Origin of the sequence: Trichococcus shcherbakoviae, from assembly GCF_963666195.1 — a bacterium.
Taxonomy (GTDB): Bacteria; Bacillota; Bacilli; order Lactobacillales; family Aerococcaceae; genus Trichococcus; species Trichococcus shcherbakoviae.
The window spans coordinates 2,086,538-2,201,880 of the sequence record NZ_OY762653.1 but is presented as its reverse complement, the minus strand read 5'-3'; the positions used below and the strand labels follow the sequence as shown (position 1 = coordinate 2,201,880).

General features: G+C 47.6%; 101 protein-coding genes (2 of these 101 running past the window's edge). 15 read left to right on the top strand and 86 right to left on the bottom strand.

The genetic code is table 11. The features are described 5' to 3' along the window. From yghU to ACKPBX_RS10495, 4 genes are all read right to left on the bottom strand, one after another. Window positions 1-424, bottom strand: partial view of a glutathione-dependent disulfide-bond oxidoreductase gene (yghU, locus tag ACKPBX_RS10510; protein WP_319996431.1) — the 5' portion only. The gene continues 365 nt to the left of window position 1, outside the view; 424 of the gene's 789 nt are visible here — the first part of the coding sequence; the start codon lies at window positions 422-424; its stop codon lies beyond the left edge, outside the window. Between the two features lie 164 nt (window positions 425-588). Beyond that, window positions 589-1,410, bottom strand: a complete 822-nt coding sequence (locus ACKPBX_RS10505) for a hypothetical protein (RefSeq protein WP_319995306.1) — start codon at window positions 1,408-1,410, stop codon at window positions 589-591. A gap of 196 nt (window positions 1,411-1,606) precedes the next feature. After that, complete coding sequence (locus ACKPBX_RS10500) at window positions 1,607-2,296, bottom strand: DUF4367 domain-containing protein (protein ID WP_319995305.1); 690 nt, start codon at window positions 2,294-2,296, stop codon at window positions 1,607-1,609. A 68-nt stretch (window positions 2,297-2,364) separates the two neighbouring features. Then, on the bottom strand, window positions 2,365-2,868 hold the full coding sequence (locus ACKPBX_RS10495) for a hypothetical protein (RefSeq protein WP_319995304.1): 504 nt from the start codon (window positions 2,866-2,868) through the stop codon (window positions 2,365-2,367). A 531-nt stretch (window positions 2,869-3,399) separates the two neighbouring features. On the opposite strand from ACKPBX_RS10495, the gene ACKPBX_RS10490 reads away from it, so the two are divergent. Beyond that, window positions 3,400-3,774: a nuclear transport factor 2 family protein gene (locus ACKPBX_RS10490; protein WP_319995303.1), complete on the top strand. Its 375-nt coding sequence runs from the start codon at window positions 3,400-3,402 to the stop codon at window positions 3,772-3,774. Between the two features lie 305 nt (window positions 3,775-4,079). On the opposite strand, the gene ACKPBX_RS10485 is transcribed toward ACKPBX_RS10490, so the two are convergent. Together ACKPBX_RS10485 and rlmD are read right to left on the bottom strand one after the other, a co-directional pair. Next, on the bottom strand, window positions 4,080-4,682 hold the full coding sequence (locus ACKPBX_RS10485; RefSeq protein WP_319995302.1) for a class I SAM-dependent methyltransferase: 603 nt from the start codon (window positions 4,680-4,682) through the stop codon (window positions 4,080-4,082). 154 nt (window positions 4,683-4,836) lie between these two features. Continuing rightward, complete coding sequence (gene rlmD, locus ACKPBX_RS10480; protein WP_319995301.1) at window positions 4,837-6,219, bottom strand: 23S rRNA (uracil(1939)-C(5))-methyltransferase RlmD; 1,383 nt, start codon at window positions 6,217-6,219, stop codon at window positions 4,837-4,839. Window positions 6,220-6,438: 219 nt separating this feature from the next. Here rlmD and ACKPBX_RS10475 point away from each other — a divergent pair, with 219 nt between their 5' ends. Next, window positions 6,439-6,837 carry a VOC family protein gene (locus tag ACKPBX_RS10475; protein ID WP_086943208.1) on the top strand — a complete coding sequence of 133 codons (399 nt, stop codon included), beginning with the start codon at window positions 6,439-6,441 and terminating at the stop codon, window positions 6,835-6,837. 233 nt (window positions 6,838-7,070) lie between these two features. On the opposite strand, the gene ACKPBX_RS10470 is transcribed toward ACKPBX_RS10475, so the two are convergent. The 19 genes from ACKPBX_RS10470 to ACKPBX_RS10380 all read right to left on the bottom strand — a co-directional run bounded on the left by ACKPBX_RS10470 (window position 7,071) and on the right by ACKPBX_RS10380 (window position 28,593). Further along, on the bottom strand, window positions 7,071-7,481 hold the full coding sequence (locus ACKPBX_RS10470) for a thioredoxin family protein (protein ID WP_319995300.1): 411 nt from the start codon (window positions 7,479-7,481) through the stop codon (window positions 7,071-7,073). A 110-nt stretch (window positions 7,482-7,591) separates the two neighbouring features. Continuing rightward, complete coding sequence (locus ACKPBX_RS10465; RefSeq protein ID WP_107995549.1) at window positions 7,592-8,623, bottom strand: diacylglycerol kinase; 1,032 nt, start codon at window positions 8,621-8,623, stop codon at window positions 7,592-7,594. Between the two features lie 740 nt (window positions 8,624-9,363). Beyond that, entirely contained in the window at window positions 9,364-10,794 is a 1,431-nt protein-coding gene (gatB, locus tag ACKPBX_RS10460) for an Asp-tRNA(Asn)/Glu-tRNA(Gln) amidotransferase subunit GatB (RefSeq protein WP_319995299.1), read from the bottom strand. 12 nt (window positions 10,795-10,806) lie between these two features. After that, entirely contained in the window at window positions 10,807-12,261 is a 1,455-nt protein-coding gene (gatA, locus tag ACKPBX_RS10455; RefSeq protein WP_319995298.1) for an Asp-tRNA(Asn)/Glu-tRNA(Gln) amidotransferase subunit GatA, read from the bottom strand. Then, window positions 12,258-12,563, bottom strand: coding sequence for an Asp-tRNA(Asn)/Glu-tRNA(Gln) amidotransferase subunit GatC (gatC, locus tag ACKPBX_RS10450; protein WP_319995297.1), 306 nt, complete (start codon window positions 12,561-12,563; stop codon window positions 12,258-12,260). The genes gatA and gatC overlap by 4 nt, the downstream gene beginning before the upstream one ends. Before the next feature lie 128 nt (window positions 12,564-12,691). After that, window positions 12,692-13,825, bottom strand: coding sequence for a CamS family sex pheromone protein (locus ACKPBX_RS10445; protein ID WP_319995296.1), 1,134 nt, complete (start codon window positions 13,823-13,825; stop codon window positions 12,692-12,694). Continuing rightward, complete coding sequence (gene ligA, locus ACKPBX_RS10440; protein WP_140186841.1) at window positions 13,818-15,848, bottom strand: NAD-dependent DNA ligase LigA; 2,031 nt, start codon at window positions 15,846-15,848, stop codon at window positions 13,818-13,820. Before ligA ends, ACKPBX_RS10445 begins: the two co-directional genes overlap by 8 nt. A gap of 19 nt (window positions 15,849-15,867) precedes the next feature. Then, window positions 15,868-18,150, bottom strand: a complete 2,283-nt coding sequence (gene pcrA, locus ACKPBX_RS10435; protein ID WP_319995295.1) for a DNA helicase PcrA — start codon at window positions 18,148-18,150, stop codon at window positions 15,868-15,870. Between the two features lie 415 nt (window positions 18,151-18,565). Then, window positions 18,566-19,222, bottom strand: coding sequence for a GntR family transcriptional regulator (locus tag ACKPBX_RS10430; protein WP_319996430.1), 657 nt, complete (start codon window positions 19,220-19,222; stop codon window positions 18,566-18,568). 45 nt (window positions 19,223-19,267) lie between these two features. Further along, complete coding sequence (locus ACKPBX_RS10425) at window positions 19,268-20,398, bottom strand: 5-(carboxyamino)imidazole ribonucleotide synthase (protein ID WP_086629312.1); 1,131 nt, start codon at window positions 20,396-20,398, stop codon at window positions 19,268-19,270. A gap of 272 nt (window positions 20,399-20,670) precedes the next feature. Continuing rightward, window positions 20,671-21,291: a glycoside hydrolase family 73 protein gene (locus tag ACKPBX_RS10420; protein ID WP_319995294.1), complete on the bottom strand. Its 621-nt coding sequence runs from the start codon at window positions 21,289-21,291 to the stop codon at window positions 20,671-20,673. Window positions 21,292-21,328: 37 nt separating this feature from the next. Further along, window positions 21,329-22,180, bottom strand: a complete 852-nt coding sequence (locus tag ACKPBX_RS10415; RefSeq protein WP_119093884.1) for a M15 family metallopeptidase — start codon at window positions 22,178-22,180, stop codon at window positions 21,329-21,331. A 145-nt stretch (window positions 22,181-22,325) separates the two neighbouring features. After that, complete coding sequence (locus ACKPBX_RS10410; RefSeq protein WP_086629316.1) at window positions 22,326-22,862, bottom strand: hypothetical protein; 537 nt, start codon at window positions 22,860-22,862, stop codon at window positions 22,326-22,328. 350 nt (window positions 22,863-23,212) lie between these two features. Then, entirely contained in the window at window positions 23,213-23,866 is a 654-nt protein-coding gene (locus ACKPBX_RS10405; RefSeq protein WP_086629317.1) for a CBS domain-containing protein, read from the bottom strand. A gap of 3 nt (window positions 23,867-23,869) precedes the next feature. Continuing rightward, the gene (locus tag ACKPBX_RS10400) at window positions 23,870-24,538 is read right to left on the bottom strand and encodes an ABC transporter ATP-binding protein (protein WP_086629489.1); all 669 of its coding nucleotides are present in this window, start codon (window positions 24,536-24,538) and stop codon (window positions 23,870-23,872) included. A 37-nt stretch (window positions 24,539-24,575) separates the two neighbouring features. Next, window positions 24,576-25,349 carry an ABC transporter ATP-binding protein gene (locus ACKPBX_RS10395; protein WP_086629319.1) on the bottom strand — a complete coding sequence of 258 codons (774 nt, stop codon included), beginning with the start codon at window positions 25,347-25,349 and terminating at the stop codon, window positions 24,576-24,578. Next, window positions 25,349-26,335 carry a branched-chain amino acid ABC transporter permease gene (locus ACKPBX_RS10390; protein WP_086629491.1) on the bottom strand — a complete coding sequence of 329 codons (987 nt, stop codon included), beginning with the start codon at window positions 26,333-26,335 and terminating at the stop codon, window positions 25,349-25,351. The genes ACKPBX_RS10395 and ACKPBX_RS10390 overlap by 1 nt, the downstream gene beginning before the upstream one ends. 9 nt (window positions 26,336-26,344) lie before the next feature. Continuing rightward, window positions 26,345-27,223, bottom strand: coding sequence for a branched-chain amino acid ABC transporter permease (locus ACKPBX_RS10385; RefSeq protein ID WP_086629321.1), 879 nt, complete (start codon window positions 27,221-27,223; stop codon window positions 26,345-26,347). Window positions 27,224-27,447: 224 nt separating this feature from the next. Continuing rightward, window positions 27,448-28,593 carry an ABC transporter substrate-binding protein gene (locus ACKPBX_RS10380; RefSeq protein ID WP_086629323.1) on the bottom strand — a complete coding sequence of 382 codons (1,146 nt, stop codon included), beginning with the start codon at window positions 28,591-28,593 and terminating at the stop codon, window positions 27,448-27,450. Window positions 28,594-28,997: 404 nt separating this feature from the next. Here ACKPBX_RS10380 and ACKPBX_RS10375 point away from each other — a divergent pair, with 404 nt between their 5' ends. Then, entirely contained in the window at window positions 28,998-29,504 is a 507-nt protein-coding gene (locus ACKPBX_RS10375; RefSeq protein WP_086629325.1) for an FUSC family protein, read from the top strand. Window positions 29,505-29,561: 57 nt separating this feature from the next. Here the strand turns inward: ACKPBX_RS10375 and ACKPBX_RS10370 are convergent, their stop codons facing one another. The 3 genes from ACKPBX_RS10370 to ACKPBX_RS10360 all read right to left on the bottom strand — a co-directional run bounded on the left by ACKPBX_RS10370 (window position 29,562) and on the right by ACKPBX_RS10360 (window position 34,857). Further along, the gene (locus ACKPBX_RS10370; RefSeq protein ID WP_319995293.1) at window positions 29,562-33,389 is read right to left on the bottom strand and encodes an FtsX-like permease family protein; all 3,828 of its coding nucleotides are present in this window, start codon (window positions 33,387-33,389) and stop codon (window positions 29,562-29,564) included. Between the two features lie 15 nt (window positions 33,390-33,404). Continuing rightward, entirely contained in the window at window positions 33,405-34,106 is a 702-nt protein-coding gene (locus ACKPBX_RS10365; RefSeq protein ID WP_086629329.1) for an ABC transporter ATP-binding protein, read from the bottom strand. 223 nt (window positions 34,107-34,329) lie between these two features. Then, window positions 34,330-34,857, bottom strand: coding sequence for a nitroreductase family protein (locus tag ACKPBX_RS10360; RefSeq protein WP_086629331.1), 528 nt, complete (start codon window positions 34,855-34,857; stop codon window positions 34,330-34,332). A 354-nt stretch (window positions 34,858-35,211) separates the two neighbouring features. Between ACKPBX_RS10360 and ACKPBX_RS10355 the strand changes: the two genes are divergently transcribed. After that, window positions 35,212-36,477, top strand: a complete 1,266-nt coding sequence (locus ACKPBX_RS10355) for a BaiN/RdsA family NAD(P)/FAD-dependent oxidoreductase (RefSeq protein WP_319995292.1) — start codon at window positions 35,212-35,214, stop codon at window positions 36,475-36,477. A gap of 285 nt (window positions 36,478-36,762) precedes the next feature. Here the strand turns inward: ACKPBX_RS10355 and ACKPBX_RS10350 are convergent, their stop codons facing one another. Then, window positions 36,763-37,947, bottom strand: a complete 1,185-nt coding sequence (locus tag ACKPBX_RS10350) for a class I SAM-dependent rRNA methyltransferase (protein ID WP_319995291.1) — start codon at window positions 37,945-37,947, stop codon at window positions 36,763-36,765. Further along, window positions 37,944-38,597, bottom strand: coding sequence for a VanZ family protein (locus tag ACKPBX_RS10345; protein WP_319995290.1), 654 nt, complete (start codon window positions 38,595-38,597; stop codon window positions 37,944-37,946). The genes ACKPBX_RS10350 and ACKPBX_RS10345 overlap by 4 nt, the downstream gene beginning before the upstream one ends. Window positions 38,598-38,859: 262 nt before the next feature. On the opposite strand from ACKPBX_RS10345, the gene ACKPBX_RS10340 reads away from it, so the two are divergent. Then, entirely contained in the window at window positions 38,860-41,037 is a 2,178-nt protein-coding gene (locus ACKPBX_RS10340) for an LTA synthase family protein (RefSeq protein WP_319995289.1), read from the top strand. 42 nt (window positions 41,038-41,079) lie between these two features. Here ACKPBX_RS10340 and ACKPBX_RS10335 read toward each other — a convergent pair whose 3' ends face one another. From ACKPBX_RS10335 to glpK, 7 genes are all read right to left on the bottom strand, one after another. Beyond that, on the bottom strand, window positions 41,080-42,501 hold the full coding sequence (locus ACKPBX_RS10335) for an ATP-binding protein (protein ID WP_319995288.1): 1,422 nt from the start codon (window positions 42,499-42,501) through the stop codon (window positions 41,080-41,082). Next, the gene (locus tag ACKPBX_RS10330) at window positions 42,498-43,211 is read right to left on the bottom strand and encodes a response regulator transcription factor (protein ID WP_119093876.1); all 714 of its coding nucleotides are present in this window, start codon (window positions 43,209-43,211) and stop codon (window positions 42,498-42,500) included. The genes ACKPBX_RS10335 and ACKPBX_RS10330 overlap by 4 nt, the downstream gene beginning before the upstream one ends. 163 nt (window positions 43,212-43,374) lie before the next feature. Then, entirely contained in the window at window positions 43,375-43,710 is a 336-nt protein-coding gene (locus ACKPBX_RS10325) for a single-stranded DNA-binding protein (protein WP_068560913.1), read from the bottom strand. Window positions 43,711-43,831: 121 nt separating this feature from the next. After that, window positions 43,832-44,773: a DNA-binding protein WhiA gene (gene whiA, locus ACKPBX_RS10320; RefSeq protein WP_119093875.1), complete on the bottom strand. Its 942-nt coding sequence runs from the start codon at window positions 44,771-44,773 to the stop codon at window positions 43,832-43,834. Window positions 44,774-44,815: 42 nt separating this feature from the next. After that, complete coding sequence (locus tag ACKPBX_RS10315; protein ID WP_119093874.1) at window positions 44,816-45,814, bottom strand: gluconeogenesis morphogenetic factor MgfK; 999 nt, start codon at window positions 45,812-45,814, stop codon at window positions 44,816-44,818. Beyond that, window positions 45,811-46,701 carry an RNase adapter RapZ gene (gene rapZ, locus ACKPBX_RS10310; protein ID WP_086629347.1) on the bottom strand — a complete coding sequence of 297 codons (891 nt, stop codon included), beginning with the start codon at window positions 46,699-46,701 and terminating at the stop codon, window positions 45,811-45,813. The genes ACKPBX_RS10315 and rapZ overlap by 4 nt, the downstream gene beginning before the upstream one ends. Window positions 46,702-46,778: 77 nt before the next feature. Then, on the bottom strand, window positions 46,779-48,278 hold the full coding sequence (glpK, locus tag ACKPBX_RS10305; RefSeq protein ID WP_319996429.1) for a glycerol kinase GlpK: 1,500 nt from the start codon (window positions 48,276-48,278) through the stop codon (window positions 46,779-46,781). A 409-nt stretch (window positions 48,279-48,687) separates the two neighbouring features. On the opposite strand from glpK, the gene ACKPBX_RS10300 reads away from it, so the two are divergent. The 6 genes from ACKPBX_RS10300 (at window position 48,688) to ACKPBX_RS10275 (ending at window position 55,229) form a co-directional block, all read left to right on the top strand. After that, window positions 48,688-49,869, top strand: coding sequence for a betaine/proline/choline family ABC transporter ATP-binding protein (locus ACKPBX_RS10300; RefSeq protein ID WP_319995287.1), 1,182 nt, complete (start codon window positions 48,688-48,690; stop codon window positions 49,867-49,869). A gap of 2 nt (window positions 49,870-49,871) precedes the next feature. Then, window positions 49,872-50,513, top strand: a complete 642-nt coding sequence (locus ACKPBX_RS10295; protein ID WP_119093871.1) for an ABC transporter permease — start codon at window positions 49,872-49,874, stop codon at window positions 50,511-50,513. A gap of 2 nt (window positions 50,514-50,515) precedes the next feature. After that, window positions 50,516-51,466, top strand: coding sequence for an osmoprotectant ABC transporter substrate-binding protein (locus ACKPBX_RS10290; protein ID WP_086629355.1), 951 nt, complete (start codon window positions 50,516-50,518; stop codon window positions 51,464-51,466). Then, a complete protein-coding gene (locus tag ACKPBX_RS10285; RefSeq protein WP_086629357.1) occupies window positions 51,466-52,140 on the top strand; it encodes an ABC transporter permease in 675 nt (224 codons plus the stop codon). The genes ACKPBX_RS10290 and ACKPBX_RS10285 overlap by 1 nt, the downstream gene beginning before the upstream one ends. A gap of 201 nt (window positions 52,141-52,341) precedes the next feature. After that, window positions 52,342-54,219 carry an asparagine synthase (glutamine-hydrolyzing) gene (gene asnB, locus ACKPBX_RS10280; RefSeq protein WP_086629359.1) on the top strand — a complete coding sequence of 626 codons (1,878 nt, stop codon included), beginning with the start codon at window positions 52,342-52,344 and terminating at the stop codon, window positions 54,217-54,219. A 389-nt stretch (window positions 54,220-54,608) separates the two neighbouring features. Continuing rightward, window positions 54,609-55,229: an NAD(P)H-dependent oxidoreductase gene (locus ACKPBX_RS10275; protein ID WP_068560934.1), complete on the top strand. Its 621-nt coding sequence runs from the start codon at window positions 54,609-54,611 to the stop codon at window positions 55,227-55,229. 65 nt (window positions 55,230-55,294) lie between these two features. Here the strand turns inward: ACKPBX_RS10275 and ACKPBX_RS10270 are convergent, their stop codons facing one another. The 35 genes from ACKPBX_RS10270 to ACKPBX_RS10100 all read right to left on the bottom strand — a co-directional run bounded on the left by ACKPBX_RS10270 (window position 55,295) and on the right by ACKPBX_RS10100 (window position 93,623). Continuing rightward, on the bottom strand, window positions 55,295-57,022 hold the full coding sequence (locus tag ACKPBX_RS10270; RefSeq protein WP_319995286.1) for a phospho-sugar mutase: 1,728 nt from the start codon (window positions 57,020-57,022) through the stop codon (window positions 55,295-55,297). Window positions 57,023-57,191: 169 nt separating this feature from the next. Beyond that, window positions 57,192-58,163, bottom strand: a complete 972-nt coding sequence (gene trxB, locus ACKPBX_RS10265; protein ID WP_319995285.1) for a thioredoxin-disulfide reductase — start codon at window positions 58,161-58,163, stop codon at window positions 57,192-57,194. A 215-nt stretch (window positions 58,164-58,378) separates the two neighbouring features. After that, window positions 58,379-59,272 (bottom strand): UTP--glucose-1-phosphate uridylyltransferase GalU, encoded by an 894-nt coding sequence (gene galU / locus ACKPBX_RS10260; RefSeq protein ID WP_086629367.1) that lies wholly within the window; start codon window positions 59,270-59,272, stop codon window positions 58,379-58,381. After that, a complete protein-coding gene (locus ACKPBX_RS10255; protein WP_119093867.1) occupies window positions 59,269-60,315 on the bottom strand; it encodes an NAD(P)H-dependent glycerol-3-phosphate dehydrogenase in 1,047 nt (348 codons plus the stop codon). The genes galU and ACKPBX_RS10255 overlap by 4 nt, the downstream gene beginning before the upstream one ends. A 19-nt stretch (window positions 60,316-60,334) precedes the next feature. Beyond that, window positions 60,335-60,985 (bottom strand): HAD-IA family hydrolase, encoded by a 651-nt coding sequence (locus tag ACKPBX_RS10250; protein ID WP_119093866.1) that lies wholly within the window; start codon window positions 60,983-60,985, stop codon window positions 60,335-60,337. 7 nt (window positions 60,986-60,992) lie between these two features. Then, complete coding sequence (lgt, locus tag ACKPBX_RS10245) at window positions 60,993-61,829, bottom strand: prolipoprotein diacylglyceryl transferase (RefSeq protein WP_086629373.1); 837 nt, start codon at window positions 61,827-61,829, stop codon at window positions 60,993-60,995. A 22-nt stretch (window positions 61,830-61,851) separates the two neighbouring features. After that, window positions 61,852-62,790: an HPr(Ser) kinase/phosphatase gene (hprK, locus tag ACKPBX_RS10240; protein WP_086629375.1), complete on the bottom strand. Its 939-nt coding sequence runs from the start codon at window positions 62,788-62,790 to the stop codon at window positions 61,852-61,854. Window positions 62,791-63,019: 229 nt separating this feature from the next. Continuing rightward, the gene (locus ACKPBX_RS10235; RefSeq protein WP_319995284.1) at window positions 63,020-63,364 is read right to left on the bottom strand and encodes a phage holin family protein; all 345 of its coding nucleotides are present in this window, start codon (window positions 63,362-63,364) and stop codon (window positions 63,020-63,022) included. Next, on the bottom strand, window positions 63,364-63,681 hold the full coding sequence (locus ACKPBX_RS10230; RefSeq protein ID WP_086629379.1) for a PspC domain-containing protein: 318 nt from the start codon (window positions 63,679-63,681) through the stop codon (window positions 63,364-63,366). The genes ACKPBX_RS10235 and ACKPBX_RS10230 overlap by 1 nt, the downstream gene beginning before the upstream one ends. 41 nt (window positions 63,682-63,722) lie before the next feature. Then, window positions 63,723-65,234 carry a daptomycin-sensing surface protein LiaX gene (gene liaX / locus ACKPBX_RS10225; RefSeq protein ID WP_319995283.1) on the bottom strand — a complete coding sequence of 504 codons (1,512 nt, stop codon included), beginning with the start codon at window positions 65,232-65,234 and terminating at the stop codon, window positions 63,723-63,725. Window positions 65,235-65,463: 229 nt separating this feature from the next. Next, window positions 65,464-68,307 (bottom strand): excinuclease ABC subunit UvrA, encoded by a 2,844-nt coding sequence (uvrA, locus tag ACKPBX_RS10220; RefSeq protein WP_086629382.1) that lies wholly within the window; start codon window positions 68,305-68,307, stop codon window positions 65,464-65,466. Window positions 68,308-68,411: 104 nt separating this feature from the next. Beyond that, window positions 68,412-68,759: an ArsR/SmtB family transcription factor gene (locus ACKPBX_RS10215; RefSeq protein WP_086629492.1), complete on the bottom strand. Its 348-nt coding sequence runs from the start codon at window positions 68,757-68,759 to the stop codon at window positions 68,412-68,414. A 187-nt stretch (window positions 68,760-68,946) separates the two neighbouring features. Then, a complete protein-coding gene (gene phoU / locus ACKPBX_RS10210) occupies window positions 68,947-69,615 on the bottom strand; it encodes a phosphate signaling complex protein PhoU (protein ID WP_086629384.1) in 669 nt (222 codons plus the stop codon). A gap of 43 nt (window positions 69,616-69,658) precedes the next feature. Then, the gene (gene pstB / locus ACKPBX_RS10205; protein WP_086629386.1) at window positions 69,659-70,423 is read right to left on the bottom strand and encodes a phosphate ABC transporter ATP-binding protein PstB; all 765 of its coding nucleotides are present in this window, start codon (window positions 70,421-70,423) and stop codon (window positions 69,659-69,661) included. Between the two features lie 12 nt (window positions 70,424-70,435). Then, window positions 70,436-71,242 carry a phosphate ABC transporter ATP-binding protein PstB gene (gene pstB, locus ACKPBX_RS10200; protein WP_119093863.1) on the bottom strand — a complete coding sequence of 269 codons (807 nt, stop codon included), beginning with the start codon at window positions 71,240-71,242 and terminating at the stop codon, window positions 70,436-70,438. Window positions 71,243-71,275: 33 nt separating this feature from the next. Further along, window positions 71,276-72,160: a phosphate ABC transporter permease PstA gene (gene pstA / locus ACKPBX_RS10195; protein WP_119093904.1), complete on the bottom strand. Its 885-nt coding sequence runs from the start codon at window positions 72,158-72,160 to the stop codon at window positions 71,276-71,278. 2 nt (window positions 72,161-72,162) lie between these two features. Beyond that, window positions 72,163-73,080 carry a phosphate ABC transporter permease subunit PstC gene (pstC, locus tag ACKPBX_RS10190; RefSeq protein ID WP_086629495.1) on the bottom strand — a complete coding sequence of 306 codons (918 nt, stop codon included), beginning with the start codon at window positions 73,078-73,080 and terminating at the stop codon, window positions 72,163-72,165. A gap of 99 nt (window positions 73,081-73,179) precedes the next feature. Continuing rightward, entirely contained in the window at window positions 73,180-74,040 is an 861-nt protein-coding gene (locus ACKPBX_RS10185; protein ID WP_119093862.1) for a phosphate ABC transporter substrate-binding protein PstS family protein, read from the bottom strand. Between the two features lie 376 nt (window positions 74,041-74,416). Beyond that, entirely contained in the window at window positions 74,417-75,091 is a 675-nt protein-coding gene (gene phoU / locus ACKPBX_RS10180; protein WP_086629392.1) for a phosphate signaling complex protein PhoU, read from the bottom strand. A gap of 66 nt (window positions 75,092-75,157) precedes the next feature. Next, window positions 75,158-75,907 carry a phosphate ABC transporter ATP-binding protein PstB gene (gene pstB / locus ACKPBX_RS10175; protein ID WP_086629497.1) on the bottom strand — a complete coding sequence of 250 codons (750 nt, stop codon included), beginning with the start codon at window positions 75,905-75,907 and terminating at the stop codon, window positions 75,158-75,160. Window positions 75,908-75,957: 50 nt separating this feature from the next. Next, window positions 75,958-76,830, bottom strand: coding sequence for a phosphate ABC transporter permease PstA (gene pstA / locus ACKPBX_RS10170; protein ID WP_319995282.1), 873 nt, complete (start codon window positions 76,828-76,830; stop codon window positions 75,958-75,960). Further along, window positions 76,830-77,759, bottom strand: coding sequence for a phosphate ABC transporter permease subunit PstC (gene pstC, locus ACKPBX_RS10165; RefSeq protein ID WP_086629396.1), 930 nt, complete (start codon window positions 77,757-77,759; stop codon window positions 76,830-76,832). The genes pstA (ACKPBX_RS10170) and pstC (ACKPBX_RS10165) overlap by 1 nt, the downstream gene beginning before the upstream one ends. A gap of 86 nt (window positions 77,760-77,845) precedes the next feature. After that, window positions 77,846-78,805 (bottom strand): PstS family phosphate ABC transporter substrate-binding protein, encoded by a 960-nt coding sequence (locus ACKPBX_RS10160; RefSeq protein ID WP_319995281.1) that lies wholly within the window; start codon window positions 78,803-78,805, stop codon window positions 77,846-77,848. 219 nt (window positions 78,806-79,024) lie between these two features. After that, window positions 79,025-80,785, bottom strand: coding sequence for a two-component system histidine kinase PnpS (pnpS, locus tag ACKPBX_RS10155; protein WP_319995280.1), 1,761 nt, complete (start codon window positions 80,783-80,785; stop codon window positions 79,025-79,027). Further along, the gene (locus ACKPBX_RS10150) at window positions 80,782-81,513 is read right to left on the bottom strand and encodes a response regulator transcription factor (RefSeq protein ID WP_119093860.1); all 732 of its coding nucleotides are present in this window, start codon (window positions 81,511-81,513) and stop codon (window positions 80,782-80,784) included. The genes pnpS and ACKPBX_RS10150 overlap by 4 nt, the downstream gene beginning before the upstream one ends. Before the next feature lie 357 nt (window positions 81,514-81,870). Next, entirely contained in the window at window positions 81,871-82,758 is an 888-nt protein-coding gene (gene ftsX, locus ACKPBX_RS10145) for a permease-like cell division protein FtsX (RefSeq protein WP_086629402.1), read from the bottom strand. Continuing rightward, on the bottom strand, window positions 82,748-83,434 hold the full coding sequence (ftsE, locus tag ACKPBX_RS10140) for a cell division ATP-binding protein FtsE (RefSeq protein ID WP_086629500.1): 687 nt from the start codon (window positions 83,432-83,434) through the stop codon (window positions 82,748-82,750). The genes ftsX and ftsE overlap by 11 nt, the downstream gene beginning before the upstream one ends. Before the next feature lie 202 nt (window positions 83,435-83,636). Next, a protein-coding gene (gene prfB / locus ACKPBX_RS10135; protein WP_119093859.1) for a peptide chain release factor 2 occupies window positions 83,637-84,753 on the bottom strand; the annotation gives its coding sequence in 2 pieces (ribosomal slippage) (window positions 83,637-84,680 and window positions 84,682-84,753; 1,116 coding nt in all). Window positions 84,754-84,910: 157 nt separating this feature from the next. Beyond that, a complete protein-coding gene (gene secA / locus ACKPBX_RS10130) occupies window positions 84,911-87,460 on the bottom strand; it encodes a preprotein translocase subunit SecA (protein ID WP_086629406.1) in 2,550 nt (849 codons plus the stop codon). Window positions 87,461-87,712: 252 nt separating this feature from the next. Then, window positions 87,713-88,270, bottom strand: coding sequence for a ribosome hibernation-promoting factor, HPF/YfiA family (gene hpf, locus ACKPBX_RS10125; RefSeq protein ID WP_086629408.1), 558 nt, complete (start codon window positions 88,268-88,270; stop codon window positions 87,713-87,715). 126 nt (window positions 88,271-88,396) lie between these two features. Further along, the gene (locus tag ACKPBX_RS10120; RefSeq protein WP_319995279.1) at window positions 88,397-89,086 is read right to left on the bottom strand and encodes a ComF family protein; all 690 of its coding nucleotides are present in this window, start codon (window positions 89,084-89,086) and stop codon (window positions 88,397-88,399) included. Further along, window positions 89,058-90,428: an ATP-dependent helicase ComFA gene (locus ACKPBX_RS10115; protein WP_140186891.1), complete on the bottom strand. Its 1,371-nt coding sequence runs from the start codon at window positions 90,426-90,428 to the stop codon at window positions 89,058-89,060. The genes ACKPBX_RS10120 and ACKPBX_RS10115 overlap by 29 nt, the downstream gene beginning before the upstream one ends. Before the next feature lie 89 nt (window positions 90,429-90,517). After that, entirely contained in the window at window positions 90,518-91,105 is a 588-nt protein-coding gene (gene thpR / locus ACKPBX_RS10110) for an RNA 2',3'-cyclic phosphodiesterase (RefSeq protein ID WP_160117121.1), read from the bottom strand. A 128-nt stretch (window positions 91,106-91,233) separates the two neighbouring features. After that, window positions 91,234-92,100: a fatty acid kinase binding subunit FakB gene (locus ACKPBX_RS10105; RefSeq protein WP_119093855.1), complete on the bottom strand. Its 867-nt coding sequence runs from the start codon at window positions 92,098-92,100 to the stop codon at window positions 91,234-91,236. A gap of 29 nt (window positions 92,101-92,129) precedes the next feature. Beyond that, on the bottom strand, window positions 92,130-93,623 hold the full coding sequence (locus ACKPBX_RS10100) for a UDP-N-acetylmuramoyl-L-alanyl-D-glutamate--2,6-diaminopimelate ligase (RefSeq protein ID WP_319995278.1): 1,494 nt from the start codon (window positions 93,621-93,623) through the stop codon (window positions 92,130-92,132). A 159-nt stretch (window positions 93,624-93,782) separates the two neighbouring features. Here ACKPBX_RS10100 and ACKPBX_RS10095 point away from each other — a divergent pair, with 159 nt between their 5' ends. Next, entirely contained in the window at window positions 93,783-94,454 is a 672-nt protein-coding gene (locus ACKPBX_RS10095; protein ID WP_319995277.1) for a YigZ family protein, read from the top strand. Between the two features lie 57 nt (window positions 94,455-94,511). On the opposite strand, the gene ACKPBX_RS10090 is transcribed toward ACKPBX_RS10095, so the two are convergent. The 13 genes from ACKPBX_RS10090 to groES form a co-directional block, all read right to left on the bottom strand. After that, complete coding sequence (locus tag ACKPBX_RS10090; RefSeq protein WP_319995276.1) at window positions 94,512-95,609, bottom strand: glycosyltransferase family 4 protein; 1,098 nt, start codon at window positions 95,607-95,609, stop codon at window positions 94,512-94,514. Window positions 95,610-95,710: 101 nt separating this feature from the next. Next, entirely contained in the window at window positions 95,711-97,600 is a 1,890-nt protein-coding gene (locus tag ACKPBX_RS10085; RefSeq protein ID WP_319995275.1) for an LTA synthase family protein, read from the bottom strand. Between the two features lie 25 nt (window positions 97,601-97,625). Continuing rightward, window positions 97,626-98,459 (bottom strand): NAD(+) synthase, encoded by an 834-nt coding sequence (nadE, locus tag ACKPBX_RS10080; RefSeq protein ID WP_086629423.1) that lies wholly within the window; start codon window positions 98,457-98,459, stop codon window positions 97,626-97,628. Between the two features lie 29 nt (window positions 98,460-98,488). Then, entirely contained in the window at window positions 98,489-99,973 is a 1,485-nt protein-coding gene (locus ACKPBX_RS10075) for a nicotinate phosphoribosyltransferase (RefSeq protein ID WP_140186899.1), read from the bottom strand. Between the two features lie 521 nt (window positions 99,974-100,494). Continuing rightward, window positions 100,495-101,889, bottom strand: a complete 1,395-nt coding sequence (locus tag ACKPBX_RS10070) for a sugar transferase (RefSeq protein WP_119093850.1) — start codon at window positions 101,887-101,889, stop codon at window positions 100,495-100,497. A gap of 243 nt (window positions 101,890-102,132) precedes the next feature. Continuing rightward, window positions 102,133-103,392 carry an argininosuccinate synthase gene (locus tag ACKPBX_RS10065; protein ID WP_086629429.1) on the bottom strand — a complete coding sequence of 420 codons (1,260 nt, stop codon included), beginning with the start codon at window positions 103,390-103,392 and terminating at the stop codon, window positions 102,133-102,135. Window positions 103,393-103,633: 241 nt separating this feature from the next. Further along, window positions 103,634-105,535 carry a PTS fructose transporter subunit IIABC gene (locus ACKPBX_RS10060; RefSeq protein ID WP_119093848.1) on the bottom strand — a complete coding sequence of 634 codons (1,902 nt, stop codon included), beginning with the start codon at window positions 105,533-105,535 and terminating at the stop codon, window positions 103,634-103,636. An 18-nt stretch (window positions 105,536-105,553) separates the two neighbouring features. Beyond that, on the bottom strand, window positions 105,554-106,468 hold the full coding sequence (pfkB, locus tag ACKPBX_RS10055) for a 1-phosphofructokinase (protein WP_272161579.1): 915 nt from the start codon (window positions 106,466-106,468) through the stop codon (window positions 105,554-105,556). After that, entirely contained in the window at window positions 106,468-107,217 is a 750-nt protein-coding gene (locus ACKPBX_RS10050) for a DeoR/GlpR family DNA-binding transcription regulator (protein WP_272161578.1), read from the bottom strand. Before ACKPBX_RS10050 ends, pfkB begins: the two co-directional genes overlap by 1 nt. Before the next feature lie 258 nt (window positions 107,218-107,475). Further along, the gene (locus ACKPBX_RS10045) at window positions 107,476-108,804 is read right to left on the bottom strand and encodes an MATE family efflux transporter (RefSeq protein ID WP_319995274.1); all 1,329 of its coding nucleotides are present in this window, start codon (window positions 108,802-108,804) and stop codon (window positions 107,476-107,478) included. An 8-nt stretch (window positions 108,805-108,812) separates the two neighbouring features. After that, window positions 108,813-109,094, bottom strand: coding sequence for a metal-sensitive transcriptional regulator (locus tag ACKPBX_RS10040; protein WP_086629439.1), 282 nt, complete (start codon window positions 109,092-109,094; stop codon window positions 108,813-108,815). Window positions 109,095-109,604: 510 nt separating this feature from the next. Continuing rightward, a complete protein-coding gene (gene groL / locus ACKPBX_RS10035; RefSeq protein WP_319995273.1) occupies window positions 109,605-111,218 on the bottom strand; it encodes a chaperonin GroEL in 1,614 nt (537 codons plus the stop codon). A gap of 28 nt (window positions 111,219-111,246) precedes the next feature. Beyond that, window positions 111,247-111,531, bottom strand: coding sequence for a co-chaperone GroES (groES, locus tag ACKPBX_RS10030; RefSeq protein WP_068560996.1), 285 nt, complete (start codon window positions 111,529-111,531; stop codon window positions 111,247-111,249). Window positions 111,532-111,891: 360 nt separating this feature from the next. Between groES and ACKPBX_RS10025 the strand changes: the two genes are divergently transcribed. Further along, a complete protein-coding gene (locus tag ACKPBX_RS10025) occupies window positions 111,892-112,401 on the top strand; it encodes a CPBP family intramembrane glutamic endopeptidase (RefSeq protein WP_288927858.1) in 510 nt (169 codons plus the stop codon). 41 nt (window positions 112,402-112,442) lie between these two features. Beyond that, window positions 112,443-112,649, top strand: coding sequence for a DUF4305 domain-containing protein (locus ACKPBX_RS10020; RefSeq protein ID WP_068560998.1), 207 nt, complete (start codon window positions 112,443-112,445; stop codon window positions 112,647-112,649). A gap of 86 nt (window positions 112,650-112,735) precedes the next feature. Here the strand turns inward: ACKPBX_RS10020 and ACKPBX_RS10015 are convergent, their stop codons facing one another. Next, window positions 112,736-113,368: a redox-sensing transcriptional repressor Rex gene (locus ACKPBX_RS10015; RefSeq protein WP_086629504.1), complete on the bottom strand. Its 633-nt coding sequence runs from the start codon at window positions 113,366-113,368 to the stop codon at window positions 112,736-112,738. Window positions 113,369-113,715: 347 nt separating this feature from the next. Here ACKPBX_RS10015 and ACKPBX_RS10010 point away from each other — a divergent pair, with 347 nt between their 5' ends. Then, on the top strand, window positions 113,716-115,343 hold the 5' portion of the coding sequence (locus ACKPBX_RS10010; RefSeq protein ID WP_319995272.1) for an ABC-F family ATP-binding cassette domain-containing protein. The gene runs 328 nt beyond the window's last position; only the first 1,628 of its 1,956 coding nucleotides appear in the window; its start codon is at window positions 113,716-113,718; the stop codon falls past the right edge of the window.

Here is a 115,343-nt window from a genome sequence, read left to right as displayed (position 1 = left end):
AATTAAGGGTTTCGGTCCGGCCATGGATATCAGTCGGAATCAGTTGCTCAAATTTCTCGGCTAAGTATAGAAGAATGGAGCCTGATTCAAAAATTTCCAAACGCGGACTTAGACTTTGATCCACAAGCGCCGGAATTTTAGAGTTCGGATTAATCTCGACGAAATCCGAACCAAACTGGTCGCCTTTCGTAATATTAATAGTGTATAGGTCGTAGTCTGCGCCCTCTACTCCCAGTTCCTTCAGCTCTTCGAACATGATTGTTACTTTGATGCCATTCGGTGTCCCCAATGAATAGAGTTGGAACGGAGCCTTTCCTACTGGTAATTTTTGTTCGAAACGACTGCCGGCTGTTGGACGGTTACCCACTTTATTTGAATTCTCTTCTTCCCACTGCCACACTTTTGGTAGTTCATATACCGCCATCATACCACTCCTCTTAATATTTATTCGTGACTTCATCATACTACTCATGCACCAATGTTCCCAAAATTATGCTTATCCATCTGGTTCAATTGTATTTCGACTGATGCATTATTTGGCCCGGTTTTCCATTTCCAGTGGAAACTATTCTAAATGCTGCATTCAACTCAACTTGCCTTGATCTTAACTTCGATGTTCTTCGCACTGAAAAATAAGCACCCAACCGTAACCGCCGCTATATCGACAAATGTTCTTAACAACAAGTCAGTCAGATCAGCATCAAACACAAGCGGCATGAAGAAGTTAAACAGAAACAGATTCAGACCAAACAACACGCCTCCAACAATCAACGCATTTGCGGCCCTGCTACTCTGCTGAACATGTTTATTGAACCAGTCCAAAACACATGCATTGGTCAGTCCCGTAACTGCGCACCAAATGAGGGTTTCCAATGGTTTTTCCGCAAAGGATGAATAAATATCCAAGACATAATACTGGATCAATCGCCCGATAATAAACAGCACCGTAATGGCAACTATCGCTGGAAAACTGCTGTTTCCTGGCACTTTGCTGTTCCTTTTTGCCTCTTTTCTTCCAAGCATGACTCCTACTAAAGCACCTATGACCAACAGAGAAAAAGTATCAGCCAGGGGATACGTGATTCTGTCAAGCGGTGCGGCATGCGGCAATGGCTCGAGCAGATACACAATCCAAATCAGACTACAGGCAACACTATATTTAAGTCCTTGCACTACCCGACTCCCAGACAACTGGTTGTGTACCAGCAAAAACATCGCTGCTATCAGGGAATAGGCAATAACACCATACACAGAAAAAGCTAAAGGCATCGTACCGTTGACCACAAACAGACTTGGGGGCAAAACAGACTGTTCTCCAGGCGGAATCAACAGCTGTCCAATTATCCTAGAAAAGGTTGTCATCACGCCGATGAAGAGAATCTTGAGTATATATTTAGTCCTTCCTACCACTAGTGCACCTCACTTATTTATCAACTCAGGGGTTCTTTTAGTAAACTTGGCTAGAAGGCTCTACTGATCTCTGTACACTTCGATTATTCCCTATTTTCCTTTATTCAAATATACTCCCCGAATTTCCTCCTCTGTATTCCTATCAAAGAATTATCCCAATACGCTCCATGATGTGTAACTTCCAAATCGCTACAAATTACTTACTGATATTTTTTATAGAACGGGCAATCTGTAAAATTTCTTCATCACTTAACGCTCCAGTGTATATGGTCAATTCTGTATCATTTTGATGCCATGTTAAATAAGTTACATTACCGTGTTTATATAAGTAACCAGTAGTGCCCGAAATATCGACTTCAACGCTGTTGGGCTCTATCATAGGTTCTGTCAGCTTTGATTCAGTCAGTTCAAACACTGTTTGGTTTTTTTTCGCATATTCTAAATATAAAGTATCTTTGACGTCTACAACCGACCAACTAATGACACCTAACCCCACATTTTCGGGTAAATAGGTAGGTTCATAGATTGTAAAATCAGCTTCCGTCTGTGCCTGTTCAAGGGTTAATCGCTCTTCAGGACTACGGCTGAGAAGATATGCCAATGATGTAATCGATAATATAAAGCTAATAACAAGAATTGTTCTGTATGCACGAGGACCCTTATTATCTGCCAGTTTCACCCCGAGCAATGCACCAAACAGTGCGCCAATTGCACCCCCTACTATCAATCCTACATTACCGACAGCTTCAGGACCAATACTACCTGCGTATTCGAACTCAGTCAGATAGTTGCCCCCTATAGCCATGCCAATGAACGTACCGATAAAAAGTCCGATTTCAAGTAAAATAACGCCTCCCATGAACCCATAGATTATTTTACGCATCATCTCAATCAGCTCCCTTCTTCCTCAACTAATTCCAGACAATTCCAAGGATCGTTATTCTTATTTTTCACTCAACTTTTCCGGTGGCCGACAATTAGTTTATATACCGGAATGGAGACAAATGCCAACGCAATGAAAACCAGTCCTACAAACATGAGGACATTGGCTTGATAGTGCCAATTTCCCCACATGTTCAAGTCCTCAAAGGTTCCTCTTAAGGACGGATCCGTTGCCGAAAGATCGAAATCGGATGTATAGACCATTCGAACCCATTTATTTATCAAAACGTATAATCCGATATTGGCAAAATAGGAAACAGCAATGACTGCAAAGTTCAATATAAATTTCTTCGTTTTTTCCTTTTTCGGACTGTTCTCCTCGTCCAAATCCCGGGATATTCCGATAAAGATTTTGACAAGGCTGAAGGCTGCATATGCCAACAACGTTAAAGAGAATGACCGCAGCAAAGCCAATGGGTCTGATGCCAGCAAATTTGTTGCGATTGTCCCGGGGGCCGCGAACACATTCAGAATTCCAGACACAAAAAGCATTGTTGATACTGGATTCTCTAGCATAAAATCAGATGCTCTTTTTTTAAAGCCCAATAATATGCTGATAAGCAAAATGAGGAATATTTGGATTGGCAACGTATAAAAAGTTCCTGCCTGATCTCCAAAGCTGATGAAGAATAGAATGGGTATGGAAATTAGCAAAGGACGCCACTTGAATTTTCGATTTTCCATTGTTTCTGCCCCCTTTTTGATCTATCAGAAAAAAGAAAAAGGCACCTTCAGGTCGTGTGCGATTAAAATACACCCTTTGAAAATGTCGTACATAAGCTATCAAATTCTATTCTCAAGTCTGTAATTTGCTTGATGGAAATCTGGAACGTATAATTTAATTAGGTATTCACAACATAGTTGTCCATCCCTATGGTTATTATTATACGTCTTCATCCAGATATATATCAAAGTTTAAACCGATCGAAAGACCGTGCCGCCTGACTCATGCCTGAAATCAGGACCGTGCGGTGGAACTTATTCAATCTTGCAGATCACTAGCTATCCGGCTCTTCCGAATAAAGTATGATACATGGAGGCAATTTTATGGCTGAGCAAGTAACCGTTGAAACATTGAAGGACTTTCTGGAAGCATTCAACCGTCACGACCTGGATTCCATCATGAGTTATTTCGCAGATGATTGCATCTTCTATATGCCCCGAGGCGCCCGTCCACGGGGTGATAAATATGTCGGAAAAGCGGAGGTTAGAGCAGGCCTGGCAAGTCGATTCGAGGGTATCCCGGATGTGCATTATGGAAATGATCAGCACTGGATCTGCGGTGATTTGGGAGTATCGGAGTGGACTCTCACCGGTACGACTAAATCAGGTCAGCAAATCGAGGTGCGAGGGGTTGATCTGCTCGAGTTCGCTGGTGGAAAAATTATCCGCAAGGATTCTTTCTGGAAGATACTGGAGTGATGGGCGAGGTTTGACCGGATAGCAAAGGTGATGGAACCGGGGATTTACTCTGTATATGGTAACCCGTCAGATGAATTGAGAGAAGTATTAAAGGGCTTTAACGGTGAGTATATGTCGCCTATCGGAGGGTTTACCCGTTAAATCTGAACGATAAATCAAAAACGAAGAGGCTCGGATTTTTGTCCTGGCCTCTTCGCTTTGTGCTTTTATTCTTTGTGTATCAAATTTCGCGAGAACTCCCGCATCGGTGGAGCGGATGTACTTCAATCTGAAAGTCCATAACGGGTACAAACTCTTTTGATGCCCTATTTTTTCCCATCCATAATAAATAAAGATGCATCTTGATTCATGAATAGTTTGGTTCCACTGTAGATGGTTTTGCTTCGGATGTCCTTGAAGCCTATTTTCAGCATCAAAGCTTTGAGCTGCTCTTGATCAAATCCGTTATGGACCAGTTCTGAAACGACTTTATCATTCTTATTGAAATCGACTATCAGCAAGTGGCCTTCATCATTCAAAACGGCGTGGAGTTTGGCTAGTACTGCTTCATAATCCTGAATATGCAGCAGCACCTGTGCCATAAAAATATAGTCGGCGCGGAGATCGGGTTGGCTTGACGATTCAAAATCAAAACACAATGTACGTGCATTCAAAGCACCCACATCAGTGATTTTCTTTTTTACGATGTCCAGCATATTCTCTGACGTATCCATAAACAGCAGCGATTCAAATTCGTTCACCAAATTCATTCCGACCAGACCGGTTCCGCATCCAAAGTCAATCGCACTTTTACTTCTGGTGTCACCCAAATACTCTTTGATGGCATCTGAAGCAACCATTGCGATGCGGGTTCGTTCTGGATTATCATAACTGTTCGCTATGCTATCAAACTTATCTGTGTTTCCCATAAACGTACCTCCTATTTATTGTCACAAAAAGAATCCAACAGATTTCAAGTTCAAGATTTGAAATCTGTTGGATTAACTTTTCAGCATTTTTGTGATAAGTGAATCATTCAGTTATCGGAAGCCCTTCATTCCCGGGCATTTCCGATTCTGCTATTTATTTTATTTTTGTCAACGCAACGACAGATTCAACATGCAGTGTTTGCGGGAACAGATCCACTGGTTGGATGCTGCCTACGCTGTAGCCGCCTTCGTGGAATAACTGTAGGTCGCGTGCCATAGTAGCTGGGTTGCAGCTGACGTAGACGATACGCTCAGGAGCGATTTCCAAAGCAGCTTCGATGAAAGCCGGTTCCAAGCCTTTGCGCGGCGGATCGACAACCAAGACATCCGCTTTGACGCCTTCAGCAGCCCATTTCGGCATTACTTCTTCGGCAGCGCCGACTTCGAAAGTAATGTTGTCGATGTTGTTTGCTGCAGCGTTCATTTCAGCCATTTTGACGGCATCCGGAACAACTTCCATCGCGTACACGTGTTTCGCTTTTTCAGCCAACGACAAGGAGATTGTTCCGATTCCGCAATAAGCATCGATGACAGTTTCTTCGCCGGTCAATTGTGCAGCTTCGATCGCCAATTTATAAAGTTTTTCCGTTTGGATCGGGTTCACTTGATAGAACGAGCGGGAAGAGATGGCAAATGTATGGCCCATCAACTTGTCGTGGTACAAATCTTCGCCGTGCAAGACGATAGTTTCGTCACCCAGAATGACATTGTTTTGTTTCGGGTTCACGTTTTGGACGATGCTGACCACTTCCGGTAAAGCTTCCAAGATAGCCGGAATAATTTTGCTTTGCGGGAACAATTTCGCCGTACGCGTCACTAAGACAACCATCATTTCGCCTGTGTAATAACCGCGGCGAATCATGATGTGACGGATATTTCCGGTATGTTTCTTCTCGTCGTATGCTTTCACATTGAATTCTTGCAGAATATCACGGACTTTTACGATGGCTTCATCGATTTTTGGATCCTGGATCTGGAAGTTTTCCATCGGGATCAATTCATGTGTGTTGGTGCGGAAGAATCCGGTAATCAATTTGCCGTCTTTTTGACGTACCGGGATCTGTGCTTTGTTGCGGTAACCCCAAGGATTTTCCATGCCGATTGTCGGTTTGACTTCGACTTCAGGCATTTTGGCAATGCGTTTCATCACTTGTTCAACGTTGTTCTTTTTGAATGCCAACTGGGCAGAGTAACGCAAGTTCTGCAATGGCATCGTACCAACGCGTGTTCCTTTAACATCGCGTGTCGGGATACGGTCAGGAGAACTGCTCAATCTTTCCTCAATGCGGGCGAATCCAAACGATTTGCCGACTTTCGTCACTTTGATGGTGGCACGTTCACCCGGTAGTCCATCCGCTACAAATAATGGATAACCCTCAACTTTTGCGACACCCATACCTTCTGACGTTAAGTCCTCAAATGTTACAGTCATCTTCTCATTTTTTATTACCGGTGCTACCGTATATTGTTTTTTCATATGTGCTCCTCAGTTCATAATTTTTCATTCTGATTCATTATACCAAAAAAGAAGTGGTCTCGATACAACAAGCCCATTTGTTTGGAAAAAATAAGTACATTCTCATAATATCGCCTGATGCGGCGCATCTTATCGATAGGAAGTTCCAACCTTATTCAGTATAATGGAAGTATATAGACCAGTTACTGATGGGTACAGGAAGAAAGCGAGGATGACAAAATGAGCGGACAACGGATTGTTCCCTTTTTGACGTTACCGGGAACTGCAGAAGAAGCGATGCACTTTTATGTTTCCATTTTTCCAAATTCCAGCGTGACCTCCCTCACCAAGATCGATGAGGACGAACACGGGGAAGGCGGCCGCGTAATCAATGAGCAGTTTGTGCTGAACGGACAGGATTTCATGGCGATGGACATGGAGGAGGATTTTTTGCCGGATATGACTTGGGCTGTTTCCCTCTACGTGGACTGCGAAGATGAAGCCAGCTTCGATAACTACTTTGATTCCTTATCCGCAGATGGCGTTGTGATGATGGGACCTGAAGCAGTCGGCGAATTGCGCGCGGTAGCTTGGGTCACCGATCAATTCGGTGTTACTTGGCAATTAGTGTGGAAATAATGCGAATGGGCTGCTCCATTTTTTTCGGGGCGGCCCATTCTTTATGGTTATCGGACAAGTTCGGGCGGAATCGCTTGCCGGGTGTCCGATTCTTTGCCGTTATCGGACAAGCTCGGGCGGTCTCGCTTGCCGGATGTCCGATTCTTCATAGTTATTGGACATCCTAGGGTATTCTTGCTTCTCGGTTGTCCGATTATTTGTGGTTATCGGACAACCTCGGACATTCTCGCCTGTTATTCTGCCGCCAATAATGCCGGCAGGTCTGCAACGGTGTCCAGATTGACGGACCCGACCGCTTTCCCATCCTCCAGCCTGATCAAGAGCGGAACAAACTCGACTCCGTAGGTATCCAGCACCTCATCATAGTTGGCATCATTGACGCGCTTTTTCGTATTGTAATAATAAGCGATCTGCCCGGTTTCCGTCAATTCCTCTTCCAGTATCGGACGGAATTCCTTGCAGTAGGGGCAATCGTCGAAGCCAAAATAGAGATAGGCCACATCCTGCGCAACCACTTCTTCGTATTCCGATTCATTTGCGATGGCCACTATCGGAGAATTTCCCGATTTCCCGCAGGCCACAAGCAGCATCAGCAGTCCACTCAAAAATAATATGGACAAAAATTTCTTCTGTTTTTTCGGCATACGGCAGGTCCCCTTTTGCATAAATGCTTCTTTTTTCCAGTATATCAAAAAATGCCCGATAGCTCTCGTCGTAACACCGAGAGACCGGGCATTCTTTCTATTTTCATTTGTTAGTTCTTGCCGTCGTAAGGCAAACGTTTGTCGTTCACTTCATCCGGGTGCAGGGTTTCAACTTCCTTCATGAAGCCTGTGCCGGCGCCTTCCAGAATGCCTTCATCGACTTCTTCGATTGGATCAGCGTAATCGGAAGTGTTGCCGATGATTTTGATGTGCTGCTGGTGGTTCGTGAATGTAGTCGGTGCATCACCACCGTACTCCCCATCCAAGTTGATCATCAAACGCGAACCATCCATGGATTCTGCTTTCACAAAGCTAGTATGTGTATAGAGGACGTTCGAATTTTCGAGATGTCTGCCCCCGTTCAACACTTGGGCCAACAGTTGCAGAATTTCGAAGATGTTCGCTGTCTTCACGACAAACAGCGTGAACTTGCCATCCCCCAAAACGATGTTCGGATCGATCGTCTCAAAGCCGCCTACCGAGTTGGTCAAGGCCACGAAGAACATGGAAGCCATGCCGTCGTAGACGCCGTCTTCATACTCGATGCGCATGTGCATCGGTTTGAGCTGCGGGATTTTTTCGGCGCCTTTCACCAGATAGGCAAGGTAGCCGAAAATGGTCTTCAGTTTTGCAGGCACGTCGTAAGTTAGGTCCGTCAGATAGCCGCCTGCTGCGATGTTAATGAAATAAGTGCCATTGGATTGACCGATGTCCATCGGGATGACATTTCCGTCAGCGATGATGCGGGCTGCATCCAATAGATTCGAGCGCGGAATCTTCAAAGCACGGGCATAGTCATTTGTGGTCCCTGCAGGTATGATGCCGACTGTCGGTCTGTGGTCCAATCCTGCGATGCCGTTGACGACTTCGTTTACGGTTCCGTCTCCGCCTGCTGCAACAATCAGGTCGAATCCGGCCAAAGCTGCACGTTCCGCTTCTTTGGTAGCGGAAAGGGGTTCTGGCGTCGTGGCATAAGCACTGGCCTCATAGCCTGCTTCTTCCAATATTTGAAGGATGTCAATCATGCTTTTTTTCAGCATTTCTCTTCCGGAAGTAGGATTGTAAATTACTCTTGCTCTCATTCTTTTCCTCATCTTTCTAGGCTCATCTGTTATATAGGTCACAAATCATCTTTCCTTTGTCAAACCACTCAATTAATGATTATATCACCAAAATCATAAGAATACTAATTACTGAACTGAAAAAAAATAGATTTGTTGCGATATTTTTGAGAATTAATTTATTCATAAAAAAGCTTATATTGTGTTTTGCGCAGAACCGGGAACTTTTCGCAGAGGATTAAGCAGATACAAAGGATCGTATTCCCGGCGAGACTGGCTTCATCGGGAATTGCGGGTATTTTGCATGTCGATTTCCCGGTGAGGATGGCCTCATCGGGAATACTGGGCATTTTTCTTGTTGATTTATCGGTGAACGCTGTCTCGCCGAGAATTCGAAGCATATTTCTTGCCTATTTCCCGGCGAGCTTCATTTTGATTGTGAGTGAAAAAAAGCCAACCTCCGGAAGGAAGTTGGCTGGAATGTGTGTAACGCAAACGCTTTGCATCTCGCTCTATCTTAGTTGAGTTCTGATTCGCAGAGTTCTCCGCCTAAGTTGACAACCACACGCGGACAAAAAACGTCCGCTTTGTGGTTGTCCTCTTAGTGCTCGAACTCTACCCGCGAATCATCACATCCTATTAGTCGAACTCTGAATTGCAGGGGGTTCCGTCTAACGCTATTTAGGCCCATCCAGCCAAACCCGGGCTGGTTGTTCCTAAATCTCGTTAGTACTCGCCCCCTACCCGCAATTCATCGTATCCTATCTTTTTTCTAACTCCTGCGCGAGTAGTTGGTTGACCATGCCTGGGTTGGCTTGGCCTTTGGTTTGTTTCATGATTTGGCCTACTAGGAAGCCTTTGGCGCGGTCTTTTCCGGCTTTGAAGTCGTCAACGGATTGTTGGCTGTTATCCAAAACGGCGTTGATGATCGGCAACAATTGGGCTGGATCGCTCATTTGGATCAGGCCTTCTGCTTCAACGACGGATTTGGCGTCGCCGCCTTTTGTTGCCAACAGGCGGAAGACTTTCTTGGCGATCTTCGTGCTGATGGTGCCGTCTTCGATCAATGTGATCATGCCGGCAAGGTTAGCTGGCGTCAGTTTTGTGTCAGCCAGTTCCACTTTTTCGCTGTTCAGATAAGCGGAAACTTCGCCCATCAACCAGTTGGAAGCCAATTTGGCATCGGCACCGGCAGCGATAGCGCCTTCGAAGAAGTCAGACATTTCTTTCGAAAGGGTCAATACCATTGCATCGTACTCAGGCAGCTCGTATTCCGAAATGTATCTTGCGCGGCGTTTTGCTGGCATTTCCGGAATACTTGCTTTTACGCGGTCTATCCATTCTTGGGAAATGGTTAAGCCTGGCAGGTCCGGTTCCGGGAAGTAACGGTAATCACTTTCGCCTTCTTTGACGCGCATCAGGATCGTTTCGCCATTTGTTTCATCGAAACGGCGTGTTTCTTGTTGGATGACCCCGCCAGCATTCAATACTTGCGCTTGGCGTTTTTCTTCATGAGCCAAGCCTCTGCGGACGAAGTTGAAGGAGTTCAAGTTCTTCAATTCTGTCTTCGTTCCGAATTTTTTTTGGCCGAATGGGCGGATGGAGATGTTGGCATCGCAACGCATGGAGCCTTCTTCCATCTTCACATCGGATACGTCTGTGTACATGATGATTTGGCGGACGGCATCCAGGTAAGCATAAGCTTCTTCAGGAGAGCGCATATCCGCTTCCGATACGATTTCGATCAATGGCGTTCCTTGACGGTTCAAATCGACATAGGAATAGCCGTCCGATCCGTGCATATTTTTGCCGGCATCTTCTTCAAGATGGACGCGCTCGATGCGGATCTTTTTCTTAACGCCTTCCACTTCGATTTCAACCCAGCCGTCATGGCCGATCGGGTTATCCAATTGCGAAATTTGGTACGCTTTCGGATTGTCCGGATAGAAGTAGTTTTTGCGGTCGAAGTGCGTTTCAGTAGAGATTTCACAGTTCAAAGCCAAAGCGGCCTTCATGCAGAATTCGACTGCGCCCTTGTTGATGACAGGCAAGACGCCCGGGTAACCCCAGTCGATGACGTTTGTGTTTGTGTTCGGTTCTGCCCCAAAGTGTGCTGGAGATGGGGAGAACATTTTTGATTCAGTTTTCAATTCCACATGGACTTCCAGTCCGATGACTGTTTCATAATTCATGATGTTTTCCTCCTACAGGTTTGGGTGTTGGTCAAGATAGTCGTTTGCTTGTTCCAACGCAAACGCGGCTTGATAGATTTTTGCTTCTTCGAAATAGTTACCGATCAATTGGATACCGATCGGCATGCCGTCAGCCGCGAAGCCGCCAGGAACGGAAATGGCCGGAACGCCAGCCAAGTTGATCGTTACGGTCAACAAGTCGTCCATGTACATAGCCAATGGATCGTCGTTCTTTTCGCCGATTCCGAAAGCAGTCGTTGTAGTGGTAGGTCCCAGAATCAGATCGTAGCCTGCGAAGATGTTCGCAAAATCGCGTTTGATCAGCGTGCGGACCTGACCAGCCTTTTTGAAGTAAGCATCATAGAAACCGGCACTCAATGAGAAGGATCCCAACATGATGCGGCGTTTCACTTCCATCCCGAAACCTTCGGAACGGCTCTTGATGTACAATTCTTCCAACGAATTCACATTTTCTGCACGGTAGCCGTAACGCACTCCGTCAAAACGTTGCAGGTTGGATGAAGCTTCTGATGAAGCGATGATGTAGTAAGCCGGGATTCCATAAGCCAAAGTCGGCATGCTGACTTCTTCTACGGTAGCGCCCATTTCTTCGAATTGAGCAGCTGCTTTTCTGACAGCCTCTTGGATTTCAGCGGATACGCCATCTTGGAAATATTCTTTAGGCAATGCGATTTTCATGCCCGCAACTTTTCCGTTCAGGTTCGCGCTGAATTTCGGCACTTCCATATTTAAGCTCGTGGAGTCTCTCTTATCATAGCCGCTGATTGCTTCCAACAACAAGGCGTTGTCGGTTACGTTGCGCGTCATCGGACCGATTTGGTCAAGGCTGGACGCAAAAGCGATCAAACCGTAACGGGATACGCGTCCGTATGTCGGTTTCATGCCGACGATACCATTGAAAGCAGCAGGTTGGCGAATACTTCCACCTGTGTCGGAACCTAATGAAGCGACAACTTCACCGCTGGCAACCGCAGCAGCGGAGCCACCGGATGAACCGCCGGGAACTTTTGTCAGGTCCCAAGCATTTTTGGTTTTTTTGTAGTAGGAGTTTTCCGTGCTTCCGCCCATGGCAAATTCGTCCATGTTCAGTTTTCCGACGTTGACAGCGCCAGCTTCCTTCAATTTGGTGACGACTGTTGCATCGTAGATCGGCATGAAATCACCCAACATACGGCTCGCTGCTGTCGTTGTCACGCCTTCTGTGACAATGTTGTCTTTGATCCCTAAAGGAATACCGTTCAGGACATTGCCGTCTTCGTAGCCTTTTTCGTCAGCTGCTTGCGCTTGTTTCAAGGCGCCTTCTTCGTTCAAAGCCAAGAATGCTTCCACTTTTCCGTCTGTTTCAGCGATGCGTTTGAAGGCTGCTTGTGTCAGTTCCACGGATGAGAATTCTTTGTTGACTAAGCCTTCGTGCAGGCTCGTTAGCGTTTCGTTGAAAATACTCATGCGCCTTCCACCTCGTTATCTAAAATTGCGGGCACTTGGATCATGCCGTCTTCGGCTGTCTTGACGTTTTTGAATAAGAGGTCGCGATCCATTCCTGGTTCCGCTACATCTTCACGCATGACATTCTTCAATGCATAGCCATGAGAAGTCACGGGTACATCCGTTGTATCGACTGCTTCCAATTGTTCCACCATGTCGATGATGTCGCCCAATTGTTCTGTAAAATGTTTGATTTCATTTGGAGCGAATTCCAGCTTGGCCAGTTTTGCTACGTGACGCACTTGCTCTTCAGTGATTGCCATGTAATACCCTTCTTTCTGTCGTTTTGTGTAGGTTTCGTTTTTTTACATACCTGTTCATTTTAGCATAAAAATCATCGGTTTGTGGGAGTTTTCTCACGTTTCCAGCCCTTTATTGAGGAAACCGTTACCTAATCGAAGATATGGTAACTGAAGCCCTGGCTGTCGTTTTCTCTTGTCAGGAACGATTCGATGCCGTTGATCGATTCAATCGTGATCTCAACGGGAATGTTTTGGGGCAGGAACCGTCCTGCTGCATCGGTTACGTGTTGGGTGAAGGCGATGATTTCCGTTTCCCCATAGAACTGCGTTGTGATGTCGATTTCGAGCGACATCAGTTGTCCATCGACGTACTTGCCTTCACCGACGATTCCGTTCAGGTTCGGGAAGAAATCCTGTACTTCATTCTTGAAATTGTCAAAGTTGGAAGACTCTTCCGTCTGCGTTCCGCTTTGCAACGGGAAAACCACTTTGCTTTCATTGCGGGTGATCCATTCACCGATCGCAGTCCCTTCCGTGGAGACGCCTTCGAACAGATAAGAGCCGCCGACCGGGCTGTCCTGTGCTGATTGCTCATATATGCCGATGACGATCGGAATGCTTTCCAATCCCTCTGTCTGGCGCAAACGGGTAATGATCGTATTTGCATAGGCTTTTGCCTGTTCTTCCAGTTTATCGCGGGAAATAGCTTGTTCCATCGGCACATCATTCACTTTGTAATAGTCGACCGAATTCATCGCCAATCCGATGGCCATTCCAGCCAACTCAAAGCCATTCTCATTCTGGATCATATAATCCTGTTCCAAAATCTGCTCCAGATAGATCGGCTCTCTGGTTGCCGCATCGGTGCTGCCGTTATCGGTCGGATTCAACCCGTCCGGATTGGAGTCGCTGTAGCGCCCTAGCCATAACCTCGTCGTATCATAATCGATGACTTGGCCTTCTTGAAAAAAGTATTGGTCAGTAGGGAAAACATTTTTTGCTACATCCAACAACTCCGCCTCAAAGTCTTTGATGTTGGCTGTCGAGTTCAGCGAGAGGCTGACACCGCGATTCTGGCTGAATTGGTACTTGCCGTCCACAATCAAGGCCGGGTAATAATCGGTCGACAACTGATTCTGTGTCGTTTGGACAGTCACTTTCTCGGGACCGGTATTGGTTGTGTTCTCCGTCGTTTGCGTCTCTGATAGCTGTCCGCAACTGGCCAACAGGAACATCGCTGCTCCGGAGACAGTCATAAGGATGACGCTTTTCGCTTTATTCACTGCTGTCACTTCTTTCCAAGTTTTTCACCATATCTTCTTCTGTCCAGACAGGGATGCCCAAAGATTGGGCTTTTGCCAATTTGCTGCCGGCTTCGTCTCCGGCGACGATCCAATCGGTCTTTTTCGAGACACTGCCTGTCACTTTTCCGCCGAGTGCTTCGATCATTTCCGTTGCTTCGGTTCGGTTATAGTGCGTCAGTTTGCCCGTCAATACGACCGTTTTTCCGTTCCATATGGAATCGACAGCAGCCACCTCAGCCTTTTTCTTACCAAGGTAGGTCAGATTCACGCCGTTCGATCGGAATTCTTCAATCAGGTCCTTCACTTCAGGCAATTGGAAATAGGCTACGACGCTGTCCGCGATGATGTCGCCCATGCCTTCGACGGCCATGATTTCTTCTTTCGTCGCCTGCATCAGGCGTTCGATGCTTTCGAATTCCCCCGCCAGACTGGCTGCCGCCTTCGATCCGACATGGCGGATGCCCAAACCGAACAACAGGCGTTCGAATGAGTTCCCCCGGCTCTGATCGATGGCCGTCACAATATTATGGGCAGATTTTTCTTTGATCTTATCCAACTGATAAAGGTCTTCTTCCGTCAGCTTGTACAGGTCGGCAACATCTTTGACTAGCCCTTTTTCAAACATCTGACTGACGACGCGCACGCCAAGACCGCTGATGTTCATCGCATTGCGCGAAACGAAGTGGGACAGGCCCTCTTTGATCTGAGCCGGGCACTTCGGATTGATGCAACGCAACGCTACTTCATCCTCCAGATGTACCAGATGGCTATCGCAGGCAGGGCACACTTCCGGAATGACATAAGGTTCACTTTCCGGATCTCTGCGGTCGATGAGGACATGTTGGATTTCCGGGATGATGTCGCCCGCCTTATGGATCACGACCGTGTCGCCGATGCGCACATCCTTCTCGCGGACAAGATCGACGTTATGCAGGCTGGCGCGTTGCACGGTGGAACCGGCCAAGAAAACAGGATCCATAACGGCTGTCGGCGTCACGACACCGGTACGGCCGACTGTCCACTCGATGTCGCGCACGATCGTTTCAGCTTCTTCCGCCTTGAATTTGTAGGCGATCGCCCATCGTGGCGCTTTTACCGTATAGCCGATTTCTTCTTGGGCAGAGAATGCATTGACTTTGATGACGATGCCGTCGATATCATAAGGCAAATCTTTTCTTTTCGCTGCGATTTCCTCCGTGAATGCCCAGACGTCTTCGATTGAATCGAAGAGCCGGCGTTCCGGATTGGTCCGCAAGCCGACCTGAGCCAATCGGTTCAGTAGCGCATCCTGCGTCTCCACAGCCAATTGTTCGAAATTGGTGGCGCTATAAAGATAAATGTTCAGATTGCGGCTGGCCGCAATGCTGGAATCCAGTTGACGCAGACTGCCGGCAGCAGCATTGCGTGGATTCGCAAAAATCTCCAGGCCTTTCTCGTCACGCTCCGCATTCAATTGGACGAATGAAGCTTTCGGCATGTAACACTCGCCGCGGACTTCGAAAGTCAGCGGTTCATTCAGTCGCAATGGAATGGATTTGACCGTCCGCAGGTTCTGCGTGATGTCTTCGCCCGTGTTTCCGTCCCCACGAGTCGCACCCTGGATGAACAAGCCGTTTTCGTACTTCAGCGATACGGCCAAACCGTCAATCTTCAGCTCGCACATATATTGCAAGGGCTGATCGGTCAATTTGCTGATCCGTTGATGGAATTGCAGCAGCTCTTCCTGGTTGAAGGCATTCCCCAAGCTCAGCATCGGTGAATCGTGCTGCACCTTGGTGAATCCGGGAAGGATGGTACCACCGATGCGTTGCGTCGGTGAGTCAGTGGTGATCAGCTCAGGATGGGCTTTTTCCAATTTTTCCAGTTCTTGATAATGCTGGTCGTATTCTTTATCGGAAATACTGGGCTTGTCCAGTACATAATACTCGTAACTATAGCGGTTGAGGAGCGTCTTCAACGTCTCGATGCGCTCTTGGGCTTCGGTCGGACTTTCTTTCGCCATGAATGATTCCCCTCCTAAATTATGCTTTTTCGATCGGTGCAAAGGATGCCAATAAACGTTTGATGCCGATGTCTTTGAAGGCGATATCCAACGTCAAACCGTCGCCTTCTCCGCTCGTCTGAACGACAATGCCTGTTCCCCATTTCTTATGGCTGGCTTTGTCCCCGACAGCCCAACCAAGGCTGGCCGCACCGCTGCTTCCGGTTTGCTTGACGGACTGCGTCGTTTTTTCACGCGGTCCGGCCGAAAACGGCTGACTGAAGGCTTTCTCCTGGCGGGTATCGCTTGCTGTTTTCCAGCGGCCTCCCGAGCTTGCCGGTTTTGAAGAATACATACTTGACGTGGATCCTGAGCTGTCCTCGCGGTCCAGAACGGAACCGTCCAATTCATCAAGGAAGCGCGATGCCGGATTGGACATCGTACGTCCATAAAGCATGCGGGAATAGGCATTCGTCAGGAACAGTCTTTGCTCCGCCCGTGTGATGCCGACATAGGCCAGGCGCCGTTCTTCCTCCATCTGGTCCTCATCCATGAAGGAGCGGGACGATGGGAAAATGCCGTCTTCCATCCCGATGATGAAGACGATCGGGAATTCCAATCCTTTGGCTGCGTGCATCGTCATCAGCGTCACTTCGCTCTGCGGTTCTTCCTCGATCTGATCCAAATCGGAAACCAGCGCCAAATCGGTCAGGAAGGAGGTCAGATCAAAGTCTTCTGGATTCATTTTATCGAACTCCTGGGTTACCGACAGGAATTCGTTGATGTTTTCGATCCGGGCTTCCGACTCCAGCGTCTTCTCCATTTCGAGGGCTTCCAGATAAGTCGTCTGGGAAAGCAACTCCTGGACCAATTCTGTGATCGGCAGGAATTCCTGCATTTTATGCAGATTATCCATAATAGTCGCGAATTTCTTCAATTCCTTCGCAGCTTTTCCGGATACGCTGGACATTGCCACATCATGGGCAGCCTGCAATAAGGTCAGGTCATGCATATTGGCGAATTCACGCAGTTTTTCGACACTCGCGTCACCGATGCCGCGTTTCGGCACATTCACAATCCGGCCGAAGCTCAAATCATCGGACGGATTCACGATCAAGCGCAGATAAGCCAAGATGTCTTTGATCTCTTTGCGGTCGTAGAACTTGCGTCCGCCAACCATCTTGTAAGGGATATTCGACTTCAGGAGATTCTCCTCGATGACACGCGACTGGGCGTTCGTCCGGTAGAGCACTGCGAAATCGCCGTACTGGCGTTTGTTTTCGCGGACTTCCTGTTGCATCTTCGAGATGACGTAGCGCGCTTCGTCATGTTCGGATTGGCCCCGGTAGTAAACGATATTCTCGCCGTCCGGATTATCAGTCCACAACTCTTTTTCTTTCCGATTGACGTTGTTTTGGATCACATCATTGGCTGCACGCAAGATTTTTTTGGTGGAGCGATAGTTCTGCTCCAGCAAGACCACTTTTGCATCCGGATAATCCTTTTCGAAGTTGAGGATGTTCTCCATGTCAGCACCGCGCCAACCGTAGATGCTTTGGTCCGCATCGCCGACGACGCAGATGTTTTTGAATTTGTTGGCCAACAGCTGCACCAATTGGTATTGGGCGTAGTTGGTATCCTGGTATTCGTCCACATGGATGTAATGGAATTTATTTTGGTAGTAGGACAACGTTTCTGGATATTCCTGGAACAGTTTGACCGTCAGCATGATCAGGTCGTCAAAATCCATTGATTGGCTGTTTTCGAGCGCTTTTTGGTAATCTTTGTAGCATTCGTAGACGATATTATCGATGTATCCGCCGGCCAGATCGCCGAATTCCTTCGGTGTCTGCAGTTCGTTTTTCGCTTGGCTGATCCGTCCCAAAATCATACGATGATCGAATTTTTTGGCATCCAGATTCTTTTCGCGGATGATGCGTTTCATCAATGTTTCGGTTTCGCTCTGGTCGCAGATCGTGAAGGAGCGCGCATAGCCGAGCTGTTCGCTCTCTCTTCTTAGGATCCGTACGCACATGGAGTGGAAAGTGGATACCCACATGTCGTTGCCGACTGTTCCGACCAAGCGGATGACCCGCTCTTTCATTTCTTTTGCCGCTTTATTCGTAAAGGTGATGGCTAAGATGTTCCAAGGGTTTACTGATTTTTCTTCCAGTAGATAGGCCATGCGATGGGTCAGCACACGCGTTTTGCCGCTGCCTGCCCCCGCCATGATCAATAGTGGCCCTTCCGTCGCCAAAACGGCTTCTGCTTGCCTTGGGTTCATTCCTTTTATGAGATCGTGTTTTTGTTGCACAATTGCCATCCTTTCTTTTGTTGCCTTTGTTTCGGAGTGTGTATGGGTATGTTCTTTTTTGATAGGTTCAAGGCGATGGTGCAGCCTTATCGATTCTGATTTGCATCATGGTTTAGTCTATCATTTTAGAGACCGGCTATCAATGAATCCCCTGATATTTTAGATAGTTTTTAACCCTTGTTCCCCTACGTGCGGTTCCGTTTCTTTTCACACTGTTGTGCCATCCAAAATAAAAGTCCTGCCGCTGAACCATTTGGTTGATTCAGCGGCAGGACTTTCTTTATACAATAATGATCGCTAGCTTCACGGGTTAGCCCTTCGGAAATTAGATAAATCTGACCCATTGCGCTCTTCGATGCTCATTCAGGGCCAGATTTCCTAAATTTCTTTCAGGGCTGAGCGAACCCGTTCCGCTTTTCTCATATTACTGGGCTAGGATGTCGTTTGAGTCTTTCAACGTATCGAAGAAGAAGATGAGGTATTCGCCCATCTTGTCGTAATCCTTATCGCGTATACAGATGCTTACTTCCTGATACAAGGCGAGCAATTTAGCTTCGTTTTGATAGCGCGCTTCATCGATCAAATCACTGTTGTCGGAATAGGTTCCGTGGATATCGCGGGCTGTCGTCATGATCACTTTCTTCATGAACTGGTTGTCGCTTTTGGCAATGAATGTCTCAAAGAGTCGGTATTCATTATTGAAGTAACCCGTCGCATCACGGTAATTTAGATACTCCACTTGTTTTTCCAGAAGTTTTTCAAATTCCTTATGATCCAGGGTTATGTCATTTTCCTTCAGATATTGCAGGTAATTCATGATGAGACCTGCAATCAGTTCCAGGCGTTCCAACAGACCCTCGTTTGAGATATTCTTCTCAGCCACGATATAGCCTTTGTAGGGAATGGATTTCACCATCCCCTCTTCCTCCAGCAAAAGCAGCGCTGTGCGGATCGGTGTCCGGCTCATGAACAAGGCTTCCGAAATAAGTTGTTCGGTTATTTTGGTTCCCGGAGGCCAGCAACTGCTATCGATTTTGTCTTTTATGTAGTCGTATGCTTTATTGAATAGTCTATCCTCCATCAATTGATTCCTTCCTTCATATAAGAGAGCGGACACCTGTTTCCGTTACTCTATAGATTCTAACAAGCCGTTTTCTTCCAGTTCGTTGATGAGGATATCCGGGCTGTCACCCAATAATGTGACGTGTCCCATTTTTCGTTTCGCACGATGTTCTTTTTTTCCGTAAAAATGGAAATGCCAATCTGGTTTGGTCAGCAGCAAAATCAGTGCTTCGTCAAGTTTTTCCTCCATGATGTTGAACGTCACGCTTGTATCGTACAATTGGATTTCCGGAATGGGCAACCCACAGATGCAGCGGACCAGGATTTCATATTGCGAGATGCTGCAGCCATCCAGCGAATAATTGCACGAATGGTGTGGTCTGACGACCAATCGGTTCACATAGAGGGAGCCCGATGAAGTCATAAATGTCTCGATCGTCAAAATGCCGGTCAGATTCATTGCCTTCGCAGCCAGCTTGCCTATATGTTCAAGCTCTTTCTGGATGTTTCCGCCTACGCGTGCTGGCGTGATTGTCTTCACAAGTTTCTGCTCCCGATAGACCGTTTCGGTGACTGGGAATGATGTGAACACGTTGTTCGCATCCTGTGCGACTGTGATGGCCAACTCCATCTCGAAGGGGATCCAAGCCTCCAAAATGCACGTTCCCTTTTTAAGCAAGGCTGATGCCCTGCCAAAATCCTCTTCACTGTAAAAAAGATGCTGCACCGGCGTGGCCGCTTCGACGCGGATCGGCTTCAGCACACACGGGAAGCCTATGCTTTTGACCGCCTCTTCCATGTCTTCGATTGCAGTTATCGTCGCGTAAGGCGTTACGTTGATGTTCAAGGATTCCAGAAACGCTTTTTCTATCAACCGGTCTTGGGTGATGGAAAGGCTGTCCGGATCCTGCGGTATGCTGATATAAGGATTGATTTGTGTCAGCAACATCGTATCCACGGCCTCGGATTCAAAAGTCAGGACGTCCGATTTAGCTGCGAGGTCTGTCAGCGCATCGAAGTCCGTATATTTCTTGGTTATCTGCCAATCAGCTATTTGCCCAGCCGGACAGGCAGGATCGGCGTCCAAGATGCCTATTTGGTAGCCCATTTTTTTGGCTTCCAAAGCAATCATACGGGCGACATGTCCTCCGCCAATAATACCGATTGTTTTCCCGGGTAAAATTTGATTCGGCATGTGATCACACTACTCTCTTGGATTTTTCGTTAGAATTAGGAATAAGTTAAAAAAAAGTCTTCACCACATCATTTTATCACTATATTCGACGAATGTCGCCATGCAAAAACTGTCCGTTCGTCGAATTTTCGTAGTAAGTCAGGGAGCGTGCAGTTAAAATTTGCCAGGTTGCCGGAAAACAGGGTGTTCTCCGATTCCGACGCAAAAAACGCACGGACAGGCTGTCCTCCTCAAAAGAGTATAGCCTGTCCGCGCGTTTCTGTTTGCATCCTTCAATTATCATACTCATAAAGTGCATTCTGTTCGATGACCGCTATCAATTTGGCGGCATAATCCGGATCGGTCGCATAACCGCAATCTTGGAGAGCTTGGGCCGCTTCTTGATAAGTGTTTGCCTGCAGAACCGGAGCGTATTGATTCGGATCCCAAGTGGTACCGTTCACGAACAACAGTGCATGGTCATGGACCGATTCTGCCCAGTTGCCGTAGACCCTGAAGTTTGCTTGGATGGTGACCCACTGGCCGTTGTAGTATTCATTGGTAGTCAAGAGGACCGTATTCCCCGGGTCATCACCCTTCATGCCGTACAGATTATTGTAGACAGCGGAAAGTTCGCTCTCTCCCCAATCCGATTCAAGGATCGCTTGTGCGATGCTGATGCTGGCATGGACGCCGTAAGTCGCTTGCATCTGTTGCGCTGCAGGGGCGATATTGCCGATGAAGTCAGTTCCCTGATTATTGCCATACTCCGGGATATCCGGAATGATTGGAGAAAAATCGCCGATCAGCGACAGACTTGCCATAAAACTGATCAATAAGAAAAATAAAATCTTGACGGCCTTAGCGGATGCTGATTGCGGTTGTTTTCGAGTCCGCTTTCTCTTTCGTGCCATATGTTCCTCCGTCTGTTTGGTTGTGCTATTTTACCTGCTATTGTTCACTGTTCCCAATCGTTTCATTTTGCTTCAGGATTGCTACGTATTCTTCCAAAGTCAGGTTGTTTTCGGTCATGTAAACAGCGTTCTCTATACCCACATACCGAAAATGCCAGGGTTCAAAATTGATGCCGGTGATGGCTTCCTTCGCTTTTGGATAGCGCAAGACAAAACCGAATTTGGGTGCATTTTCTTTCAGCCAAAGCCCCTCAGGATAATTCTCCAGATCCGGGAATAAGCCTGAATTGCCTTCTTGGTTGGCTAACGCTGTCGCTGTGATATCCACGGCGAGTCCGGTTGTGTGTTCACTGGCATTAGGCAAAGCGATATATTCTTCTGTTTTCGCGCGTGCCTCTGCTTCAGACAAACCTGCAGCCAGATAATTCTGATAGTTGACGTCATAGTTTGCCTGCTGTTGCTCGATGGAGCGGTAACCTGAAATCATCGTGAAATCCATTCCGGCAGCTTTCCCTGCTTCCAGCAGTTGTAAATAAGGTTCCTGTATCCTGCTGTCGATCGGATAGCCGCTCTCGGTCAGGTAGATCTCCATTGCGATTTCTTCAGCAAGCTGATTTTCCTTGTTCACCAAAACCAGATTCCAATCAGTTGAGGAAGCTGCAGGTGTCACGATCACTTTGGACCCGGCTTCGTCAACTGAAGCTTGGGAAGAGGATTGCGCTTCTTCTGAATGATTGCTTGTTGTCGAATCCTGCTGACTGTTTGATGGTTCATCGTCATCGGTTGTGCATCCTGTGAAAAAGAGCATCGCCAGCAAGAGTCCCGCAAAGAAACGCAGCCTTTGTGCGTACCTCTCAGGCGTTTGGGAGTGTTTTTTATTCGTTTGCATCTTCTGCCCTCTTCTGGTCTGTAATTTTTTGTTATGCCTATTTTAGCACAACTGGCCCTCAAACCACACCCAAAAAGTAAGCCTTAACCCTGAAACACACGAAAAGCCAAGATAGTATCATCTCGGCTTTCCGGTTTATATTCTATTATTCAGTAATATTTGTGATGGTATCAGGCGTATTCTCATTGAACCATTCAAGCAGATTGATTTTTTCCGAATCGATCTGATGGCGGATGATGCTAGGCAAGCGCAGATCGATGATATCTTTGTAACTCCAGAAATCATAATTGCACTCAAGCCGTAGTGTGGTGATTGCCGGTTTATGGATTTCTGAATCATGGACTGTCTCTTCAGTGGTGTACCATTTGAAATCAGCCAAATCCGTCGCTATCCATTTTTTGGCGACTTGATATTTCAGGAAATGATATTCTCTTACAGGGTTCTCTGCCACTTCGGGAAGAATTTCGGCATTGCGGCAAACTTTCTGGACAAGCATCCATTCATAATCGGTAAACAGTTTAGAAATGATCTGCATGTTCTCTGGTTTTAAACCATGCTCTCCTTTTTTCCAGCGATCCCAGCTCTGCGGCGAGATCCCTAGTTGATTGGCATAAAAAGCTTTTTCACTGACATATTGCTCTTTGATCGTAAACAAGACAATTGTTATAAGTGCATTATTCATTTATGTAACCTCCAATCTATCATGTTCTTATTATACACTTATTACGTGATAAAAGAAATAATTTGCTTAAAAAAAACCGCCCACTCCGTTTTGTTGGAGTGAGCGGCTATTCATTTGCATGATGTCGGTTACTAAACGCGAATCATCACATCCTATTAGTTGAGTTCTGAATCCCAAGCAGAAAGCGCCTCAATGGGTTCCGTACTTAAGTGGCCAAAGACCTCAAACGTCGCACTGTGACGTCTGAGTGCCTAAGCTGAAATCCACATCGCGACCAAAACCGGGTCGCGTTGTGGATTTCTTCTTAGTGCTCGATTCCTAGAGTGGGATTCATCACATCCTGATATATCCTATACTCGTTCTGGTTTGTAGATGATTGATCCGATTTCGTAGCCGTGTTCTTCGAGTCTGGCACGGATGCCGTCGATGTCTTTGCTTTCCAACTGGATGACGACCTGGACATAGCCCATTTTGCGGTAAGTCGCGATCTGTTGGATGTTGATGTTCTCATCGGAGAAGATATCCGTCAGGTCTTCAAGAACGCCTTTTTTGTCTTCATGTATATTTACGACAACGCGGACGCCCGGTGTGTAGTAGCCCAGCACATCGATGAAGGCAGAGAAGATATCCTTTTCGGTGATGATGCCGATCAGGCGGTTGCCTGCCTCGACGACCGGCAATACGCTGATGCCATTCTCACGCATCATTACTGCAGCTTCTTCCAAAAGAGCTTCCTTGTTGATTGTCACGACGCGTTTTTCCATGATGTCGGCCACTGTTGTTTTATTCAACAGATAGTTGACTTCATGCATATCCAGGCTGGTCATGCTGGAAGGCGTATTGCGTTCGATGATGCCCTCCGTGATCAGGCCCACGATGGTCTCGCCTTGCACGACCGGCAGACGGTGAATCTTGTGCTCCTTCATCAAATCCAAAGCTTCGATGATTTTTGTTGAAGGTTGAATCGTTACTAAATCCGTTGACATATAGCTCTGTACATCCATTGTTTAGCCTCCTAAGTAAGCTTTCTGAACTTCGTCACTTGCTAATAATTCTTCCCCGGTTCCGGTCAATACGATATTTCCCGTCTCCAATACATAACCTCGATTCGCGATTTTAAGCGCAACGTTGGCATTTTGTTCGATCAGCAGGATCGTCGTGCCTTGCTTTTGGATATCTTGGATTATATGGAAGATTTCCTTGATGAAGATTGGCGCCAGCCCCATCGAAGGCTCATCCAGAAGCAACAGCTTCGGCTTCGTCATCAAAGCACGGCCCATCGCCAACATCTGTTGTTCTCCGCCCGACAAAGTGGCTGCATCCTGATTTTTTCTTTCGCGCAGAATCGGGAAACGTTCGAATACCGCCTCCAGATCACCGGCAAAGTTCTGCTTGTCTTTGCGGGTGAAGCTTCCCAAATCAAGGTTTTCCTGTACGGTCAAACCTTTGAATACATGGCGACCTTCCGGAACTTGGGCGATCCCTTGTTCAACGATTTTTCTGGTCGCCACATTATGGATAGGTTTCCCCAAATATTCGATTTCGCCTGAAGATGGTTTTACCAACCCGGAAATCGTACGCAAAATGGTGGACTTCCCAGCTCCGTTGGCTCCGATCAAAGTCACGATTTCGCCTTCATTCACTTCAAAGCTGATATCTTTGATGGCTTGGATCATGCCATAATGCACAGATAGATTTTTTACTTTCAGCACGTTAGTCGCCTCCTAGATAAGCCTTGATTACGGCTGGATTTTTTTGGATTTCTTCCGGTGTTCCTTTGGCAAGCAGACGGCCGTATTCCAGCACATAGATTCTTTCGCACACATTCATGACCAAGGACATATCATGTTCGATCAGTACGACAGTGATTTTGAAATCTTTCTGTATTTTGCGGATCAAAGCAGTCAATTCCGCAGTTTCTTGCGGATTCATGCCGGCTGCCGGTTCGTCCAGAAAGAGGATTTTCGGATTCGTCGCCAAGGCGCGGACGATTTCCAAACGACGTTGTTCACCGTAAGGAAGGTTTTTCGCCAATATCTCGTATTTCTTTTCCAATTCGAAAATGGCCAACAGTTCCAAAGCTTTTTCACGCATTTCGGCTTCCTTGCGGTAATAAGTCGGCGTGCGCAGCAAGCTGTGGAAAGTATTTTCACCCATGGTGCTGTGCATCGCGATCAGCACATTGTCGAGAACCGTCAGTTCCTTGAAGAGACGGATATTCTGGAATGTACGCGCCAAGCCGAGGTCCGTAATTTTGTAAGGCGCTTTGCCGTTCAACAATACTTTTTTGTTGTCGATCTCCAATTCGATTGTGCCTTCTGTCGGAACGTAAACACCCGTCAGCAGGTTGAAGAAGGTCGTTTTACCAGCTCCGTTAGGACCGATCAGACCGACCAATTCATTTTCTTCGATCGCAAAATCGACATTCGATACAGCGGCCAGACCGCCGAAGTTTTTGGTCAATTCTTTTACTTCTAATAGGCTCATTATTGGACCTCCTTCTTAGCAGAGTCTTTTTTCGCAAAGCGCTTCAACAAAGCGGACATCGTGAATTCGCGGTTACCCAATAATCCGCCTGGACGGAATACCATGATGGCGATGATGGCAAGCGCGTAAAAAATCATCCGCAGCTCACCGAACGATTGCAGATACGTGTTCAGGACACCCAACACAACGGCTGCGACGACTGTTCCGGTTACACTGCCGATACCGCCGAACACAACAATGATCAGCACGTCGATCGATTTTTGGAAAGTGAAATCACCCGGAGTGATTACGCTGAAATAAGTGCCGTACATGGAGCCGGCAATGCTGGCAGTCGCTGCACCAATCATGAAGGCGATGACTTTGTAAGTCGTTGCGTTGACCCCCATCGACTCGGCAGCGATCTCATCCTCGCGGATGGCGATGGTCGCACGGCCAGGGCTGCTGTTGATGTAGTTGACTGTAAGGATGGTCGTTACGACCAATATCACGAACAAGACCATGATGAAACCAGTATTCGATTCGAAAGGGAACGAAATGCCGCTGATTCCGCGCGCGCCATTGGTAAGTTCACCCATGTTCAAAATCAGGATACGGATGATTTCCGCTACACCCAATGTCGCAATCGCCAAGTAGTCACCTTTCAGACGGAGCGTCGGTATTCCGACGATCAAAGCCACGATGATGGAGATGATCATGCCCACAACCAATCCGACAAAGAAACCGGCCAAGCCTTCCATCCTATCGCCGATGATGGCGCCACTGTAGGCACCGATTGCCATAAACCCGGCATGTCCCAGAGAGAACTGTCCGGAAAATCCGATTACCAGATTCAGTCCGATCGCCAGGATGATGTTTATCAAGATTGTCACTAAAGTAATCTGGTAGAAGGGAGAAATCATATTTGTGCTGACGCCGACGAACAGTACAACAGCCATCACAGCGATAAGAATGAGCCAACCTAGATTTGTTTTATTGAATTGTTTCATTTTTATCACCTACACTTTCTCTTTTGTATTTTTTCCGAAGATTCCGGAAGGTTTAACGATCAGAATGATGATCAGGATCAGGTACACAACTGCATCTTTGAACATCGATCCGCCATAAGCGCTGACCAAAGTCTCGATGATCCCGATGACGTAACCACCGACCATGGCCCCAGGGATGATGCCGATGCCGCCGAATACTGCCGCAACGAAAGCTTTCAGCCCCGGTGTCACACCCATCAATGGCGAAATAGAATTATAATAGATACCGACCAAGACGCCTGCCGCTCCGGCTAACGAGGAGCCAAGGACGAACGTAAAGGAAATGACGTTATCCACATTGATCCCCATCAATTGTGCTGCTTCAGGATCGGTACTTACTGCCCGCATGGCTTTCCCCATCTTCGTGTATTTTACGATGACCTGCAAAGCGATCATCAGAATGACCGTCGTCAGGAAAATCAGGATCTGCTGCGAGTTGATGGTCACCCCGCCGAAAGTCCAATTCCGGACTATCAATGCTGTCGGGAAGGCCTTCACTTCAGGCCCCATTATATAGATCATGACATTTTGCAATAAATAAGAAACCCCGATGGCTGTAATCAGCGTTGCTACCCTTGTTGCGCCCCGCAACGGTTTGTAGGCGATCTTCTCGATGACCACCCCTAAAATGGCACAAAAAATCATTGAAATCAGAATGGCTGGGAAAAGGCCAAGGCCAACGTTTTGGATCAAAGCATATCCAAGGTACGCGCCCACCATATAAATGTCCCCGTGGGCAAAGTTAATCAATTTGATGACGCCGTATACCATTGTGTACCCTAGCGCAATCAAGGCGTAGATACTTCCCAACGATATACCATTTATCAGCTGTTGAACTAAATTTTCCATTTTACACCTCTCTTTTCTTCTGCTGCACAGAAATCTTTCTTTCATTATACTGTATTGTTCGGATTTAGTTTACTATTATTCACGCACGATGAGGGATTAACTTTTGATGAGATAGAACATAAAGAAAGGTGCTAAGCAAATTCTGCCAGCACCTCATTGTGTTACTTTAGAATCAAACGGTCTATTCAGGTTTCAATGCCGCAATGTTGTGCGCCAAGCTATTTTTATTTAGCTGGTTCCACAACAGAGTTGCCGACTTCTACACCATCTTGTAATTCAATAACGAAAGCCGATTTGATAGGGTTGTGGTTCTCGTCAAATGAGAATGTACCCGTTACGCCTTCGAAATCTTCAGTTGCCGCTAAAGCATCTGTGATTGCTTGAGGATCTGTGCTGTCAGCAGTCGTGATTGCGTCGAATACTAATTGCGCAGCATCGTAAGCCAAAGCTGCGAATGAGTCTGCAGGTTTGCCGTACTCTGCTTCAAAAGCAGCCAAGAATTCTTGTACTTTAGGGTCTTCACTGTTCGGAGTGAAGTGGCTAGCGTAGAATACATTGTCAACGTTGTCGGCACCTGCCAATTCAACCAATGTTGAGTTAGCGAAGCCATCCGGTCCAAGGATCGGTTGCATGATTCCCATTTCGCGGGCTTGCTTGATGATCAGTCCGCCTTCTTCATAGTATCCAGGCAAGAAGATGACATCATAATCCATTTGTGCAATGTTCGTCAGGATTGCTTTGAAGTCGGTATCGCCGGCAGTGAAGTTTTCTTCCGCAACGATTTCTCCTTCAAATGTTTCTTTGAATGCATCCGACAAGCCGATTGCATAGTCAGTGGAGTTATCCACTAAGATGACAGCTTTGGTAGCTTGCAGATCTGTTTGAGCGAATTCAGCCAAGGCTTTACCTTGGAAAGAATCTTGGAAACATACGCGGAATACGTATTCCAACACGGAATCGCCATCCATTGTTACGCTGTCGCCTGTAGCAGCTGGAAGGATTGCTGGTACTTTTGCTCTTGTGACTGCTGGAGATTGCGCATTTGCTGCACCAGTTGTAGCAGGTCCTAGGATTGCGACAACATTATCTTCAGTAGCTAAACGAGTCGCAACCGATGTGGATTCTGAAGGCTCGGATTTATTATCGTAAGATATGTATTCAATCTCTTTGCCCAATAAGCCATCTGCAGCGTTCTGTTCTGCAACAGCCATTTTGATCCCTTCATCCATCAGCGTACCGTATGCACTCGCACCGCCTGATAATTCGAAGTTACCACCCAATTTGATTGTATCGCTCTCTTCTGTCGCGCCATTGCCGCATGCTGCAAGTACGAATACAGATGCTAAGCCCATCAATAATTTCTTTTTCATCTAAATAATCCTCCCCATCTCACTATATGTTAATAATTCGTTGCAAATCCAAAGAAAAGGCCCTCATCCTTCTCCTTAAAATTTAATGTCATTAGTATAGAATATTCTGACAATTTAAGCAACCCAATTTTGGCCTTTTTTGGCAAAAAGCGAATGTTCTTTTTTTACCCCACCTAAAAAGGGCGCCGTTGCAACAAACCCAATAAAAGGGTTGGCCTCGAAAAGGACATTTTCCGTCCATAAGCAACCACTTTTTTTCTCTTATTTTCTGCAAAGTCACTCTGAACTATACCGCAAATGTGAGTGTACTATTTGCACAATAATATGAAAATGACTTGATAAAAATTCAAAAATGCTTATGATTGAGATATTATTTCATTTCGAGAGGAAGTGCAGTACTTACTATGTTCCATTTGGATAAGGAGAAGTTCCGCGTAGGCATGCGTACGACCAAATCCGGCGTTGCTGTGGGGTTTTGTGTCCTGCTGTTCAAATTATTGGACCGAGGTTCTCCTATGTTGGCCGGATTGGCTTCTGTCTTTGCTTTGCGTGAAGATTGCTCGCAGTCCCTCCATCATGGAATCCGTCGTGTCGGAGGCAATACTGTCGCCGGTATACTCGGGGTCACCTTGATAGCCATCAAAGATTTTCTGGGACTGGATTTTTCTGTGGATTTCTTCGGAACGATTATCGCTGTCATCATCCTGATCACGGTCTGCAATGTCCTGGACATGTCGACGGCTATCGTCGGCGCAACCGCGACCTTCCTTGTCGTTTTCTACAATATTGATGATACCGAAAAGATCAGCTACGCTATCCAAAGGGTACTGGATACCGTCATCGGTACTTCCATCGCCATTGGGGTCAACTACTTGCTGCCAAACGCGCCCCAAACACCATCCGAAAACTGAGTATCTGCAGCAGAAAAACGCGCAAGCGGCCATCCATTGGCTGCTTGCGCGTTTTTCCTATTCTACCGATTTGAGTGCTTCGATCATGTCCACTTGTTTGAGTTTGCGGTGCATGATCAGCATGACGACGCTTGAGAACAATAACGACAACAGACCTGAATACAGGTAGCTGATCGGCATGATTGTCGGCGGGAACATCATGAAGTCGATTTCGACCATTTTGAGAACGACTGTGCTCAAAATTTTCCCGAGAATGAAACCTGAAAAAATACCCAACAAGGTCAAAATCAAGGACTCTCTGTAGATATACATGCTCACTTCCACATCATAGAATCCCAAAACTTTGATGGTCGATAATTCTCTGATCCGCTCCGATACATTGATGTTCGTCAGACTGTACAGGACAACGAAAGCCAATGCGGCTGCCGAAACGATCAATACCAATGTGACGATATCCAGGCTCCCTAAGGTTTCAGCGAAGCTGCGGTCGACAGAATTGATGAACGTCACCAGTGCGACAGCCTTTTCTCCCATCGCTTCGGATCCGAAGCCCCGCTCCCAACTTTCCGGTTCTTCAAACAGCAGCAAATCCGTTGTCGGTTTCGCGGCTTGGATGAAAATCTCTTCGTACAAAGCTGGCGTCAAGTAGATGTAATGGTTGACGTAGTTCTCGGTGACAGCACGGATCGGAACCTGATAGGTCTGCATTTCATCATTCCGGATTTCGATGCTATCCCCCGGTCCGACGCCTGCCAAATTCGCCAATTTTTCCGAGATGACGGCTCCCTCATCAGTCAGCGCGATCGGTTCTTGCGTTGCGCGTTCACGCAGGCTGACGAAATCCGAAAGATTTTCGGTTTCCAACGGCGCAAAGACAGTGACGTTCTGCAGGTTCACCCCTTTTTTATCCAGTTTATAGCTCTCCTGGACCACTTTGAGATGATCCGTTATTTCAGGAGTCGCAGCGATCAGTTCATCATAAGAAGCGATTTCTTCCTCGCTTGCTTCCGGACGCATCGCCGTGATTGCGTTATAGCGCATCACATCGTTGAATTGTGTGTCCGCCAATCCTGAGATCGAATTCTTGATGCCGTACCCGGTCAAAATCAAGGCGGTACAGCCAGCGACTCCCAATATCGTCATCATATTTCGCGCTTTGTAGCGCAACAAGTTCCGTACCGTTATCTTCGAATTGAAGCTTAGGCGATCCCAAACGAACGTCAGTCGTTCCAAAAGTACACGTTTGCCGTTCTTCGGCGCTTTCGGCCGCATCATCGCTGCCGGATTTTCCCGGAGCGACGTATGTGCCGCCCATGCTGCCGGGCCGATGGTACAAAGCAGTGCGATGGCTATGGAAATCAGTGCATAGGACAAGTAATAGGTGATCTTTACTGAAGGCAGGCTGTACATGGACCCGTAGGCATCAAAGATGACCGCAGGGAAAATATTATAACCGGCCACCAAACCGAGCGATGTGCCCACGATGCAGGCGATCGCTGCATAGATCAAATATTTTTTGGCGATGTCGAAGTCGCTGTAACCGAGACCTTTCAGCGTCCCCATCTGTTGGCGCTGTTCATCCACCATCCGGGCCATTGTCGTGAAACTTACCAAGGCCGCGATCAGGAAGAAGAATACCGGGAAAATCTCTGCGATGGCCGAGATGCGGTCGGCATTGTCGCGGTATTCCTGATACCCGGGATTGCCGGATCGGTCCGTCACATAGTAGACAGGGTCAATCAGATCGGCCAAAGCTTGCTTCGCTTCCTCGATCTGCTGTTCCCCATCGGCTATCTCGATTTCTGCATCTGCGCGTTCAGCTGTGAAGGTGGCCAAGCCATCTTGATAGTCTGCTTCGCCCTGCTGGATTTCCTGCCAAGCTTCAGCAAGGGCTTGTTCACCGCTCGCACGTTGGCTTTCCAACTCGGCCCAGCCGTCGTTGATCTGTGCCTGGCCGTCCTCTAGTTGGGTCAATGCCGACGCCAATGCCAATCTGCCGTTCTCCAATGCTACTCCTTGTTCGGCGAATTGGGCATCTGCGGCTGCAATCTGGGCTTCGGCATCGGCCATGAATGCCGCAATTTTTTCTTCCAGCAGTTGTTGCTGCTCCAGCAATCCCTCACCTTTGTCAGCCAGCTCGGCGCCGGCATCCTCCAAGAGGCGCTGTTCTTCCAATAGTGCTGCCTCTTCACTGGCCCGTTCCGTTTGGAAAGCCGCAGCAGCTGCGGTTAAAGCTTCTTGCCTGCTTGCTAAGGCGGCACCCGCTTGCTCCAGCTCGCTTTGGCGGCTTGCCAAATCCGTTTCGGTTTGTGCCAGAGCAGCCTGTTCTGCATCCAAAGCTGCCTGTTGATCGGCCACTGCCTCTAAGCGTTCCGCAACGCTCGGGTCCGTTTCCGGATCCAAAGCTGACAAGGCGTCCCTTTCAGCATCGATGGCGGCTTGCCTTGCGGAGAACTCCGCTTGTTTGGCAGCTTTTTCCGTTTGGAAGGCTGTCATGTCAGTGGTGAAAAGAGTCAGTTCGTTCTGATAGGCTGCCGCATCGGTCTCCAGACTTGTCTGCTCGGCCAAAAGCAGTTCGCCTTTTGTCGCTAATGCGGTTGCCCGTTCCTGCAGCTCCACACCCTTGGCCTCCAGTGAGGCTTGGGTCGCTTCAACTTCGGCTTGTCCATCCAATAAAGACTGCGCCAAATCAGCGATTTCGCGGCCTTCCGGTGTGTCGGGCAGGCTCGCCAGCAGCACATCCAATGAATCCTCCGATGAAGCATCCGAACCGGTCTGCCCTTGCAGGGATCCTTTCTGCGACTCCCAGGCAACTTTCGCCTCATCGTAGAGCGCTTTGTTTTCGAGATAGGTCGCCAAGCCTGCGCGGTATTCGGCCAGGCCCGCATCGATTTCAGCCTGGCTGGCGGCTAAACTGTTCTCGGCTTTTGCGGTCTCATCCAGAAACAACTGACGATTTTCTTCATAGGCCGCTGTCCCCTCATCCAATTGTTTCCGCGCATCCTGAAGTTCTTGCTCGGCTTCCGCAAGCTTGTCTTTCCCTTCCTGCAGTTCATCCTCCGCATCCTTGATCTTCCGCTGCCCTTCAGCTCGGATTTCATTGATGCGCTCCAAAGGTCTCCCGTTCAAAGCGAGCTCCACTTTATCGGCCAGGTTGTCCACTTGGTCATCGTAGCTGTCCGTGTAGCCGGTTTCCGCCGCATCGGGAGCAATCGTCAGGTAAGCTTCCGTGTAGATGCTGCCGAGTATGTCCGAATCGGCCACGACAACGAAGGCATCCAGGCTGCCTTTCCCGACGTTCGTGGAGCCGCGCATCATCGTTTCGATGTACATCGGCGAGTCTACGAAACCGACGACCGTGTATTCCTGCTCTTTCAAGGAAATGCGGTTTTCCATTTCCTCCTCGGTGAGTCCTTCTTCGGACTCATGGCGGAAGCTGATTGTATCCCCGATCTGATACGTATCCATCAGATTCTGTTTCGCATCCAAAGCGATTTCTCCGCTTGTCTCCGGTAGTCTGCCGTCGACGACTGCATATTCATTGACCGGATCCGCACCGCTTTGCAGCGGGAATACTTTTACGAGGAAGTCACTGCCTTCCATTTCGATATCCACCGTTCGCATGGGGTGGACAGCCAGATTGGCCGTTTTAGCCAGAATGCCGATGTCCGCTTCTTCCAATCCGTAAGTGGACAGCACCTTCAGGTCATAAAGATTATTTTCTTCATAATATTGGTTGGCAGTGTCCAGCATATCCGGACCCGCCGCTTTGATGCCGGCAAAGAAGGCCACACCCAAAGTGATGATGGCCAATAACGCGAGGAAGCGCGCCTTACTTTTGCCTATTTCTATCCAAATGTCTTTCCAGAGCGCCTTCTTCTTCATCGTCGTCTCCCCCTCCTACCATTCGATTTCTGATACTGGTTTGGGATTCGGATTTTCATGGACTGCCCTTACTTTGGCATTGTTGATTTCGATGATCCGGTTAGCCATGGCTGCGATGGCTTGGTTATGCGTGATGACGATGACTGTCGTTCCGGTATCGAGGCACGTATCCTGCAGCAACTTGAGCACTTGTTTGCCCGTTTCGTAATCCAGTGCCCCTGTCGGCTCGTCGCAAAGCAACAACTTGGGCTGCTTCGCCAAGGCGCGGGCAATAGCGACGCGCTGCTGTTCGCCTCCCGAGAGCTGCGCCGGGAAGTTGTCCATGCGCTCGCCCAAGCCTACTTCCCGCATGACTTCGGCAGCATCGCGGGCATGCGGCGATATCTGAGAGGCAAGCTCCACGTTCTCCTTCGCCGTCAGGTTAGGCACCAGATTATAGAATTGGAAGACGAAACCGACATCCCGTCTTCTGTAGGTCGTCAAGGCTTTTGAAGTGAACTGGGAGATGTCCACCCCGTCGATGCTGATGTGCCCCTCATCGGCATCATCCATCCCTCCAAGGATGTTCAGAACGGTGGATTTGCCGGCTCCACTGGGCCCAAGTATCACTACAAACTCTCCTTCATTGATGTCGAAACTGATCTTGTCGTTGGCAGTGATGCGTGTCTCGCCCATCTGATAGAATTTGCTGACATTCTTTAAGGAAATGTACGCCATTTTGTATCCCTTCATTTCTTGATTGATTTGTATGCTGAAGCTTCCCGGAAAAATTATCCGCAATATAGTTACCTATTGTAATAGTACAATCGTATACAAAAGAGCGAAGAAATGCAATCGGTTCCTTCCCACTGCATTACTCCTCCCGATGATTAGTATGCAAAAAACGACCCGGGAAACCTGAAAGTTTCTCCTGAGGTCGTTTTTCATTGCCTGAATCGTGCTATTCGACGATATTGCTGGCGATTTTGTCCAATGTGCGCGGCCGGTCATGCAGATAGCCATGCGGATAGCCCGCCACCATCCCGGCGACAGGAGTGAATCCTTCCGGAATCCCAATTTTTTCGCGGATCCCTTCAGCATCCAGCGTACCGTTCGCCATCAGTCCCATCAGGAAACAACTTCCCAACAGTTCCGCCGTTGCCTGCAAGTGCATATTTTCTACGATTGCGGCTGCACTGGCGATACTTCCTGGTTTAGCCGGTTCTTTGGCGGAAACAACGAAAAATGCAGGAGCTCCGTACAGAGGGTCTTTGTCCGCATTACCTGTAACTTCCTTAGCAGCTGATGTAATCGCTGCCAATATTTCCGAATTTTTTATGACCGTGATATGGTAATCCTCAAAGCGACCGCGGCTGATCGGCGCATTTTGCCCAGCCTGCAGCATCATTTCGATTTGTCCTTGGGATAGCCCGAACGTTTGGTAGCTGCGTGTTGTTTGTCTCGTATGCATTACTTTCATGAAATCCATTTCAATTCCCTCACTTCTCAAAAAATAACTGTGCTATACGGCTATTATACTCTTTCGGGCACAAAAAATGAACGGAAATCGAGGCCTGCAGAAAAAATCATTCTGCATGATCGCTGCTTAGCTGTTCAGCAATCAAAGCCCCGTTTCCGTCCAAGAGGGAGGAGCTCTTCTGCGGGTACAGAAGAGGAAAAAGAAACGATTATCTTTGGGTATGAACACAGTATAGCCGCTATCTTTGAATATTTAATGAAGGAAAGCCTGTTTTTTCGTGATCATTCTGGGAAGAAAGCCGTTTTCAGATGGACATATCTGTGATAAAGTAAGTGCAGCAAAAGATCGGAGAAATTAAATAATATGAAAACACGCATCATTATTGTCGGTGGAGGTTCAAGCGGTCTGATGGCGGCTTGCACCGCTGCTGAAGCAGGAGCTGAAGTGACGCTCCTCGAACAAAATCCAAGTCTCGGAAAAAAATTGCTTTTGACAGGCGGCGGACGCTGCAACGTCACCAACAATCGTCCAGAAGAGGAAATCATCCGGCATATTCCCGGAAACGGAAAATTTCTGCACAGCAGTTTTACCCAATTCAGTCAATATGACATCATGACCTTCTTTATCGAACGCGGAGTCGCCCTGAAGGAAGAGGATCACGGTCGGATGTTCCCTGTCACGGACAAAGCCCGGACTATCCTCGAAGCATTCATCGAGGAACTGAAACGGCTGCAGGTCCAGATCCGGACCAACATAAAAGTGGAACGCATCCTGATCGAAAACGGACAGGTTACCGGTGTCCTTTTGGAGGATGGCGAAATCCTCCCGGCGGATCGGATCATTCTGGCAACCGGTGGAAAGGCCCTTCCGCGCACAGGATCCAAAGGCGATGGCTATAAGTTCGCCAAGGCAGCTGGACACACCATCACGGAATTGTATCCGACCGAAGCACCGATCACATCCGATGCGGACTTCATCCGTTCAAGCGAACTGAAGGGACTTTCCTTGCGCAATGTTGCCTTCAGCATTAAAAATAAAAAAGGCAAAACAGTCGTGTCCCACCAGATGGACATGATCTTCACCCACTTCGGCGTGTCCGGTCCCGCCGCTTTGCGCTGTTCGATGTTTGTCCACCAGACAATGAAGCGCGATAAAACCGAGACCGTCACGATGTCCTTGGATGTCCTGCCGGAACTTTCCTTGGGCGCCGTCGAGCAACAGTTGCAGAAGCTTATCAAGGCCCAACCGGAAAAGAGCGTCAAAAACGGCTGGAAAGACCTGATGCCGGAGCGTTATTTGCTTTTCGGCTGCAACCAGGCCGCTATCGACCCGCAGAAATCTCTGAAGGAATTGACGCCGAAGGAAATCAAAGCTTTCGCCGACTTCTGCAAAAATTTCTCCTTCGAAGTGAACGGCACGCATCCTTTGGATAAAGCCTTTGTCACTGGCGGGGGTGTCTCCACGAAGGAAATCAATCCGAAGACGATGGAAAGCAAACTGACGCGGGGTCTTTATTTCTGCGGCGAACTGATCGACTACAACGGCTACACAGGCGGCTACAACATCACCGGCGCCTTTGTTACAGGGCACACTGCCGGGCAGCATGCAGCTGCCCAGCTGCACGAATAACCTCACCGATAAGCAAAGAGAACGGAGCCACCTCATTTTCGAGGCAGCTCCGTTCTCTTTTTTCTATATTGTAGGAAAAATATAAATATCTCTGTACTCAAAAGTGCGTCACCGTTGGTGCTTCAAAGAATTGCAAAATGTTACATGCAATTCAAAGCGTTGGCTAGCTTCACGGGTTAGCCCCTCGGAAATTAGATAAATCTGACCCATTGCGCTCTTCGATGCTCATTCAGGGTCAGATTTCCTAAATTTCTTTCAGGGCTGAGCGAACCCGTTCAGCTTTTCTTATCTTGCCAGTTTCTTGATGATGAAGACCTTCAGGTAATCGCTGGTCTTGCTGCCTGCCGGAACAGCGAAGTCGCTCGGCAAATGGAAGGTTTCCAGGATACGGTAGTCACAATGGCTGTTCTTGAAGGCTTGGTCGATGTCCTGTTTGAAATTCTTTTCCTTGTAGTTGGCGGCGTTGGAAGAAACGATCAGCGTGCCATCCGGTGCGGTGATCTGGATCAGCTCTTCCAACAACTGGGTGTAATCCTTCGTGACCGAGAAAGTCCGCTTTTTGGTGCGGGCAAAGCTCGGCGGATCGATGATGGTCACGTCATACTGCAATTCTTTGCGGATGGCGTAGCGGATGAAATCGAAGACATCCATGACATAGATTTTTTGCGCATCGCCATCCAGGTTGTTGACGGCGAATTGTTCTTTGGTCCGTTCCAATGAACGGTTCGCAACATCGACACTTGTTGTTTCGATTGCTCCGCCCATAGCTGCAGCAACAGAGAAAGCGCCCGTGTAGCTGAAGGTGTTCAATACCCGTTTACCTGCCGCATAACGCTCCGTCAGAGCACCGCGTACGTCGCGCTGATCCAGGAATATGCCCGTCATCAGCCCATCATCCAGATAGGTCGCATAGTTGATGCCGTTCTCCTTCACGATCAGGGGCGTCGGGGCTGCTTCACCCGTGACGAAGCGGCTGATCAGGCTGTCTTTCCGTTGGTAACGGAATTTTTCATAGATGCCCTTCGTTTCCGGGAAGACCGCTTGAAAAGCAGCGAGGATGGCGGCTTGGTAGCGGAAGATGCCTCCGCTGTACCAGGATACCACCGCAAATCCATCATAATGGTCGATGGTGACACCGGGAATGCCGTCACCCTCCGCATTGAAAAGCCGATAGGTAGTCGTTTCCGGATCCGCTTGCAGATCCGTGCGCTTGCGTTTCGCTTTTTCGAACTGGTTTTTGAAGAACGCTTCATTGAAACTATCCGCGTTATCCAACGAAAATACCCAGCCGACACCTTTGTTCTGTTTGGCCAAATAGGCTCTTGCTACGAATGCCTGGCGAGAATCGACCAGTTCGACTATTTCGCCCTCATTGAAGCTGAGTTCATTTGGGAAATCCTCGAACTGCAGCAAGGGATTCCCTGCCTTAATTTTTTTTTCGCTTATTTGCGTAATGATTATTTTTTTCATTGTTTTCTTCCTTTATAGTCAATTGTTCGTTCTGCACTGCTTTGTTTTTTTGAAGATACCCAGATGCCGTAGCCGATTGCTGCACCCAACGTATTGAAGAAGACATCATCTATATGCGTCACGCCCGTCTGAAAGATGAGTTGGAGGAACTCGATCATGGCGGAAAAAAGAAAGCCGACCGCCGTCACTTTGAGGAAACTGCATTTTTTCCTGAACAGGTACGGACCCACGAAACCCAACGGCATAAACCAGACGACGTTCCCCCATGAATTATACCAGGCCGAAAAACCGGAGTCCCCGTAAAATAGTTTGACCGTATCCACCAACGGCAGCCAATGGATCGCTGACCAATCGATTTTGTGATACTCGACGGTCCAGAAGGTCTCCTCGTTGCGGAAAACCGTCAGTTGAAGCAGCAGCACGATGTAGATAAACAGAGCATGCAACAAGCCTTCCTTATATAAGGGGATTTTTTTGCCCGTCTTGCGGTGTCTGTGCAGCAAATAGGCCGCCCGCAGGACCAGCCAAATCAAATAATACAAAATGGTCTTGTCCACGCTGTTGAAAACTAATTCTATGAGCGGAAAATGATTGACGGATGATTCCAGAGAAGCAGCCACCCACTCATAAGGCCTTTGTAAAAATATCATAATCTATGCTCACCTTTGTCAGTTTTGTTCCTTTGATCAGATACATGGAAAGACCCATTTTCTCTAAAAATCCTAAAAAAAGCAACCGTTCTTGATAAAAACTTAGGAAAAACTTTACGGTGCTTCGATTGACTATCAAAAGCATTCAGAATATAATGACACTAGCTCATTTTACATAAAATTCACAAACAGCAAACATTACCCTTAAAAATTCACATGAAATTTACATGTGTTCCACAAGATAACATAGGAGGTCTCTTTTTTGAAACAAAAATTAACTGAACAGTTGCGGACGCGATTCGGATTTTTCCTGTTTGCCGTCGTCCTATTCTGGCTGAAGACCTATTTCGCTTACCACACAGCGTTCTCTTTAGGCGTAGATGGCTGGTTCCAGCAGCTGATTCTTTTTATCAACCCGATTGCAACTACCTTATTGATTCTGGGAATTTCCCTTTTTGTAAAGAATCCTAAAAAAGGTTTCCGAAGCTTGATTGCTCTGTACATGCTGAATTCGGTCCTGTTGTTCGCAAACATCGTCTATTACCGCGAGTTTACGGATTTCTTGACGATCAAGACCATTTTCGGTTCTGCCAATGCAACCAAAAACCTGGGTTCCGGCGTCATCGCCATGATGCAGCCGATCGACCTGTTCTATTGGATCGATGCTTTCGTGCTCGTCTACGTCTATAAGAAATTCGTCAGCAAAAACCGCGACGAACGCATCTTCAAGAAAAGATGGGCTTTTGCGACGATCGCAGCTTCAATCGCTCTCTTTGCCGCTAACCTGGGTCTGGCTGAAATCAGCCGCCCGCAATTGCTGACGAGAACTTTTGACCGCAACTATATCGTAAAATACTTGGGTATCAATGTCTATACTCTCTATGATGGAATCAAGACAGCCCAGGCCAACCAAGTGCGTGCAAGCGCGGACAGCTCGGATATGGCTTCCGTTCTTGATTATATGAGTACACATTACGCCGAGCCGAACGAAACATACTTCGGCCAGGCAGAAGGCAAAAACGTCGTCTACATCCATCTGGAAAGTATGCAACAGTTCCTGATCGATTTGTCGCTTACCGATGAAACAGGCACGACGGCAGAAGTGACGCCGTTCCTGAACAGTTTGTATCACAGCAGTGATTCATACAGTTACAGCAACATATTCCACCAGACAGGACAAGGAAAAACAAGTGATGCCGAACTGATGCTGGACAATTCCCTTTTCGGATTGCCTCAAGGTTCAGCCTTCACACAGATTGGCGCCGACAATACATTCCAATCGGCACCAGCCATCTTGAGCGAATCCTTTGGGTACACATCAGCCGTTTTCCACGGTAATGTCGGCTCTTTCTGGGATCGCGATAATGTCTACAAATCCTTTGACTATGATTATTTCTTCGATGCCGACAGCAGTTACACGCTGACGGATGAAAATTCAGTCGAGTACGGGTTGAAGGATAAATTGTTCTTCCAGGAATCGGCTCAATACCTGGAACAATTGCCGCAGCCTTTCTACGCGAAGTTCATAACTGTTTCGAACCACTTCCCGTTCCCTGAAGACGAGATGAACGACACCTTCGCCTTGGATACCGGCGACGAAACGGTTGACGGTTATTTCAATACCGTCCACTATGCCGATGAGGCCCTGGCTGAGTTCTTCCAATATATGAAGGATGCAGGACTTTATGATAATACGATTTTCGTATTGTATGGCGACCATTTCGGTATTTCCAGTTCACGCAACGAAACGTTGGCCCCGCTCATCGGAGCGAATGCCGATTTGTGGAGTGCCTACGATGACGCCATGATGCAACGGGTTCCTTTCATCATCCACAACCCTGGTTCCGGTACCGGACAGATCAGCGACGTCTATGGCGGCCAGATCGATATCTTGCCTACTGTGATGCATCTTCTGGGTGTCGACACTTCGGCCTATGTCCAACTTGGGCAGGATCTGTTGTCGGCGCAAAATGAGGGAATCGTTGTTTTCCGTAACGGAAGCATCGTAACGAGCGAATACACCATTTTAGGAAATACTGTTTATCATACCCAAACAGGTACACTTGCTTATCAGACCGAAGAAGTGATCCAAAAGGTTGCTGAAATCCGGGCGCAAGCTGAACTGCAGCTGGCGATTTCAGATCAGATCATCAACGGAGACTTGCTTCGCTTCTACACCCCGGATGGATTCATGCCGGTGGACAAGAGCCTGCACAACTATGTGGATTCTCCAGTCGAACTGGAAGAGGACATCGCTGAATTGGGCGATCTGAACACTTCCTTGTATTACACGAACAACGGCGTCTCAAGCGTTCCGCTGTATCAGACGGATGCCCCTGAGTTCCCGGCCAACAAAGCCGCTGCTGAAGGAACCGTAACGGAAGAACAACCCGCTTCGGAAGAAACCCAAGCAGAAGGACAAACAGAAACAGTTGAATAACCAAAATAGCTGCCGGAATTTTAAATTCCGGCAGCTATTTTTTTAACTATTTTTCTCAAGTGCAGTTTTCGTTGGTAATGTAATCGTGAAAGTCGTTCCCTCGCCTGGAGTACTTTCCACGTCGACAGTCCCTTTATGGTTCATCACCAAAGATTGGACCACGGCCAAACCGATCCCCGATTCGCCAAATTTCGTGTTTTTTCTGGAAACATCCACTTTGTAGAACCTTTCCCAGATGCTTGTGATATCCTTCTTCTCGATGCCGATGCCCGTGTCTTTGACCTGGATGATTTGCTGCTCGCCATCCGGGAACGACGACAGGGTGATGGTGCCGTTTTTCGTGAACTGGATAGCGTTCTGGGTAAGGTTCACCATAATCTGGATAAAACGGTCATAGTCCGCGTAGATCCGGTCCGCGGCATTCACCTGGACGATGATCAAGTCATCCTTCGCCTGCGCTTTTGCCCGCATCTGTTCCGCGACATTCTCCAACGCTTCCTTGGCAGAAAACTCTTGCTTCACTAAAACGATCTGATTGGAGCGGATTTTTTCATAGTCCAAGTTTTCGTTCACCAAACGGATCAGCCTTTTGGTTTCTTTCTGCATCAGTTGCATGCTCCGGTCCCGACGTCCTTCGGGAATCATGTGGTGCTGGATCCCTTCCAGGATGCCATTGATCGTCGTGAGCGGCGTGCGCATCTCATGGGCTACGTCCATCATGAACTGACGCCTTAAATTCTCCTGGCGTTCGACCTCCTCGTTGGAGGCTTTCAAAGACCTTGCCATTTGGTTGAAATCCTCAGACAGCTCATCAAATTCATCTTTGTGATGATTCTCCAGCGAGATATCAAAATTGCCTGAAGCAATCTCATGGGTGGCCCTCCGCATGCGTTTGATGCGCCTTGTCAAATAATTGGCGATGCCTAGGCTCAATACAATCGCGATGCCCCCGGAAGTCAGGACAGCCACAAGCAGGTTGTGCTCAATTTCGTTGATTTCATCCTCGATGCCTTTTACCGGCGAGCCCACCGCAATGAAGCCTGTGAATTCGGCAGTGGTCGCATTAAAAAGTGGGAGATAAACCGTCAAGAAGCGCTTCTTTTCGTTCAGGAAGCCACGATCCCTTTCCGTCAAAGAAATCCGTTCCCCTTCTGAGAGCCTCTTAAAATCCTCCGTGCTGATTCCGCTCGTATACAGATCCGTGGCTTGCGGGTAAACCATGTGGTCTTCTCCATCAAAGATGGCAAACGAGACGTCCTGGTTGGACACCAGAGTCGAACCACTTTCCAATTGCTGGATCGTCATGTTCTGATCGATGATCGATTCGGCATAGCCATAAAGCTGCGCCTCTTTCTCGTCGTAGACATTAGTGGTGACGTATTGGATGATCAGGATGCCTGTCGTACTGACAGTTATTAGAATCAATGCGAAAAAAGCAAGGATTTGTTGATAGACGTACTTCATTTATCCTCTACTCCGCTGTCGTCGAATTTGTAGCCGACTCCCCAAACCGTTTGGATCACTTGCGGTCCGACCGCTTCTATTTTTTGCCGCAATTTCTTGATGTGCGCATCGATTGTGCGTTCATCCCCGTAATATGGATCTTCCCAGATCCGGGTCAAAAGATGTTCCCTCGAAAATACTTGCTTCGGGTGTTCGGCCAGCAACGCGAACAGTTCGAATTCCTTCGGCGTCAAACTCTCGATCTGGTTCCCGTCCAGATAGGCTTCACGCGTGATCGTGCTGATTTTGACATGATCGGTCAGTACATCGAAATCGTCCGTAGCCTGCACCTGTGAGTGATCGACCTTAGCGCGACGGTGCATCGCTTTGATGCGGGCTATCAGGGTCAGCGGGCTGAACGGCTTCGTGACGTACTCATCCGCGCCGATCTCCAGACCGATGACCTGGTCGCTTTCCGAATCGCGCGCCGTCAGCATGATGATCGGCACAAACTGGGAAATTTTCCTTATTTCACGGCAGACCTGCATCCCATCCATGCTCGGCAGGTTCAGATCGAGGATGATCATATCCCATTTTCTGTCTTCCGCTGCGAACGCCTCCAGACCTTCTTTTCCATCATGTTTGAATGCAGCTTGCCAACCCTCATTCTCGAAAAACATCGCCATCATTTCGCAGACGGCTTCATTGTCTTCTATCATCAAAATTTCCATAGCGACTCTCCTTCTCATTTCCTTCATTATATCTTTTTTTCCGATAAGCGGCATCATTTCCAGTCTACGATACCACATACCTTTGAAATTTCTATGAATAAATAAGGAAATCGCTGTTTCCGAAAGAAAAAGCCCCGGAATCCGGGGCTTTTTGGCGGGAGCATCAGACTGCTTCCTGTTCTCTTTTCGCTTCCACGAAATACAATTCTTCCACGACCAATTCGATGACATAGACGTGCTGCTCCTGTTTATTGACGTAGGAACGCGAAACCAAATGGCCATTGACACCGATCTGGTTGCCTTTGGCGCAATACTGTTCAACCAGATTTGCGGTTGCTCCCCAAAACACGACAGGTATGAAATCCGCCTGTGGTTGGCCTTCATCCGCTTTCCTTAGGCGCTGCACCGCTAATGTATTGTTGCAGACTTGCCTTTCCCCATTCACCTGTTGCACTTGGATGGGCCGCACCAGCCGCCCGATCAATGAAACTTGATTCATCCTTTCATTCCTCCTTCAGTTTGACTTACTGTCTACAATATCCGCAAAAAAGGAGGCTTGATTTTTTTCAAAAAAAATAAACCTGAAGACTTTTCTCAGTCTCAAGGTTTATCTTTCTGTATCAGCGGCTGGCTTTCCCCATCCGCAAAGAATCGGCATACTCGTTGATTTTTCGCAAACGGTGGTTGATCCCGGATTTGGAGATGACTCCACTCGGGATCATTTCCCCAAGTTCCTTCAGGCTGATGTCGGGATTCTCCAAGCGGATCACGGCAATTTCCTTCAGCTTGTCAGGCAATCTCCCCAGCCCTACCGTTGCTTCGATGAATTCGATGTTGGCAATCTGTTTTGCAGCCGCATCGATTGTCTTATTCATATTCGCGTTTTCGCAATTCACTAAGCGATTGACCGAATTACGCATGTCTCGGATGATCCGCACGTCTTCAAACTTCATCATCGCGTTATGGGCACCGATCAATGCCAGAAAATCGGCAATCTTCTCGGCTTCCTTGAGATAAGTGATGAAGCCGTTGCGGCGCTCGATCGTCCGCGCGTTCAGGTCAAAGTGATTCATCATATCACAGATATCCTGATTGTGGTCCTCATAATTGGAATAGATTTCCAGATGATAACGGCTTGTTTCCGGGCTGTTCACCGAACCACCGGCCATGAAGGCCCCGCGCAGGTAAGAGCGTTCCTTCTGGTTATTGTTCATGATGTCTTCGGAAACTTGCGTCTTGAATGACAAGCCGTCGAAAATACTCAGATCACTCAGCAATTCCGTGACGCCCTGCTTCAGGCGCACAATATAAACGTTATTCTTCTTCAGCTTCATTTTACGGCGCACCAACAGCTCGCTTTCGAATGAGTAGTGATCCTTCAAGAGAACGTACATCCGTCTGGCGATTGCCGCATTTTCTGTCTGGACATTCAGGACAAATGACTGGTTATAGATGCTTACCGATCCGCTCATCCTGATCAACGCGGTCAGCTCGGCTTTCGCATGTTCGCGGTGCACTTCCAATGTTGTTAATTCTTTTTTTACTTCAGATGCAAAAGACATATATGCCCCCTTTCCGACAGCTTCTTTCTATCAGAAAAAAGGTCAACAGATAGTTTTGATATTGGAAATCAGATTGATCAGTTCCGAAACGACTTTATTGCCGTCATGGTACACGCCGCCGTTCTTCATATCAAGGAAGTCCGCTGAGATGACCCGGCAATTTTCTTCGCGCAACCCTTTGAAATCATGGCGTACCTGCAGCAGATATTCTTCGTCGGCTTGTTGATTGAGGTATTCATCCGGCACTTTTTCCGTGTTCACCAATACGGTATCGATGAATTTCGCTTTCAGATGGTCATGCAAAACCTTGATATGATCAGCATCGCTGAAGCCCTCTGTTTCGCCCAATTGCGTCATGATGTTGCAGATGTACACTTTCTCGGCTTTGGTCTCGATGACCGCTTGTCCCAGATCACTGATCATCAGGTTAGGCAAAATGCTCGTATACAGGCTTCCCGGTCCGATAACGACCATATCTGCATCCAGAATGCTTTTGATGACGTGACGGGAAGCGACGGCCTCCCTTGTTTCATCCAACGGTTTGACATACACCCGTTCGATTTTTTTGCGGCCATTTGCGATTTTCGACTCGCCCTTGATGACCGTACCGTCCTTGAACTCTGCATAGAGTGAGAGCGGCTCGTCAGCTGCGGCGTAAATTTTGCCTTTTACGCCCATCATGACGGACAACAACCGAATGGCATCAAAAATGTTCCCTTTCATTTCAGTCAGGGCCACGATGACGAGGTTTCCGATTGCATGCCCGGAAATGAAGGAATCCTTTGAATCGAAACGGTACTGGAAAATGTCCTTTTCCAATTTCGGCATATCGGAGAGCGCAATCAGGCAGTTGCGGATATCCCCGGGAGGCACAATGTTGACATGGTCGCGGATGATGCCGCTGCTGCCGCCGTCATCAGCCACCGTGACGATGGCCGTGATATCTGTGTTGTGGTTCTTCAGTTCTTTCAGAATGACCGGCAAGCCCGTTCCGCCGCCGATAACGACGATTTTCTTCGTTCTGCTCGGGTTTTGACTCATGACCGATTCACCGTCTCTTTACGCTTAGTCCGATCACGGTGGGTTGTATTCACTTGATAGCCCGCGCTCTTCAATTGCAGGCTGGTGCGTTCCGACAAAGCGACCGAACGGTGTTGTCCGCCTGTGCAGCCGATGGCGATATTTACGCTGGTTTTGCCTTCTTTTTTGTAGCCGGGAATGATGTATTCCAACAGGTCGATGAATTTTTTGTAAAAAATTTCTGTTTCTGGTTGCTTCATGACATAATCATAGACTGGCTTATCCAGCCCCGTCAACGGACGCAGTTCATCTACGTAATGCGGATTGGGCAAAAAGCGCACATCCATGACGATGTCGGCATCGATCGGTAAGCCATACTTGAACCCGAACGATACGACTTCGATATGGAAAACATCCTTATCGTCGACTTTGAATGTATCCAGCAGACGTTCCCTTAATTGGCGCGGTGTTGTTTCGCTCGTGTCGATGACCAACTGCGACCGATTGCGGATGTCCTCAAGCAGTTCCCTTTCTTTATGGATTCCTTCCAGTACGGTTCCTCCTGATTGGGTCAGGGGATGGCTTCTTCTTGTCTCTTTGTACCGGGAAACAAGCACATCATCCTTCGAATCAAGGAAGATTACTTTGGTTGTGATGAAGGAAGTATTGTCCAAACTGTCCACAGCAGACATGATTTCATCAAAGAATGCACGGGAGCGCAGATCGATCACTAAGCAGATCCTGCTTATTTTACCCGATTCCTTTACAAGCTCCCAAAATTTCGGTAATAAACTTGGGGGCATATTATCTATACAGAAATAGCCTAAATCTTCAAATGTCTGTAACGCCACCGTTTTCCCGGCGCCGCTCATCCCCGTAATGACTACCAATTCGAGAGTGTCTGCCATTGTAATTCCTCCTGTCAAAAAAATATATATGTACATTATAACATACCGGGTGTATCATTTGTCTGTTTCTGAATATTTTAGTGTTTCTTAAGTTTTGGCTTGTGTTTGAAGTGGCGGGCGGCGGCTACTGCGCTTTGCCAGCCGGCGTAAAGGTCCTCACGCACTTCAGTAGGCATATTCGGATGGAATTCGCAATCGGGTTCCCAGTTTTTGATGATGTCGTCGGTATCCTTCCAGAATCCTACTGCCAACCCTGCCAAGTATGCGGCTCCGAGTGCGGTTGTCTCCATCACTTTGGATCTGGTCAACGTTGTGTTCAGAAGGTTGCTTTGGAATTGCATCAGGAAGTTGTTGTGGGCTGCTCCTCCATCGACGCGCATGTTCGTGATGACCAGTCCGGAATCCTTCTGCATCGTATCCACGACATCCTTTGTTTGATAAGCCAACGATTCGAGCGTCGCACGGATCAGGTGCGCTTTCGAAGTCCCTCTCGTCAATCCAAAGAAAGCACCACGCACATCCTGATCCCAATAAGGTGCCCCCAATCCGACAAACGCTGGAACCATATAGACGTTCTCGTTCGATTCAAGCAATTCAGCATATTCTTCCGATTCGGCTGCAGTCCGGATCAACTGGGCTTCATCGCGCAGCCATTGCAGAGCGGATCCGGCCACAAAGATGCTCCCCTCAAGGGCATACGTCACTTCGCCATTCAACCCGTAGGCGATGGTAGTCAGCAGGCCATTCTCCGATTTCACCGGTGTAAGGCCGGTGTTCATAACAATGAACGCGCCGGTACCGTAAGTATTCTTTACCATACCCTGTTCAAATCCGGTCTGCCCGAAAAGGGCGGCTTGTTGATCGCCGGCGATTCCGGCTATCGGGATGCGCGAACCGTAAAAATCATTTTCTTCGGTATAACCATATATTTCCGATGAAGAACGGACTTCAGGCAGCAGCGTTCGCGGAATGTCCAGCAAATCCAGGATCTCCTGATCCCATTTCAGGTCGTAAATATTGAACAGCATCGTCCGGCTGGCATTGGAAACATCCGTAACGTGCACCTTTTTTCCTGTCAGTTTCCAGACGATCCATGTATCAATGGTGCCAAAAAGCAGTTCGCCCTTTTCGGCCCGCTCACGAGCATTCGGGATATGATCCAGCAACCATTTGATTTTAGTGGCGGAAAAGTAGGAATCAATAATCAGCCCGGTTTTATCATGGATGAAGTCGTTATGGCCTTCTTGCTTCAGTTTGTCGGCGATTTCCGATGTCTGACGGGATTGCCAAACGATTGCATGGTGGATCGGCATCCCCGTAACGCGGTCCCACACTACCGTTGTCTCGCGCTGATTCGTTACCCCTATTGCCGCGATCTCCTCCGGACGGATGGCCCCTCTGATCAAAGCATCCGCTATGACCGACTGAGCACTGATCCAAATTTCATTCGCGTCGTGTTCCACCCAGCCTGGTTCAGGGTAATATTGCGTCAATTCTCTTTGCGAAGATGAGATGATTGTGCCTTTATTGTCCCAGATGATTGCACGCGTACTGGTTGTCCCTTGATCTATCGACATGATGTATTTTTTTTCCACTTGATCTGCCTCTTTCCTGATTTGAAATGTATCATTGGCTAAAAAATAAGAAACCGTTCTCATTTTTCATCTGCACGTATTTGCCTCTGTTATTATCCTAGCATTCTTTTCGACGAATCCCAATTATTTTTCTTTGTTATCAGCCTGACTTAGGAACTACATCTTAATTATATTGAAAAACCTATTTTGTCAATTTTATGTCATTCAGAATGGACTGATTTCAAAATATAAATATTTTCCAAAAATATACCGTCACCACAACGGTGTAAGCCCTCCCATAAATGTGTATTTTTCACAAAGTTCCAGCCATAACATTTGCAAAAAGGCTTCCTTGCGGGGTAAGGTAGAGTAAGAGATTTGTGAAATAAAAATTAAACAAGAGGTGAAACCTATGATAGAATTCAAAGACTTAACCAAAAAGTTCCCGGGCGGGAAAATTGCCGTGGACTCCCTGAACCTGACATTCAATGATGGAGAGTTCATTGTATTCATCGGAACAAGCGGCAGCGGCAAAACAACCTCCATGCGGATGATCAACCGGATGATCGAACCGTCCTCCGGTGAAATCCTGATCGATGGGAAAAACATCAAGGACATGAATGCAGTGGAATTGCGTCGCCAAATCGGCTACGTCATCCAGCAAATCGGTCTGATGCCACACATGACCATCTTCGAAAACATCGTCATGGTTCCAAAATTACTGAAATGGCCTGTCGAAAAACAAAGAAAAATAGCAGAAGAGCTGATTCAAAAAGTCGATCTTCCGTTGGATTTTTTGGAACGCTACCCATCTGAACTATCCGGCGGCCAGCAACAACGTATCGGTGTTATCCGTGCGTTGGCAGCCGACCAAGACATCATTTTAATGGATGAACCTTTCGGAGCTTTGGATCCGATCACTCGTGATTCTCTGCAGGAACTTGTCAAACAGCTGCAGCAGGAATTGGGCAAAACGGTCATCTTCGTAACCCACGATATGGATGAAGCTTTGAAACTGGCAGACCGGATTGTCATCATGCAGGAAGGAAAAGTCGTCCAATTTGATACTCCCGACAATATCCTGATGGACCCCGCGAACGAATTCGTTGAAAACTTCATCGGCGAGGAACGCCTCAGCCAAGCGCGCACGAATTACCGCACAGTGGAACAAATCATGATCCTTGGTCCGGTATCCGTTTCGACTGATCAAAATCTATCAGAAGCGATCAAACTGATGCGCACGCGTCGTGTTGACAGCTTGTTTGTGACAGATGCGGAAGATGTCTTGTTGGGCATGTTGAGCGTCGAAGCGATCAACCAGAACCGCCGCAGGCCGGTCACTGCTGGCGAAATCATGAGTGAAGTTTCTTTTGTCCGTGAAGGCACACTCGTTCGGGATGCTTTGCAGCGTATCCTGAAATTGGGTTACAAAAACATTCCTGTCGTGGATGCAAAAAAACATCTGATCGGCTTGATTACCCGCACTTCTATTGTGGACATGGTATACGATACGATATGGGGAGACATAGAACCTGAAATGCCGGCTGAAGAAGTAATCGAAACGACCGCAGACATCGAAACGGTTAAGGGGTGATGATGATGGACTTTTTGACAACGAACGGTTCCGAGTTACTCTTCAAAACAGGTGAGCATTTCTACATCTCAGCATTAGCTCTGATGCTTGGCGTTCTGGTTGCCGTTCCTTTGGGCATCGCCTTGACCCGCTTCAAGCGTTACTCCAGTTTTATCATCAGTTTTGTGTCGATTCTCCAAACGATCCCTTCCCTGGCTTTACTCGCTTTGATGATCCCATTATTCGGGATTGGAAAACTTCCGGCGATTGTGGCTTTGTTCATCTATTCCTTGTTGCCGATTCTGCGTAATACGTTCATCGGCATCTCAAATGTGGACAGCAACATCATCGACTCAGCAAAAGGGATGGGTTTGACCGACAATCAGATCATTCTGCAGGTGAAATTGCCTTTGGCTGCACCGGTCATCATGTCCGGAATCCGCTTGGCCGGAGTGTACGTCATTGCCTGGGCGACGCTTGCTTCGTATATAGGAGCCGGCGGTTTGGGTGATTATATTTTTAACGGATTGAATGTATACGATCAAGAAATGATCATTTGGGGAACTTTACCGGTGACCGTATTGGCTTTATTGGCTGATTTCCTGCTTGGAAAGCTTGAACGATTCGTTTCTCCACAGACAACATCTGCAAAAGGAGGAAACTGATTATGAAGAAAAACATGAAGAAATGGTTGCTGTTTCCGCTGACGTCACTTTTGTTGGCCGCCTGCTCTTTGCCTGGGCTTGGCGCATCTGTGAACAATGAAGGCATCGTCATCACCGGTGGGACAACGACAGAAATGCAACTATTGAGTTATATGGTCAGAGGGATGGTCGAACATTACCTGCCGGATGCTTCCGTCGATATGGTCAATAATCTTGGATCATCTACCTTGAATCACCAAGCTATGATCGGCGGGGATGCAAATGTATCGGCTGTCCGCTACACAGGGACGTCCCTGACCGGTGAATTGGGCATGGAGCCTCTTACGGATCCCGCATTGGCTTTCGAGACGGTCGTCAAGGGTTTCGATGAAAAATTCGATCAAGTTTGGTTCCCATCCTATGGTTTTGCCAACACGTATGCCTTCTTGGTGACACGTGAATTTGCCGAAGAAAATAATTTGGAAACCATCAGCGACTTAGCGACATTGGCTCCGGATTTGAGGGCCGGCGTCGACAACTCTTGGATGGAGCGGGAAGGCGACGGGTACGAATCCTTCAAAGATACCTATGGCTTTGATTTCCAGCGCGTCTACCCGATGCAGGTTGGTCTCGTCTATGACGCTTTGCAAGCGGACGAAATGGACATCGTTTTGGGCTATTCCACAGACGGACGGATCGCGAGCTACGACCTGGTCGTTCTCGAAGACGATCTGCAGCTGTTCCCACCTTATGACGCCAGTCCTGTCGCCACAAAAGAAATTCTGGAAGCTTATCCTGAACTGGAGACTATCCTGCTGAAATTGGAGGACACGCTGACTGACGAGATGATGCAGGCGATGAACTACGAAGTCGATAACGACTTGGTGGAAGCCCAAACGGTCGCCCAAAATTTCTTGGAAGAGAACAGCTATTTTGAAGATAAAGAAGTCACATCCTTAAAGGAGGGAGACTGATGAACCTAAGTGAAATGAATATGCTCCAGCAGCTTCTTTACTATTATAGAGAAAATGGCAGCTATGTTTTCGAACAGTTCACCCGCCATTTTCTGATTTCCATTTATGGGGTGCTGTTCGCGGCAATTGTGGCGATCCCACTCGGTTTCTGGATCGCACGCAATAAAAAACTGGCGGATTGGATCATCGGCGCCGCCAATGTCATCCAGACCATCCCTTCCCTGGCCCTGTTGTCCATTTTGATGCTGGGACTCGGGCTCGGGTCGGATACCGTAATTGCCACAGTCTTCCTGTATTCGTTGCTGCCGATCATCAAAAACACCTATACCGGTGTGCGAAATGTGGATGCCGCTCTGTTGGATACGGGTAAAGGCATGGGGATGACGCGGATGCAATTGACTTATCTGGTCGAATTGCCGTTGTCGCTTTCCGTCATCATGGCCGGCTTGCGGAATGCCTTGGTCGTTGCAATCGGCATCACCGCTATCGGCACCTTCATCGGCGCCGGCGGTTTGGGGGATATCATTTCCCGCGGTGTCAATGCGACGAACGGGACAGCGATCATTCTTGCCGGCGCAATCCCGACTGCCTTGATGGCCGTTCTGGCGGATTGGCTGTTGGGTCTGATGGAAAAACGTCTGGACCCTTCCAGCAAAGTTAAACGTAACCGTTGAGCGCAAAAAATGAGCAGTGAAATCGAAGGACAAGGCGGTTCCAGACAAAGTGGAACGCCTTTTTTTTTGATTTCTGGAAATTCCGCAGAGCTTTCCCCTCGGATAATTTCTTTTAATGATTTTCCATTTGTGATAGAATAGATTGGACTCTAGACGGACAGACATTCTGATCTAGCAAGAGATACTTAAGGAGTGGTATAAATGTGTGGTTTTGTTGGATATATCCATGGATCGACTGCATGGAACCATCAGACTGTGATTGAAGGTATGATGAACAGAATCGTCCACCGCGGACCAGACAGCGGCGGCATGTTTTCTGATGACAAGGTAACGTTAGGCTTCCGCCGATTGAGCATCATCGACCTTTCCGATAACGGGAAGCAACCGATGTACAGTGCTGACGGAAATTTGGTATTGGTGTTCAACGGCGAAATCTTCAACTTCCAGGAGTTGCGCGAAGATCTGAAGCAAAAAGGACACGTCTTCCATTCCAAAACGGACAGTGAAGTTTTGATCTACGGCTACAAAGAATACGGTTATGACTTCGTGAAACAACTGCGCGGCATGTTCGCGTTCGCGATCTGGGACAAAGTGAACGATACAATGTTCATCGCCCGTGACGGCTTCGGCATCAAACCGTTGTACTATACGACAAACACAACCGACGGCAGCTTGCTTTTCGGTTCTGAAATCAAGTCATTTTTGGCTCACCCTGCTTTCATCAAAGAAGTGAACAAGGATGCTTTGCGCCCTTACTTGACGCTGCAATACTCTTCGATGGGCGAAACCTTCTTCAAAGGCGTCCACAAATTGAAACCGGCGCATTATATGGTGCTGAAAGGCAACGATATCCATACGGTCGAATATTGGGACAAGAAATTCCATGCCGAAAACGGCACTTTGGAGAGCTATGTGGAGGAAATCAAAGCAACGATGGCCGATTCCGTCCGCGCCCACAAAATCAGTGACGTGAAGACCGGCGCTTTCCTTTCCGGCGGCGTTGATTCCAGCCTGATCACAGCTCTGATGAAACCGGAAAAATCTTTCTCGGTAGGCTTCTCCGAATATGAAAAAATGTTCAACGAAACCAACCAGGCTGCCGATCTTTCCGAAATTCTGGGCATCGAGAATGTCCGCAAGTACATCTCGCCAGAGGAAGCTTTCCATGCCCTGCCTACCATCCAATACCATATGGATGAACCGCAATCGAATCCATCTTCCGTTCCGTTGTATTTCTTGGCCGAATTGGCGAAGAAAGATGTTACGGTCGTGCTTTCGGGTGAAGGCGCAGATGAAATTTTCGGCGGCTACTCTTGGTATGAACCATCCAAGAAAATGGAGACCTATGAAAAGGTCCCTTATAGCCTGAGAAAAGGCATCGGAAAATTGGCCCATAAACTGCCGAGGAATACCCTGACGACCTTCTTGGTCAAAGGTGGCCAAAAAGTGGAAGAACGCTTCATCGGCCAGGCCATCGTCTGGGACGAAGAAGAAGCTGTGGATATCCTGAAGCCGGCCTACAAAAATGGCCCGGATATCCGTTCGATCACCAAACCGATCTATGATGAAGTCAAAGACCAGGATGACGTGACAAAGATGCAGTATCTCGATCTGAACCTTTGGATGCCTGGGGATATCCTGTTGAAAGCCGACAAGATGAGTATGGCCCACTCGTTGGAGCTGCGTGTACCTTTCCTGGATAAAGAAGTCATGGAATTGGCGAAACGCATCCCTTCCGATTACCGCGTCAACGAAATCGATACGAAATATGTGCTGCGCAGAGCGGCTGCCGATGTCCTGCCGGAAGAATGGGCGAAACGTCCGAAGTTGGGCTTCCCTACTCCTATCCGTCACTGGCTGCGTGAAGAAGAATTCTACAACGAAGTCAGAAAAGCATTCGCTTCAGACTATGCGGCAGAATTTTTCGACACCGATAAACTCGTGCAGATCCTCGATGACAACTATACGAAGAAATTGGATTACGGCCGTCAGATTTGGACCGCCTACATCTTCCTCGTCTGGTACAAACGTTTCTTCATCGATGAAACGCCTCTGTCTGCGGAAGCTTTCGTAGCTTAAGATTACATAAATCAGAAACAGGAGCCTCCTAGCGCGGAGGCTCCTGTTTTTGTGCGCCTGTTTCTGCGCGGCCAGCTGACCGGAGGAGCGCGTCCGAAATGCTGCCTAGCTCCGGTGAGCGGTCTTTAGCCGGAGAACGCCACCGACAATCAGCCTGAACTCCCGCGAACCACCCCTAACCGGAGTACGCATACTGTCTGTGGGCCGAACTCCGGCGAAGCCTCCGTTCGCCAGAGGAGAACAGACCACTGATTGCTGCTTCAATTCATCCGGGAACCCCTCTTCCGTTTTTGGTCAGCGAATCATCCTGTCGGTGATGGGTTATGCTTTCTTATCTTTGCGTGCAAATGGTATCATTAAGGTATAACAATTGGAAAGAAGGTTTTTCTATGGCCAGAGTTTTAGTTGTGCGCGCGCATCCGTTCGACAGCAGTGTATCCCGCTCCATGAAAGTTTTGGATGCTTTTCTGGAGGAATACAAAGCTTTGAATCCTTATGATCGCATCAAAGACATGAATCTTTATGAAGTCGCCATCCCTGAGATCGATCGGGATCTTTTGACAGCCTGGAAGGAATTATCGAAAGGCGTGCTTTTTGATCAGTTGACTTCCCGTCAGCAAGAAAAAGTGACGCTGTTCAATCACTATACCGATGATTTTGTTTCCATGGATAAGATCATCATCGCCAATCCATTATGGAACATGCATGTTCCCAGTCGCCTGAAGACATGGATCGACACTATCACAGTTGCTGGTCAGACATTCCGTTACACGGAATCCGGAGCAGTCGGAATGGTCCCGGACAAGAAATTGTTGCATATCCAAGCGAATGGCGGCATTTTCGACGGAAGCGATCCTGCCAGCCAGTACATCAAGAGCATTTTCCATTTTCTGGGGGTCGAGGAGATTTCACAACTATTCGTTGAAGGTATGGACACATATCCGGATCGTGCCGATGAAATTGTTGCGGATGCGATCGAAAAAGCCAAACAACTGGCCAAAACATTCTGATGAACAATCCACAGCAAAAAGGAAGTCCGTAATCTTCGGACTTCCTTTTTTTAGTTTATTTCGGATTATTCAGCGGTCAAAGTACGGATGCTTGTTTCAAAAGCAGCGACTTTTTCATCGACTGCGGCTTGGCTTTCCGCTTTGGCACCGATATAGAATTTGATTTTTGGTTCTGTTCCGCTTGGGCGGATGGCGACCCAGCTGCCGTCCTCCAGGAAATATTTCAGCACATTCGAGCTCGGCATATCGATGCTTTCAGTGGAGCCGTCAGAGAATGTCTTTGTAGAGTTGCCGAAGTCTTCCGTGATCGATACGGCGATGCCTGCGAAATCCGCTGGTGCTTCCGTACGGAATTGGGCCATCAGCGCTTTGATTTTTTCTGCTCCGGTGATGCCGGACATCGTAACGGAAATCGTCTGTTCTTTATAATAGCCATGTGTTTCGAAAATTTCGACCAAGCCATCGTACAGCGTTTGACCTTTTTTCTTGTAGTACGCAGCTACTTCGGCAATCAACACGAGGGCCTGGATGGCGTCTTTATCGCGAACGAAAGGTTTTGCAAGATAACCGTAGCTTTCCTCGAAGCCGAACAAGAATTCTTTACTGTGATCTTCTTCGTATTGCTTGATTTTTTCTGCGATGAATTTGAAACCGGTCAGTACATCCACCATGTCCGCTCCATAAGATTTGGCGATTGCTGTCGGCAACTCGCTCGATACGATCGATTTCAGGGCTGTGCCGTTGGCTGGCAATGTGCCGGCCGCTTTTTTCGCGCGCAGCAAGTAATCCAGCATCAATGAAGCAATCTGATTACCTGTCAGAACAACGTACTCGCCTTTTGCTTTGCGGACGGCCGCGCCCAAGCGGTCAGCATCCGGATCGGTCGCAACCAAAATATCCGCATCCAATTCCGTTCCAAGTTTGATGGCATACTCAAATGCGCCAGCTTCTTCCGGATTCGGTGATTTCACGGTTGAGAAATTTGGATCGGCCACTGCCTGTTCCGGCACGAGATAGATGCCTTCAAATCCGGCATTCTTCAAAGCACGTTCACCCAGCATCTGCCCGGTTCCATGCAGCGGCGTGAAGACCAATTTCATTTCTTTGCTCATTTCATGGACAAGGGCAGGATCGACGGTCACTGTTTTGACAAGGTCAAGGTAAGTTGCATCGACCTCTTCCCTAAGCATTTTGATCAAGCCCGCTGCTTTCAGCTCTGCTTCATCGCCCACTTGGATGGTCAGTGGATTTTCAATTGCTCTCACATAATCAGTCAAAGCGTCCGCATCGGCAGGTGGCATCTGGCCGCCGTCGTCTCCATAGACTTTATAACCGTTGTAATCAGCCGGGTTGTGGCTCGCTGTGATCATGATCCCTGTTAGCGCATTCAAATGTCTTACCGCAAAGGATAATTCAGGTGTGGGGCGTAAGCTTTCAAAAACGAAAGCCGGAATGCCGTGTGCACCCAATGTTTTCGCTGCCTCCATCGCAAACTCCGGAGATTGGTGTCTGGAATCGTAAGCGATCGCGACGCCGCGTTTTTTCGCTTCTTCACCTTTTGCCTCCATCAAACGAGCCAAGCCTTCGGTCGCTTGGCGGACTGTGTAGATGTTCATCCGATTGATCCCGACTCCCAGGATGCCGCGCATTCCGGCAGTTCCGAATTCCAGCGGAGCAAAAAAGGCATCTTTCAGTGCTTCTTCATTTCCCTCCAAAGATTTTAATTCTTCTTTTAATGTAGGTTCTAATAAGGCAAAATCATTCCATTGCTCGATGGTTTCTTGATAAGACATTTTCATCATCCTTCCCATATTAGTTTAATCATATTATAACATTATTTGCATGCCAATTGAGCGAAAAGATTGAATCTACAAAAAAAAATTCACGCTCTGATTTCAGAACGTGAACTTTCGGGGTACTAATGAACTGGACAATAACATTGTTGTTGTGTGGACAATATTTTCAGTCCACCGTCTCAGCAGCCGCTTCGGCGGCTGCCAAGCGGTCATGCAAGTCTTCTATGTAAGCAAATGTGCGGTTTCCGGCTTCTCCGCCATCACCGACAGCAGTCGTAATTTGACGCAGAAGTTTTTGACGCACATCCCCGATGGCAAAGATGCCCGGTATCGCCGTTTCCATGTGCTCATTCGTGATGATCCAGCCCTCTTCATCCGTGATCCCTAAATCAAGGAAAGCATCCGATTGCGGCAGGATACCAACATAGATGAAGACACCGTCAACAGCTTCTTCCGTGATTTCATTGGTATTTTTGTTGCGGATCACCACGCCAGTGACCTTTTGTCCGTCGCCCTTGATTTCTTCCACAATGGCATTCCAAGTGAAGGAAACTTTCTCATTTTTGAAGGCACGATCCTGGATGACTTTTTGAGCCCGCAACTCATCCCGTCTGTGCACGATGTTGACATCCGCGAATTGCGTCAAATAAGTCCCTTCCTCCACGGCAGAATCTCCGCCGCCGACCACAGCTAGTTTTTTGCCTTTAAAGAAAGCTCCATCACAGACGGCACAATAGGAAACGCCGCGGCCGTTGTACTGCTCCTCACCGGGAACACCCAATTTTCGGTGGTAGGACCCGGTCGCAATGATGACGGCACGTGTCTTATAGGTTTTTTTGCCTGCTTCAACGATACGGTAATCGCCGTCGACAACAATTCGTTTTACATCGCCATAAACATGCTCCGCCCCGAATTGCATTGTGCTTTCGTACATCCGTTCAGCCAACTCAGGGCCTAAAATCGATTTGAAGCCAGGGTAATTCTCAACTTCAGCTGTATTGTTCATCTCCCCACCGGGAATACCACGCTCCAGCAATAACGTCTTCAAATTGGAACGGGATGCGTAAAGCGCCGCGGTCATTCCGCCTGGTCCGGCTCCGATGACAATGACGTCATAAATTTTTTCAGTTTGTTCCATGTTTAGTGTATCTCCTTCTTGTGTTAAGTCTGTTCCGGGCTGGTGCCGGAATCTGGTTCTTATACAGTTTACTCTGACTTTATTTTTTGTGCCACAATTCTGCTCAGAGTGCCGAATTAATGGAGAAGAAGCCGAGCCATGAATCGCAGAACGATCGATGGCCCGGCCTCTCTTTTTTTTATTCTAAAATCAATTGGTTTGGATTGCTTGAATGGCTATTTGCCTTCGTCCTCAGCAGCCAACTTTTCGCCCAGCTCCACCAGATAATTTTTCAATTTATCCTTTATTTCCGGATGGGTGAGGCCGTAGGAAATGCTTGTCGTCAGAAAGCCGAATTTGTCTCCGACGTCAAATCGTTTGCCGTCGAAGCGTTTTGCGAAGACACGCTGCGTTTGGTTCAAAGTATCGATGGCGTCGGTCAACTGGATCTCTCCGCCGGCACCCGGATTTTGATTTTCCAGAATTTCGAAAATTTCGGGAGTCAGCAAGTAGCGGCCGATGATAGCCAAATTGCTCGGCGCGTCTTCCGGATTCGGTTTTTCGACGAATCTGCGGACGTTGAACAAGCCTGGTTCCAGTTCCTGATCCGGATCGATGATGCCGTATTTGGATGTTTCTTCATGCGGCACTTCCATCACGGCGATGTTCGAAGCATGTGTGCGTTCGTAAGCATCCATCAACTGTTTGGTCAACGGCACTTCATCCTCCATCAGGTCATCCCCGAGCATGACAACGAAAGGCTCATCCCCGACAAAGGCTTTTGCCTGAAGAACCGCATGGCCCAATCCCAATGGATAAGACTGGCGGACGAAATGGATGCGCAAACCGGTCGTTTCCTGCACCAATTCAAGCAGTTCATTTTTGCCTTTTTCGCGCAGATTCGCTTCCAACTCAATGTTCGAATCAAAATGGTCTTCAATCGGACGTTTGCTTTTTCCGGTTACGATCAGGATATCTTCGATCCCTGATGCGATTGCTTCTTCAACGATGAATTGAATGGTCGGCTTATCGACGATCGGCAACATTTCTTTTGCCATCGCTTTCGTTGCCGGTAAAAAACGCGTTCCGAATCCCGCAGCAGGTATCACTGCTTTTCTGACTTTCTTCATATTTTCTGGCTCCCCTTTTCCACATTTTGAGAAGATTGCTCTGCTTTGCCTTCGCGCAGCATCAATTCCTCGATTGCTTTTTTGACATCGACTTTCTCGTACAAAACTTTATAGATGGCTTCCGTTATCGGCATTTCAATGCCTTTTTCCTTTGCCAATTCATAAGCGGCTTTTGTTGTCGCCACGCCTTCAACGACCATCCCCATATTGTTCAGCACTTCATCCAGATCATGGCCTTTTCCGATCAGATCCCCTGCTCGCCAGTTGCGCGAATGGCGGCTTGTTCCGGTAACGATCAGATCGCCTACCCCGCTCAAACCGAAGAAAGTCATTGGATCTGCACCGAAAGCAATTCCCAATCGGCTGATTTCCGCCAATCCGCGCGTCATCAAAGCCGCTTTCGCGTTATCGCCATAACCCAATCCGTGGAGCGCTCCCGCTCCGACTGCGATGATGTTCTTCAGGGCAGCACCCAACTCAACCCCGATGACATCCGTGTTCCGGTATACCCTGAAGTAGGGATTCATGAACAGTTTTTGCACATAACCTGCATCCTCTTCGTCCTGGGATGCGGCAGTGATTGTGGTGATGTCCTTTTTGGCGACTTCTTCCGCATGGCTCGGTCCGGAAAGGACGACTAAGCTATCGTATTTTTCAGCTGGAATCTCTTCCTGGATGATGACGGAAATCCGTTTATGGGTGTCCTGCTCCAACCCTTTGCTTGCGTGGATCAGATGCGGCTTTGTTGATCCGTCCAATAACGCTGCGACTTCTTTCGCAACCACGCGGATCGCTTTTGTCGGCAGAACGAACAAGAGCGCGTCTGCTTCTTTGATGGTGGCTTTCAGATCCGTGTACCCCACAATCGCTTCACTCAGTTTTGCACCTGGAAGGTAGTGTTCATTCGTATGCTGCTCATTGATTTCTTTGATTTGTTTCGGGTCATTCCCCCAAAGGCGGACATCATGCCCATTCTCATCCAACACCATGGATAAGGCTGTACCCCAAGATCCTGCCCCCAATACGGCGACTTTTTGTTTCATTTTGCTCGCTTCCCCTCGATTAAACTCTCACACCGGAAAGAATGTATTCTTCCAACTCTTGTGGATCTTTGACTATTTTTGTTGGCTGATATGGTTGGATGAAAGCAGTTGTTTTTTCGGACCAGCCAACAAAAATGCTTGTGACGCCCGCATTATTGCCTGCGACTATATCGTGGTGATTGTCCCCGACCATTACGCTGGTTTCCCTTTCGGCGTCCAGACGATCCATAGCCAGGAAGAGTGACTCCGGATCAGGTTTCGGTTGCGAAAAATCGCCTGATCCGAGAATTGTATCAAAATAATCCGTGATGCCGAGGATAGCGATACCCCGTTTCAGCACATCGCTGCGCTTCGTCGATACGACGCCCAAGCGCAGGCCTTCCTGTTTGAGATTCTCAAGCACTTCTTTGATACCAGGGAACATGCCGATCATTTCATCATGCTTCTCCAGCATCACTTCCCGGTAGCGGGCGACCAGTTCATCCTGTCGGCTGTGATCAAGATTCCCGTATATTTCCTCTAAACTGGGGCCGTTGAATTGGGCCATTTCCTCTTTTTTGAACCGGCCCGGAAAATTTTCCTCCATGACGACGAAGTGGCTTTCGCTGATGAGCCGGTTCGTATCGGCGATAGTGCCATCAAAATCAAATAATACCGTTTTAAAATTCATGCCTTTATTATGCTTCCTTTCTTGTGATGTTCGTGTAAAAGGGATCAGGCGGATAATTGTTTCTGCGTCTGTAAGCCCAGACTCCCATCGCTCCGAGGAACAGCAGGATGGACAGCGCCTGTGAAACCCGGATAGGCCCGAAAAGATACAGACTGTCCGTGCGCATACCTTCGATGAAGAAGCGGCCGAACGAGTACCACATGACATAAGTGAACATCACTTCACCGACACGCAACAGCTGTTCTTTTCTGCGCAGGAACAGAATCAGCACAAAACCGGCCAACGACCAGAGTGATTCGTACAAGAAGGTCGGATGGTAATAAATCCCGTTTATGTTCATCTGCTCAATGATAAATTCCGGCAAGAATAGTTTTTCCAAAAAGGCGCGGCTCACTTCCCCGCCATGCGCTTCCTGGTTCATGAAATTCCCCCATCTGCCGATGGATTGAGCAATCAGCACTGCGGGTGCCAAGATATCCAATATCAATGCAAAAGAAATCCCTTTTCGTTTCGTATACCAATAAATCGTCAAAATGCCGGCTATCAATGCCCCGTAGATAGCGATGCCACCATTCCAGATCTGAATGATTTCGCCTGGGTTCTGCAAATAATAATCCAACTCAAACAATACATAGTAAATGCGGGCGCCGATGATCCCGATCGGTATCGTCCAGAACATCATATCGACAATGAAATCCGGATCCAACCCTTTTTTGTCGGCCTCTTTCGTCGCCAATGTCATGGCAATGAGGATGCCTGCCGCGATGATGACACCGTACCAACGGATTTCCAACCCACCGAACGATAAAGCGACGGGGTTCAATGCGGCTATCAAATTATTCATTTATCTGCTCCTTCGGTTATGCCTAATCATTTTTTTGGGCGTTCTCTTTTATCAATACTTCCAAATTTCTTTCGAAAGTCTCTGCGGCATTGTAGCCCATGGTTTTCGCACGGAAATTCATGGCCGCCACTTCGATGATGATGGCAAGATTTCGCCCTGTCTTTACCGGAATCGTGATTTTAGGGATGCCGACATCCAGAATGTTCACGATTTCCTCCGTGCTGCCCAGACGTTCAAACTTCTTGTCTTTGCTCCAAAGCTCCAGGTTAACGATTAGATTGACTTCATTGGTCTGTTTGACTGCGCCTGCCCCGAACAGCGTCATCACATCGATGATGCCGATTCCGCGGATTTCGATCAGATGGCGAAGGATGCCCGGCGCCTCACCGATCAGCGTATTTTCATCATGCTGGTACAGATCGACGCGATCGTCAGCAACCAGACGGTGTCCTTTTTGGATCAATTCCAAAGCCGTTTCCGACTTCCCGACACCGCTGTCCCCTGTGATCATGACACCCATTCCAAATACGTCAACGAAAACCCCGTGCATCGAAACCCGTTCCGCCAACTTGCCTTCAAGGAAATTGGTGATGTTACTGGATACTCTTGTCGTTCTGGATTGTGCCGAAAGAATCGGTATGCCGGCTTCCTGAGCGGCTTTCGTCAATTCTGCAGGCGCCTGCAGCTTGCGTCCGATTACGAAGCAAGGCGTCTCTTTACTGCAAAGGCGCCTCATGACGATCAGTCGCTCTTCGGCGGTCATCCTCTCGATGAATGTCAATTCCGTTTTCCCCAACAATTGGATGCGGGCCGACGGGTAGAAATTAAAGAAACCTGTCAACTCGACGCCGGGTCTGGAGATTTCGCTGGTGGTGATTTTGTTTCCCAAAAATTCTTCTCCGCTCAGTACAATATAACCTGAAGAATCCACTAATTCCTTTACAGTGACTGTATTCGCCATTCTTATCCCTCGCTCTATCATATAATTTCCTGTCCCAGATTGGGCAGGATTTTTTTACATTTTCATCTTGCCGCAAACAATGATCTAATCGCTTGTGGTTTATTGTATTCCTATCCATCATAACATTTTATAGGGGCATACGAAAGAACAAAAAGGCAGCTGAAACAATCGTTTCAACTGCCTTACTTTATGTTATTTGGTGTCGAGCGCCGAAGAGGAACCCTGTTGGTTAATGCGATTCGTCCCTGCTCAGGAACATATGCACGACTGACATGATCAAAGCCACCAGGAATGCCGTGCTATAGCTTGTAAAGTGGAATCCGGGACCCACCAGCCAAGAAGTCAGATACAGCATGAAGCCATTGATGACAAAGCTGAACAAACCGAACGTCAGGATCGTGATCGGGAACGAGAGAATCGAAAGCACTGGTTTGATCAAAAAGTTGACGATGCCCAAGATGATGCTGGCCCAAAATGCCGTCCAAAGGCTATGCACATAGAATGAAGGTGCCATGAAATAAGCCAAAGCGATGAACACTAGCGAGTTGACCGCCGCTTTTTTCCAAAATCCCATCAGAAATCACTCCAGTCGTCCTCTTCTTGTTTGTCCACTGGTTTTGCTTCTTTTACTGGTCTTGAAGCGTCGGAACTGCGGCGGGAAGATGAAGACCCGTAAGTTCCGCCGAATGATTGGCCGCTGTCGCTTCGGCCCGGTTCAGGCATCAGTATAGCCATCAGGATGTACAGCAATACGGGTGATCCGACCCCCGCAAATACGGAAATCAGAAATATCACACGCACAATCGTCGAATCGATGCCGAAGTATTCGGAAATACCTCCCAGAACACCGCTGACTTGTCTGTCTGTAGCAGATTTGGTTAATTTTTTCATTTTCGTTCTCTCCTTATGTGTGCCATTTATTGTCGCTATTTTTAGTTATTTTTTAAGAATATGTTTCCTGTTGTTGTCTTTAATTCTACCATAACCGGCGATTCCTCGTCCATTCGTCTGAATTCCAGGTACTTGTTTGTGTGTTCATTTTTTTGGCGGATGATTTCGATGTTTTCCATCCGGTTCATGATTTTCCCCAAAGAACTGCTGGCTTTCACCTCTGCGCTTTTGGCAGCCGGCAAAGACAGCTTGACGGACCCGTTGACTGAGCTGGCCTGGATCTGTTTGGCGTTTGTTCCCGGATAGGAAAGTTTCACATCGCCGTTGACAACGGAAACCGTCGCGCTGACGACATCGCTTTTGATCGTCAGACTGCCGTTGATGGTCTTCGCCAGTACATCAACGATCGTGCTTTCTGAAACATCCAGATTCCCGTTGACGCCATCCGTCTCCAGCATGATGGCCTTGAGACCTGAGATGACCATATTGCCATTGGTGGATTTGATGTAAAAATCTTTTCCTTCAATGTTCTTCAAACTTGCATTCCCGTTCAACATCTTGATTGCGATATAATCGTATTCGCGTTTCGGCAAGGACACGACGATATCGCATTTCACCCGTTTGTTCGGAACGCGGAAAGTGAATTTATCCTCATCCATCACAAGCGTGCTCCGGGCATCGAAAGCTTCCTTCGCTGTCGCTTCTTCTGTTTTACCATAGATTTTCACATCCGCGGCAACCGAAATGGTTTCGCTATCCCAACTCTGCAACGTCACATTGCCGTTTGCCAGTTGAAAATCAAGGATCGTCGCCGTATTTTGATCGAATGTGAATTCATGCTGGAATTTGCTGGTGATCAATCCAGGGATTTTGATGTTGAAATCAGTGTCTTTCCAATCGACATTCTCTACGACCGTTTGCACTGTGTCGGTCAAAAATTTGCTCAATTGTGCCCCCGCTTTGGTGAGGCGATCTGTGAAATTGGCGGCTGTATCTTTCCATTCCTCTTTATTGCCCAGTTTCTCGCCAAAGGATTTCACGCTGTTTTCCACATGCTCCTTCTTGAGGCTGCGCATTTTTTGTTCCATCTCGAATTTTTCAGCTTCCAGTGCGGCAGCTTGTCCGCGCAGGCCTTCCAGTTCTTCATCCAAGCGCATCAGGGTGATTTCTTGTTCGCCCGTCAAATCGCCCAGTTCATCGGCTGTGGCTAATTCTTGTCTTTTTTCGGCTTTGTCGTTGATCTGTTTTTTCAGCGATTGGAGTGCTTCGCCTTTTGCATCGATCTGAGAGGAGAAATAAGAAATCTCGCTTGCCAATTCATCCAAAATCTTTTCCAAATTTTTACGGTCTTCCCGCTCCTGATCGGAGACTTGATCCGTTTGCTCTGTGTATTCTGATGCAGTATCCTTTGAATCAGTAAAATCTTGTTGCTGATTCAACTTCACTGCATCTTTACCTTCGCGCTTCGCCAAGTTTTCCAAAAGCACCAAGGCTTCTTCTGTAGTGATGATGCCTTCTCTTACCAACGCTAAAATACGGTCTCTTTCATTCATGGTAGTTCCTCCTTGATAGTTATCCATTTATCTATTCACTGACATGGGACAGTTTGCCTATTTCTGATTATCTGTTGCTTATGTCCTTATTATGCCCAATTTCCTTTCCCTTGTCATAGGTCTAAAGATTGATTTTCCCTTCAGCAGAAATGACTAGAGGATTGTAAGAAAAGCGGAACGGGTACAACAAAAGGCCAACCGGAATCGGCTGGCCTTTTAGTGACTATCATTATTTTTTGTTTCTGGCTTTATCCCGTTCCAGAATGGGTTTCAGGAATTGGCCGGTGTAGCTGCCTTTCACTTCGGCGATTTCTTCCGGCGTGCCGGTTGCGAGGACGGTTCCTCCGCCAGCTCCGCCTTCAGGACCCATATCGATGATGTAATCTGCCGTTTTGATCACGTCGAGATTGTGTTCGATCACGACGATCGTATTGCCGGCTTCCACCAAACGGTCCAAAACTTGCAACAATCTGGCGATATCGTGCGTGTGCAACCCTGTGGTCGGTTCATCCAGTATGTAGAATGTCTTGCCGCTTGAAACGCGTTGCAGTTCACTGGCCAGCTTCATCCGCTGGGCTTCACCGCCGGATAGCGTCGTGGCTGGTTGCCCCAATGTCACATAGCCAAGGCCGACATCGACGATGGTCTGTAGTTTGCGCCTGATTTTAGGGATGGCTTCAAAATAGGCCAAAGCTTCCTCAATCGTCATATCCAAGACTTGGGCGATGTTTTTGCCTTTGTATTGCACTTCCAAGGTTTCGGAATTGTAGCGTGTGCCATGACAGACTTCGCAAGGCACGTAGACATCCGGCAGGAAATGCATCTCGATCTTGAGAATGCCGTCGCCGCGGCAGGCTTCGCAACGCCCACCCTTGACGTTGAAGCTGAAACGGCCTTTTTTGTAGCCGCGTATTTTTGCTTCGTTGGTGCTGGCAAAAAGGTCGCGCATGTCATCGAAGACGCTGGTGTAGGTTGCCGGATTGCTTCGCGGCGTCCGTCCGATCGGGCTTTGGTCGATATCGATGACTTTCTCCAGACCTTCGAACCCGCTGATTGTCTTGAACTTTCCCGGTTTTTCTTTCGTACGGGTCAATTCTTTGGCCAGGGCTGTCTTCAGGACATTATTGACCAGTGAGCTCTTTCCCGAACCGGAAACGCCTGTGACTGCCACGATTTTCCCTAAAGGAAAGGCAGCATCCACATTCTTCAGGTTATTTTCAGTGGCGCCGGTGATTTTCACGGCTCCTTTGTCTTCCGTCCTTCGTTTCTCAGGGACCGGGATGAACAATTTTCCTGACAGATATTTTCCGGTCAGGGATTTCTTGTTTTTCATGACTTGCTCGGGCGTTCCGGCAGCCACGATTTCACCGCCGAGTTCGCCCGCACCCGGTCCGATATCGATCAGATAATCCGCCTGCATCATCGTGTCTTCATCATGTTCCACAACGATCAACGTGTTGCCGAGGTCGCGCATGTTTTTCATCGATTCGATCAACCGATTGTTGTCGCGTTGGTGCAACCCGATGGATGGCTCATCCAAAATATAGAGTACACCGGACAGGTTGGAGCCTATTTGCGTCGCCAAGCGGATCCGCTGCGCTTCCCCACCGGAAAGCGTGCCCGCCGTCCGGCTCAGCGTCAAGTAGTCAAGGCCGACGTTCTTCAGGAAAGTCAGCCGTGATAAAATTTCCTTAAGGATAGGCGCCGCAATCTGTTTCTCTTGTTCCGAAAGGGAAATACCCTCGAAGAAGGCGACCGCATTCTCGATGGAAAACTCTGTGACTTGACCGATGTCGTGTTCGGCCACCTTCACGGACAGGGCTTGCTCATTCAAGCGATAGCCATGGCAAGTATGGCAAGGCAACTCGGTCATATATTGGCGCATCGCTTCGCGCGTAAAATCGCTCGATGTCTCTTTGTAGCGTCGATTGACATTGGTGATGACACCTTCAAAAGGGATATCGACATCGCGGACACCGCCGAATTCATTCTGGTAATGGAAATGGAACAGTTCGCCTCCAGCACCATAGAGCAGTTTCTGCTGGGTGTCGTTGCTCAGTTCGGCGTACGGAAGGTCCATATCGATCCCGTTCTGTCCACAAAACTGGCGCAGCATTTCCGGATAGTAATTCGAACTGATCGGGTTCCAAGGCACCAACGCCCCTTCATTCAGGGAAAGCTGTTTGTCCTGAACGATCAAGTCGGGATCTACTTCCAATTTCATCCCCAGCCCATCACATTCGGAGCAGGCTCCGTAAGGCGCGTTGAAAGAAAACAGGCGCGGTTCGATCTCACCGATCGTAAATCCGCAATACGGGCAGGCATGGTGTTCGCTGAACAAAAGCTCTTCACTGCCGATGACATCAACGACGGCGTATCCATCGGCCAGATGCAATGCCGCTTCGATCGAATCGAAAATCCGCGAGCGGATGCCCTCCTTGATGACCAGGCGATCGACAACTATCGCGATATCATGTTTTTTGTTCTTTTCCAATTCAATATCTTCGGAAACATCAAATAATTCCCCATCGATGCGGACGCGGACGTAGCCTTGCTTCTTGATGTCCTCGAATACTTTTTTGTGCTGCCCTTTTTTTCCTTTGATGATCGGGGCCAGTATCTGCAGTTTTGTGCGTTCCGGCAGCTCTAAAATCTGATTCACCATCTGTTCGGGCGATTGGCTGCTGATCGGCGTGCCATCATTCGGACAAAGCGGATGCCCCACACGGGCAAAAAGCAGGCGCAGGAAATCGTTGATTTCTGTAACCGTGCCGACTGTTGAACGCGGATTGCGATTCGTTGTCTTCTGATCGATCGCAATCGCAGGACTCAAGCCATCGATACTATCCACATCCGGTTTATCCATCTGACCCAAAAACTGGCGCGCATAGGCAGAGAGGCTTTCCACATACCGTCTTTGACCTTCTGCGTAAAGCGTATCAAAAGCCAACGAGCTCTTGCCCGATCCGGAAAGACCGGTCATGACGACAAGCTTGTCCCTTGGGATGGTGACATCTATATTCTTCAAGTTGTGCGAACGGGCTCCCCGAACGATGATTTGGTCTTTTGCCATATATTCTCAGATCCTTCTTTGACTTATTCTTGAATTTCGTCTGATTCATGTTGTCTGTAGTATACCATATTCCGGCCCGAAAAGAACACTAGTTCGCACTTTGTTCATGGATTGTTCTTGTTTGTTGTAGCTATCCCATCCTCACTATGCATATCCTGCCTGCCGTGTTCAGCATGTTCGACAGCCAAGTGCAGGATTGCGTAGACATGCTGATCGTCTTGACTGTAAAGGATATTTTTCCCGCTTCTTCTACTTTTTACCAACTTTGCTTCCCGGAGCTTCTTCAGTTGGTGCGACACCGCCGATTGCTCCAAGTCCAGTTCTTCCGCGATGGCATTTACGTTCAGTTCCCGGTTTTCCAATACATGGAGGATCAAAAAACGGGTCGGATCGCCGATCAATTTGAAAATTTTCGTAACTGCTTGTATCGTTTCTGTGTTCAAGTCTGACATCATCTCACTAAGACCCCTATCCCTTACCTTCAATCCTTATTTTAGCAAATTCATCCGTTCTATGAAAGCTATTGCCCTTGCTGTTCGAGTAGAGCAGCTGCAAGGGAACCCTCTTTGCATAGGTTCTGAAAGGGCCCGGAAAACAAAAAACGTTGTGGCACCTTTCGGCATCACAACGCTCTTCTCATTAAATTTTATGGTGGACATTCAATTCTACGACTTCTCCGGAATCCAAGTAAATGATCCACTCGGAGATATTCGTTACATAATCGCCTATTCTTTCCAAATAAGTCGAAATACGCATGTAGTTTGTTCCACCCAAAATAATCTCTGGATCTTGTTTCATTTGTTCGATGCAGTTTTCATAGATATTTTTGGCAGCAGCATCGATTTCCGTATCCCGCGCCGCAATTTCCCGCGCGCGTTCGACATCGAGGACTACATAGGCATCCAGGACTTCCTTGACCATGCCCATGACCTTCAAAGCTGTCTCCGCGATGGCCGTTTCGATATCGGCATCATGCTTTTTGCCCTTCACTTTGATAGTCGATTTTGCGATACTGACTGCATGATCGCCGATGCGTTCCAAATCCGCACTGGCTTTCATCACGGTTACGATTTTGCGCAAGTCCGTGGTGACCGGCTGTTGCAAAGCTATCAATTCGAAACATTCGAGCTCCAACTCATTCTCCAGTGCATTGATGGCTGCATCTTCATCTATGACTTGCTGCGCCAGTTCCTTATCGTGCGTGACGAAAGCATCCACTGATTTCTGGATCGCTTCATTGACCAACACACCCATCTTCAAAAAGTGAGCGTGCAAACTCTTTAATTCCTCTTCAAACACTCGTCTCATCACAAACCAACCCCTTTGTAAATATCTTTCATTATGCAACGGCTCAGCCGAAACGTCCAGAAATATAATCTTCCGTTTGTTTTTTCTTTGGATTCGTGAAGATTTGGCTCGTTTCACCGAATTCAATCAATTCTCCACTCAAGAAAAAGGCAGTATTATCCGAAATCCGCGATGCTTGTTGCATATTGTGCGTAACAATGATCATCGTATACTCGTTTTTCAATTCCATAAGCATCCGTTCGATCTGAGCACTGGAAATCGGATCCAACGCGCTCGTCGGTTCATCCAACAAAATGACTTCCGGTTCAATCGCCAAGACCCGGGCGATGCAGACACGTTGCTGCTGGCCACCTGACAAAGATAAGGCGCTCTGATCCAATTTATCTTTGACATCATCCCAGACAGCTGCTTTCTTCAGGCTTTCTTCCACAATCCGGGCGATTTTTTCCTTGTCCTTCATCCCGGCGATGCGTAAGCCATATGCTACGTTGTCGAATACCGAAAACGGGAATGGGTTCGGTTGTTGGAAAACCATGCCGACCTTTTTCCGCAACTCTACAGTGTCCATCTGCGGACTGTAGATATCCTGATCATTGAAACTGATTTTCCCGGTGACCGTCACATCCGGAATCAGGTCGTTCATGCGATTAAGGGTCCTTAAGTAAGTGGACTTGCCGCATCCGCTCGGCCCGATCAAAGCCGTGATTTCTTTTTTATGAAAATCAAGCGAAATGCCCTTCAACGCTTCGTTCTTTCCGTAATATAAATGTACATCACGCGTTTCAATAATGGGTTTTGTGCTGTTCACGTTGCTTTCCTCCTAGCCGAAATGCCCAGAAACATAATCTTCCGTCTGTTGAATCTTCGGACGGGTAAAGATTTTTCTGGTCTCATCATATTCAATGACATTGCCCAAATAGAAGAACGCCGTATAGTCACTGATCCGCGATGCTTGTTGCATATTGTGTGTAACAATGATGATCGTATACTTTTCCTTCAACTCCAGCAAGGTTTCTTCGACTTGAGAAGTCGATATCGGATCCAACGCGCTGGCAGGTTCATCCAAAAGTAGGATATCCGGTTTCAGTGCGATCGCTCGTGCGATGCAGAGACGCTGCTGTTGTCCACCAGAGAGTGCTAAGGCGCTTTTGTTCAACTGGTCCTTCACTTGGTCCCAAAGGGCAGCTTGTTTCAGGCTGGTTTCGACGATTTCATCCAATGCCGCCTTGTCTTTCATGCCGTGTCTTCTCAATGCAAAAGCGATGTTCTCATAAATCGATTTGCTGAAAGGATTCGGTCTTTGGAATACCATCCCGATATTTTTCCGCATTTCGAACACATCGACTTCAGGCACGTTGACATCGATGCCTTGGTAAATGATTTCCCCAGTCACCTTTGCTCCGGGAACAGTATCGTTCATCCGGTTCAATGAACGAAGATAAGTCGATTTCCCGCACCCGCTCGGTCCGATCAGCGAGGTGATTTTATTCTTTTCAAATTCCATGGAAACGCCTTTGATTGCTTCAAAATCGCCATAATGAACGTGCAGATCATTTGTCTTCAAGGCAACTTCAGCCTCAGGACGCATCCGGATGATATTCGTTTCCAGTGTTTTTTCATTTCCCATCAAGGGTCCCTCCTTCAAGTCAATTTTCCGGTTCTATGCTGAAGTGGCCTTCTTCTGCAATCTTCTGCCCAAACTTCTGGCGGCCAGATTGAAGATAAGCACAGCCAACACCAGTACTGCTGAGGCACCCGCAGATACTTGCGCCCCATCCGGTTTCACGCCTTCACTGTTGATTTTCCAGATGTGCACAGCCAATGTCTCGGCAGGCCGGAAAATATTCAACGGACTTGTGATGGATTGCGGATTCCAGTTTGTGAAATCCAAAGCCGGCGCGCTCTGCCCGGCTGTATAGATCAGTGCGGCTGCTTCACCGAAAATACGGCCCGCAGCCAAAATCATCCCGGTCAGAATACCCGGCAAAGCAGCCGGCAGAATGATCAGCGTCACTGTCTCCCAACGGGAAAGCCCCAACGCCAATCCAGCTTCACGTTGGGAAGACGGGATCGCCCGCAAGGAATCTTCGATCGTGCGCGTCAAAAGCGGCAGATTGAAGATGGTCAGGGACAAGGCTCCCGAAAGGATCGAGAAGCCAAAACCATACTGGATGACGAAGATCAGAAATCCAAAGAGACCGACCACAACTGACGGCAATGAACTCAAAACTTCGATAGCAGTACGGATGATGTCAGTAAACCAATTCTGAGGTGCATATTCCGAAAGGTAAATCGCCGCTCCCAGTGCAAGAGGCGTGCTGATCAGCAGCGTCAGGACCAATAGGTAAAAGGAATTGAATAACTGCACTCCGATTCCGCCGCCTACCTGAAAGGATTTTGCCGGAGCCGTCAAAAATTCCCATGAGAACTGGGGCAGGCCGCGCCATAGAATAAAGAGCAGTAGACTTGCCAAGATAAGGATGATCGTTCCGGAAAATAAATAAATCAGGCCGACCATAAATTTGTCTACTTTTTTGGGATTCATGTTCATTTTTTAACGGCTCCTTTCTTACCGATGTAGCGTGTCAAAATATTGAAGAATAGAGCCATCAACAGGAGGATGGTCGCCAATGACCAGAGGACATTGTTTTCCAGGGTTCCCATCACGGTGTTCCCCATGCTCATCGTCAAAATACTTGTCAATGTCGAAGCCGGCGTCACCAGGCTGTTCGGCATCAAAGTCGCATTCCCGATGACCATCTGAACAGCCAAGGCTTCTCCGAACGCACGCGCCATACCGAAAACGACCGCAGTCATAAGGCCTGGGGTAGCTGCCCGCAAAACCACCTTATAGATGGTCTGCCAGCGCGTCCCTCCCATAGCAAGGGAAGCTTCCCGGTAATGACGGGGGACTGCGTTCAACGCATCCACTGACATGCTGGTCACGGTCGGCAAAATCATGACGAACAGGACCAAGGTGGAAGAAAGAATACCGAAGCCGGTACCGCCGAACAGCGAGCGGACAAACGGCACGACGACCGTCAAGCCGATGAATCCATATACGACAGACGGAATACCAACCAACAGTTCGATGACCGGCTGCAAGATTTTTTTCCCGGATTTCGGTGAAATTTCCGTCATGAACAAGGCTGCAGCTATGGCGAACGGTGTCGCCAAGGCTGCGGAAATCAAAGTGACCAAAAATGAGCCAGCGATCATCGGCAAGGCGCCGACCAACGGGGTGCCGTCATCAGCGACGGTACCGGGGTTCCAGATGCTTTTCGTCAAAAAATCCCCTAGCGATACGCCATCCGTAACAAAGGTGGATATCCCTTTGCTGGTGACAAAATATAGAATGGACAGCACGATGAAGACGATGACTGCCGTGCTGATCAGACTGATGGTGCGTCCAAATGATTCCAATCTGCGTTTACTTGACTTTTTCATTAAGTTTCCTGGTGTCATTTCCAAGAGAAACCCTCCTCTTAAACTTTGAGCCGCAACGAAAGGCGCCGTCCTCCGAAAAGGCGGCAACCTCTCATCACAATGATATTTCAGTTGCTGTTATTCGATCGGTGTTACGTTTCCTTCAATGTCCCTATCGACCTTCATTTGCGTCGAAGGAATGTATCCCAACGCTTCAATCAGATTCCCTTGGACGTCCTCCGACAGCATGTAATCCAGGAATTCTTTCGTCAATCCCGTAGGTTCGCCATTCGTGTACATATGTTCATATGCCCAAATGACCCATTCGTTGGTTGTAACGTTCTCTGGTGTCGGCTTCACCCCATCTATGGAAAGCGCCTCGACATCTTCATTGACGTAGGAGAACGATACATAGCTGATGGTGCCTGGTGTTGAAGCAACAATCTGACGGACGGTTCCGTTGGATTCCTGCTCTTGGGTGATGATGCTTTCTTCTCCGGCCAGAACCCATTTATCGAATGTCGCTCTGGTTCCACTGCCCTTCGCGCGGTTCAATACGACGATCGGCAGATTCTTTCCGCCCAATTCGGACCAATTGCTGTATTTGCCGGTAAAGATGCCGCGCAACTCTTCCATGGAAAGATCCGTTACACCGACACCCGGCGTCACGATAGGCGTTATGCCGACGATGGCGACACGGTGGTCCACCAATTGGCTGGCATCGATCCCTTCCCTCTCTTCGGCAAAAATATCCGAATTGCCGATGTCGACCGCACCTGCGGCAATTTGGCTCAAGCCAGTTCCGGTACCGCCGCCCTGGACATTGACGAATTTCCCGAGGTTCTCCGCACTGAACTGTTCCCCAGCGGCCTCGACTAACGGTTGCAGCGCAGAAGAGCCTACCGCGGTGATGGATTCCTCATCGACTACAGGACCGCAGGCAGATAGCGCAAAGACAGCAGCAAGACTGACTATGGCTGAAACATATCTTAATTTCATTGTGTACCTCCCATGTATTAACCTTGAACACATACTTATCCATCGTAACGAATGTTTGTAAATGTTTCGTATCTCTTTTGTAAATTTTATGTAAATCCACCATATATTTTATTGATGGAACATTGTAACGTTGATTTTACGTTATTTTTCTGTAAATTTACTCTATGATTATCCATATTATAACAAATCGGCGGAACGCTTGTCTTATATCTGGTGCAGAAATATATATTACATTTTCATGAGTGTTTTCAATGTCCTTCATTTGACTGCCGTTATTCAAACATGCACAAAAAAAGCCGGGAAGATGCCGCGCAATCGGGTTCGATTGCGTGTTCTTCCTGGCTTCATCTTTTCTCACCCTGCATCCATAAATCTGTCAGTCTTCGAATTTGTTGTTTGTGTTCAATTCGATGATCTTCCCTGTCCCCAAATAAATGATCCACTCACAAATATTTGTCACGTAATCACCGATCCGCTCGAGATAGCCGGCGACCATGATGTAATCTGTCGCTCCCAGAACAAGTTCCGGATCAAGCTTCATCTCTTCGATGGCGCGTTCATAGATATGCTCGGCATCCTTATCGACCAATTTGTCGCTCAGGGCAACTTCCTTGGCTTTTTCGATGTCCGTTTTGATGTAGGCGGTAAGGACTTCCTCCACCATGACTTTCACTTTGTCCGATTGCCCAGCTATCACTGCTTCGATATCGGAATTGCGCTTGTTCCCTTTAACACGGATAGTCGACTTCGCAATACTGACGGCGTGGTCTGCCATACGCTCCAGATCCGCGCATGCCTTCATGATGGTAACGATTCTGCGGAGGTTGCCAGTGACTGGCTGATGTAACGCGATCAATTCAAAGCATCTTTTCTCGATTTCCGCTTCTCTTTGGTTGATGGCGATATCACTCGCTATCACTTCCGCAGCAAGCTCTTTATCATGATTCACAAAACCTTTAACAGATATGTAGATTGCTTCATTCACCATTTTCCCCATTTCAGAGAAAAGTACGTGCAAATCCTGCAATTCTTCTTCAAAAATCTTTCTCATCTTTTCGCCCCCTGTTACATGTCATTATGCATCACAGTGCATCTCTTATCCCATTATAGCCCAGTCTTACCCGAATTTGCCAGAGATATAATCATCTGTGCGTTTGTCATTCGGATTGGAGTAAATGATTTCCGTCTTATCATATTCTACCACTTCTCCATTTAAAAAGAAGGCCGTTTGGTCCGAAATCCGGGCTGCCTGTTGCATATTGTGGGTAACGATGATGATGCTGTAATCTTTTTTCAAAGTCTGGATAAGTTCTTCGACTTTGGACGTCGAAATCGGGTCCAATGCGGAAGTCGGCTCATCCATCAAAAGGACTTCCGGTTCCACCGCCAGACTCCTGGCGATGCACAAACGTTGTTGTTGCCCACCGGATAACCCAAAGGCATTCTGCTTCAGACGATCTTTTACTTCATCCCAAAGCGCTGCACCTTTCAAACTTTTTTCAACAATCTCGTCCAAAATGGTTTTATCTTTGATGCCATGGATTTTAGGCCCGTATGCGATATTTTCATAGATCGATTTTGGGAAAGGGTTCGGTTTTTGGAAGACCATCCCCACATCCGTACGCAGCTGTTCCACTTTGTATCTTGGATCAAAAATGTTTTGTCCGTTGTAATTGATCGATCCCGTCATTTTTACGCTCGGAACCAACTCGACCATCCGGTTCAAGGTTTTGATGAAAGTGGACTTGCCGCATCCGGATGGTCCGATGATCGCCGTGACTTCTTTCGTTGGGATATCAAGTTGGATGTTTTTCAGGGCGTGTGTATCTCCATACCATAAGTTGAAATCTTTCACGCTGTAAATCATTTTTTTATCTTTTAAGCTCACTTCTGGATTCAAATGAGTACCCTCCTATTTTAATAACGCTTCGAGAATTTATTGCGGATATAGATCGCCAGTGAGTTCATGATGACCAACATAAGCATCAATACAATACTTCCTGCTGCAGCGACTGCCTGGAATTCTTCCTGGGGACGTCCTGCCCAGTTGAAGATTTGGATCGGCATTGCCGTGAACCCGGATAAGATGCTTTCCGGAACATAAGCGATAAATGTCATCGCTCCGATCATCAATAGCGGTGCAGTCTCCCCGACCGCCCTTGAAAGAGCCAATATCGATCCGGTAAGGATGCCGGGCACAGCTGCCGGAAGAACGACCGTCCGGATTGTCTGCCATTTGGTGGCACCCATCGCATAAGAGGCCTCATATTGTTCCTTTGGAATGGCGCGAATCGCTTCTTGGCTGGAAACTACGATTACAGGCAAAATCATCAAGCTCATGGTCAAGCCACCCGCCAGTACGCTTCGGCCCATTTCAAGCAAGCGGACGAATACAGTCAGCCCCAAGAGCCCGAAAACAATGGACGGAACGCCGGAAAGATTTGAAATATTCAACTCGATGAAGTGCGTAAATTTATTATCGGGAGCATATTCCTCAAGATAGATCGCCGTTCCGACACCCAGAACGAGTGATACTGGAGCGACTATGGCCATAATCCAGACGGTCCCATAGATGGCAGCCTTGATGCCGGCATCTTCCGCTTTTCTTGATGCATAATTGCTCAAGAAATCCCAATCAAGATAGCTGGCGCCTTGCGAAACGATCCGCATGACCAGGATGGCCAAGACGACGATGCCAAAAAAGGTAGCCAGAAAAAAGAGTCCCTTGAATACGTTATTCAGCATCAGCCGGTTGTTGATTCTTTTGTTGTTCTTTTCTACTAATTTCATCAATATTCCTCCCTAAAACGACGAGACACATAATTCGCCAACAGGTTCATCAGCAAGGTGAAGAGGAACAAGGTCATCCCTACCGCATAGATGCTGTAATAGATAGTTGAACCATATGTGGCATCCCCCATGCTGACCTGAACGATGTAGGAAGTCATCGTCTGGATGGATTCTGTTACATCAAGCGTAAATTTAGGTGTGGAGCCAGCGGCTGTGGATACTATCATCGTTTCGCCAACCGCACGCGAAATTCCCAATACGATAGAAGAGATGATTCCCGACAAGGAACCTGGCAAAATAACTTTAAGCGCCACTTCCAAACGGGTAGCCCCTAAAGCTAAGGCTCCCTCGCGCATTGCATTCGGCACAGCGCCCATCGCTTCTTCCGATAACGACGTGATCTGCGGGATGATCATGATCCCCACGACAATACCCGGGCTTAGCGCATTGAATATCGGCAAGTTCGGGATAAACGTCTGCAGCAACGGGGTAACGAATGTCAAGGCGAAGAGCCCGTAGACTACCGTAGGAACTCCGGCCAAAACCTCCAGAACCGGCTTGACGATTTTTCTGGTCCGTTCGGTTGCATATTCGCTCAAATAGATGGCTGAGGCTAGGCCGAGTGGTACGGCAACTAGCATCGCAACGCCAGCTATCAAGAATGTTCCACTCAATAACGGCAAAATCCCAAAACTGGGATCATTTTTGAAAAAAGGATACCACTCTTTTCCGGTAAGGAATTCCAGGATCGGAACATCGTTGAAAAATGTGAATGTTTCTTTTGCCAACGTAAACACAATCCCGAATGTCGTCAAGATCGAAATGATCGCACAGACCAGAAAAAAAAGAGGCATTGCTTTTTCTGTAAATTGCAAAGATTTTTGTCGTGAACTTTTTTCGTTCATCAAGTCTTTGACAGATTTGGACATATTGATTCTCCTCTAATAAAGATGAGATGCAAGGGAAGCAAAACGCTCGCTTCCCTTACATCCCTTAGTTATTTATTTGGTTTTGTTTATTTCAAGCCTTCCAATGTAGTCAAAGCTTCTTCATAAGATTCAGCCGGAAGTGCTACATAGCCAACTTCAGCTGCCATTTTGGCTGCCATTTCCAATGTGTATTTAGTGAACTCGTAGACATTTTCGTTTTGCAATGACTCGTTCTTCACGTAGATGAACAATGGGCGAGATAGAGGCTCATACGATCCATCTTGAACTGTCGTGTCGTTAGGTGTTACTGCAACGCCTTCACCGTTTACGATCGGAACAGCTTTGACGATGTCACTGTTTTCCAGGAAGTATGCATAACCGAAGTAACCGATAGCATTTGCGGATCCGGAAACACCTTGTACCAAGACATTGTCATCTTCAGATAATGAAGCTGCTTTGTTGATTTGTGCGCCATCCAAGATCACTTCATCAAAGTAATCGTACGTTCCTGAGTCAGTACCTGGGCTGAACAACTCGATTTTCTCTTCTGGCCAGCCTTCACGGACATCCGCCCATGTTTCTACGCCAGTTCCGTCTGTCCAGATCATGGCTAATTCTTCAATAGTCAATTGATCCACCCAGTCGTTATCGCTGTTCACAACTACTGTCAAGCCATCCAAGGCAATTTGGAACTCTGTATATTCGATGCCTGCTTCTTCCAATAAGGCGATTTCTTCTTCTTTGATCGGACGTGAAGCATTACTGATGTCTGTTTCACCTGCGATGAATTTCTCAAATCCGCCACCTGTACCGGATACACCGATAGTAGCTTTGAGGTCCGGATTTGCGATTGAAAATTCTTCTGCTACAGCTTCCATGATCGGGAATACAGTGGAAGATCCATCCACTAAGATACTGTTGCTTGCAGTTGTACTTTCTGTTGCCGCACCGCTTTCTGTAGTTGTGCCATCTCCATTGCCACAAGCTGCCAATGTAGCGCCGATTGTTAAAGCCATTGCGAATTTAGATAATTTGCCAAAGTTCATTTTTTACCATCCTTTATGTTGAGGTTATTTGAACGTCATTGCCTGTTCACAACCCTAATATTAACGGTCTTTTGTTAATTTCCTTGCGGTTTCGTGTAAAGTTTTTGTTGAGTTCCCGTCTTTTTTGTAAATGTTTTGTAAACAGGGCTTCTGAAGGCAAGCAAAAAAGCTCTACAGACGCGTTTCTCGCCTGTAAAGCTTTTGTATTTGAGTCCATTTCTATAGGGGCAACGTAACGGTGAATGTCGTCCCTTTCCCCTGCTTGCTTGCCACAATCACCGTTCCGTTCATGTTTTCCACCAGATACTTCACGATCGACAAGCCTAGACCGGTACCTCCGGAGTTGCGGCTCCGCGCTCTGTCGACGCGATAGAAGCGTTCAAAAACTCTTCCCAGATCGGCTTCAGGTATCCCGATGCCATTATCGGCAACGTGCAGACGCACTTGCTCTGCCGTCTTCTCGACAGTGACCGTGATATGCCCTCCGGCTTGCGTATAGACGACGGCATTGTTGATCAGATTCGCCAGTATTTGCTTCAAGCGGTTCGGATCCGTTTGCAAGGTGACGTAATCCTTTTCGACTAATTCCAGCGTCATATTCTTTTCTTTGACTTTTTGATCGACCAACTGGAATGTCGCCAACACCGCTTCGGAAATATTCACTTCCTGCAGAGCGAGCGGGACTTGGCGCTGTTCCAACTTCGATAGTTCCAATATATCATTCACCAAAAGGTTCAGGCGTGTACTTTCGGCCAAGATGATTTCCAAAAATTGCTTCAGGATGACGGGATCTTCCATTGCACCGTCCAACAACGTTTCAGCGAATCCTTTCAAGGCTGTGACGGGTGTCCGTAGCTCATGGGATGCATTCGCAACAAAGTCGGTACGGACTTTTTCCAACCGTCGGATTTCGCTTATGTCGTAGAGGAGAACGATCAGATTCATTTCGCCCGGCTTCTTGCTTGTGATCGGGACGATATTGGCATCAACGACCCTGTCCTTCGGATAGTAAAAATAAATTTCGTCATTCTGCGGTTCTCTGTAAGTGTAAGCTCGTTCAATCATATGGCTGAGCCCGTAACTGCTTACTGCCTCAACATAGGATTGGCCGACCAATGATTCTTCGCTTTCGCTCAATATTTCCTGCATAGCCGCATTGACCATTGTGATTTCCTTATTCTCATCCAACAGCATCACGCCGATGACCAGATGGTTGATCAACCCCGTAAGCCGTTCATCATTTTGCTTGATCTCGTTCATTTGATTATCCAGACTCTCGGCAAGCTCATTGATGGTTTCTCCCAATTTCTGGAAATCGCCGAAGCCTTTGCCTTTATACCGCGCATCATATTGGTGGTCGGAAAGATTTTTGGCGACATCCATAACGGCATCAATCGGTCTGCCTATGCGTTTCGTCAAAGCATAGGTGAGTATGAACGCTACCACCAAAGCCAATAGGATGAAGACGTAAAGAGACTGCTCGATGCGTTGGCTGACCGTCAAAGCGCTCAGCGGTCTGGATAACCGGATAACCGCAACGATGGTGCCTTCCTCATCATGGATGGGTACAGCTACATAATACAGCTCCTGATTGGTGCTTTCGCTTTTTCTTTGCCCCGTTCCGTACGGCTCCCCGGATAGGACTTCCTGAATTTCTTCCCGTCGCAGATGATTCTCCAGATCAGCCGTAGTGATCTGCGAATCATAAAGCACGACCCCATCGGTATCGACCAAAGTGATCCTGTCTTCCGTGAAAGCATCGATTTTATCCAGTTCTTCTTCAACAAAAAACCAATCACTGCCATCCGCACTGTTTTGGAGCAGTGTACCCACTATTTGAGTCTGTTCAACAAGCAGCTCGCTGTGCAAATTCCGCGTGTAATTCCCTAACACTGTCTCCAGAAATATTCCGAAAGCAACACTGAACAACGCGAAGATCAGCACAAATGTGGCAAGCATCCGCAATTGCAGTTGCTTCATGGCTTAGCTACCTCGAATTTATACCCGAAGCCTCGGACCGTACGGATGTATTGCGGATTTTTGGTATCTTTTTCGATTTTTTCGCGAAGATGGCTGATGTGCACATCGACAATGCGCGTTTCACCCGCATAGTCAAAATTCCAGATGGCATTCAACAACTGTTCCCGGCTCAGGATGCGGTTGGCGCGTTTCGCCATGTAAAGCAACAATTCAAATTCTTTCGGCGTTATTTCGATCAATTCTCCTTCAACATGGACCTCATATAATTGCGGGAAAATAGTGATTTCGCCCACTTCAATTTTTTCTGTCTCATCTTCCGGTAGCACCTGTTGGGCAGTCGCAACCGGTTCAGCCGGAACAGCTTTGTTTGTCCTTCTTAAGATAGCTTTCATCCTTGCCAATACTTCACGTGGGCTGAATGGCTTCGTCATATAGTCATCCGCACCCAACTCAAGGCCGATGATCTTCTCCAACTCATCATCCTTCGCTGTCAAAATCATGATCGGTGTATCAAATTTTTCTTGTCTCAGTCGTTTACAGATATCCATTCCGTCCATTGATGGCAGCATCAGATCCAAAATGATGAAGTCAAAAGGATTCGAGATGGCCAAACGGTAGCCTTCCGCTCCGTCGGTGGCAGTTGTCACCTCGTAGCCGTCTTTTTCCAAGTTGAAAGCCAACAATGTAACGATGGATGGTTCATCATCCACTAACAAAACCTTTTTCATGTGTCCTCCTCTGACCGCTTGGGGTCCGGGCTGGCGAATGCCATCCCATGTAATTTACGAATGTCCATATTCTGAGCGCCTCAGCTTCCTGATCGGCTCGCTTCCTTTTCAGCATACTAAAAATGTTGGAAAACGGCAATTCAGATTTCAGCGGACTATTTGTGTTTTCCAAACGGGAAATCGCCAGAAAGTCCGCTGTAAAGCAGATTCCATCCAGATTTGGGGGATATTCGAGAGCGAAAATAATAATTGCAGCTTGTCGATTTTCAGGGCAAGAACACTGATTCATGCAACAAAAAAAAGGTTCCACCCATACAGTTGTATGACTGGAACCTTTTATGAATACGCTCAATTTGATTAAACTTTCAGGAATCGGCGCATCGAGAATACGGAACCGAATGCTCCGATAAAGATGCCGATGCCTACCATCAAAAGACTGATGTAGACCAGGAATGGATTCGGAGTCAAAAGACCGAAGTTTGTTCCTGCCAAGTAGTCCCCACTCACATCAAAGATGAACCGGTAAAGGAACACGAGGAAAGTCATGGGAATCAGTGCCCCTATCAATCCGATAATGGCTCCTTCAATCAGGAAAGGCCATCTGATGAAGCTGTTTTTTGCGCCCACCAAACGCATGATTTCGATCTCCGTGCTGCGGGAGAAGATGGTGATTCGGATTGTGTTGGAAATCAGGAATACGGCAACCAACAACAAGCCGATGATGATGACGAGCCCGATTGTACGGATCGTCGCAATCGTCTCGAACAATTTATCAGCTGTGGCACCGCCGTATTCGACCTGAGTGACATACTGCATGGCGGATGCTGCTTCAGCTACCGCTTTCGTCTGCTCCGGAGCCGTCGTATTCAGGACATACGCATCATACAACGGATTGGCATCCCCACCGAACAGGTCGAACTCATCGCCGTAGCTGCCGATGATCTTATCCAATTCTTCGTCCTTGCTTGAGAAAGTGATGGATTCCACATTGGCGATGTTCTCCAGTTCCGTCTTCAGTGCTTCCTGCGCGGCCGGATCAGCCGCCAAATCGATGTAAACTTTTACACTTACATCATTTTCGACGTCTGAAGCCAATTTGTTCACGTTCAAGAGAATTCCGGTAAAGGAGCCCACAAGCAGCAAAGTCAGCGCCACCGCACTGATTGAGGCTATCGACATCCAGCCATTCCGGAACAGGCTTTTGAACGCATCTCTTATGTGTCTCATAAATGTTCTAAATTTCATATCCATATTCTCCTTCTTGTTGATCTCGGACAATACGGCCATTCTCTATTGCTAATACACGGTGTTTGATGTCATTAACGATTTGGCTGTTATGGGTTGCCATCAGGATCGTTGTTCCTTGGTTGTTGATTTCTTCCAGAATACGCATGATTTCCATCGACGTATCCGGATCCAAGTTACCTGTAGGCTCATCCGCAATCAGGACGCCTGGCATGTTCGCAATCGCACGCGCAATCGCAATCCGTTGCTGCTCCCCACCAGAAAGTTCATTCGGGAACATCCGGACTTTGTGCTTCAGTCCAACCAAATCAAGCACTTCCAATACGCGCTTCTGGATGACTTTCGGACTTTTTTCGACTACTTCCATCGCGTAGGCGATGTTTTCATAAACGGTCAGTTTCGGTAATAGTTTGAAATCCTGGAAGACTACGCCCACAAAACGGCGCAACAATGGGATTTCCTTTTCCTTCATGGTCGTTAAATTATATTTGCCTACTTGAACTGTTCCTGAGGATGGTTTTACTTCGCGGTACATCATTTTGACAAAGGTTGATTTGCCGGCTCCACTGGGGCCTACAATATAAACAAATTCCCCTTGCTCGATCTTCACGCTCAGATTATTGACCGCCGTAATGCCGTTGTTGTATTTCTTAGAGACATTCAGCATTTCAATCATTTTATCACCTGTCTTTTCTTTTTTTCCTTGCTGCAGCTCTGAAAGCTTCAGAGGCCGCAAGAATGCTTCCCTATTATAGCACGTTGTGTAAATATGTCTGTTTTAGTTTCTTTACAAGTATGTGTCAATAGTTTCTCAGAAGTCCAGCTGAATCCTCATTATTCGTGCTCATGTCTGGCCATTTTCCATTTCGTTGCGGATCTTAAAGCTCTTCCTGATCCATCGTCATTTTCAGATAAGCATCGATAAAGGCGTCCAGATCGCCGTCCATGACGGCCTGCACGTTCCCCGTTTCATAGCTGCTTCTGTGGTCCTTGACCATGGAATACGGATGGAATACGTAAGAACGGATCTGCGAACCCCAACCGATTTCTTTTTGCTCTCCGCGGATGGCTGCCAGTTCTTTTTCGCGCTCTTCCTCTTGCAGTTGATACAGTTTGGCCTTCAGCATCCCCATAGCGGTGTCCCTGTTCTGGAATTGGGAACGTTGCGCCTGGCTCGCCACAACAACGCCGGTCGGGATGTGCGTAATCCGAATGGCTGAAGATGTTTTGTTGATATGCTGTCCGCCCGCTCCACTCGCGCGGTAGGTGTCCACACGGATGTCATCCGGATTCACTTCTATCTCCGTATCGTCCGCAGCTATTTCCGGCATCACGTCGATCGAACAAAACGAGGTATGTCTTCTTCCTGCAGAGTCAAACGGCGAAATGCGGACCAAACGGTGCACGCCTCTTTCCGAACGCAGGTAGCCATAAGCATTCAACCCTTTGATAAGGATCGTTACGCTCTTGATGCCTGCTTCATCCCCGCTTTGATAATCCAGCGTCTCCACGTCAAAGCCTTTTTTATCAGCCCAACGTGTATACATGCGGAAAAGCATGCTTCCCCAATCCTGTGATTCCGTTCCGCCAGCACCTGGATGGATTTCCAAAATGGCGTTGGATTTGTCGTGCGGTCCGTTCAACAGCATCGTCAATTCATATTTTTCCAGCGCTTCCGTAAATTCTGTCGTTTTTTCGTTCAATTCTTCCAGGTATTCCGGATCTTCATCCTCTTTCACCATTTCATACAAGACTTCAAGGTCTTCATACTGCGCTTCCAAACTCTTGAACGTATTGTAGACTACCTTTAATTGGTTCGATTGGTTGATGACTTCCTGCGCCGCTTCGGCATTGTTCCAGAACTCAGGATCCAGCATGCGATCATCGAATTCCGCGATATCCGTCTCCAGGCCATCTAAGTCAAAGAGACCTCCTGAAGCTTGAGATTTTTGTTTCTGAACTTTCCAATATTGCTTTGATTTCACTTAATTCCATATGATTTCCTCCTAGATTCGACAAAAGAAGGATGGGTCGGGATAAAAACAAACTACTGTTTTCATCCCGACCCTCCTCGATTGGCGTTGTATCCGATTAGTGTGTGATTGATTCGGTTTTGCTGGTTGAAGTGTGGCTTGCTTGTGTCGCTTCCGGCTTATTCTTCGGTAGGCGACTCTTGTTTACCAGCTGCTTCAGCCGCTTGTTTGGCTTTTTGGATTTCCATCAGTTTTTGCATTCTCATTGCGGCGATCTGGGCTCTGCGCGCTTGTTCCTGTTGCTCCGTTTGGGAAGCGACTGTCTCACGCGTCGGCATGATGTTCGAGCCTTGGCCTACTGATTGTCGTTGCAGGTTTTGGCGGATTTCTGATTTCATCACGATACGGGTAACATCATAGTCGATGGTGGCAATCATTTCCTGGAAACGATCATAGCCTTCGGTTTGGTACTCTGTCAACGGATTGTTCTGTGCGTATGAACGCAAGCCGATCCCTTGGCGCAGCTCATCCATATTGTCGATGTGATCGGTCCATTTGCTGTCCACGACCCGCAGTATGACGACTTTTTCAAACTCCAAAATCTGTTCTGGACTCAGTTGTGACTCTTTGGTCCGGTAGACTTCCATTGCGCGTTCCACCAAATATTCCTCGATTTCATGCGCAGTTTTGCCTTCCAGATCGGCCAAGCTGATGCTGTCGGGATGCACGAGGGCAGCTCCGGCAAAATCGCGGATCCCTTGCAGGTTCCAAGTCGTTTTTTCCCCGATGGTATGCGTTTCGACCACACGCGCAATCGCACGTTTAATCATGGCTGTTGCAACATACTTCAGCGATTCGGTTTCATTGATGACCTCCAGACGCTGTCCATAAATGATTTCACGCTGTTCGCGCATGACTTCATCGTATTCCAATACGTTTTTACGGGTATCGTAGTTGTTGCCTTCCACTCGTTTCTGGGCGGATTCCACTTGTTTGGAAAGCATTTTGCTTTGGATGACCACATCTTCCGCTTCATCATCCAAATTCAATTTGCTCCAGACTTGCTGGATGCGTTCCGATCCGAAACGTCTCATCAAGTCATCTTCCAGCGACAGGTAAAATTGCGTTTCGCCGGGATCCCCTTGGCGTCCGGAACGTCCACGCAGTTGGTTGTCGATCCGGCGTGATTCATGGCGTTCGGTACCGATGACGCAGAGACCGCCTAATTCCTTGACGCCTTTACCCAGCTTGATGTCGGTACCACGACCGGCCATGTTAGTGGCGATTGTGACGGCTCCGGGTTGACCCGCACCGATGATGATTTCAGCTTCCCGGAAATGGTTTTTGGCATTCAATACTTGGTGCGGAATATTTTCTTGACGCAGCATATCCGAAAGCAGCTCAGATGTTTCCACGGCTACAGTACCGACAAGGATCGGTTGTCCTTTGGCATGACGCTCTTTGATGTCGCCGACGACAGCCCTAAATTTGCTCTTCAAGGATGGGTACAACAAATCCGGAAAGTCATTACGGACGATCGGTCTGTTTGTAGGAATCGAAATGACATTCATGTTGTAGATTTCCCGGAATTCTTCTTCTTCCGTTTTAGCCGTACCGGTCATACCGGACAGTTTTTTGTACATACGGAAATAGTTCTGGAAAGTGATGGTAGCCATCGTTTTCGATTCATTTTCGATTTCGACGTTCTCTTTCGCTTCGATGGCTTGGTGAAGTCCGTCCGAGTAACGGCGTCCTTCCATGATCCGGCCTGTGAATTGGTCGACGATTTTTACTTTTCCGTCTTCCACTACATAATCGATATCCAGAAGCATGATGAAGTTCGCGCGCAAAGCTTGATCCAAATGATGCACCAAGCGGGTATTATCCACATCGTACAAGTTCGGCAAGTGGAACGTTTTTTCGGCTTTTTCGATGCCTTCATCCGTCAATGCGATCGATTTGGATGTCAGATCGATCGTATAGTCTTCGTTCTCTTTCAATCCTTTGATGAAGAAATCGGCTCTGTTATAGAGTGCTGTCGATTTTTCGGCTTGTCCGGAAATGATCAATGGTGTACGGGCTTCATCGATCAAGATCGAATCTACCTCATCGACAACCGCAAAGTTAAGCGGACGCTGCACCATTTGATTTTTGTAGACGACCATATTGTCACGCAAATAATCGAAGCCCAATTCATTATTGGTGCTGTAGGTGATGTCGCAGTTATAGGCATCTCTTTTTTCTTCCGAAGACTTGCCGTTCGTGTTCAAACCAACAGTCAACCCCAGAAAACGGTACAATTCACCCATTTCGACAGCATCTCGGCTTGCCAAATATTCATTGACGGTGACAACGTGGACACCTTCGCCTGATAAGGCGTTCAGGTAAACCGGCATCGTCGCGGTCAAGGTTTTACCTTCACCGGTCTTCATTTCGGCGATATTGCCTTTATGCAGGGTAAGCCCCCCCATAATTTGCACTTTGTAAGGGTACAGCCCCAAGACGCGTTTTGCGCCTTCGCGGACTACTGCAAATGCTTCAGGCAGCAGGTCATCCAAAGACTCCCCTTTTTTATAGCGTTCTTTGTACGATTCGGTCAGTTCGCGCAATTCTTCATCATCCAAAGCGGCCATTCGATCCGCGTAGGAGATGACCTTATCCGCTACTCCTTCCAAGGAACGTAGCTCTTTCTTATCATTCTCGATGAGTTTCTTTAAAAAGTTGGCCATTCTATATCTCCTCTTGCTGTCTGATTTCATTCCAGCAATCATTTTCACTGGGTATGTATGCGTGTATATGTTCTTCGTTGCTGCTGCAAAAATAATTCTTTTATCTCTACTATTCTATCATTACTTTTAATTAATGTGAACTACTCACCGTCAACAAAACCTTGCATCGGATGCTTATCGATGCATCCGGTGACAGCCCCTGCACTCAAAAAAGCCCCCCGCCGTTTAGGGCGGGGGACGTTATTTTCGGATTTAGTCGGTTTCGATCAGACCGAATTTGCCGTCTTTTCGGCGGTACACGATACTTGTGCCGTTCGTTTCAGCATCTTCGAAGATAAAGAAGTTGTGTCCAAGCATATTCATCTGCAATACAGCTTCTTCACTGTCCATCGGTTTGAGGGAAAGACGTTTAGTGCGGACGATTTCAAGCGGATTCTCATCGTCTTCCATTTTTTCTTCGATCAGATTCGGCTCGTTACCGATATCAAATCCTCTCTCTCTGGATTTGCGATGAATCTTCGTCTTGTACTTACGGACTTGGCGTTCAAGTTTGTCCACGACCAAATCGATGCTTCCGTATAAATCATTGGAAGTCTCTTCGGCTCTTAAAACCAGGAAAGGTAGCGGAACCGTAACTTCCACCTTAGCAGATTTTTCGGCTGGGAATGGATATACTTTCAAGTTGACATGCGCAGTTGTTTCTGGCACGTTGCCAAAGTATTTTTCCAGTCTGCCTAATTTTTTCTCGGCGTAGCTGCGGATCGGTTCTGTAACCTCAATATTTTCTCCTCGGACATTATACTTAAACATAGCACTCTCTCCTTTCGTCTGACGCATTGTCAGATAAAGACAACCCTCACCTATGGACCACTCATAGGGGGTTTCTTTAACTTCATTATAATGTAAGCGCCTTAATATTTCAATGTTTATGATTTATTATCTTGCGATCGTAATCGAACGAACCGATCTGAAGCCATACTTGTACAGGAGGTTTTTCGCGTGGTAGAGCGTTCTTCCGGTAGTGTAGACGTCATCAAAAAGAATTATTTCCTGCTGAAGATATTTTTCGTGCCCGTCCCGCAACGAAAATGGTTGCGCCGTCAGCAGTCGTTCCTGCCTGTTTTTTTCGGATTGTTTCCCCCCGGCATGCTGGTTTCCCAAGAATTGCACGTAGCAGATTCCTGCCTGTTTCAGCATCTCTTCGCATTGGTTGAAACCCCGTTCCTCGTAACTGGCTAATGATATCGGCAACGGGAGGAATAGCCCTTTTGGATGCGCCCTTTGGAAAGCCTGCAGATCATTCGTGAAGGCACCGGCAAGACGGTAATCGCCTTGAAACTTGTAGCGTTGCAGCCAGTCCTTCACAATGCCGGTATAGGCATAGCAGGCATGATGCGCGATCGGCAGTTTCGGATAACTGCAGGTCCAGCTTCGGCAGTCCTCGCACCACTCAATGGTTGCTTGCGGCCGCATGCAGCCCGGGCAGCACGTTTGAGCGACTAAACGCGGCAACTTTTCGTCGCAGGATCGGCAGATTGTTCCGTAAGCTTTTTTCCCGAAGCTGAAAAGCTCCTGGAGAGTCAAAACTTCGCGGATTTCATTTTGGCAAAACAGACACTGGCCCATTCAGCAGCCCCCTTCTTCCAGCATCCCGGTTCATCGAGCGTATCTGCCGAACCGCGCCTTGGATGGCTTTCGTTTCGCCAGCATGGGCAAAACAGACCCACCCCGTCGGAAAGTCTTTGTGCCTGCCTGCCCTGCCAGCAATCTGCACCAACGAGGCTTCCGTGAAGACCCGATCTTCCGCACCGAGCACGATCACATCGATATCCCTGAAAGTCACGCCGCGCTCCAATATGGTCGTCGTCATCAAAAAATCATATTCCTCCGCCCGCATCCTTTTCACTTTCTCCTCACGGTCAGGGTCGCTCGCCGAAACGCAAGTGAAATGCTTGTCCGGAAAAAGTTCCCTCAACCATCCGTCCAGCTCTTCCATCAGTTGGATATGCGGCAAAAAAAGCAGAAAGCGTCGCTTCTTTTGGAGCTGCCTTCGGATCAATGTAAGGAATCGGGCTGTTTTCTTTTTGTTGATGGCCTTGCGCCAATCACCGACCCACCGACACTCTGGTTCGGGCAACGCAAAGCCGTGATAGCGGGCAGGCAAGACAGTCGCTTCCAATTTGCCGCGCTTGATGTCATTTTGCATGACAACTGAAGGCGTTGCCGTCAAATAAACCAGCGCGCTCGCTTTTTTTCTGGATTTTTGCGCCCCGAATTGCAAGCTCGCATCGTTGTGGTATGGGAAAGAGTCGATTTCGTCGATGATCAGGAGATCGAACGCTTCCCGGAAACGCAGCAATTGATGGGTAGTGGCAATTACAAGCGGCGTGTAGCTGTAGCCCTCCTCCTTGCCTCCATAGAGCAAAGCCAAAGGGACGGCCGGGAATGCCTGCTTGATCCGTGGGGCCAGTTCCAGACAAACGTCCACACGCGGGGACGCCAGGCAGACTCTCCCGCCTTTGCCCAAACAGGCTGCAATCCCTTCAAAAATCATCTCGGTCTTCCCGGCACCGGCAACGGCCCAGATCAGGCGTGTCCCTTCACAAAGGACCGTTCCCACGATTTCTTCAGATGCACGATTCTGTTCCGAAGACAACTGGCCCTTCCATTGCAGAATCGGTTCCTGGGGCCATGCGAACGAGTTGGTTTCCGGCAGATGATGGAGAATTGTGCAGCTTTTGATTTTCCCCATGTTCAGGCAACTCAAGCAATACTGACAAGCAGCTCCGCAAGAACATGGCGCTACCTGCATCTTTTTCCTTTCTTGGTTTCCGCAGCGGGCACAGGTCAACTTCCCGTTTGCGCTGACCAAACCGGGCCGCTTCTCAGTCAGAGCCAACAGCGCTTCGTCTGCGCTGCGGCACTCGCTCCTCGTCAACTCCCTGCCGTACAGTTCCTTCCCGTCCATGCCATCCTCCCCTTCCCTGGATAGCATACGCAAAAAAAGCCGCCACTCTTCCGCTGTTTATGCGAAGAATGGTGGCTTTCTGTTTCCGGTCAGGGATTTGTTTGTTTGCTGGAAATCGTCCGGCTTGTCTGACCATGGAACGGGAAATCAGCAATCGGGCGATAAACCAGCTTTCCGTTCACCCGCACACTTTCAAACAGCGTCAGCGCGGTGACCGGGATTTTCTGGTCAGAGGGCAGCGGCACTTTGCATAAATCTTCCCACTCCTGCGACAGCACAATCCCCCGACCGAGCGTAAGGTGCGGAATGAAGGCAACCTCGTCCGCGACTGTCGTTGCTTCCCCCAAAAGTTCCGCGTTAAGCTGATCATAGACTTGATGGAGCTGTCTGCTTTCTTTTATGCCCAGCCAGATGATCCACTTATTTTTTTTAAAAAAATTACCCAATCCCGCGGTTTCAATCTGGAAGGGACCCTGTTCTTGTGTGCAGCGGGCCAGCGCCGTTTCGATCGCACATTTCTGTTCCGGATTCACTTCCCCGATAAAACGCATCGTCAAATGAAAGTTATCCGGATCCGTGAATGATCCTTTGAGGCTGGCACGCTTCACTTCTTCCTGAACGGCCCCCAGTTGTTCTTTGATGGATTCAGGCAATCTGACGCCGATAAACACTCTCACAACAGCACCCCACAATCCGTTTTATATAAAAAAGCTCAAAAAATTTTCCCAAGAAAAAAACTGGAAGGACAGGACCCCAATGGCCCTTCCTTCCAGATGAATGTATGATTGCCGCAAATATTTGTTGCCTATATCGGATAGCTCAATTCTGTGTCTTCCGTCCAGGTCAGCCCCAGCGCACCCTCACCCAAATGCGTCCCGATGACAGGGCCGAAATAACTCAATTCGAAGCGGATGTCCGGAAATTTTCCTTGGAGATGCTCCAGCCAATCTTGCCCTTTTTCAGGAATATTGCCATGGATGACGGTTGCGATGATCGGATAATCAGCCTTTGAAACCGTCTGGCCCAACAGTTCTTCGATCCTTCGCAATGCCCTTGCATTGGTCCTGATTTTTTCGAAAACGACTATCTTTTTGTCCGAGAAATGCAAGACCGGTTTGATTTTCATGATGGAGCCGATGACAGCCGCCCCACCGGATAATCTGCCGCCGCGCTGCAGGTTCATCAGATCGTCCACCATAAAGTAAGCGTGGGAACGTTTTTTCATATGATCCAATCTCGCCATGATCTGCCCCGGCTCAATGCCGGCAGAAGCCAACCTTGCAGCCTCCAAGACGAAGCGGGCCTGCACATAACAGCTTATTTCAGAATCGAAGGCATGGATGTTGAATTCCGGATATTCCCTGCTTAGAGCGGCAGCATTCTGGTAGGTGCCGCTGATGCCGCTTGAGAGATGGATGCTGATGATCGCATCATGTTCCTTCGCCAATTCTTCATACAACTGATGCATGGCACCCACTGCTGGTTGGGAGCTTTTTGGGAAATCGCCAGATGATTTCATCAAGGCATAAAAATCCTCAGCAACCAGATCTATTTCTTCTTCATATGATTTTTCTCCGATATTCACGACTAATGGCAGCATATGAATATGGTGCCGCTGGCGTATGTCGGCCGTCAGATAAGCGGTACTGTCCGTAACTACTGCAATTTTCATGGAAAATCCTCAAACTTTCTGCTCGTTATTTAGCTTAACCGCTCGTTGCGCAATTCAATCGCTTCAGCCGCCACTTCACTGTCCAACAGGCGGATCATTCTGCCTCTGTCGTTGTAGTCAGCCTCGTGTCCGCGCCCCAGCAGGATGACCGTATCTCCCGGTTCTGCGATGGCGATGGCATGCTGGATGGCTTCCTTGCGGTTTTCGATGTATTCATAGTTGTCTTTTTCGATGCCGGCAAGCATCATCGCGATGATCTGTTCCTGCGGTTCTTTCCCGGTATCGTCCGTCGTCAGGACCACATAATCGGAAAGTTCCGTACCGATGCGGGCCATGATCGGGCGTTTTTCATGCTCCCGTTCCCCAGCGCCGCCGAAAACGGAAATGACTCTGCCTTGGGTGAATTCGCGCACCACACTCAATACTTTTTCCATCGCGTCGGGCGAATGGGCAAAGTCGACATAGACGCCGATGTCGCTCGCGCCAGGGACAATCTCCAATCTGCCGGTGACACCAGCCAATGACGCTACCGCTTTTGTTGCATCCTCCAACGGAATGCCCACTGCGTAAACAGCCGCCAGCGCAGCCAATGTATTGGAGACATTAAAGAGCCCCACCAAGTTCGTCACGACCGGATAACGTTCCCCATTTACGACCAGATCGAAGCGGGTCTGCGTCCGGCTGTATGTGATATCCGTTGCGAAGAAATCAGCCGTTTCATCCTTCACGCTGTAAGAAATGACTTCTGCCGCCGTAGCGATGCGGTAGCTGTGGATCGTTTCATCATCCGCATTCAGTACCGCCGCTTTCGTCCGTCCGTTTTTGCGGCCGTTCCCCAATTGGGAGAAGAGCAGCTTTTTCGCTTCGGCATAGGCTTCCATCGTGTGATGGAATTCCATATGTTCATGCGTCAGGTTCGTCATGATCGCGACATCTAGATCAAGCCCCCATGCCCTGCCCATTTCCAAAGCGATCGAGGACAGTTCCAGCGTGAAGTATTCCGTCTCCTTCTCAGCCATAAGGTGCAGGGCCTTTTGCATCGTGATGCTGTCTGGCGTCGTGTTTTTCGTTTTGTGCACCTCGTCGCCGATATGCATTTCGATGGTGCCCATCAGGCCGGTTTTTTTGTCCATCGCCTTCAGGATGGCTTCCACCAAGTAGGTTACCGTCGTCTTTCCGTTTGTCCCCGTGACGCCGATGACTTTCATCGCCTCGCTCGGATAAGCATAATAATGATTCGCAAGCAGACTCATCGCTTTGCCCGTATCCGGAACATATACGACCGGGACAGATGCTGCCACTTTTTCAATGTCCCTATGGGCGACAATCAAGCCGGCACCATTGGCGACCGCCGTCTCAACGTAATTGTGGCCATCGACTTGCGTACCGTCGATGCAGATAAACAGATCCCCCGATTGGATATCGCGGGAATCCTGACTGATTTTTCCAATATTCAAAGCGGGATCCAAGCTCCCGACAATTTTTTTCATTTTGAGTACATCGATTAAATCTGTAGCTTTCACGCAGATCACCTTTCCATCGACCCCTGTGGCCGTTTGGTCTATTCCATCTAACAATACCACAAATGGAAATGTTCGGAAAGTCCCTTTCCTTGTTCGTGGCCTGTCATCCGAGCGTCTCTGTGGTAAAATGAGAATAAAAAAACTTGGAGGGGAAAGGATATGCTGACAACCTATCACACTATCGCAGAGAGCGGCGTTACAGAAATCATCATCAAGGGTTCCCGCTTCATCTGCAGCCTCAAACGTGTCCATTCCGAGGACGAGGCCAAAGACTTCATCCAAGCCGTCAAAAAAGAACATTGGAAAGCTACGCACAACTGTTCCGCTTACCTGATCGGCGACCAGAACGAAATCCAGCGCGCCCATGACGACGGCGAGCCATCCGGAACAGCCGGCGTCCCGATGCTGGAAGTGCTCAAGAAAAACGAGCTGCGTTACGTCGCAGCCGTCGTCACCCGCTATTTCGGCGGGACAAAGTTGGGGGCCGGCGGATTGATCCGCGCATACAGCCGATCCGTGTCGACCGCACTGAAGGACATCGGCATCGTTGTCCGCAGCCTCCAGACAAAAGTCGGCTGCATCGTTTCCTATGCCGCATACGGAAAATTGGAGAATTACTTGGCGCAGTCGCCCTACACTCTGATTGAGGCCCAATACACCGACCAGGTTTGTTTTTTGTGCGGCATCCCTGCTGAGGACATCAGCCGTTTCCAGGATGCTGTTACGGATGTCATGAACGGCCGTGTCGTCTTTGAAATCGGCGAAGAGGAGTACGTGGAGCGTCCGGTCTCCCCAGCTTACGACGAAGCTGATGAAGGCGAAATTGAATAAATTTTGAATAAAAAAATGAACAAGCGCGTGATAGCCTATTTGGCTTTCATGGCTTGTTCATTTGTTTTTGTCGTCCTTTTCCCTCAAAAGGCGATACAATGTCTTGCGCAACTTGGAGCGGTTGCTGTCCAACAAATTGAAGGAAGCGATGAAGAGCATCACGCCGTAAATCAAACCTAATCCTAAAACTACCGTCCCCCAGAATGAAGAAATTGGGAACAGGATAGCAGTCAAAGAAAAGATGATCGCCAACGCGTAGATGACCAAAACGGTCTGACGATGCGTAAACCCTAAGCGCAGCAAACGGTGGTGCAGGTGGCTTTTATCCTTCGCGCTGATGGACCGCTTATGCAAGGTCCGGCGAAGGACGGCGGCAATCGTGTCAGTCAACGGAACTCCGAGAATGGCCACCGGTATCAGGAGCGATACGAAGGTGGCATGTTTCAAGTCGAACAAGGACAGTACCGCAATCATAAAGCCTATGAACAACGATCCAGTATCCCCCAAGAAAATGGAGGATGGATAAAAGTTGAACGGCAAAAAACCCAACAGGCTCGCAACCAAAAGGAAAATCATGGCGACGTTGATGACACCCATATTATCGGTGAAAAAATAACTGACGAGGCCCATCGTCGAAAGTGAGATGATCGAAGTGCCCGTTGCCAGCCCATCCAGCCCATCCATCAGATTCACTGCATTCGTGATGACCACAATCCACAGCATCATCACCAAGTAACCCGCTTCATGGAATTCGATCGTCCCGAAATAACTAAGTGTCAGGCTGTCTATTTTGATGCCCGAAAAAAAATACAGGACGTTCGCTGCAGAAAGGATACCAATCATTTTTTGCCAAGGCCTCAAATCATAATAATCATCGATGATTCCCGTGACTAGTATGATTAACGAACTCAAAAAAATGATGCCCGCAAAGCCCGAACGAACATTCAGTGGGATCCCTAGAAAATAGGCACCCCAAAAAGCCAAGAATATGGCTACGCCTCCCATCGTCGGCGTCTCCTTGATATGCACTTTCGCTTTGGTTGGCTTATCCGTCCAGCGGAACCGTCTCGCTGCCGCTCGGAAAAGATAGGTGAACAACATACTCACCAATATCGTAGTACAAAAAAGGAGTACAAAACGTATAATAAACCTCACCGGACCCCTCCTTTCACCCTGTATTTCCTTAATCATAGGCGATTCCGGTCCTACTTGCAAATCCCACTCCCACAAAAGGCGCTAGGATGGGGCAAACTGTTTTAATCGTTCATTTTAAAAAAACCGTTTGATTCTGCGTACCGGTTTCCGGTGGTCGTGTCGTACTGAATCAGATCATAATCCGCTAACAGGCTTCTGGCCTGATCGGACAGTTCCTCTGGGCTCGAGACATATTCACCGGTATCGCCATTCACATACAGCGTCTTTTCGAAAGCCGGCACCTGTTCCTGCAGTTCCATCAACAAGGCTTCAAAAGCCGTGACACGGCTGCCGCTCAACTCCAGCACTTCCGGGAAGAAATAGATGGGACTGGTGACGCCCAAATCCTTTTGGGATTCTTCCGTGTTGCTGTAGACGAACATAGGCGTCTCATGCATATTTTGGATCGTATTCAGCGCATAAAGATCCTCTCCGAAAACGCTCGGCCAATGATCCCCCCAAAACACGACGACGGTCGGCTCATCCCACTCCTGGAGAGCGGCCAACAGATCCGCCAATGCTTGATCGCTGTACTGCAGATCCTGCAGATAGTTCCGGATTGTCTGGCTGCCTATGCCGGTTTCAGCAGCAGATGGCGTTACCGTGTATTTGTTTTGATAAGGGGTATGGTTCTGCATCGTCACCAAATGGATAAAATCTTTTTCCTCACTGGCTTTCAGGATATCCTTTATTTCAGCGTATGCGGCTGCATCCGAGATATACGGATTGGTATCCAACTTTTCCGTATTTGTCATCGTGTCCTCGTAAAGAAAAGAATCGAATCCCAAAGTCTCATAGTTCTCCAACCGCTTATACATGGTCGTATTGTAGGGATGGATCGCTGTGGTACGGAAGCCGGCTTCTTCCAAACGGGACACGACGGAAGGGAAATCATCTTGCGAAGACAGGAACTGCGTATAGGGCGTCGTGATGTTCGCAGCGAACGGCTCCATCGAAAAACCTGTCAATGCCTCAAATTCGATATTGGCGGTTCCGCCGCCATAGCCTTGGGACAACAGTTCGCCGCTGTAGCTTGTTTCCATCAAGCCTCTCGTGAACGGAATCGGATCGCTTTGCAGATCCAATCCTTCCAATTCAAGCGGGTCCGCAAAACTTTCATTCATGATGTAGATGACATTCGTTTCGGGAAACGCTGCGGTTCTTTCTGCGTTGATTTCGTCAGCAAGTTGCTGATAGGTTGCCTTCAACTCATCGATCTTTTCCTGTGAATAATCCGTCGACAGCTCCATCGGTGCAGCCGAAAGGTTGTATAGGAAGCCGGCCACAAAGCCGGTGTTGTAATAGTTCATTTGTTGGCTGTACGGGATCCAATAAGCCGTCCGGTCATAGGCTTTCTTCAGCAGGTTGCCTTCCTGCTGGAACTGGCCAGCATAGCAGAGCGCCATGCTTGTTGTTATGAGAATCGGCAGGCGTGATTTCCATCCCAATTTCACGGTTTTCTTGGACTTGTCCTGACGCAGGGAATAAAGTATGAATGCCAGAAACAGCAGGAACACAAAGCTTAGTGCCGCCAATGTCCGGCCGTTCAGCATCTCCAAAAGGAAGCTGGCCTCCGTCAGCATCTTCAAGTCGCTCGGATAAACGGGCTCGTTCCGCTGCAGCATCTTTTCATAGGTCGCCATCCCGAGGATTCCTCCCGACAGCAACAGCAGTGCGTTTGCCCAGCGGATGTTCCCCACCAAGGCCCAAAGCCATAGCCCCAGCGTCACTAATACACCCGTGCTGATCAGGAACTTCTCGGTATGCCATGCAAATACAAAATTCACGACCAATCCGGCATCCAGATCATTTTGAGCCCATTGAATATAGAGATGGACCAAGAATACAGTCGCCAACAAGCTAAAGAAGTGCAAGAGCAGGAGGTGCCCCCTGCTCTTGCACTGCAGCTCTTGTTTATCTTTCATCATTTTAAATTTTTTGCTGATTTTCACTGTACAACCCCGCTATCTGAACAGATTAAGCTTCTTTCCAAAAACTGTCATAGACCGTGATGGGCAAGTGACGTTTATGCTCGGTCTTCGTGTACCAGCCTTCAATGACTTCAGCGTCCTTGTCCGGTATCTCCTTGCCTTCCAGATAAGCATCGATCATCTCGTAAGTCACGCCCAAAGCCACCTCATCAGGCAAAGCAGGACGATTTTCTTCCAAGTCCGCTGTCGGTACTTTTTCATAAAGCTCTGCCGGTGCGCCCAATTCTTTCAGCAACTGACGGCCTTGACGTTTGTTCAAGCGCCAAATCGGCAATAGGTCGGCTGCGCCATCCCCGAATTTTGTGAAGAACCCGGTCACGGATTCTGCCGCATGGTCAGTCCCCAAAACGGCTCCGCTGCTGTCTCCCGCTATCGCGAACTGAACGATCATACGTTGACGTGCTTTAATGTTTCCTTTGTTGAAGTCGGTGATGGTAAGTCCGGCTTCTTCAAGTGCATCGAGTGCGGCGTCAGCCATTTCTTTGATATTGACGACCAATTTTTGGTCAGGCGAAATGAAAGCTAGTGCAGCCTGGGCATCGTGCTCATCGAATTGAATGCCGTACGGAAGGCGGACAGCGATGAATTGGTAACTGTCGTCGCCTGTCTCATCGCGCATTTCCTGGATCGCCAACTGGGCTAACCGCCCCGTCAAAGTTGAGTCTTGTCCTCCGCTGATTCCTAAAACGAATGCCTTCAAAAATGGGTGTGCCGCCAAATAATCTTTCATGAAATCGATGCTGATGCGGATTTCCTCTTTTGGATCGATTTCCGGTTTCACTCTTAATGCAGCAATAATTTCTTTTTGTAATGGACGCATCGCTGTTCCCCCTTGATTGATCTGATTGGTTATTTAGTGCTTTCCAATAATGATGCTTCTTCTTTTATTTGCTTTTTGATTTCCTTGATTGTAGCCATCTTATGATCGTATGTCTTCTGGGACAAGTCGACAGGATAGTCTTCCGGATTCAGGATACGTTTGTATTCATCCCATAAGCCGCTCATCTGCGCTTCCGAGAATGCTTTTACTTCTTGGAGCGACGGCAATTCATATACAAGTTTACCTTCTACGATGATATCCTGCAGAATAGGGCGCGCCTCAAAGTCGGTGATGGTTTTGTTGATGTAAGTGAAGACCGGATGGAACATATACAGTTCTGACTCTTGATCGGGTTGTTCTTCCCAAAGCGCAATGTAGTCTCCTTCCGACTTACCGTCGCGCTTGCGGGTGATCCGCCATACTTGTTTCTTGCCTGGTGTGGAGACTTTTTCGGCATTGCTGGAGATTTTCATCGTATCCACCATTTGGCCGTTCTCATCCGCGATCGAGACTAACTTATAGACCGCTCCAAGCGCAGGTTGGTCATAAGCGGTGATCAGTTTGGTGCCGACACCCCAGACATCTATTTTTGCGCCTTGCATCTTCAGGTTCAAGATTGTCAGTTCATCCAGGTCGTTCGATGCGTAGATTTTTGCATCGGTAAAGCCTGCCTCGTCCAATTGTTGGCGGACTTTTTTTGAAATGTAGGCCATGTCTCCGCTGTCTAGGCGCACGCCGAGAAAATTGATCTTATCGCCCATTTCCTTCGCCACTTTGATGGCATTTGGCACGCCTGATTTCAACGTATCGTAGGTATCCACAAGGAAGACACAATCCTTGTGGGAATGCGCATAAGCCATGAAGGCATCATAATCATTGCGGTAGACTTGCACCATCGAATGGGCATGGGTACCCGAAGCTGGGATGCCGAACAGTTTAGCAGCACGGACATTGCTCGTTGCATTGAAGCCGGCGATATAGGCTGCGCGGGTTCCCCAGATGGCGGCGTCCATTTCCTGCGCTCTTCTGGAACCGAATTCCATCAGCGGCTCATCATCACAGACGTAGCGCAAACGTGCAGCTTTTGTCGCAATCAGCGTTTGGAAATTTACGACATTCAATAAGGCCGTTTCGATCAATTGGCACTCCGCCAACGGACCTTCCACCTGGACGATCGGTTCATTCGCGAAGACGAGATCCCCCTCCAGAGCGGAACGGATCGTGCCCGAGAAACGGAAATTTTTCAGATAATCCAAAAAACCTTCCTCATAGCCGACATGCTCACGCAAATAAGCGATGTCCGTATCCGTAAAGCGCAAATTCTGAATGTAGGATACGAAGCGTTCAAGCCCCGCATAAACTGCATAGCCATTATTGAAAGGATACTTCCGGAAGTACAGTTCAAAAATTGCATGTTTTTCGGTAATGCCTTCATCCCAATAAGTCTTCATCATGTTAATTTGGTACAAATCAGTATGCAAAGCTAAACTATCATCGTTATAATCAAAACTCATCCAACTCACTCATTTCATCTTTGATCGTACGCCTCCGCATTCTGTCACGGTACCGCAGAAGGAAGTGCTCTATTTACCTATTGTAACGCAATTCCCCATACATTTCCGCTTTTTTGTCCAAAATCCATCAGATTGATTATAGTGATTAGCCAGCATTCCCGCAAATACAACCGGCATTTCTGTGTAAACAAAAAACCATCCTGGCGGGCGGAAAAACGCCCGGTGGATGGTTTTATTGCGGTATTGAAACTTCGCTGTCCCAAATAATGGCTAGCGGTCCAAGCCTGCCTCTCGGAAAAGGGATTAAGGAACCCCTTGTCTCTACGAGCCAAGGATACTGTTCGACTAACCTGCTGACGCAGGAAGTCTCTCAGCATATTGCGCTCTACGATGCTCAGTTGCATGGGAGTCTTAGGGATTCATCCCTTAGACTCCCAGTACAAGGTGACCGTAGGGAACGTTGCGTAGCACGATTTCCTAAATTTCTTTCGAGGCAAAACAGGCTTGTCCCGCTTTTCTTTTTAATAAATAACTTTGATGCCGCGTTCTTCAATCTCTTGCTCGGACAGGATTGCCCGTTCGCTTTCATCCACTCCGCGGGATGATACTTTATCGAACAAGATTTTGACGGTCTGCAGCATGATTTTCAGATCCAGTATCAAGGAATACTTCTTGATGTAGATCAGATCGAAGTTCAGCTTGCTGTTGAAGTCGGAAGCGTACTTCCCGTACACTTGCGCATATCCGGTAATCCCGGCACGGACGTTGTGGCGCAGGTAATAATGCGGGTTCAGTTCCTTGAATTGATCAACGAAGAAAGGACGTTCCGGCCGGGGACCGACCAAGGACATATCGCCCAGCAATACGTTGAACAACTGCGGCAGTTCATCGATGCGCAGGGAGCGCAGATATTTGCCGACTGTCGTTACGCGCACATCATTGCTTGTAGCCAAAACTGGGCCTGAATCTTTCTCGGCGGTCACACCCATGCTGCGGAACTTCAGGATTTCGAATTCCTTGCCGTCTCTGGTGATGCGTGTCTGCTTGTAGAATACGGGACCTTCAGAACTTTTCTTCACCAAGATAGCCGTAACGGCCATGATCGGCGAAGTGATGACGATACCGATGAGCGCAACCGTGATATCGATGATCCGTTTCATAAGGCCATCTTCTGCCGAGATACGGAACGGGGAAACTTCGATGATGCTTTCATCCTCGATGTTCATCATATTCGGATTGACCATGATCAGATTCTCGAAACTCGTATTCAGGAACATCTTCTTCTCTTTGCTCGTCAACAGATCGTATATCTTCAGTTTTTCGGATTCTTCGATTTGGCTCGCTAAGTAGACGATATCAATCTCTTCCAAATGCCGCAGGACATTTTCGTAATAATCCGACAGGACGACATGCGTCACCATATGGCGGATGCTTTTTGTATTCGTGAAGTTGTCGACTGCCGCAAATACTTCCTTTTCCATCCCGACAATCATGACCCGTTTACTGCCGCTCACGCGTTGGTACATTTTGAACACCATTACGCGGAACAGGAACAACAGGATCGTTCCCACAAAAAAGTTGATCAGAATGACCGATCGCGGGAATGCCAACCAACGTCCGGCAAAAGTCAGCGCCATGATGATCAACGAAAGGACGAATTGCCCGATGACCGTAATGAACAAGAAGTCACTGATCGATTTGTTGTAAAAGATATACGTACCGAACAAGATATTGACGATGATGAAAATCACAGAGACATAGGCAATGCTGCCCTGAAAGGCATCGAAGTTTATCAATGGTATATTTCTTCCGAATTTAAAATAAAAAGATAGCAGCAATGATCCGATGAACAACAGCACATCAATGATGCCTATGATAATTTTACGGGCTTTGTTCCATTCACCTGTTTGATTCACGCTTAATCTCCTCCTCCTTGAACTAGCTTAATATGAATGCATTCATTTTATCATAGTTTATTCTTTTGCGATATCAAAGTTTGGCAAGGCAAGATCTCGCGATTTAAGGTCCGGGCTATGTTTACACACTATAATAAAGGGGTTATTAGCCAACAACTAAAAAAAACGTCCTCATCAGGCTCTATTGCCTGATGAGGACGATCCGGAGCGGACTAGCTGTCAACAGACACTAATACCGGTTGTTTATTTCAATAAATCTTCCAATTCTTCATGTGTCGCTTGATCTTCAGCTTGCTCTTTCATGACGCGGATGGATGTAGGCAATCCGAACAGACGGATAAATCCGGCTGCATCAGTATGGTTGTATACATCATCGCTCTCGAAAGTGGCAAAGCTTTCGCTGTACAATGATTTCGCGCTGACTACGCCAGCATCGGTGATGTTGCCTTTATAAAGTTTCATCTTCACGAAACCTTCGACATTCTGTTGTGTTTCGTCAACAAATGCAGCTAATGCTTTGCGCAATGGTGTATACCACAATCCGTTGTATACAAGCTCCGCATACTTGTTGGCAAGCAATTGTTTGTATTGGAAAGTATCTTTGTCCAGGCAAAGCTGTTCCAATTTGTCGTGGGCATGATACAGCACAGTTCCAGCAGGCGTTTCATAAACGCCTCTTGATTTCATGCCGACTAAGCGGTTCTCTACGATATCGATGATGCCGACGCCGTTCGCGCCCGCGATCACGTTCAATTTTTCGATCAGGGCGATGCCTTCCATTGCTTCCCCGTTCAAGCTTACCGGTATGCCTTTTTTGAATTCCAGCGTGACATATGTCGCTTCGTCCGGAGCTTTCTCAGGCGTTACGCACATCTCCAGAATTTTGTCGTAATCCGGCTCATTGGCTGTCATTTCCAGATCAAGGCCCTCATGCGATAAATGCCACAAGTTTTTATCTTTTGAGTAGTTTGTTTCCAACGTAATCGGAAGCGGCACGTTATGTGCAGCAGCATACGCAAATTCATCTTCTCTGGAAGTCAGTTCCCATTCTCTCCAAGGGGCGATGATCGTGATGTTCGGATCGAATTCTCGGATGCCGACTTCAAAACGGACTTGGTCGTTCCCTTTCCCTGTTGCTCCGTGAACGATCGCATCAGCATTTTCCAAGTGCGCAATCTCTACCATTCTTTTGGCAATGATTGGGCGGGCGAAAGAGGTCCCCAATAAATATTGTCCTTCGTACTTAGCGCCTGCTTGCAATGTCGGCCAAATGAATTCTTCAACGAATTCCTTCTTCAAGTCTGCAACATACAACTTCGATGCGCCACAGTTGATTGCTTTTTCTTCCAATCGGCTGTAGTCATCACCTTGTCCTACGTCTCCTACTACGGCGATTACTTCACAGTTGTTGTAGTTTTCTTTTAACCAAGGGATGATGACTGACGTATCCAATCCACCTGAGTAAGCCAAAACCACTTTTTTGATTGATTCCTTTGCTGCCATGCTTTTACCTCCTTATACAGATTTCAATATCCGTTGCTTTTATGCATGAACTGATATCTACATTTTCGTTTATTTAACAATATGCATTATAGCATATCTGCCATGAAAATCATCCCATTTTTTTACATTATTCTCATTTATCTGTCATACCGTTTTCATTTGTACGCCTTGTGTTCGGAACAACAAAAAAGAGAGAACAGAAAGGAGGTTCCCAGTCTGTTCTCTCAATGAATGATTTAATTTATTTTGCGACTTGTTGTGTTTTATCTTGTTTCCAAAAACCTAACATCAATGCTGAAACGGCTGTACCGATCAACAAAGCCAGCAAGAACATCAACGGACGGTTAGCCAATGTGATTACGAACAAGCCACCATGTGGTGCAGGGATTGAAACTGCCCATAGCTGTGTCAAACCACCAGCAATCGCTGAACCAACGATGGATGAACCGATTACGCGCATCGGATCTGCCGCAGCGAATGGAATCGCACCTTCAGTGATGAAGGATAGGCCCAACAGGATGTTGGAAAGTCCGGATTTTTGTTCGATATCCGTAAATTTGTTTTTGAAAATCAATGTTGCGATACCGATTGCCAATGGAGGAATCATACCACCAGCCATTACAGCTGCCATCAAGCTGCCATCGCCAGTATCCGTGAAGATACCGATTGAGAAGGCATAAGCTGCTTTATTGAATGGACCACCCATATCGATTGCCATCATGCCGCCAAGAACAGCACCCAACAGCACTGCATTACCAGTACCCAAGTTTTCCAGGAAGGTGATCATAGCTGTATTGATTGTGGAGAAGACAGGACCTACCAAGAAATACATCAACAAGCCAGTGATCAATAGACCGAACACAGGGTACAAGAGAATTGTCTTCATGCCATCCAAGGTACGAGGCAATCCTTTAAAGGCTTTCTTCAGATAAACCATGATGTAACCGGCCAAGAAACCAGCAATCAACCCGCCCAAGAATCCGGCATTTGCTTGCACAGCCAAGTAACCGCCCGCCATACCTGGGAGTAACCCCGGACGATCTGCGATACTCATTGCGATGTAACCGGCCAAAATTGGAATCAGGAAGCTGAATGCTGCTCCACCAATTGCCATGAAGGAAATGAACAACGGGCTATCCGCACCGAATGACGTTTCGAACAGGAAGGAAATCGCAATCAGGATACCACCACCAACAACAAACGGCAACATGTGTGAAATACCGTTCATCAAGTCTTTGTAGACTCTTCCGATGATGGATTGCTTTTCGTCGCTTTCGCTGGCCGAGAAGATATCGCCTTCAACATTCAGTATTGGCGCTTCTTTACGCATTGCTTTTGTGATCAATTCTTCGGCTTTGTTGATGCCGTCGCTTACCGGTCTTTGAAGAACGTGTTTGCCGTTGAAGCGCGCCATTTCAACTTTTTTGTCAGCTGCTATGATGACACCATCAGCACGGCGGATTTCGTCGGCTGTCAAGGCGTTCTTGACGCCATCCGATCCGTTCGTTTCAACGCGGATATCGACGCCCATTTTTTCAGCCATCAATTTCAGTGAATCTTCAGCCATATACGTGTGTGCAATCCCTGTAGGACATGCCGTTACTGCAATGACGAAAGGTCTCTTCGTTTCGGTTGCTGCTACTGGAGCTGCCTTCGCTGCTGCTTCAGCTTGCTCTTTGGCTTCGCGTGCAGCTTCTGCTGCCGCAAATAACCCTTGCACTTCTTCTGGAGTCTTAGCTTTTTTCAATGATGCAGTGAAATCAGGATTGATGAGTAAACGGGATAATGACGCCAAAACTTCCAAATGAACATTATTTGCGCCTTCCGGAGCCGCGATCATGAAGAACAGATGTGCTGGTTGACCATCCAATGATGCATAGTCCACACCGGCTGCACTTTTTGCAAAAACGACAGCGGGTTTGATGACCGCTTTGTTTTTGGCATGCGGCATTGCGATGCCATCGCCCAAACCAGTGGACGTTTGTGATTCGCGCTTCATGATGCCCTCTTTGTAAACTGCAGCATCATTGATGATGCCATTAGCGGAAAGGCCTGAAATCATTTCATCGATGACGCCCTCTTTGGTTGTTCCTTGCAAATCCATAATCATCAATTCTTTTAGTAAGATATCATTGATTTTCATATTAATAAGTTCTCCTCCCTATAGCTGACTGATAGTGACTTGTTTGACTAGAGCATCAATTTCTTCGCGTTTGGCTAAATCGTCGGCAAAAGCGGTCGCGCTTCCGCAAGCGATACTGACTTTGAATGCTTCCAACGGGTCGTGCGTCTTCATGTATGTCCCGACAAATCCGGCGATCATTGAATCTCCGGAACCGACTGAATTTTTAAGAACCCCTTTCGGTACCGTTCCATGGTAAACACCTTCCGGAGTGAAAAGGATTGCTCCTTTAGCGGCCATCGAGATGATCGCGTATTGCGCTCCAGCTTCAAGCAGCTTCTTCCCGTAAGGCAGGATATCCTCATCCGTTTCGAAAGTAGTATCGAACAATTCCGCCAATTCGTGGTGGTTCGGTTTTACCAATAAAGGATGGTAAGGCAACGCATTTTTTAATTCTTCCCCGGTCGTATCGATCAGGAACGGTACGCCTTTTTCCGTCAGTCTGTGGATGATGGTCTGATAATAATCTTCCGGCAGACTTGTCGGTTTGCTTCCAGCCAAGACTACGATGTCGTTTTCCGGATCAAGCGCATCGAATTGTTTCAGGAATTCTTCGGCGACTGCAGGCTCGATATTCGGGCCCGGGCCGTTCATTTCCGTCTCCATCCCTGACTTGATTTTGACATTGATGCGGGTCGCTTCATCCACATGCGTAAAGTGTGTTTTGCTGTTTTCTGCTTCCAACCAGTCTTCGATGTATTTTCCGGTGAACCCTCCAAGGAAACCTAAAGCGGTGTTTTCCACTTCCAGTTCATTCAGGATGCGGGAAACGTTGATGCCTTTGCCACCCGGCAGTTTGAAATCCTGTTGGATACGATTCACTTCACCCAACTCGATAGCGGGCAAATGGACGATGTAATCGATGGATGGATTTAATGTTACTGTATATATCATTATTCAGCCTCCCAAATAGTTGTACTGTCTTTCAGGTTACGTTTGATTTCCGACGGGACATTGTAGCTGATGATGCCGCAATCCTCAATGTCGCAGACCTTCACAAAACTGACTTGTTTGAACTTCGAAGCATCCGCTACGACATAGCTTTGTGCTGCATTTTCAATGGCTATCCGCTTGATGGCCGCTTCTTCGGTATCCGGCGTCGTGAAGCCATATTGATTGTCGATGCCGTTGATGCCAAGAAAAGCTTTGCTGAAACGGTAATTCCTCATTTGCATTTGGCTGACTGGTCCGATGACTGCTTTTGTCTCCATCTTGATTTTGCCGCCGATAAGGATCGTCTCGATTTGCATATCCGATAATAAACTGGCATGTGGGACGCCATTTGTGACGACGAGGATGCTCTTGCCTTTCAGGAAGGGAATCATTTCGTAGGTAGTCGATCCGGCATCCAAAAAGATGATGTCTTGATCGCTCACCAGTTGAGCTGCTTTTTCAGCAATCCGTTGTTTATCCTGAACGTTTTTGGACGTTTTATCTTCCATCCTGTCTTCAGCGGAAACACTATAGTTTCTCTTTGCTCCGCCATGGACACGAATCAGGAAACCAGCCTCTTCAAGAGTGCTTAAATCCCGTCTGATAGTGGATTCAGAACTTCCCGTCTGATCGACAAGGTCCTGCAGTTTTACGATATTGTCTTTGGCTAAAGTGTCTAGAATGATTTTATGCCGTTCTTCTGTAAGCACTTTCTATCACCTCTCGAACAAAAATATACCACCTACACGGGAATAAAGCAATCATTTTCCTTCAAAAACATTAACTTTCATTCAAAACCATCCAGAAGGGGATGTTCTGAAATTTTCGCTATAAGTTTTCATTATTAAATTGCATGATTATACGTTCATTTCGCTAAAAAAATAAATGCAGCCCTCATTTCCGGTAAAAATGAGGGCTGCATTTGATTTTCTGTGGATGATTTTGACGACTTCAATGGTTACTTTTGATTATTCAGTGGATGCCCTGCTGCGGTCGGATATGTTTTTCCTGAATCTATAGGCCAAAAACAGCGAGCGTACGTAAAGATCAATCCCAATCGAAATCCAAACGCCGGCAATTCCCCAACCCAACACTCTTCCCAAAAGGATCACACCGATTATGCGCAAACACCACATCCCAAAAGCTGTACTGTACAATGGCGATTTTGTATCGCCCATACCTTGCAGGGAGCCTGTCGTGATTAGGCTGATCGCAAGTCCTGGTTGGTTGAATGCATCTATTCTCAGTGCTGTCACGATTTGATCGATTGCCTCAGCGTCCGAGGTGAACAGTTCGGCAAAATAAGGAGAACCCACAAACAGAATGATCCCCAAGAAACTCATGATGAGTACGCCAAATGCTGCCGATAGGATGGCGACACGTTTTGCCTCCTTGAAATCCAATGCACCTGTACTGTTCCCGACGAGAGTGGTGGCAGCAGTGGCCAACCCGTACGCCGGCATATACACAAAGCTTTCGATATTTCCCGCGATAGAATGCGCCGCAAAAGTTTTTGCGCCGATTGCAACGATCAATCCAAAATAGACTACTTGCCCCACCCGCATGACCAACCTTTCAAGCGCTGCTGGAATTGAAAGCCTCACTAATGGCGCATAATCACTTTTTACAAAAATGGATTTCAGCTCGAATGAAACAGGGGATTTCTTTATCTGTTTGTACAACAGCAGGCATCCCAACATCCTTGCAACCGTTGTGCCTATCGCAGTCCCGACAACGCCAAGCGCCGGAATCGGGCCGATACCAAAAATCAGAATGTAGTCCAACCCCACATTCAAAACGTTTACGATTACACTGACCTGCATGGGGGACTTTGTATTTCCGGCTGCCCGCAGAATGCTTCCAAAAATGGTCATGACCGCCAAAAAGACTGAATTGCCACCCACAATGTAGAAAAATGCAGTGGAATAAGCCATCACTTGATCATCTGCACCCATCAGACCCAAAAGTGGTTTTCCAAAAGCGAGCGTCAGTAACCCAAACAGCAAACCGATGATCACTGTGGAAAATGTTGACTGTTCTGCAATTCGGACAGCACCTTCCCTATCCTTCGCCCCTAGTTTTTGGGCTATCAGGGAAGACGTTCCGACCCCTAATGCTATGAATATCGCCAAATACACATTCAGGATCGTATTGGCAACGCCTACTGCCGTAACGGCCATAAGCCCGATTTTGGCTATCAGCAGCGTATCAACGAAGCCTACCAGCGTCTGCAGCAGGTTTTCGATAGTTGCAGGAATTGCCAAATTCAGAATTTTCTTTCCAGTGCTTTCTTCCATATTATCACCTAATTCATTTTATTGTACTGCGAAATCACTTTTTGCAGTTTCTTCATTTCTTCATCCAAGTCAGCACCTTCACTGACATGCATCAGAGCATGCTCTGTTTGGGCCTCCAAAAGGATATGACTGATTTTCTGGATGGCTGATCGAGTCGAATTCAATTGGATGATGACATCAGCATATTCTTTTTCTTCGAGGATCATTTTTTTGATTCCCGCTACTTGTCCTTCGATCCGATTCAAACGTTTAACGAGACTATCCGTTCTGTGTTCCTGTGAATGAGACATAAAATTGCACCTCTTGTTTATATAGGATATGCCCCCATAGGGCATGTAAAATTATATAAAAAAATTCATCAGGAGTCAACACCACTTCGGCAGCAGTTGGATTTGAAAAAAAATCAAACAAAAAAGGACCGGATAACCATTTCTGGCCATTCGGTCCTTTTGTTTGTGGAGCTTAGTGCTTCCATATCCTTTATAGAACGGTTCTGAATCCTTAACAGATGGTGCATCAGTAGTCTTGGTACTAAAAAGGCTAAAGACCTCAAACGTCGCACTGTGACGTTTGAGTGCCTAACGCTGTTCATGCCCACTCAGCCAAAACCGGGCTGTTTGGTCCTGAACCTCGTTAGTGCTCAAACTCTGAGCTCAGGATTCATCACACACTGTTTTAGTTGAACTCTGAATCCCAGAAATCTCCGCCTAAGCTGAAATACCCACCTCGACCAAACCCGGGTCGTGGTGGGTATTTCCTCTTAGTGCTCGATTTCTAGAGCGGGATTCATCGTATCCTGATTACATCATGCCCATGCCTGGGTCCATTGATGGGGGTGTTGCTGGTGCTGGATGGTCGGCTACGATTGCTTCTGTCGATAGGATCAAGGCAGCAACGCTGGCTGCATTTTGCAAAGCGGAACGTGTCACTTTTGTAGGATCGACGATTCCTGCTTCGATCATGTTTACCCATTCATCGGTTGCGGCGTTATAACCCATGCCAACTTCAAGGCCCTTGATCTTATCGGCTACAACGGAGCCTTCTTTTCCTGCATTTTCAGCGATTTGTCTCACTGGCTCTTCTAACGATCGTGCCACGATGCGTGCACCTGTCGCTTCGTCGCCAGTCAGTTCCAATGCTTCGACGCATTTTTGAACGTTGATCAAGGCTGTACCCCCACCGGATACGATACCTTCTTCAACAGCAGCACGCGTTGCGTTCAAAGCATCTTCGATACGCAGTTTGCGTTCTCTCAATTCAGTTTCTGTAGCCGCTCCGACTTTGATGACACCGACGCCACCGGATAATTTCGCAAGGCGTTCCTGCAATTTCTCACGGTCAAACTCTGAAGTTGTTTCTGCTGATTGCGCACGGATGACCGCTACACGTTGTTCGATGGCTGCTTTTTCACCAGCTCCTTCAACGATTGTTGTGGAGTCTTTGGTTACGACAACTTTGCCTGCACGACCCAAATGTTCTACGGAAGCATCCTTCAATTCCAAGCCTAAGTCTTCAGCGATGACTGTACCGCCTGTCAGGATTGCGATGTCCTGCAGCATTTCTTTACGGCGGTCACCGAAACCAGGTGCTTTGACTGCCGCTACATTGAATGTTCCGCGCAATTTGTTCAATACTAATGTAGGCAACGCTTCGCCGTCAACATCATCAGCAACGATCAACAATGGGCGACCTTGTTGCAGGATTTGTTCCAATAAAGGCAAGATGTCTTGGATATTGGACAATTTACGATCCGTGATCAGGATATAAGGTGCTTCCAATTCTGCTTCCATTTTGTCGTTGTTGGTGACCATGTATTGCGATAGGTAACCGCGGTCGAATTGCATCCCTTCAACAACATCCAACTCGGTTTCGATCCCTTTTGATTCTTCGATCGTGATGACTCCGTCGTTGCCGACTTTCTCCATCGCTTCCGCAATCAATTCGCCGATTTCTTTCGATCCGGACGATACAGCAGCTACCTGTGCGATCGACTCTTTTGAATTTACGGTTTGGGAAATTTCTGCCAAGCCTTTTACGGCTGCTTGAGTAGCCAATTCGATACCGCGACGGATACCTACCGGATTTGCGCCTGCTGTAACGTTCTTCAAACCTTCACGAACGATCGCTTGTGTCAAAACAGTGGCAGTCGTTGTACCATCACCAGCAATGTCGTTTGTTTTGGAAGCAACTTCGGAAACCAATTTCGCTCCCATATTTTCGAAACGGTCTTCCAATTCGATTTCTTTGGCGATTGTCACGCCGTCATTCGTGATCAATGGAGAACCGTACGCTTTTTCTAAAACAACGTTGCGGCCTTTAGGTCCTAATGTCACTTTTACGGTATCTGCTAAGATATCCACACCACGAAGCATTGCTGCTCTTGCGTCTTCTGAAAATTTAATGTCTTTTGCCATTTATCGATTCACCTCATGAATTTTATTTTTAGTCCAGGATTGCTACGATGTCGCTTTCTTTGATCACTAAGTATTCTGTGCCTGCATATTTGACTTCTGTGCCTGCATACTTTTCGAAAAGGACAGTATCCCCCGCCTTTACGGTCATTTCGATGGTTACGCCGTTATCCGTCACGCGGCCTGCTCCTACAGCAATAACGGTACCGGTTTGGGATTTTTCTTTAGCGGACGACGGTAAAACGATGCCGCCTACAGATTTTTCCTCTTCTTTGGCAACTTCTACAATAACACGGTTTCCTAATGGTTTTAACAAGATGATCCCTCCAAAAATAAGTTCATTTTAGCACTCATCAACTCAGAGTGCTAAGTTACATTTCTATATTAATCAATCTCCAATTAATTTGCAAGAGGGAAGCCGATTTTTTCTGATTCTATTTTTTTACGCTATTATGCTATACTGTTTATCAAGCGTAAGACGTCAGTTCTCTCAGAAAGGTACTATTATATGAATAAAAAAATACGTTCCAGGTCAACGTTAGCCATACAGATCATTCTCATCTATCTCGCTTCTCAGCTTCTGCCGGTCGTTATACTTTTTTTCATTCCGGAAGCGGATCGTATCGCAGCGGCTATGAATCTCTCGCTATTCTTCGCTTTCCTAGGGACTGTCCTTATGGTAGCATGGAATAGCAGAAAAAAATGGACACCACAAAACAGCCTTACAGAGCAACCAGCCGCCCCAATCGGAAAAACGCTCGCAATCGGAATCTTTGGCTTCTTGGGAGCTATCCTGATTCAGATCGTCGCGATGAACGTGGAGTATCTTTTGTTCAAGATGCCCGTAATTTCCGAAAATACGGAAGTATTGCTGGACTTGACAAACCGCTATCCATTCTTTATTTTTAACATTATCATCTTTGCACCTGTGATGGAGGAATTTGTATTCCGTAAAGCGATTGTCACACATCTGGTTGATGCAATCGGGATCGTCGGCGCAGCCACTATCAGTGCTTTGCTTTTTGCGATTGCGCATAATGATGGGCACTATTTGGTTTATGGCTCTCTGGGACTATGGTTTTCTTTCCTTTATTACAGAACAAGAAACATAGCCACTCCGATGATTGCGCATGCGTTGATGAATGCCGTATCCGCTTTGCCGATTCTCTCCCAACTCATTTCGTAAGGCACGTGAAGTCCGCTATTTAGGAAAAAGAAAGGAATAACATGACTTTAAAAAATCTATTAATTCAAGTAATCATCCGTTTTGTTTTCGCAATCCTCTTCATTTCGCTGGCAGTCGACGCAGTGAATACTGCAGGGTGGGGATTCATGGCCATCATAAGCGTGCTGTTCGCAACAAGTGATGTTGTGAAAGGCGTACGCATGTTCAACGCCTACTTGAAAATCAAAGACAGCATCGATAAAAACTAGGAAAAAAAAGAAGAGGCCGTCTCATTTTATTTTGAGACTTAGACCCCTTCTTTTTTTATTTTCTTATCATCAGCTGCCGACTTTGCTCAGCCGATATCATTGTCCAAGAAATAGATCAACGTCTGCAATTCATTCGTCAAGTCCACATTTTGAACGCGGACATTATCCGGAACGGAAAGACGAATCGGGGTAAAGTTCATGATGCCGCGAACGCCCGCTTCGGTCAATCGATTAGTGGCATCCTGCGCCACTTCTTGGGGAACTGTCAAAATGGCTACATCAATCTGTTGGATGCGCAATTGCTCAACCATATCCGTCATCGGGTAAACCGGCACACCGCTAAGGATTTTGCCGACGATGCCTTCATTGACATCAAATGCGGCACTGATGCGCACATTATTACTGACATGGAAGTTGTAGTTCAACAAGGCATGTCCCAAATTACCCACACCTATCAAAGCCACATTCGTCAGACGGTCCTGGTTCAAGGTTTTGCTGAAGAAATCCAACAAGTACTCGACATCATAACCGTACCCTCTTTTACCCAGCGCGCCAAAATATGAGAAATCCCTACGGATAGTAGCACTGTCCACTTTTACTGCTTCGCTCAATTCAGTGGATGAAACACGTTTTTTACCGGCGTTATGCAAAAAGCGCAAATAGCGGTGGTAAATCGGCAACCTCCTTGCCGTGGCTTTTGGAATATCATTCGTCGACATTTTTTCTCCTCTTCTTTCCTCGTTCATTTCGTACCTCATATTGTTTGTCAGAATGCACAAACTTTAAAAAGTATGTTCACATACTTAAGCTTTCATTTCATATTGACTATTATATCATCTGATTGTGAAAAATCTACTAATTTGTTCGAAACCGGACTTGATTGTGAAGCCTTTTTTGAACAATATGTGAAATACAATACTAATTGTAAGCGGGGTCATCAATAAATTTCACATGCACAAATACGTGAATATAGCAATAACTCTGCTTGTCCCTATCGAATCAGTGTTTGCTGTGATAAAATGAAAAGGATAAATGCCAGCATTTGCTTAGAAAGAGGACACTACATATGATTTTACTACAAGGACAAAATTTGGCGCGCCTTTTTGGGGCGAGCGTCTTATTCGATAATATTCAAATTACAGTCCAGGACCATTCGCGTATCGCTCTCGTCGGCCGAAACGGAGCAGGGAAATCAACCCTGCTGAAGATCTTGGCAGGCATCGAAACGACGGACGCCGGTTCTGTTTCCAAGAGCAAGGAAGTTACGATCGGCTACTTGGATCAGCATAGCGCGGTCGATTCCTCGAATACGATTTGGCAAGAAATGTTGACCATTTTCGCGCCGCTTATCCGATTAACCAAAGAGGCTGAGCAAGCCGCTTTCGCTTTGGGGGATCCGGACCTGCTCGAGGATGAAGAAGCCTATCAAAAAGCTTTGGAACGCTATGACCATCTTCAGCACACCCTGCATGAAAAGAACGCTTACGGCTATGAATCAGAGATCCGTTCGGTGTTGCACGGATTCCAGTTCTACGAAGAAGATTACGATCGCCCGATTTCCCAATTGTCCGGCGGCCAGAAAACAAGGCTCGCCTTGGCCAAAATCCTGCTTGAAAAGAACGACCTGCTCATTTTGGATGAGCCCACCAACCATCTGGACATCGACACGTTGGCTTGGCTTGAAAATTATCTGATTGGTTACAACGGCTCGCTCTTGATCGTTTCCCATGACCGGTATTTTCTGGATAAAGTCGCCACTGAAGTCTATGAAATCAGCCGCCACAAGATCCAGCACTACAAAGGCAACTACTCCTATTATCTGACCGAGAAAGCCGCCCGCTTGGAGCAGGAAGTGAAGGCTTACGAGAAGCAACAGGATGAAATCTCCAAATTGGAAGATTACGTCGCCCGTAACCTGGCGCGCGCTTCCACTACCAAGATGGCACAAAGCCGCCGCAAACGTCTTGAGAAAATGGACCGGATGGACAAACCGAAAGGTGATGAACGTTCCGCCCGCTTCTCCTTCGAGATTGCAAAAGAGAGCGGAAACGTCGTCTTGACCCTTGAAAACGGGGCTGTCGGCTATGCCGATACGGTCTTGGCTGACCCGATCAATCTTGATATCCGCAAACAACAAGCGATCGCAATCGTCGGGCCGAATGGGATTGGCAAGTCCACTTTGCTGAAGTCGATCATTTCCGAGATTCCGCTTTTGAAAGGCAGAGTCCAGCTCGGCGCCAACGTGGATCTCGGTTATTATGACCAAGAATTAGGCAACCTTTCCAAAAATAAGAGCGTTCTCGCCGAAATCTGGGATCTTCATCCTACGCTGAATGAAAAAGATGTGCGCAGTATTCTGGGGAGCTTCCTGTTCTCCGGTGCCGATGTCGAAAAAACGATTCCGGCATTGAGCGGTGGCGAGAAGGCAAGACTTTCACTCTGCAAGCTGGCATTGGATCAAAAGAACTTCCTCGTCCTCGATGAACCCACAAACCATTTGGACATCGACAGTAAGGAAGTGCTTGAAAATGCCTTGATCGATTATGATGGCACCCTGCTTTTCGTTTCCCACGACCGCTATTTCATCAACCGGATTGCGACAAGCATTGCCGAACTCTCCGCTGAGGGCAGCAAATTGTACCTCGGGGACTATGATTACTATATTGAAAAGAAACAGCAGGAAGCGGCTCTTGC

Bases quoted from the DNA above. Each gene is read 5' to 3' on its own strand.
- ACKPBX_RS10500 (WP_319995305.1), bottom strand. From the start codon at position 2,296: ATGATGCGTAAAATAATCTATGGGTTCATGGGAGGCGTTATTTTACTT.
- ACKPBX_RS10495 (WP_319995304.1), bottom strand. From the start codon at position 2,868: ATGCTAGAGAATCCAGTATCAACAATGCTTTTTGTGTCTGGAATTCTG.
- ACKPBX_RS10490 (WP_319995303.1), top strand. From the start codon at position 3,400: ATGGCTGAGCAAGTAACCGTTGAAACATTGAAGGACTTTCTGGAAGCA.
- ACKPBX_RS10485 (WP_319995302.1), bottom strand. From the start codon at position 4,682: ATGGGAAACACAGATAAGTTTGATAGCATAGCGAACAGTTATGATAAT.
- rlmD (WP_319995301.1), bottom strand. From the start codon at position 6,219: ATGAAAAAACAATATACGGTAGCACCGGTAATAAAAAATGAGAAGATG.
- ACKPBX_RS10475 (WP_086943208.1), top strand. From the start codon at position 6,439: ATGAGCGGACAACGGATTGTTCCCTTTTTGACGTTACCGGGAACTGCA.
- ACKPBX_RS10470 (WP_319995300.1), bottom strand. From the start codon at position 7,481: ATGCCGAAAAAACAGAAGAAATTTTTGTCCATATTATTTTTGAGTGGA.
- ACKPBX_RS10465 (WP_107995549.1), bottom strand. From the start codon at position 8,623: ATGAGAGCAAGAGTAATTTACAATCCTACTTCCGGAAGAGAAATGCTG.
- gatB (WP_319995299.1), bottom strand. From the start codon at position 10,794: ATGAATTATGAAACAGTCATCGGACTGGAAGTCCATGTGGAATTGAAA.
- gatA (WP_319995298.1), bottom strand. From the start codon at position 12,261: ATGAGTATTTTCAACGAAACGCTAACGAGCCTGCACGAAGGCTTAGTC.
- gatC (WP_319995297.1), bottom strand. From the start codon at position 12,563: ATGGCAATCACTGAAGAGCAAGTGCGTCACGTAGCAAAACTGGCCAAG.
- ligA (WP_140186841.1), bottom strand. From the start codon at position 15,848: ATGGCGAAAGAAAGTCCGACCGAAGCCCAAGAGCGCATCGAGACGTTG.
- pcrA (WP_319995295.1), bottom strand. From the start codon at position 18,150: ATGGCAATTGTGCAACAAAAACACGATCTCATAAAAGGAATGAACCCA.
- ACKPBX_RS10430 (WP_319996430.1), bottom strand. From the start codon at position 19,222: ATGGAGGATAGACTATTCAATAAAGCATACGACTACATAAAAGACAAA.
- ACKPBX_RS10425 (WP_086629312.1), bottom strand. From the start codon at position 20,398: ATGCCGAATCAAATTTTACCCGGGAAAACAATCGGTATTATTGGCGGA.
- ACKPBX_RS10420 (WP_319995294.1), bottom strand. From the start codon at position 21,291: ATGGCACGAAAGAGAAAGCGGACTCGAAAACAACCGCAATCAGCATCC.
- ACKPBX_RS10415 (WP_119093884.1), bottom strand. From the start codon at position 22,180: ATGCAAACGAATAAAAAACACTCCCAAACGCCTGAGAGGTACGCACAA.
- ACKPBX_RS10410 (WP_086629316.1), bottom strand. From the start codon at position 22,862: ATGAATAATGCACTTATAACAATTGTCTTGTTTACGATCAAAGAGCAA.
- ACKPBX_RS10405 (WP_086629317.1), bottom strand. From the start codon at position 23,866: ATGGATGTACAGAGCTATATGTCAACGGATTTAGTAACGATTCAACCT.
- ACKPBX_RS10400 (WP_086629489.1), bottom strand. From the start codon at position 24,538: ATGATCCAAGCCATCAAAGATATCAGCTTTGAAGTGAATGAAGGCGAA.
- ACKPBX_RS10395 (WP_086629319.1), bottom strand. From the start codon at position 25,349: ATGAGCCTATTAGAAGTAAAAGAATTGACCAAAAACTTCGGCGGTCTG.
- ACKPBX_RS10390 (WP_086629491.1), bottom strand. From the start codon at position 26,335: ATGAAACAATTCAATAAAACAAATCTAGGTTGGCTCATTCTTATCGCT.
- ACKPBX_RS10385 (WP_086629321.1), bottom strand. From the start codon at position 27,223: ATGGAAAATTTAGTTCAACAGCTGATAAATGGTATATCGTTGGGAAGT.
- ACKPBX_RS10380 (WP_086629323.1), bottom strand. From the start codon at position 28,593: ATGAAAAAGAAATTATTGATGGGCTTAGCATCTGTATTCGTACTTGCA.
- ACKPBX_RS10375 (WP_086629325.1), top strand. From the start codon at position 28,998: ATGTTCCATTTGGATAAGGAGAAGTTCCGCGTAGGCATGCGTACGACC.
- ACKPBX_RS10370 (WP_319995293.1), bottom strand. From the start codon at position 33,389: ATGAAGAAGAAGGCGCTCTGGAAAGACATTTGGATAGAAATAGGCAAA.
- ACKPBX_RS10365 (WP_086629329.1), bottom strand. From the start codon at position 34,106: ATGGCGTACATTTCCTTAAAGAATGTCAGCAAATTCTATCAGATGGGC.
- ACKPBX_RS10360 (WP_086629331.1), bottom strand. From the start codon at position 34,857: ATGGATTTCATGAAAGTAATGCATACGAGACAAACAACACGCAGCTAC.
- ACKPBX_RS10355 (WP_319995292.1), top strand. From the start codon at position 35,212: ATGAAAACACGCATCATTATTGTCGGTGGAGGTTCAAGCGGTCTGATG.
- ACKPBX_RS10350 (WP_319995291.1), bottom strand. From the start codon at position 37,947: ATGAAAAAAATAATCATTACGCAAATAAGCGAAAAAAAAATTAAGGCA.
- ACKPBX_RS10345 (WP_319995290.1), bottom strand. From the start codon at position 38,597: ATGATATTTTTACAAAGGCCTTATGAGTGGGTGGCTGCTTCTCTGGAA.
- ACKPBX_RS10335 (WP_319995288.1), bottom strand. From the start codon at position 42,501: ATGAAGTACGTCTATCAACAAATCCTTGCTTTTTTCGCATTGATTCTA.
- ACKPBX_RS10330 (WP_119093876.1), bottom strand. From the start codon at position 43,211: ATGGAAATTTTGATGATAGAAGACAATGAAGCCGTCTGCGAAATGATG.
- ACKPBX_RS10325 (WP_068560913.1), bottom strand. From the start codon at position 43,710: ATGAATCAAGTTTCATTGATCGGGCGGCTGGTGCGGCCCATCCAAGTG.
- whiA (WP_119093875.1), bottom strand. From the start codon at position 44,773: ATGTCTTTTGCATCTGAAGTAAAAAAAGAATTAACAACATTGGAAGTG.
- ACKPBX_RS10315 (WP_119093874.1), bottom strand. From the start codon at position 45,814: ATGAGTCAAAACCCGAGCAGAACGAAGAAAATCGTCGTTATCGGCGGC.
- rapZ (WP_086629347.1), bottom strand. From the start codon at position 46,701: ATGGCAGACACTCTCGAATTGGTAGTCATTACGGGGATGAGCGGCGCC.
- glpK (WP_319996429.1), bottom strand. From the start codon at position 48,278: ATGTCGATAGATCAAGGGACAACCAGTACGCGTGCAATCATCTGGGAC.
- ACKPBX_RS10300 (WP_319995287.1), top strand. From the start codon at position 48,688: ATGATAGAATTCAAAGACTTAACCAAAAAGTTCCCGGGCGGGAAAATT.
- ACKPBX_RS10295 (WP_119093871.1), top strand. From the start codon at position 49,872: ATGATGGACTTTTTGACAACGAACGGTTCCGAGTTACTCTTCAAAACA.
- ACKPBX_RS10290 (WP_086629355.1), top strand. From the start codon at position 50,516: ATGAAGAAAAACATGAAGAAATGGTTGCTGTTTCCGCTGACGTCACTT.
- ACKPBX_RS10285 (WP_086629357.1), top strand. From the start codon at position 51,466: ATGAACCTAAGTGAAATGAATATGCTCCAGCAGCTTCTTTACTATTAT.
- asnB (WP_086629359.1), top strand. From the start codon at position 52,342: ATGTGTGGTTTTGTTGGATATATCCATGGATCGACTGCATGGAACCAT.
- ACKPBX_RS10275 (WP_068560934.1), top strand. From the start codon at position 54,609: ATGGCCAGAGTTTTAGTTGTGCGCGCGCATCCGTTCGACAGCAGTGTA.
- ACKPBX_RS10270 (WP_319995286.1), bottom strand. From the start codon at position 57,022: ATGTCTTATCAAGAAACCATCGAGCAATGGAATGATTTTGCCTTATTA.
- trxB (WP_319995285.1), bottom strand. From the start codon at position 58,163: ATGGAACAAACTGAAAAAATTTATGACGTCATTGTCATCGGAGCCGGA.
- galU (WP_086629367.1), bottom strand. From the start codon at position 59,272: ATGAAGAAAGTCAGAAAAGCAGTGATACCTGCTGCGGGATTCGGAACG.
- ACKPBX_RS10255 (WP_119093867.1), bottom strand. From the start codon at position 60,315: ATGAAACAAAAAGTCGCCGTATTGGGGGCAGGATCTTGGGGTACAGCC.
- ACKPBX_RS10250 (WP_119093866.1), bottom strand. From the start codon at position 60,985: ATGAATTTTAAAACGGTATTATTTGATTTTGATGGCACTATCGCCGAT.
- lgt (WP_086629373.1), bottom strand. From the start codon at position 61,829: ATGAATAATTTGATAGCCGCATTGAACCCCGTCGCTTTATCGTTCGGT.
- hprK (WP_086629375.1), bottom strand. From the start codon at position 62,790: ATGGCGAATACAGTCACTGTAAAGGAATTAGTGGATTCTTCAGGTTAT.
- ACKPBX_RS10235 (WP_319995284.1), bottom strand. From the start codon at position 63,364: ATGGGATTTTGGAAAAAAGCGGCGGTCAACTCGCTAGTGTTCATCGCT.
- ACKPBX_RS10230 (WP_086629379.1), bottom strand. From the start codon at position 63,681: ATGAAAAAATTAACCAAATCTGCTACAGACAGACAAGTCAGCGGTGTT.
- liaX (WP_319995283.1), bottom strand. From the start codon at position 65,234: ATGAATGAAAGAGACCGTATTTTAGCGTTGGTAAGAGAAGGCATCATC.
- uvrA (WP_086629382.1), bottom strand. From the start codon at position 68,307: ATGGCAAAAGACCAAATCATCGTTCGGGGAGCCCGTTCGCACAACTTG.
- ACKPBX_RS10215 (WP_086629492.1), bottom strand. From the start codon at position 68,759: ATGTCAGACTTGAACACAGAAACGATACAAGCAGTTACGAAAATTTTC.
- phoU (WP_086629384.1), bottom strand. From the start codon at position 69,615: ATGAGACGAGTGTTTGAAGAGGAATTAAAGAGTTTGCACGCTCACTTT.
- pstB (WP_119093863.1), bottom strand. From the start codon at position 71,242: ATGGGAAATGAAAAAACACTGGAAACGAATATCATCCGGATGCGTCCT.
- pstA (WP_119093904.1), bottom strand. From the start codon at position 72,160: ATGAATCCCAAAAAAGTAGACAAATTTATGGTCGGCCTGATTTATTTA.
- pstC (WP_086629495.1), bottom strand. From the start codon at position 73,080: ATGACACCAGGAAACTTAATGAAAAAGTCAAGTAAACGCAGATTGGAA.
- ACKPBX_RS10185 (WP_119093862.1), bottom strand. From the start codon at position 74,040: ATGAAATTAAGATATGTTTCAGCCATAGTCAGTCTTGCTGCTGTCTTT.
- phoU (WP_086629392.1), bottom strand. From the start codon at position 75,091: ATGAGAAAGATTTTTGAAGAAGAATTGCAGGATTTGCACGTACTTTTC.
- pstB (WP_086629497.1), bottom strand. From the start codon at position 75,907: ATGATTTACAGCGTGAAAGATTTCAACTTATGGTATGGAGATACACAC.
- pstA (WP_319995282.1), bottom strand. From the start codon at position 76,830: ATGAAATTAGTAGAAAAGAACAACAAAAGAATCAACAACCGGCTGATG.
- pstC (WP_086629396.1), bottom strand. From the start codon at position 77,759: ATGTCCAAATCTGTCAAAGACTTGATGAACGAAAAAAGTTCACGACAA.
- ACKPBX_RS10160 (WP_319995281.1), bottom strand. From the start codon at position 78,805: ATGAACTTTGGCAAATTATCTAAATTCGCAATGGCTTTAACAATCGGC.
- pnpS (WP_319995280.1), bottom strand. From the start codon at position 80,785: ATGAAGCAACTGCAATTGCGGATGCTTGCCACATTTGTGCTGATCTTC.
- ACKPBX_RS10150 (WP_119093860.1), bottom strand. From the start codon at position 81,513: ATGAAAAAGGTTTTGTTAGTGGATGATGAACCATCCATCGTTACATTG.
- ftsX (WP_086629402.1), bottom strand. From the start codon at position 82,758: ATGAAATTTAGAACATTTATGAGACACATAAGAGATGCGTTCAAAAGC.
- ftsE (WP_086629500.1), bottom strand. From the start codon at position 83,434: ATGATTGAAATGCTGAATGTCTCTAAGAAATACAACAACGGCATTACG.
- secA (WP_086629406.1), bottom strand. From the start codon at position 87,460: ATGGCCAACTTTTTAAAGAAACTCATCGAGAATGATAAGAAAGAGCTA.
- hpf (WP_086629408.1), bottom strand. From the start codon at position 88,270: ATGTTTAAGTATAATGTCCGAGGAGAAAATATTGAGGTTACAGAACCG.
- ACKPBX_RS10120 (WP_319995279.1), bottom strand. From the start codon at position 89,086: ATGGGCCAGTGTCTGTTTTGCCAAAATGAAATCCGCGAAGTTTTGACT.
- ACKPBX_RS10115 (WP_140186891.1), bottom strand. From the start codon at position 90,428: ATGGACGGGAAGGAACTGTACGGCAGGGAGTTGACGAGGAGCGAGTGC.
- ACKPBX_RS10105 (WP_119093855.1), bottom strand. From the start codon at position 92,100: ATGAAAATTGCAGTAGTTACGGACAGTACCGCTTATCTGACGGCCGAC.
- ACKPBX_RS10095 (WP_319995277.1), top strand. From the start codon at position 93,783: ATGCTGACAACCTATCACACTATCGCAGAGAGCGGCGTTACAGAAATC.
- nadE (WP_086629423.1), bottom strand. From the start codon at position 98,459: ATGCGTCCATTACAAAAAGAAATTATTGCTGCATTAAGAGTGAAACCG.
- ACKPBX_RS10075 (WP_140186899.1), bottom strand. From the start codon at position 99,973: ATGAGTTTTGATTATAACGATGATAGTTTAGCTTTGCATACTGATTTG.
- ACKPBX_RS10065 (WP_086629429.1), bottom strand. From the start codon at position 103,392: ATGGCAGCAAAGGAATCAATCAAAAAAGTGGTTTTGGCTTACTCAGGT.
- ACKPBX_RS10060 (WP_119093848.1), bottom strand. From the start codon at position 105,535: ATGAAAATCAATGATATCTTACTAAAAGAATTGATGATTATGGATTTG.
- pfkB (WP_272161579.1), bottom strand. From the start codon at position 106,468: ATGATATATACAGTAACATTAAATCCATCCATCGATTACATCGTCCAT.
- ACKPBX_RS10045 (WP_319995274.1), bottom strand. From the start codon at position 108,804: ATGGAAGAAAGCACTGGAAAGAAAATTCTGAATTTGGCAATTCCTGCA.
- ACKPBX_RS10040 (WP_086629439.1), bottom strand. From the start codon at position 109,094: ATGTCTCATTCACAGGAACACAGAACGGATAGTCTCGTTAAACGTTTG.
- groL (WP_319995273.1), bottom strand. From the start codon at position 111,218: ATGGCAAAAGACATTAAATTTTCAGAAGACGCAAGAGCAGCAATGCTT.
- ACKPBX_RS10025 (WP_288927858.1), top strand. From the start codon at position 111,892: ATGGTAGCATGGAATAGCAGAAAAAAATGGACACCACAAAACAGCCTT.
- ACKPBX_RS10020 (WP_068560998.1), top strand. From the start codon at position 112,443: ATGACTTTAAAAAATCTATTAATTCAAGTAATCATCCGTTTTGTTTTC.
- ACKPBX_RS10015 (WP_086629504.1), bottom strand. From the start codon at position 113,368: ATGTCGACGAATGATATTCCAAAAGCCACGGCAAGGAGGTTGCCGATT.